The organism is Pseudomonas sp. E102 (assembly GCF_052660185.1).
The window spans coordinates 4977046-5092388 of sequence record NZ_CP084025.1 but is presented as its reverse complement, the minus strand read 5'-3'; the positions used below and the strand labels follow the sequence as shown (position 1 = coordinate 5092388).

Annotated in this window: 89 protein-coding genes and 2 pseudogenes (2 of these 91 only partly in view); 46 read left to right on the top strand and 45 right to left on the bottom strand. The window is 60.7% G+C overall.

Features of this window, described 5'->3' with window-relative positions; genetic code table 11:
• The 10 genes from tssC to DOCECA_RS22880 all read left to right on the top strand — a co-directional run.
• A protein-coding gene (gene tssC, locus DOCECA_RS22925; protein WP_030138240.1) for a type VI secretion system contractile sheath large subunit crosses the window boundary here: on the top strand, positions 1-1175 show its 3' portion. 322 nt of this gene lie to the left of the window's left edge; the window shows 1175 of its 1497 coding nt (coding positions 323-1497); its start codon lies off the left edge, out of view; the stop codon is at positions 1173-1175.
• 225 nt (positions 1176-1400) lie between these two features.
• Positions 1401-1889: an Hcp family type VI secretion system effector gene (locus DOCECA_RS22920; protein ID WP_420767135.1), complete on the top strand. Its 489-nt coding sequence runs from the start codon at positions 1401-1403 to the stop codon at positions 1887-1889.
• An 81-nt stretch (positions 1890-1970) separates the two neighbouring features.
• Entirely contained in the window at positions 1971-2423 is a 453-nt protein-coding gene (locus DOCECA_RS22915) for a T6SS effector amidase Tae4 family protein (protein ID WP_420767134.1), read from the top strand.
• Positions 2420-2845, top strand: a complete 426-nt coding sequence (locus tag DOCECA_RS22910; protein ID WP_445571133.1) for a hypothetical protein — start codon at positions 2420-2422, stop codon at positions 2843-2845. The genes DOCECA_RS22915 and DOCECA_RS22910 overlap by 4 nt, the downstream gene beginning before the upstream one ends.
• On the top strand, positions 2839-3351 hold the full coding sequence (gene tssE / locus DOCECA_RS22905; protein WP_420767132.1) for a type VI secretion system baseplate subunit TssE: 513 nt from the start codon (positions 2839-2841) through the stop codon (positions 3349-3351). Before DOCECA_RS22910 ends, tssE begins: the two co-directional genes overlap by 7 nt.
• Entirely contained in the window at positions 3348-5207 is a 1860-nt protein-coding gene (gene tssF, locus DOCECA_RS22900; protein WP_445571132.1) for a type VI secretion system baseplate subunit TssF, read from the top strand. Before tssE ends, tssF begins: the two co-directional genes overlap by 4 nt.
• Positions 5171-6223: a type VI secretion system baseplate subunit TssG gene (gene tssG / locus DOCECA_RS22895; protein WP_445571131.1), complete on the top strand. Its 1053-nt coding sequence runs from the start codon at positions 5171-5173 to the stop codon at positions 6221-6223. The genes tssF and tssG overlap by 37 nt, the downstream gene beginning before the upstream one ends.
• A complete protein-coding gene (gene tssH / locus DOCECA_RS22890; RefSeq protein WP_445571130.1) occupies positions 6216-8906 on the top strand; it encodes a type VI secretion system ATPase TssH in 2691 nt (896 codons plus the stop codon). The genes tssG and tssH overlap by 8 nt, the downstream gene beginning before the upstream one ends.
• Before the next feature lie 159 nt (positions 8907-9065).
• A complete protein-coding gene (locus tag DOCECA_RS22885; protein ID WP_420767128.1) occupies positions 9066-11003 on the top strand; it encodes a type VI secretion system Vgr family protein in 1938 nt (645 codons plus the stop codon).
• A gap of 18 nt (positions 11004-11021) precedes the next feature.
• Positions 11022-11444 (top strand): DcrB-related protein, encoded by a 423-nt coding sequence (locus DOCECA_RS22880; protein WP_434561590.1) that lies wholly within the window; start codon positions 11022-11024, stop codon positions 11442-11444.
• An 81-nt stretch (positions 11445-11525) separates the two neighbouring features.
• On the opposite strand, the gene DOCECA_RS22875 is transcribed toward DOCECA_RS22880, so the two are convergent.
• The 5 genes from DOCECA_RS22875 to DOCECA_RS22855 all read right to left on the bottom strand — a co-directional run bounded on the left by DOCECA_RS22875 (position 11526) and on the right by DOCECA_RS22855 (position 15331).
• Positions 11526-12059 carry a hypothetical protein gene (locus tag DOCECA_RS22875; protein WP_420767126.1) on the bottom strand — a complete coding sequence of 178 codons (534 nt, stop codon included), beginning with the start codon at positions 12057-12059 and terminating at the stop codon, positions 11526-11528.
• The gene (locus DOCECA_RS22870; protein WP_445571129.1) at positions 12056-13351 is read right to left on the bottom strand and encodes a PAAR domain-containing protein; all 1296 of its coding nucleotides are present in this window, start codon (positions 13349-13351) and stop codon (positions 12056-12058) included. Before DOCECA_RS22870 ends, DOCECA_RS22875 begins: the two co-directional genes overlap by 4 nt.
• A gap of 24 nt (positions 13352-13375) precedes the next feature.
• Entirely contained in the window at positions 13376-13810 is a 435-nt protein-coding gene (locus DOCECA_RS22865) for a DcrB-related protein (RefSeq protein WP_420767124.1), read from the bottom strand.
• Positions 13811-14106: 296 nt separating this feature from the next.
• The gene (locus tag DOCECA_RS22860) at positions 14107-14757 is read right to left on the bottom strand and encodes an HAD family hydrolase (protein ID WP_420767123.1); all 651 of its coding nucleotides are present in this window, start codon (positions 14755-14757) and stop codon (positions 14107-14109) included.
• 28 nt (positions 14758-14785) lie between these two features.
• The gene (locus DOCECA_RS22855; RefSeq protein WP_420767122.1) at positions 14786-15331 is read right to left on the bottom strand and encodes a gamma carbonic anhydrase family protein; all 546 of its coding nucleotides are present in this window, start codon (positions 15329-15331) and stop codon (positions 14786-14788) included.
• Between the two features lie 99 nt (positions 15332-15430).
• On the opposite strand from DOCECA_RS22855, the gene prlC reads away from it, so the two are divergent.
• The 3 genes from prlC (at position 15431) to DOCECA_RS22840 (ending at position 19888) form a co-directional block, all read left to right on the top strand.
• Positions 15431-17482, top strand: a complete 2052-nt coding sequence (prlC, locus tag DOCECA_RS22850; RefSeq protein ID WP_445571128.1) for an oligopeptidase A — start codon at positions 15431-15433, stop codon at positions 17480-17482.
• Complete coding sequence (locus DOCECA_RS22845; RefSeq protein WP_420767120.1) at positions 17479-17757, top strand: YheV family putative zinc ribbon protein; 279 nt, start codon at positions 17479-17481, stop codon at positions 17755-17757. The genes prlC and DOCECA_RS22845 overlap by 4 nt, the downstream gene beginning before the upstream one ends.
• Before the next feature lie 115 nt (positions 17758-17872).
• Positions 17873-19888 carry a M3 family metallopeptidase gene (locus tag DOCECA_RS22840; RefSeq protein WP_445571127.1) on the top strand — a complete coding sequence of 672 codons (2016 nt, stop codon included), beginning with the start codon at positions 17873-17875 and terminating at the stop codon, positions 19886-19888.
• On the opposite strand, the pseudogene DOCECA_RS22835 reads toward DOCECA_RS22840, so the two are convergent.
• Together DOCECA_RS22835 and DOCECA_RS22830 are read right to left on the bottom strand one after the other, a co-directional pair.
• Positions 19864-20543 (bottom strand): annotated as a pseudogene (locus tag DOCECA_RS22835) (dual specificity protein phosphatase family protein). The gene DOCECA_RS22840 and the pseudogene DOCECA_RS22835 overlap by 25 nt on opposite strands.
• A gap of 228 nt (positions 20544-20771) precedes the next feature.
• Positions 20772-21155 (bottom strand): COG4315 family predicted lipoprotein, encoded by a 384-nt coding sequence (locus DOCECA_RS22830; RefSeq protein WP_434608800.1) that lies wholly within the window; start codon positions 21153-21155, stop codon positions 20772-20774.
• Between the two features lie 151 nt (positions 21156-21306).
• Here DOCECA_RS22830 and phoB point away from each other — a divergent pair, with 151 nt between their 5' ends.
• The 3 genes from phoB to DOCECA_RS22815 all read left to right on the top strand — a co-directional run bounded on the left by phoB (position 21307) and on the right by DOCECA_RS22815 (position 24827).
• Positions 21307-21996, top strand: a complete 690-nt coding sequence (gene phoB / locus DOCECA_RS22825) for a phosphate regulon transcriptional regulator PhoB (protein ID WP_003177195.1) — start codon at positions 21307-21309, stop codon at positions 21994-21996.
• Positions 21997-22077: 81 nt separating this feature from the next.
• Positions 22078-23364, top strand: a complete 1287-nt coding sequence (phoR, locus tag DOCECA_RS22820) for a phosphate regulon sensor histidine kinase PhoR (protein WP_445572184.1) — start codon at positions 22078-22080, stop codon at positions 23362-23364.
• A gap of 122 nt (positions 23365-23486) precedes the next feature.
• Positions 23487-24827: a hemolysin family protein gene (locus tag DOCECA_RS22815; RefSeq protein WP_420767116.1), complete on the top strand. Its 1341-nt coding sequence runs from the start codon at positions 23487-23489 to the stop codon at positions 24825-24827.
• Between the two features lie 184 nt (positions 24828-25011).
• Here DOCECA_RS22815 and DOCECA_RS22810 read toward each other — a convergent pair whose 3' ends face one another.
• From DOCECA_RS22810 to DOCECA_RS22775, 8 genes are all read right to left on the bottom strand, one after another.
• Positions 25012-25908 carry a peptidoglycan DD-metalloendopeptidase family protein gene (locus DOCECA_RS22810; protein WP_420767115.1) on the bottom strand — a complete coding sequence of 299 codons (897 nt, stop codon included), beginning with the start codon at positions 25906-25908 and terminating at the stop codon, positions 25012-25014.
• Positions 25909-26156: 248 nt separating this feature from the next.
• Positions 26157-27080, bottom strand: coding sequence for a response regulator (locus DOCECA_RS22805; protein WP_420767114.1), 924 nt, complete (start codon positions 27078-27080; stop codon positions 26157-26159).
• A gap of 166 nt (positions 27081-27246) precedes the next feature.
• On the bottom strand, positions 27247-28008 hold the full coding sequence (gene phoU, locus DOCECA_RS22800; RefSeq protein ID WP_030139132.1) for a phosphate signaling complex protein PhoU: 762 nt from the start codon (positions 28006-28008) through the stop codon (positions 27247-27249).
• Positions 28009-28122: 114 nt separating this feature from the next.
• Positions 28123-28956, bottom strand: coding sequence for a phosphate ABC transporter ATP-binding protein PstB (gene pstB, locus DOCECA_RS22795; RefSeq protein WP_420767113.1), 834 nt, complete (start codon positions 28954-28956; stop codon positions 28123-28125).
• A gap of 170 nt (positions 28957-29126) precedes the next feature.
• Positions 29127-30797, bottom strand: a complete 1671-nt coding sequence (gene pstA / locus DOCECA_RS22790) for a phosphate ABC transporter permease PstA (protein WP_420767112.1) — start codon at positions 30795-30797, stop codon at positions 29127-29129.
• Between the two features lie 15 nt (positions 30798-30812).
• Positions 30813-32846 (bottom strand): ABC transporter permease subunit, encoded by a 2034-nt coding sequence (locus DOCECA_RS22785; RefSeq protein WP_434611693.1) that lies wholly within the window; start codon positions 32844-32846, stop codon positions 30813-30815.
• 406 nt (positions 32847-33252) lie between these two features.
• On the bottom strand, positions 33253-34251 hold the full coding sequence (locus tag DOCECA_RS22780) for a phosphate ABC transporter substrate-binding protein PstS (RefSeq protein WP_053127032.1): 999 nt from the start codon (positions 34249-34251) through the stop codon (positions 33253-33255).
• Positions 34252-34416: 165 nt separating this feature from the next.
• On the bottom strand, positions 34417-35715 hold the full coding sequence (locus DOCECA_RS22775; protein WP_445571126.1) for an MFS transporter: 1299 nt from the start codon (positions 35713-35715) through the stop codon (positions 34417-34419).
• Between the two features lie 372 nt (positions 35716-36087).
• Between DOCECA_RS22775 and DOCECA_RS22770 the strand changes: the two genes are divergently transcribed.
• Together DOCECA_RS22770 and DOCECA_RS22765 are read left to right on the top strand one after the other, a co-directional pair.
• Entirely contained in the window at positions 36088-36492 is a 405-nt protein-coding gene (locus DOCECA_RS22770) for an acyl-CoA thioesterase (protein WP_030139126.1), read from the top strand.
• A gap of 57 nt (positions 36493-36549) precedes the next feature.
• The gene (locus DOCECA_RS22765) at positions 36550-37449 is read left to right on the top strand and encodes a D-hexose-6-phosphate mutarotase (protein ID WP_445571125.1); all 900 of its coding nucleotides are present in this window, start codon (positions 36550-36552) and stop codon (positions 37447-37449) included.
• Between the two features lie 133 nt (positions 37450-37582).
• Here DOCECA_RS22765 and DOCECA_RS22760 read toward each other — a convergent pair whose 3' ends face one another.
• The 5 genes from DOCECA_RS22760 to DOCECA_RS22740 all read right to left on the bottom strand — a co-directional run bounded on the left by DOCECA_RS22760 (position 37583) and on the right by DOCECA_RS22740 (position 41393).
• Positions 37583-38119: a DUF3299 domain-containing protein gene (locus tag DOCECA_RS22760; RefSeq protein WP_434649626.1), complete on the bottom strand. Its 537-nt coding sequence runs from the start codon at positions 38117-38119 to the stop codon at positions 37583-37585.
• An 86-nt stretch (positions 38120-38205) separates the two neighbouring features.
• Positions 38206-38451 carry a GlsB/YeaQ/YmgE family stress response membrane protein gene (locus DOCECA_RS22755; RefSeq protein WP_186611365.1) on the bottom strand — a complete coding sequence of 82 codons (246 nt, stop codon included), beginning with the start codon at positions 38449-38451 and terminating at the stop codon, positions 38206-38208.
• 102 nt (positions 38452-38553) lie between these two features.
• Positions 38554-39639 carry a 5-(carboxyamino)imidazole ribonucleotide synthase gene (locus DOCECA_RS22750; RefSeq protein WP_420767107.1) on the bottom strand — a complete coding sequence of 362 codons (1086 nt, stop codon included), beginning with the start codon at positions 39637-39639 and terminating at the stop codon, positions 38554-38556.
• 12 nt (positions 39640-39651) lie between these two features.
• Positions 39652-40143, bottom strand: coding sequence for a 5-(carboxyamino)imidazole ribonucleotide mutase (purE, locus tag DOCECA_RS22745; RefSeq protein WP_420767106.1), 492 nt, complete (start codon positions 40141-40143; stop codon positions 39652-39654).
• Positions 40144-40475: 332 nt separating this feature from the next.
• A complete protein-coding gene (locus tag DOCECA_RS22740; RefSeq protein WP_420767105.1) occupies positions 40476-41393 on the bottom strand; it encodes a LysR substrate-binding domain-containing protein in 918 nt (305 codons plus the stop codon).
• Between the two features lie 182 nt (positions 41394-41575).
• Between DOCECA_RS22740 and aspA the strand changes: the two genes are divergently transcribed.
• From aspA to DOCECA_RS22705, 7 genes are all read left to right on the top strand, one after another.
• Entirely contained in the window at positions 41576-43000 is a 1425-nt protein-coding gene (gene aspA, locus DOCECA_RS22735; RefSeq protein WP_030139110.1) for an aspartate ammonia-lyase, read from the top strand.
• Between the two features lie 488 nt (positions 43001-43488).
• Complete coding sequence (locus DOCECA_RS22730) at positions 43489-44940, top strand: alanine/glycine:cation symporter family protein (protein WP_434608791.1); 1452 nt, start codon at positions 43489-43491, stop codon at positions 44938-44940.
• 132 nt (positions 44941-45072) lie between these two features.
• Positions 45073-46077, top strand: a complete 1005-nt coding sequence (locus DOCECA_RS22725; RefSeq protein ID WP_434561578.1) for an asparaginase — start codon at positions 45073-45075, stop codon at positions 46075-46077.
• 182 nt (positions 46078-46259) lie between these two features.
• Positions 46260-47252: an AraC family transcriptional regulator gene (locus tag DOCECA_RS22720; RefSeq protein ID WP_445571124.1), complete on the top strand. Its 993-nt coding sequence runs from the start codon at positions 46260-46262 to the stop codon at positions 47250-47252.
• A gap of 332 nt (positions 47253-47584) precedes the next feature.
• A complete protein-coding gene (locus DOCECA_RS22715; RefSeq protein WP_434608785.1) occupies positions 47585-48616 on the top strand; it encodes a histone deacetylase family protein in 1032 nt (343 codons plus the stop codon).
• An 11-nt stretch (positions 48617-48627) separates the two neighbouring features.
• Positions 48628-49728 (top strand): polyamine ABC transporter substrate-binding protein, encoded by a 1101-nt coding sequence (locus DOCECA_RS22710; protein ID WP_434649624.1) that lies wholly within the window; start codon positions 48628-48630, stop codon positions 49726-49728.
• 133 nt (positions 49729-49861) lie between these two features.
• A complete protein-coding gene (locus tag DOCECA_RS22705) occupies positions 49862-54448 on the top strand; it encodes a dermonecrotic toxin domain-containing protein (protein WP_445571123.1) in 4587 nt (1528 codons plus the stop codon).
• Positions 54449-54489: 41 nt separating this feature from the next.
• Here the strand turns inward: DOCECA_RS22705 and pdxR are convergent, their stop codons facing one another.
• The gene (gene pdxR / locus DOCECA_RS22700; RefSeq protein WP_445571122.1) at positions 54490-56034 is read right to left on the bottom strand and encodes a MocR-like pyridoxine biosynthesis transcription factor PdxR; all 1545 of its coding nucleotides are present in this window, start codon (positions 56032-56034) and stop codon (positions 54490-54492) included.
• 102 nt (positions 56035-56136) lie between these two features.
• On the opposite strand from pdxR, the gene DOCECA_RS22695 reads away from it, so the two are divergent.
• Genes DOCECA_RS22695 through DOCECA_RS22685 form a run of 3 tightly spaced genes read left to right on the top strand, consistent with a single transcriptional unit; the run spans position 56137 to position 57906 of the window.
• Positions 56137-56778, top strand: a complete 642-nt coding sequence (locus tag DOCECA_RS22695; protein ID WP_434608780.1) for an FMN-binding negative transcriptional regulator — start codon at positions 56137-56139, stop codon at positions 56776-56778.
• A 2-nt stretch (positions 56779-56780) separates the two neighbouring features.
• Positions 56781-57227: a GNAT family N-acetyltransferase gene (locus tag DOCECA_RS22690; protein ID WP_420766113.1), complete on the top strand. Its 447-nt coding sequence runs from the start codon at positions 56781-56783 to the stop codon at positions 57225-57227.
• Between the two features lie 10 nt (positions 57228-57237).
• Positions 57238-57906 (top strand): GNAT family N-acetyltransferase, encoded by a 669-nt coding sequence (locus DOCECA_RS22685; protein WP_420766112.1) that lies wholly within the window; start codon positions 57238-57240, stop codon positions 57904-57906.
• 49 nt (positions 57907-57955) lie between these two features.
• Here DOCECA_RS22685 and DOCECA_RS22680 read toward each other — a convergent pair whose 3' ends face one another.
• The 4 genes from DOCECA_RS22680 to DOCECA_RS22665 form a co-directional block, all read right to left on the bottom strand.
• Complete coding sequence (locus DOCECA_RS22680) at positions 57956-60256, bottom strand: hypothetical protein (protein WP_445571121.1); 2301 nt, start codon at positions 60254-60256, stop codon at positions 57956-57958.
• 25 nt (positions 60257-60281) lie between these two features.
• A complete protein-coding gene (locus DOCECA_RS22675) occupies positions 60282-63275 on the bottom strand; it encodes a dermonecrotic toxin domain-containing protein (RefSeq protein WP_445571120.1) in 2994 nt (997 codons plus the stop codon).
• Positions 63276-63367: 92 nt separating this feature from the next.
• Positions 63368-68200: a dermonecrotic toxin domain-containing protein gene (locus DOCECA_RS22670; protein ID WP_445571119.1), complete on the bottom strand. Its 4833-nt coding sequence runs from the start codon at positions 68198-68200 to the stop codon at positions 63368-63370.
• Between the two features lie 305 nt (positions 68201-68505).
• Positions 68506-69402 (bottom strand): homocysteine S-methyltransferase family protein, encoded by an 897-nt coding sequence (locus tag DOCECA_RS22665; RefSeq protein ID WP_445571118.1) that lies wholly within the window; start codon positions 69400-69402, stop codon positions 68506-68508.
• Positions 69403-69515: 113 nt separating this feature from the next.
• On the opposite strand from DOCECA_RS22665, the gene DOCECA_RS22660 reads away from it, so the two are divergent.
• The 3 genes from DOCECA_RS22660 to DOCECA_RS22650 all read left to right on the top strand — a co-directional run bounded on the left by DOCECA_RS22660 (position 69516) and on the right by DOCECA_RS22650 (position 73451).
• Complete coding sequence (locus DOCECA_RS22660; RefSeq protein ID WP_434649613.1) at positions 69516-70337, top strand: ABC transporter substrate-binding protein; 822 nt, start codon at positions 69516-69518, stop codon at positions 70335-70337.
• A complete protein-coding gene (locus DOCECA_RS22655; protein ID WP_445571117.1) occupies positions 70334-71170 on the top strand; it encodes an amino acid ABC transporter permease in 837 nt (278 codons plus the stop codon). The genes DOCECA_RS22660 and DOCECA_RS22655 overlap by 4 nt, the downstream gene beginning before the upstream one ends.
• Positions 71171-71360: 190 nt before the next feature.
• Entirely contained in the window at positions 71361-73451 is a 2091-nt protein-coding gene (locus DOCECA_RS22650; RefSeq protein ID WP_445571116.1) for an autotransporter outer membrane beta-barrel domain-containing protein, read from the top strand.
• A 62-nt stretch (positions 73452-73513) separates the two neighbouring features.
• On the opposite strand, the gene oadA is transcribed toward DOCECA_RS22650, so the two are convergent.
• Positions 73514-75322 carry a sodium-extruding oxaloacetate decarboxylase subunit alpha gene (oadA, locus tag DOCECA_RS22645; protein ID WP_434675592.1) on the bottom strand — a complete coding sequence of 603 codons (1809 nt, stop codon included), beginning with the start codon at positions 75320-75322 and terminating at the stop codon, positions 73514-73516.
• A 12-nt stretch (positions 75323-75334) separates the two neighbouring features.
• Positions 75335-76750: an acetyl-CoA carboxylase biotin carboxylase subunit gene (locus DOCECA_RS22640; RefSeq protein WP_420766105.1), complete on the bottom strand. Its 1416-nt coding sequence runs from the start codon at positions 76748-76750 to the stop codon at positions 75335-75337.
• 187 nt (positions 76751-76937) lie between these two features.
• Here DOCECA_RS22640 and DOCECA_RS22635 point away from each other — a divergent pair, with 187 nt between their 5' ends.
• Positions 76938-77900 carry a LysR family transcriptional regulator gene (locus DOCECA_RS22635; RefSeq protein WP_420766104.1) on the top strand — a complete coding sequence of 321 codons (963 nt, stop codon included), beginning with the start codon at positions 76938-76940 and terminating at the stop codon, positions 77898-77900.
• Here the strand turns inward: DOCECA_RS22635 and DOCECA_RS22630 are convergent.
• The 3 genes from DOCECA_RS22630 to DOCECA_RS22620 form a co-directional block, all read right to left on the bottom strand.
• Entirely contained in the window at positions 77842-78051 is a 210-nt protein-coding gene (locus tag DOCECA_RS22630) for a PA3496 family putative envelope integrity protein (RefSeq protein ID WP_434561552.1), read from the bottom strand. The two genes, DOCECA_RS22635 and DOCECA_RS22630, sit on opposite strands and share 59 nt — an antisense overlap.
• Positions 78052-78206: 155 nt before the next feature.
• The gene (gene hexR / locus DOCECA_RS22625; protein WP_003187110.1) at positions 78207-79073 is read right to left on the bottom strand and encodes a transcriptional regulator HexR; all 867 of its coding nucleotides are present in this window, start codon (positions 79071-79073) and stop codon (positions 78207-78209) included.
• A gap of 175 nt (positions 79074-79248) precedes the next feature.
• Positions 79249-82113: a putative bifunctional diguanylate cyclase/phosphodiesterase gene (locus tag DOCECA_RS22620; RefSeq protein WP_434675594.1), complete on the bottom strand. Its 2865-nt coding sequence runs from the start codon at positions 82111-82113 to the stop codon at positions 79249-79251.
• Positions 82114-82373: 260 nt separating this feature from the next.
• On the opposite strand from DOCECA_RS22620, the gene uvrD reads away from it, so the two are divergent.
• The 3 genes from uvrD (at position 82374) to DOCECA_RS22605 (ending at position 86219) form a co-directional block, all read left to right on the top strand.
• Positions 82374-84557 (top strand): DNA helicase II, encoded by a 2184-nt coding sequence (gene uvrD, locus DOCECA_RS22615; RefSeq protein WP_420766101.1) that lies wholly within the window; start codon positions 82374-82376, stop codon positions 84555-84557.
• A 244-nt stretch (positions 84558-84801) separates the two neighbouring features.
• Positions 84802-85674, top strand: coding sequence for a Tim44 domain-containing protein (locus DOCECA_RS22610; RefSeq protein ID WP_434561548.1), 873 nt, complete (start codon positions 84802-84804; stop codon positions 85672-85674).
• Between the two features lie 137 nt (positions 85675-85811).
• The gene (locus DOCECA_RS22605) at positions 85812-86219 is read left to right on the top strand and encodes an SMI1/KNR4 family protein (protein ID WP_003187120.1); all 408 of its coding nucleotides are present in this window, start codon (positions 85812-85814) and stop codon (positions 86217-86219) included.
• A gap of 21 nt (positions 86220-86240) precedes the next feature.
• Here DOCECA_RS22605 and DOCECA_RS22600 read toward each other — a convergent pair whose 3' ends face one another.
• The gene (locus DOCECA_RS22600; RefSeq protein ID WP_445571115.1) at positions 86241-88004 is read right to left on the bottom strand and encodes a cation:proton antiporter; all 1764 of its coding nucleotides are present in this window, start codon (positions 88002-88004) and stop codon (positions 86241-86243) included.
• A gap of 266 nt (positions 88005-88270) precedes the next feature.
• On the opposite strand from DOCECA_RS22600, the gene DOCECA_RS22595 reads away from it, so the two are divergent.
• Positions 88271-88756, top strand: coding sequence for an acyl-CoA thioesterase (locus DOCECA_RS22595; RefSeq protein ID WP_039593237.1), 486 nt, complete (start codon positions 88271-88273; stop codon positions 88754-88756).
• Positions 88757-88801: 45 nt separating this feature from the next.
• Here DOCECA_RS22595 and pdxY read toward each other — a convergent pair whose 3' ends face one another.
• Positions 88802-89674, bottom strand: a complete 873-nt coding sequence (gene pdxY, locus DOCECA_RS22590) for a pyridoxal kinase PdxY (protein WP_420766098.1) — start codon at positions 89672-89674, stop codon at positions 88802-88804.
• Between the two features lie 119 nt (positions 89675-89793).
• On the opposite strand from pdxY, the gene DOCECA_RS22585 reads away from it, so the two are divergent.
• Positions 89794-90216: a DUF3301 domain-containing protein gene (locus tag DOCECA_RS22585; protein ID WP_434649601.1), complete on the top strand. Its 423-nt coding sequence runs from the start codon at positions 89794-89796 to the stop codon at positions 90214-90216.
• 12 nt (positions 90217-90228) lie between these two features.
• Here the strand turns inward: DOCECA_RS22585 and DOCECA_RS22580 are convergent, their stop codons facing one another.
• Positions 90229-91194 (bottom strand): CobW family GTP-binding protein, encoded by a 966-nt coding sequence (locus DOCECA_RS22580; RefSeq protein ID WP_434628140.1) that lies wholly within the window; start codon positions 91192-91194, stop codon positions 90229-90231.
• A gap of 27 nt (positions 91195-91221) precedes the next feature.
• Between DOCECA_RS22580 and DOCECA_RS22575 the strand changes: the two genes are divergently transcribed.
• The gene (locus tag DOCECA_RS22575) at positions 91222-91575 is read left to right on the top strand and encodes an NADH:ubiquinone oxidoreductase (protein ID WP_420766095.1); all 354 of its coding nucleotides are present in this window, start codon (positions 91222-91224) and stop codon (positions 91573-91575) included.
• Here the strand turns inward: DOCECA_RS22575 and DOCECA_RS22570 are convergent.
• On the bottom strand, positions 91572-92222 hold the full coding sequence (locus tag DOCECA_RS22570; RefSeq protein ID WP_434608751.1) for a DUF1826 domain-containing protein: 651 nt from the start codon (positions 92220-92222) through the stop codon (positions 91572-91574). The genes DOCECA_RS22575 and DOCECA_RS22570 overlap by 4 nt on opposite strands.
• Complete coding sequence (zigA, locus tag DOCECA_RS22565) at positions 92222-93430, bottom strand: zinc metallochaperone GTPase ZigA (RefSeq protein ID WP_445571114.1); 1209 nt, start codon at positions 93428-93430, stop codon at positions 92222-92224. Before zigA ends, DOCECA_RS22570 begins: the two co-directional genes overlap by 1 nt.
• A 131-nt stretch (positions 93431-93561) precedes the next feature.
• Here zigA and DOCECA_RS22560 point away from each other — a divergent pair, with 131 nt between their 5' ends.
• The 5 genes from DOCECA_RS22560 (at position 93562) to DOCECA_RS22540 (ending at position 97373) form a co-directional block, all read left to right on the top strand.
• Positions 93562-93954 carry a glutamine synthetase gene (locus tag DOCECA_RS22560; RefSeq protein ID WP_445571113.1) on the top strand — a complete coding sequence of 131 codons (393 nt, stop codon included), beginning with the start codon at positions 93562-93564 and terminating at the stop codon, positions 93952-93954.
• Between the two features lie 105 nt (positions 93955-94059).
• Entirely contained in the window at positions 94060-94956 is an 897-nt protein-coding gene (gene folE2, locus DOCECA_RS22555; RefSeq protein ID WP_434611692.1) for a GTP cyclohydrolase FolE2, read from the top strand.
• Positions 94953-95621, top strand: coding sequence for a metal ABC transporter ATP-binding protein (locus DOCECA_RS22550; protein WP_420766090.1), 669 nt, complete (start codon positions 94953-94955; stop codon positions 95619-95621). Before folE2 ends, DOCECA_RS22550 begins: the two co-directional genes overlap by 4 nt.
• Positions 95621-96487 (top strand): metal ABC transporter permease, encoded by an 867-nt coding sequence (locus DOCECA_RS22545; RefSeq protein ID WP_434561532.1) that lies wholly within the window; start codon positions 95621-95623, stop codon positions 96485-96487. Before DOCECA_RS22550 ends, DOCECA_RS22545 begins: the two co-directional genes overlap by 1 nt.
• A 10-nt stretch (positions 96488-96497) precedes the next feature.
• The gene (locus tag DOCECA_RS22540) at positions 96498-97373 is read left to right on the top strand and encodes a metal ABC transporter substrate-binding protein (RefSeq protein ID WP_445571112.1); all 876 of its coding nucleotides are present in this window, start codon (positions 96498-96500) and stop codon (positions 97371-97373) included.
• Positions 97374-97375: 2 nt separating this feature from the next.
• On the opposite strand, the gene DOCECA_RS22535 is transcribed toward DOCECA_RS22540, so the two are convergent.
• Positions 97376-97897 carry a DUF3617 domain-containing protein gene (locus tag DOCECA_RS22535; RefSeq protein WP_420766087.1) on the bottom strand — a complete coding sequence of 174 codons (522 nt, stop codon included), beginning with the start codon at positions 97895-97897 and terminating at the stop codon, positions 97376-97378.
• Positions 97898-98037: 140 nt separating this feature from the next.
• Here DOCECA_RS22535 and cls point away from each other — a divergent pair, with 140 nt between their 5' ends.
• Positions 98038-99477, top strand: a complete 1440-nt coding sequence (cls, locus tag DOCECA_RS22530) for a cardiolipin synthase (protein WP_445571111.1) — start codon at positions 98038-98040, stop codon at positions 99475-99477.
• On the opposite strand, the gene cfaB is transcribed toward cls, so the two are convergent.
• The 5 genes from cfaB to hflK (DOCECA_RS22505) form a co-directional block, all read right to left on the bottom strand.
• Entirely contained in the window at positions 99474-100661 is a 1188-nt protein-coding gene (gene cfaB, locus DOCECA_RS22525) for a C17 cyclopropane fatty acid synthase CfaB (protein ID WP_420766085.1), read from the bottom strand. The two genes, cls and cfaB, sit on opposite strands and share 4 nt — an antisense overlap.
• Positions 100662-100851: 190 nt before the next feature.
• A complete protein-coding gene (locus DOCECA_RS22520) occupies positions 100852-102747 on the bottom strand; it encodes a cation-translocating P-type ATPase (protein WP_445571110.1) in 1896 nt (631 codons plus the stop codon).
• Complete coding sequence (gene hflK, locus DOCECA_RS22515) at positions 102744-103796, bottom strand: protease modulator HflK (RefSeq protein WP_420766083.1); 1053 nt, start codon at positions 103794-103796, stop codon at positions 102744-102746. Before hflK (DOCECA_RS22515) ends, DOCECA_RS22520 begins: the two co-directional genes overlap by 4 nt.
• Positions 103793-104830 carry a protease modulator HflC gene (hflC, locus tag DOCECA_RS22510; protein WP_445571109.1) on the bottom strand — a complete coding sequence of 346 codons (1038 nt, stop codon included), beginning with the start codon at positions 104828-104830 and terminating at the stop codon, positions 103793-103795. Before hflC ends, hflK (DOCECA_RS22515) begins: the two co-directional genes overlap by 4 nt.
• The gene (hflK, locus tag DOCECA_RS22505) at positions 104827-106788 is read right to left on the bottom strand and encodes a protease modulator HflK (protein WP_445572183.1); all 1962 of its coding nucleotides are present in this window, start codon (positions 106786-106788) and stop codon (positions 104827-104829) included. Before hflK (DOCECA_RS22505) ends, hflC begins: the two co-directional genes overlap by 4 nt.
• A gap of 208 nt (positions 106789-106996) precedes the next feature.
• On the opposite strand from hflK (DOCECA_RS22505), the gene lpdA reads away from it, so the two are divergent.
• Positions 106997-108397: a dihydrolipoyl dehydrogenase gene (lpdA, locus tag DOCECA_RS22500; RefSeq protein ID WP_434649583.1), complete on the top strand. Its 1401-nt coding sequence runs from the start codon at positions 106997-106999 to the stop codon at positions 108395-108397.
• 101 nt (positions 108398-108498) lie between these two features.
• On the opposite strand, the gene DOCECA_RS22495 is transcribed toward lpdA, so the two are convergent.
• The 4 genes from DOCECA_RS22495 to DOCECA_RS22480 all read right to left on the bottom strand — a co-directional run bounded on the left by DOCECA_RS22495 (position 108499) and on the right by DOCECA_RS22480 (position 113583).
• Positions 108499-110649, bottom strand: coding sequence for a hypothetical protein (locus DOCECA_RS22495; protein ID WP_445571108.1), 2151 nt, complete (start codon positions 110647-110649; stop codon positions 108499-108501).
• Entirely contained in the window at positions 110636-111829 is a 1194-nt protein-coding gene (locus DOCECA_RS22490) for a DUF3142 domain-containing protein (RefSeq protein WP_445571107.1), read from the bottom strand. The genes DOCECA_RS22495 and DOCECA_RS22490 overlap by 14 nt, the downstream gene beginning before the upstream one ends.
• A 99-nt stretch (positions 111830-111928) precedes the next feature.
• Positions 111929-112555, bottom strand: a complete 627-nt coding sequence (locus DOCECA_RS22485) for a glutathione S-transferase family protein (protein ID WP_445571106.1) — start codon at positions 112553-112555, stop codon at positions 111929-111931.
• A gap of 125 nt (positions 112556-112680) precedes the next feature.
• A complete protein-coding gene (locus tag DOCECA_RS22480; RefSeq protein ID WP_445571105.1) occupies positions 112681-113583 on the bottom strand; it encodes a LysR family transcriptional regulator in 903 nt (300 codons plus the stop codon).
• Positions 113584-113829: 246 nt separating this feature from the next.
• On the opposite strand from DOCECA_RS22480, the pseudogene DOCECA_RS22475 reads away from it, so the two are divergent.
• Positions 113830-115343: pseudogene (locus tag DOCECA_RS22475) on the top strand (LTA synthase family protein); it runs 701 nt beyond the window's last position.

The window sequence follows — 115343 nt, the reverse complement described above, 5'->3', positions numbered from 1 at the left end:
CCGAGACCGATGAGCAGCTCAAGATCCGCGTGCTCAACATCTCCAAGCCTGACCTGCACAAGACCCTGAAGAAATTCAAGGGCACCGCGTGGGACCAGAGCCCGATCTTCAAGAAGATGTACGAAGAAGAATACGGCCAGTTCGGCGGCGAGCCTTACGGCTGCCTGGTGGGCGACTACTACTTCGACCAGTCGCCACCGGACGTGGAACTGCTGGGCGAATTGTCGAAAGTCTGCGCCGCGATGCACGCGCCGTTCATTGCCGCTGCCTCGCCAACCGTGATGGGCATGGGCTCCTGGCAGGAACTGTCGAACCCGCGCGACCTGACCAAGATCTTTACCACGCCGGAATACGCCGGCTGGCGTTCGCTGCGTGAGTCGGAAGACTCGCGCTACATCGGCCTGACCATGCCGCGCTTCCTGGCGCGCCTGCCGTACGGCGCCAAGACCGACCCGGTGGAAGCCTTCGCCTTCGAAGAAAACACCGACGGCGCCGACAGCTCCAAGTACACCTGGGCCAACGCGGCCTACGCGATGGCGGTGAACATCAACCGTTCCTTCAAACACTTCGGCTGGTGCTCGCGCATCCGTGGCGTGGAGTCGGGCGGTGAAGTGGAAAACCTGCCGGCCCACACGTTCCCGACCGACGACGGTGGCGTGGACATGAAGTGCCCGACCGAAATCGCCATCTCGGACCGCCGCGAAGCGGAGCTGGCGAAGAACGGTTTCATGCCGCTGCTGCACAAGAAAAACACCGACTTCGCCGCGTTCATCGGCGCCCAGTCCCTGCAGAAACCGGCCGAATACGACGACCCGGACGCCACCGCCAACGCCAACTTGGCCGCGCGCCTGCCGTACCTGTTCGCCACCTGCCGTTTCGCCCACTACCTCAAGTGCATCGTGCGCGACAAGATCGGCTCCTTCAAAGAGAAGGACGAAATGCAGCGCTGGTTGCAGGACTGGATCCTGAACTACGTCGACGGTGATCCGGCGCACTCCACCGAGACCACCAAGGCCCAGCACCCGCTTGCTGCCGCCGAAGTGATCGTCGAAGAAGTCGAAGGCAACCCGGGGTACTACAACTCCAAGTTCTACCTGCGTCCGCACTACCAGCTCGAAGGGCTGACCGTGTCGCTGCGCCTGGTATCGAAACTGCCTTCGGCCAAGGGCGCTTAAAAACCCACTGAACGTACGCAATAGAACATGTGGGAGCGAGCCTGCTCGCGATGGCAGAGGATCAGTCGCCACCTGCGTTGCCTGACCCGCCGCCATCGCGAGCAGGCTCGCTCCCACAAGGGATCTTCAGCAGTTTGGAGATCGCCTTAGTTCCGCTCGGCAAAACAGATTTCGCAAGGTCAGCGTCAACCAAACAACGTGGTAGAGACCACACAGGGAGAAAACATGGCTGTTGATATTTTCATCAAGATCGGCGACATCAAGGGCGAGTCCATGGACAAGGTCCACAAGGACGAGATCGACGTCCTGAACTGGAGCTGGGGCATGTCCCAGACCGGCAACATGCACGTGGGCAGTGGCGGTGGCGCGGGCAAGGTGAGCATCCAGGACCTGTCTCTGACCAAGTACGTCGACAAGGCTTCACCGAACCTGATGATGCACTGCGCCAGCGGCAAGCACGTCGACAAGGTCAAGCTGACCGTGCGCAAGGCCGGCGGCGAAAACCAGGTCGAGTACATGATCATCAACCTGGAAGAAGTGCTGATCACTTCCCTGAGCACCGGCGGCTCGGGCGGCGATGATCGCCTGACCGAAAACGTCACCCTGAACTTCGCCAAGGTGCTGGTGGACTATCAGCCGCAGAAAGCCGACGGCACCAAGGAAGGCGGCCCGGTCAAGTTCGGCTGGAACATCCGTCAGAACGTCAAGGTGTAATCGAACACGCCCCTGGCGCCACGCGCCGGGGGTGTTTGGTGCTTGCTCGCATCCCATCCTTTCCTGCCCGGTGTCTGAGTCATGGCCAAGCCTGCGTTTATCAATTTGTGGAAAGCGTATTCCGATTTGCGGATAACCCATCCCGATGCAAAGCCTTGCGACGGTCCGTGGGCCAACCAGTGCGCCATACGCATGAGCGTGACGCTCAATGCCGAGAAGACTATCAAAGTCAATAAATTCACCTACACCGAACCCAAGTGTGCCCATGAACACGCCAGGGGCGCCGAATCGTTGGCGAACTGGTTGTGGAAGCACCATCTGGGGCGTCCTACCATCCTCAGCAATAGCGCCGCCGACCGGCAGAAGTTGATGAGCAAGACCGGGTTGATATTCTTCAAAGACTGTTATCGGCAACAGGGCCAGACCGAGGAAAACCGCACCGGCGATCACATCGATCTATGGAACCGGGGCGTGACTCAAACCGGTGATCTTTTCTACAGGTCCAAGGCTGTCTGGTTCTGGGAGCTGACATGATGAAAAAGCACCTGCTCGCTGCTTGCCTGGCGATGAATCTGGTTTGCCTGAGCGCATGTGCCGAACATACCGAGACGACGGCAACCCGAGCTGTTTTCGCTGGGCAAGCACTTAGCCTGATTGACGATCAAGGCCAGTGCGCACTGCTCAAACCCGACCAGAGCCGCATGCAATTGGATATGGAATGGCCCTGCAGCTTTATGTTGGACAAGCAGCAGCTGCGCGTGGAGAAGTTCAACGAAGTACCGATATTTGCGGTTTGGCGTAGCGAGCACATGCCCGCGCCCAGTCGCGATTGCATCACCAAGATGCAGGCTATCCGTCAGATGCCGCAGGGCTTTGAAGCAGCTCCGGTAAGCATCTATGCATTCTGCGGCCCGGGAGCGGACCAGAAAATGTACGTAGCGCCATTCACGTGGTAACCGAAATCGCCACCCGCGATCGCTTGCAACCGTCCCTGCTGGACCGGCTGACCGACGACGATCCGACCAACCCCAAGGAAAGCGCCGACAAGCGCGTGCTTTCCCTGACGCAATTGAAAGCCTCGGTGCTGCGTGACCTGGCGTGGCTGCTCAACACCACCTCGCTGCTCGACGGCGATGCCACGCTGCACACGCCGGCGGGCACGTCGGTGGTGAATTTCGGCCTGCCGGCGCTGGCGGGCAACAGCGCGTCGAACGTCGACGTCGCCGCCCTGGAAACCTTGATCCATCAGGCCATCGCCACGTTCGAACCGCGCATCCTGCGTCACACCTTGCGCGTGCGAGCCCGGGCGACGGCCGAGATGAACCACAACGCCCTGAGCTTCGAGATCGAAGGCGACCTCTGGGCGCAGCCGGTGCCGCTGCGCCTGATGCTGCAAACCGACCTGGACCTGGAAACCGGCCACGTGCGCGTCGTCAACGCCGACCAGCGGAGACGGCCATGAACCCGCGCCTGCTGGAGCTGTACAACCAGGAATTGCACCACGTGCGCGAAAGCGCCGCGGAGTTCGCCAAGGAATACCCCAAGATCGCCAGCCGGCTGACCTTGGCCGGGATGGACTGCGCCGACCCGTATGTCGAGCGCCTGCTGGAAGGCTTCGCCTATCTGACGGCGCGGGTACAACTCAAGCTCGACGCCGAGTACCCGACCTTCACCCACAACCTGCTGGAAATCGCCTACCCGCACTACCTGGCGCCGACGCCGTCGATGACCGTGGTGCAAATGCAGGCCGACCCGGACGAAGGCTCGCTGAGCAGCGGTTTCCCGCTGCCCCGCGATACCGTACTGCGCGCCGCCCTGGGTCGCGAATCCCAGACTTGCTGCGAGTACCGCACCGCTCACCCGGTGACGTTGTGGCCGTTGCAGGTCAGCCAGGCCGAATATTTCGGCAACCCGTCCGCCGTGCTCGGGCGCCTGGCCGCCAGCGAACCGAAAGCCAAGGCCGGCCTGCGCCTGACCCTGCGCACCGGCGCCGAGCTGCCGTTCAACAGCCTGCCCCTGGACAACCTGCCGCTGTACCTCAGCGGCGCCGACGAACAGCCCTTCCGCCTTTACGAACAGCTGCTGGGCAACGCCTGCGCGGTGTTCGCGCGCCAGCCCGGCGGCAATTGGGTCGAACGGTTGCCCCAGGATGCATTGCGTTCCCAAGGCTTCGATGACGCCGAGGCCGCATTGCCGGTGGTGTCGCGGGCGTTCCAGGGCTATCGCCTGTTGCAGGAATACTTCGCCCTGCCCCATCGTTTCCTGTTCGTCGACTTCACCCAGCTCAGCCGTGCGGTCAAGCGTTGCGAAGGCCAGGAGCTGGAATTGATCGTGCTGTTCGACCGTCACGATCCGAGCCTGGAAGGCAGCGTTGGCGCTTCGCAGTTCCTGCCGTTCTGCACCCCGGCGATCAACCTGTTTCCCAAGCGCCTGGACCGCATTCACTTGTCGGACCGCGTCAACGAACATCACGTGATCGCCGACCGCACCCGGCCGATGGATTTCGAAGTGCATTCGCTGACGGGGCTGACCGGCCACGGCACCGGACCGGAGCAACCGTTCCTGCCGTTCTATGCCGTGCGCGATCCGTCCCGCTATGGCCGCGACAAAGCCTATTACACGGTACGCCGTGAGCCCCGCGTGCTGTCCAGCGACCAGCGCCGCAACGGCCCGCGCTCGACCTACGTCGGCAGCGAGACCTTTGTCAGCCTGGTGGACAGCCAGCAAGCGCCCTATCGCCACGACTTGCGCCAGCTGGGGGTGACCGCGCTGTGCACCAACCGCGATCTGCCGCTGTTCATGAGCGTGGGCAACGGCAAGACCGATTTCACCCTGGCCGACAGTGCGCCGGTGGGCGCGGTGCGTTGCGTGGCAGGTCCCAGTCGCCCACGGGCCAGCCATGCCCATGACGCCAAGGCCTGGCGATTGATCAGCCAGTTGTCGCTGAACTACTTGTCGTTGAGCGAACAGGGCCAAGGCGCCGCCGCCCTGCGTGAGCTGCTGCGACTGTACGGCGACAGCAACGACGCCGCGCTGCAATTGCAGATCGAAGGCTTACGGGAGGTCAGCAGCAAGGCGTGCACCCGACGCCTGCCGATGCCCGGCCCGATCGTCTTTGGGCGTGGCCTGGAGATCACCCTGGAATTCGATGAAAACGCGTTTCGCGGCACCGGGGTGTTCCTGCTCGGCGCGGTACTGGAGCGCTTCCTGGCACGCTACGTGTCGATCAACAGTTTTACCGAGACGGTGATCCGTACCACCGAACGCGGCGAGATCATGCGATGGAAAGCCAAGCCCGGACGTCGTCCGACCCTTTGAGTACCCTGGAGGCGATGCACCAGGAACCCTGGGAATACGACTTTTTCCAGGCGTTGCGGCGCATCGAATGTGAAACCCCCGAACTGCCGCGCCTGGGCCATTCCCTGCGCCTGGCCGATGACCCGTTGCGCCTCGGGCAACAGGCCGACTGTACCTTCGCCCCGGCGACCCTGGCCTCGGTGCAACCGGGCGTGGACGGCGCGCCGGCGCGCCTGGAACAGTTCTTCTTCGGCCTCGGCGGCCCAAACGGCCCGATGCCGCTGCACATCACCGAATACGTGCGCGAACGCCAGCGCAACAATGGCGACAGCACCAGCAAGCGCTTCCTCGACGTGTTCCACCATCGCCTGCTCAGCCTGTTCTACCGGGCCTGGGCCGAAGCGCGGCCGACCGTCAGCCACGATCGCCCGGACGATGACTACTGGTCGGCGCGCCTGGCGGCACTCAGCGGCCGGGGCATGCCGAGCCTGCTCAACCAAGGGTTGATCCCCGACACGGCGAAGCTGCACTACAGTGGCCACCTCTCGGCGCAAACCCGTTATCCGGACGGCCTGAAGGCGATCCTCAGCGAGTATTTCGGCCTGCCGGTGGAAATCGAAGAATACGTCGGCCAGTGGCTGGAATTGCCGGAGCGCAGCCGCGTCGGTGTCAGCGCCCATCAGTTGGGCGTGGACTTCTGCCTGGGCCGTTTCGTGTGGGACCGCCAGCACAAATTCCGCATTCGCCTGGGCCCGCTCAAGCTCGATGACTACATGGGCATGCTGCCCGGCAGCCAACCGTTCAACGAGCTGGTGGCCTGGGTCGCCGAATACCTGGGACACGAGCTGGACTGGGACCTGAACCTGGTGCTGGAACAGCCCGAAGTGCCCCCACTACAACTCAATGGCCGTTTCCGCCTGGGCTTCAACACCTGGCTGGGACGACCTGAAAAAGATGCCAACGATCTAATACTGGCCCGGCATTACGCCGAACAGGCCAACACCTCACAGACCTCAAGGAACCATGAGCATGGGTGAAATCAGTCGCGCCGCGTTGTTCGGCAAACTCAACAGCGTGGCCTACAAAGCCATCGAAGCCGCCACCGTGTTCTGCAAACTGCGCGGTAACCCTTATGTGGAGCTGGCCCACTGGTTTCATCAATTGCTGCAACTGCAGGACTCGGACCTGCACCGCATCATCCGCCAGTTCAACATCGAGCCGGCGCGCCTGGCCCGTGACCTGACCGAGGCACTGGATCGTTTGCCACGCGGTTCGACATCGATCACCGACCTGTCCTCTCACGTTGAAGAAGCCGTGGAACGTGGCTGGGTCTACGGCAGCCTGATGTTCGGCGAAAGCCAGGTGCGCACCGGTTATTTGGTGCTGGGCATCCTCAAGACGCCGAGCCTGCGCCACGCGCTGCTGGGCCTGTCGTCGGAGTTCGACAAAGTCAAGGTTGAAGCCTTGAGCGAACGCTTCGATGAATACGTTGGCGACTCGCCGGAAAACGCCCTGGCCGCCAGCGACGGTTTCAACGCCGGCGCGGTGCCGGGCGAGGCCAGCGGCGCGATGGCCCCTAGCGCCATGGGCAAGCAGGAAGCGCTCAAGCGCTTTACCGTCGACCTCACCGAGCAGGCCCGCAGCGGCAAGCTCGACCCCATCGTCGGCCGTGACGAAGAGATCCGCCAACTGGTGGACATCCTCATGCGCCGTCGGCAGAACAACCCGATCCTCACCGGTGAAGCCGGCGTGGGCAAGACCGCCGTGGTCGAAGGCTTTGCCTTGCGCATCGTCGCCGGCGACGTGCCGCCGTCCCTCAAGGACGTGGAGCTGCGCAGCCTCGACGTGGGCCTGTTGCAGGCCGGCGCGAGCATGAAAGGCGAATTCGAACAACGCTTGCGCCAGGTCATCGAAGACGTCCAGGCCTCGCCCAAGCCGATCATCCTGTTCATCGACGAAGCCCACACCCTGGTGGGTGCCGGTGGCGCCGCCGGCACGGGCGACGCGGCCAACCTGCTCAAGCCGGCCCTGGCCCGCGGCACCTTGCGCACCGTGGCCGCCACGACCTGGGCCGAGTACAAGAAGCACATCGAAAAAGACCCCGCCCTGACCCGCCGCTTCCAAGTGGTGCAAGTCGCCGAACCGTCTGAAGACAAAGCCCTGCTGATGATGCGGGGCGTGGCCTCGACCATGGAAAAACACCACCAGGTGCAGATCCTCGACGAAGCCCTGGAAGCCTCGGTCAAGTTGTCCCACCGCTACATTCCCGCGCGCCAGTTGCCGGATAAATCCGTGAGCCTGCTGGACACCGCCTGCGCCCGCGTCGCCATCAGCCTGCACGCCGTGCCCGCCGAAGTGGACGACAGCCGCCGCCGTATCGAAGCGCTGGAAACCGAGCTGCAAATCATTGCCCGCGAGCACGCCATCGGCGTGGCCATCGGCAGCCGCCAGACCCAGAGCGAAAGCCTGCTGGGCGCCGAGCGTGAGCGTCTGGCGGAGCTGGAAAGCCGCTGGGCCGAAGAGAAAACCCTGGTGGACCAATTGCTGGAAACCCGCGCCACCCTGCGCGAGCGCGTCGGCGCGGTGGACAGCGAAGACCGCAGCGAAGCTTCTGACAACGAAAGCCACGCCCTGCGCGAGAAACTGGTGGACCTGCAACAGCGCCTGACCGCCCTGCAAGGTGAAAACCCACTGATCCTGCCGACCGTGGATTACCAGGCCGTGGCCTCGGTGGTTGCCGATTGGACCGGTATCCCGGTGGGCCGCATGGCCCGCAACGAACTGGAAACCGTGCTCAAACTCGACCAGCACCTGAAAAAACGCATCATCGGCCAGGACCATGTCTTGCAGATGATCGCCAAGCGCATCCAGACCTCCCGCGCCGGCCTCGACAACCCGAGCAAGCCGATTGGTGTGTTCATGCTCGCTGGCACCTCCGGCGTGGGCAAGACCGAAACCGCCCTGGCCCTGGCCGAAGCCATGTACGGCGGCGAGCAGAACGTCATCACCATCAACATGAGCGAGTTCCAGGAAGCCCACACCGTGTCCACCCTCAAGGGCGCGCCACCGGGCTACATCGGCTACGGCGAAGGCGGCGTGCTGACCGAAGCCGTGCGGCGCAAACCGTACAGCGTGGTGCTGCTGGACGAGGTTGAAAAAGCCCACCCGGACGTACATGAGATCTTTTTCCAGGTATTCGACAAGGGCGTGATGGAAGACGGCGAAGGCCGGGTGATCGACTTCAAGAACACCCTGATCCTGCTGACCACCAACGCCGGCACCGAGCTGATCGCCCAGGTCTGCAAGGACCCGCAGAACGTGCCCGAGCCGGAAGAGATCGCCAAGGCCCTGCGCCAACCGCTGCTGGAGATTTTCCCGCCGGCGCTGCTGGGTCGCCTGGTGACGATCCCGTATTACCCGCTCAGCGATGAGATGCTCAAGGCCATCACCCGCCTGCAACTCAACCGCATCAAGAAGCGCGTGGAGAGCACCCATAAAGTGGCCTTCGACTACGACGACGCGGTGATCGACCTGATCGTCTCGCGTTGCACCGAAACCGAAAGCGGCGGGCGCATGATCGACACCATCCTGACCAACAGCCTGCTGCCGGACATGAGCCGCGAATTCCTCACCCGCATGCTCGAAGGCAAGGCCATGGCCGGCGTGCGGATCAGCGCGGTGGACAATGAACTGAAGTACGATTTCAGCGATGCGGCCTGACTTCAGGTAACACCGCACGACCCTGTGGGAGCGAGCCTGCTCGCGAATGCAATCTGTCAGTGACATCCTTGTTGACTGACACACCGCTTTCGCGAGCAGGCTCGCTCCCACAAGGGCTATTCGGTTCCGTCAGTTATTACCATTTACATGAGATCACCGATGCTATTCAACCAAGCCTCACGCCTGGCCAAGATCACCAGCCCGCTGGGGCCCGAGGTGTTGTTGCTCAAGGACATGGGCGGCGGCGAAGAGCTGGGGCGGCTGTTCAACTATGAGTTGCAGCTGCACTCGCTGGACAACGCCATCGACCTCAATCAGGTGCTCGGCAAACCGATGTGCGTGAGCGTTCAGCTGGACGGTGGCGGCGAACGGCATTTCCACGGCATCGTTGCGCGCTTCAGCCAGAACGTCGACCAGGGCCAGTTCGCCAGTTACCAGGCCACGCTGCGCCCTTGGTTGTGGTTGCTGACACGCACCTCCGACTGCCGGATTTTCCAGAACCTGACCATCCCGCAGATCATCAAGCAGGTGTTTCGCGACCTGGGTTTTTCCGACTTCGAAGACACCCTCAGCCGCCCGTATCGCGAGTGGGAATACTGCGTCCAGTACCGCGAGACCAGCTTCGATTTCGTCAGTCGACTGATGGAACAGGAAGGCATCTATTACTTTTTCCGCCATGAACAGGGCCGTCATGTGCTGGTGCTGGCCGACGCCTACGGCGCCCACACCACGGCGCCCGGCTACGGATCGGTGCCTTACTACCCGAAGAACGAGCAGCAGCGCGAGCGCGACCATATCCACGACTGGCACCTGGCCCAGGAAGTCCAGCCGGGTTCGCTGGAGCTTAACGACTATGATTTCCAGCGCCCCAGCGCGCGCATCGACGTGCGCTCGGCCATGCCCCGCCCGCATGCTGCCGGCGACTATCCGCTGTTCGATTACCCGGGCACCTACGTGCAAAGCGAAGACGGCGAGCACTACGCCCGCACCCGAATCGAAGCCTTGCAGACCCAGCACGAGCAGGTCGAGCTGGCGGGCAACGCCCGGGGCCTGGGGTCGGGGCATCTGTTCAGCCTCACCGGCTTCACCCGACAGGACCAGAACCGCGAATACCTGATCGTCGGCGCGCGCTATTACATCTCCCAGGAAAGCGGCGAGAGCGGCGTCGGCGCGCCTTCGGCACAGTTCGAAAGCAGCCTGACCTGTATCGACGCCCAACAGAGCTTCCGGCCGATGGCGATCACCCACCGGCCCATCGTCAAGGGACCGCAGACCGCGTTGGTGGTCGGCCCCAAGGGCGAGGAAATCTGGACCGATCAGTTCGGCCGGGTGAAGGTGCACTTCTATTGGGACCGGCACGACCAATCCAACGAAAACAGCTCGTGCTGGATTCGCGTGTCGCAGTCCTGGGCCGGCAAGAACTGGGGCTCGATGCAGATTCCGCGCATCGGCCAGGAAGTCATCGTGAGCTTCCTCGAGGGCGACCCTGACCGGCCGATCATCACCGGTCGTGTCTACAACGCCGAGCAGACCGTGCCCTACGACCTGCCTGAAAATGCCACCCAGAGCGGCATGAAGAGCCGTTCGAGCAAAGGCGGCACGCCGGCGAACTTCAACGAAATCCGCATGGAAGACAAGAAAGGCGCCGAGCAGTTGTACATCCACGCCGAGCGCAACCAGGACATCGTGGTCGAGGTGGACGAAAGCCATTCGGTGGGCCACGACCGCAACAAAAGCATTGGCCACAACGAAACCGTGACCATCGGCAACAACCGCCTGCGCATCGTCAAGCAGGAGGACATTTTGTCGGTGGGCCAGCGCAAGACCGACAGCATCAGCCAGAGCTACGTCATCGAAGTGGGCGAGAACTTGCGACTGGTGTGCGGTGAAAGCATCCTGGAGCTCAATGCCAGCGGCCAGATCAACCTGACCGGCGTGCAAATCAGCTTTTACGCCAGCGGCGATGCCGAATTCAACACCGGCGGCGTGCTGCACCTGAACAATGGCGGCGGCCCCGGCGCCACGCCGGACGGTCAGGGCGTCAAGGCCAGCATCGACGCGAACGTCGCCGCCGCGTTCCCGGCGCCCAAGGGCTAATTCAGAGAACCAAGCACCATGACTTACCGCCTCAACGAATTCCAGCTGCAACTGCCGCCCGCCGAGTTGCTCGACGCCTCGATCAATATCCTAAAGTTCCCTGAACTGGGCACGTCGCTGATCGTCAGCCGCAGCCTGCTGGCCGAGGGTGAAACCTTGCAAAGCAATCTCGACGAGCAGCTCAAGCGCTTGGAGAAACAAGTCCAGGACCTGCGCTGCCAGCCGGGCGCCACCCTGCGCGTGGGTGCGAACCAGGAAGTCGAAGCCATTGAATTGCGCAGCCAGTTCAACAAGGGCAACGAGAAGGTCTTCCAGTATCAACTGGCGCTGGTATTGCCGGGCACGCGCAAGATGCTTGCCTTGAGCTATGTAAAAGCCCAGAAGCTGGGCGATGCCGAGGCAGCGCACTGGGCGACGATCAAGGGCTCGTTGACGTTTTGATGCGCAGGCGTGAACGCCTCGCTACAGAGCGGCTTCGTACCTGCGATGTCGGCTTTTTGTCCTGACCAGGCAATGGCCGGCTCAGATATTGGCCGGCACGAAATCCGGCCCGCCCAACTTGTCCCGCACCATCACCGCCGAACGCATCAAGGGCGTCCACATGCCGTCCGGGCTGTTCCACGCCGCACCGGCCCACCGCGTATCGGCCACCAGTTCGGCCTTGTGGTTTTCCAACAGGCGCTTGAGGGCCAAGGCGACGCCGCCCATGTCCACGTCGAACAGATCGCCGTAGGGGCCCAGCGGCTGCTGGCGCTGCTTGTCCTGGCAGAAACGGTAATACCAGACCCAATCGGCAGCGATGTAGATCGCCCGTGTCCGGTCTGGATATGTCGCCAGCATCCGCAACAGGCCCGCCACGAATCGCGCCGGGAAACTCGGGTCATGGGTCTGGAGCCAGTAGGGCATGATCAACCGGTCGAACGCCGCGACTACGTTTTGGGGCTCGTCGTTGTCGTTCTTGGCCTCGAGAAAGTAGAACGGCTCGCCCACCAGGAATTTATCCAATTCATCATTGGCGAGGGCCAACAGCAGCACGTTGTCTTGCGGGTTGTTCATTGGATTCTCACTACGTCTCGGGTCGTCATCAGCGCATTGATGTCGTTGCCGTGGGCGATGGGCACGTTGTCCAGCACGGCTTCGCGCATGCCGCCTGGATGGGTCAGGCCGCCGGGTCGCCATAGGGAGTTCACACCGCCCTCGTTGCCGGTCGGCATCAGCACCTTGGGCTTGTCCAGGTTCATCATGTAGATGTCCTTGCCCACCAGCGACCCCGGATCGTAACCCAAGGCCGATTCCAGTACCGAAACGTCGCCGGTTTTTTTGTACTCGGCGACCACCGCGTTCAGGTCCGACTTCGCCATGACGAACTTGTTCGGGTTGAACGACCCGTATTTGGGGTTGGAAATATCGTCGGCGGTGAAGAGGAAACTGCCGCCCTCATCCTCGAAGGTCTTGAGGTGCTTGTCGATGTATGGGCCTTCGAGATAGTCGCTCGGCGGTGGCCGGCTGCCCTTGGGGATCGCCATGATATCGGCCTCGGTCGTGCCTGGCTTGTAGGCCGCGACACGCGGTTTTGGCCCCGCGCCGAGACGCGCCATTTTCGGCCCCAGCCCCAGCAGCGCCATGCCGGCGATGCCTTGAAGCAGATCGCGATAACCGGGGCCGAGGCGGTCGCCCAGGTCGCCCAGCAGCGCCATGCCGCCCATCATGGCGCCACCGATGACCACGAACCCGGCAAAAGCCGCCGCCCCGGCCATCGCCGCCAACACGGCGGCAGCGCCCATGGCCACCAACCCCAATGCTTCAAGTCCGGTGTGCAGCCAGCCTTCGATGTCGAGGACAAACGCCACCGAGACCGTCGGCCCGCCGATGAACGTATTAGCGCTGCCAGTCTTGATGTGGGCGCCGCAGACCATTTTGCTCTGCAACCGCGCCGCCGGTTTCCCATTGATGAAGACCGTGGCGCTGCCTTCGGCGATCAACACCGGGAACGGCCAGATCGGATGGTTCATGGGCAAACCCGTGCAACCAGCTGACATATCGACGCCAGCGCGCATGGCATTGCGTCGGTTGATGTGCACGTTGAGACTGCCCATGATCAACGCCCCTGTCGTGGGCTCGGGCAAGTTGAAAATGGTGTTCAGCCCCTTGAGGATCTGGAACATCGACAACCCGCCGGCGGCAATCGAACCGGCCATGATTGCCAGCGCCACGCCCCCGGTCGCCACGGTGGCAGCCACAACCGCCGCGCCGATCAATGCCCCGGCCACGGCACCGGCGACCATCGCGGCGACACCAAAACCGTGGGCTATTTCATCGCCAAGGCGCGCAGCAGCCAGCATGTCCATTGCGTTGTCGTCTTCCTGGAATGATCAGGCGGTCGCCGGCAAGACCTTGAAGGAATGCATGGCCGCTTTCCAGGCCGGCTCGTGAAACACGAGATCGTTCGGCGTTGTCGTCAGCGTGGTAATCAGCCCCACGGGCTGGCGGTCGATAAACACCTGGCGCAGCATCAACTCTCGCCCTTCGCGCTGCCAGCTGTAATCAAGCAACACTGCGGCGCGCTCGTGAAGCAAGAAATCCCAACGCTTGATCAGCTTGAAACCCGGTAACTGCTGTTCGGCGCTCGCCAGTTGTTGGTCGACATAGTCGTTGAACGGCGTATCGCCCCGGCTCGGATCGCGGCTGATGACGAAACTGGCTTCCTTGGCACCGCCAACGGCAGGCAGCTTGAAGATATTGATGCTCTGGTCCTGCCAACTGTCAGGGATGTCGAGATCGGCTTCGTGGAGGCGGTAGAGCGTCATGATTCGGGTCGTTTCCAGGCAGAGGGAGGCATCAACGAGCGAGAGATCTTCAAGCAATGAATGGCAACAATCAAGGTGCCTGGAGAGAGCGTTTTCGAGGCCATGACGCCAGTCTCATTTTTAGGTAGCACCCAGAGGGACGGCCCAACGACGCCCTCGGTCCCGTGACGAGCGAGCTTGCTCCCGCTCGGTTGCGCAGCGAACGCAAGATTATTAGGGCCGCTGCGCGGCCCAGCGCAAGCAAGCTCCCTCGCCACGGGCCTTAGGCAGGCTGTCAGGCTTTGTCGATGTCTTGATCAGGTTCGCAGGAATGCCCGGTGCAGCTCATCCAACGTCTGGAAGTGGTGCACCGGGTTTTCCGCGCTCAATTCCTCGAAACTGCCAAACCCATACCCCACTGCTGCCGCGTCCAGGCCGTTGCTGCGGGCGCCGATCAGGTCGTGTTTGCGATCGCCGATCATCAGGGTGGCGGCCGGGTCCAGGCTTTCTTCGGCCATGAGATGGGCGATGAGCTCGACCTTGTCGGTGCGGGTGCCGTCCAGTTCGCTGCCGTAGATCACTTTGAAGTGCTTGGCGAAGTCGAAATGGCGGGCAATTTCCCGGGCGAAAACCCAGGGCTTGGACGTGGCGATGTACAGCTGCCGATTTTGGTCGGCGAGGGTTTCCAGCAGCGGCAGGACGCCATCGAACACGCGGTTTTCGTACAGGCCGGTGACCTTGAAGCGCTCGCGATAGAAAGACACCGCCTCCCAGGCTTTCGCTTCATCGAAGCCGTAGAACTGCATGAAAGCCTGCAACAGAGGCGGGCCGATGAAGTGTTCGAGGCGGGTCAGGTCGGGTTCGTCGATGCCCAGTTTGCTCAGGGCGAACTGGATCGAACGGGTGATGCCTTCCCTGGGGTCGGTAAGGGTGCCGTCGAGGTCGAAGAGTACAGTCTGGTAGTGCATGAAAATTCCTGGGCAGTGGCGGGACGGTTCAGGGCTGGTCGTAGCCTTCGGCCAGATGCAGGTCCTTGAGCTTTACGTAGTTCGCCGCGCTGTAGGTGAAGAATGCGCGTTCCTTGTCGGTCAGGGGGCGGACCTGTTTCACCGGGCTGCCGACGTACAGGAAGCCGCTCTCCAGGCGCTTGCCCGGCGGCACGAGGCTGCCGGCGCCGATGATGACGTCGTCCTCGACCACCGCGCCGTCCATGACGATGCTGCCCATGCCGATCAGAATTCGACTGCCGACGGCGCAACCATGGAGCATGACTTTGTGGGCGATGGTCACGTCATCGCCGATCAATAACGGAAAGCCATCGGGGTTGAACGGGCCGGCGTGGGTGATGTGCAGCACGCAGCCGTCCTGGACGCTGGTGCGCGCGCCAATGCGGATGCGGTGCATGTCGCCGCGGATGACCGTCAGCGGCCAGACGGAGCTGTCTTCGCCGATTTCGACGTCGCCGATCACCACCGCGGTGCTGTCGACAAAAGCCCCACGGGCAAGCCGCGGGCTGTGATTCTGGTACGTGCGAAGGGTCACGATAGGCTCTCTCTTATCGGGTGATAGGCGCTGCTAGCTGCGGTGAAGGTCGATTGTAATTAAGATGGGCCCATGTTTCTTCCAGCGAAGGTGTCAACCGTGAGCGTGAACAACCCTCTTTTGCAGCCCTACGACCTGCCGCCATTCTCGGCGATCCGTGCCGAACACGTGCAACCGGCCATCGAGCAGATCCTGGCTGACAACCGTGCCGCCATCGCCGAAATACTCAAGACTCAGGGCCAACAGCCTACCTGGGCCGGCCTGGTATTGGCGATGGACGAGCTCAACGATCGCCTCGGCGCGGCCTGGAGCCCGGTGAGCCATCTGAACGCCGTGCGCAACAGCCCCGAACTGCGCGAAGCCTACGAGGCGTGCCTGCCGGCGCTCAGTGCCTACTCCACCGAGCTGGGCCAGAACCGCGAGCTGTTCCAGGCCTTCGAAGCCCTGGCGAACAGCCCCGAGGCGGCCGGTTTCGATGTGGCGCAAAAAACCATCCTGGAACATTCCCTGCGCGATTTCCGCCTGTCGGGCATCGACCTGCCGCCCGAGCAGCAGAAGCGCTACGCCGAAGTGCAAAGCAAATTGTCCGAGCTGGGCAGCCGCTTTTCCAACCAGTTGCTCGACGCGACCCAGGCCTGGACCAAGCACGTCACGGACGAGGCCGCCCTCGCCGGCCTGACCGACTCGGCCAAGGCGCAAATGGCTGCCGCCGCCCAGGCCAAAGGGCTGGATGGCTGGCTGATCAACCTGGAATTCCCTAGCTACTACGCCGTGATGACCTACGCCGAAGACCGCGCCCTGCGCGAAGAAGTCTACGCGGCCTACTGCACCCGCGCCTCGGACCAGGGCCCGAACGCCGGTCAGAACGACAACGGCCCGGTGATGGAGCAGATCCTCGACCTGCGCCAGGAACTGGCCCACCTGCTGGGCTTCGCCAATTTCGCCGAGTTGAGCCTGGCGACCAAGATGGCCGAGTCCAGCGATCAGGTGCTCAGCTTCCTGCGTGACCTGGCGAAGCGCAGCAAACCGTTTGCCGCCCAGGACCTGGAGCAATTAAAGGCGTTCGCCGCCGAACAGGGCTGCCCCGACCTGCAAAGCTGGGACAGCGGCTTCTATGGCGAGAAACTCCGCCAGCAGCGCTACAGCGTCGCCCAGGAAGCCCTGCGCGCCTACTTCCCGATCGATAAGGTGCTGAGCGGCCTGTTCACCATTGTGCAGCGCCTCTATGGGATCGAGATCGCCGAGCTGAAGGGCTTCGACAGCTGGCACCCTGATGTGCGCCTGTTCGAGATCAAGGAAAACGGCCAGCACGTCGGCCGGTTCTTCTTCGACCTCTATGCCCGCGCCAACAAGCGTGGCGGCGCCTGGATGGACGGCGCACGTGATCGCCGCCGCACCGTCGACGGCGTCTTGCAAAGCCCGGTCGCCAACCTGGTGTGCAACTTCACCCCGGCCGACAGCGGCAAGCCGGCGCTGCTGACCCACGACGAAGTCACCACCTTGTTCCACGAGTTCGGCCATGGCCTGCATCACCTGTTGACCCGCGTCGAACATGCCGGCGTGTCCGGCATCAACGGTGTGGCTTGGGACGCCGTGGAGCTGCCTAGCCAGTTCATGGAAAACTGGTGCTGGGAACCCGAAGGCCTCGCGCTGATTTCCGGCCATTATGAAACCGGCGAACCGCTACCCCAGGACCTGCTGGAGAAAATGCTCGCGGCGAAGAATTTCCAGTCCGGCCTGATGATGGTTCGCCAGTTGGAGTTCTCGCTGTTCGACTTCGAGCTGCACGCCACCCACGGCGACGGCCGTAACGTATTGGAAGTGCTCGAAGGCGTGCGCGACGAGGTGTCGGTGATGCGTCCGCCGGCCTACAACCGCTTCCCGAACAGTTTTGCGCACATCTTCGCTGGCGGCTACGCGGCGGGTTACTACAGCTACAAATGGGCGGAAGTGCTGTCGGCCGATGCGTTCTCCAAGTTCGAAGAGGACGGTGTGCTCAACGCCGACACCGGTCGCGCCTTCCGCGAAGCGATCCTGGCGCGCGGCGGCTCCCAGGAGCCAATGGTGCTGTTCGTCGACTTCCGTGGCCGCGAGCCGTCGATTGACGCACTCTTGCGTCATAGCGGCCTGAGCGAGGACGCGGCAGCATGAGCGAGGGGCCTGTGATTACCAAACGACGCTTTATTGCCGGGGCGGTCTGCCCCGCGTGCAGCGAGCCGGACAAGTTGATGATGTGGAACGAAGACGGCGTGCCCCATCGCGAATGCGTGGCCTGCGGTTATTCCGACACGCTCAACGAGCAAGGCCTGTCGGTGCCCAAGGAATTGGGCACCCGGGTCAACACATCGGCGCTCAAGACGCCCGATGCGAAAGTCCAGGCGGTGCAGTTTTTTCCCAACCCGAAATTGAAGAAAAAACCCGACTGACATCTTCGGCATCACCTTCCGGGCCGCTCGGCCCGGAAGCGATACATAGTTACCGCAAGGTTGCCCCCTTTCCTGATCAGACTGACCTGACACGTCCGACTGACAGGAAGCCCCCATGCAACACGCTGATAACCCCCTGCTGCAGCCTTACGACCTGCCGCCCTTTTCGAAGATCCAGGCCGAACACTTCTCCCCGGCCCTGGACCAGATTCTTGCCGAGAGCCGGGCCAAGGTCGCCGAGATCATCGAGACCCAGACCCCCTTCCCGACCTGGGACGACCTGGTGCTGGCGATGGACGAAATCCATGGGCGACTGAAAGGCTTCGGCTATGTACTGGACCGCATGGCATCCACCAGAAGTGGCGAGGCCTGGGCGCGGGCTTCACTCGACTGCGAGGAGCGCCTGGATGATTTCCAGCGATCGCTGCTGCGCAATACCCAATTGTTTCAACTTTACCAGCGCCTGGCGGACAGTGAGATCGCCGTGCATTTTTCCCCGGTCAGGAAAAGAACGCTGAAAAAAATCCTGCGGCAGTGGCACCGGGACGGGATGGGCTCCGCCGCGCAGGAAACCCTGGAAGATTTGAAGGCGCGTATGGAGGGTGCGCGAAGCCTGTTCTTGGAACACCTGCATGAGGCAAACAAGGCCTGGAGCAAGTCCTTCCAGGATGAAGCAGCATTGGGCGGGCTGCCCGTTGCGTTCAAGCAGCAAATGGCCAGGCAAGCGCGCGAACAGGGCCAGTCCGGTTGGTTGCTGACACTTGACGATGAATCGTTTCGCATCGTCACCCGCTATGCCGACGACTCCAGCCTGCGCAAGCAAATGTACGTCGCCTACAGCACGCGCGCTTCGGATCAAGGACCCCATGCCGGGATTTACGGCAACGGCGAAGTGCTGCGTCAGTTGCTCAAGGATCGCCATGAATTCGCGACGCTGCTCGGCTATTCGAATTACGCGCAGATGGCGATCGAGCCGGAGCAAGCACAGTCGCCAGAGGAGGTCCTGACATTTCTCAACGGGCAGCTCGAACAGCACCAAGCCTCGTTCGACGAGGACAAGAAGCAGCTCGATGCATTCGCCAGGACGCAAGGCTTCAGCAAGGTGGAGCCTTGGGATTATCTCTACCTGGCCCAGCAGCTTCGTCGGCAAACGGCCGGCGTTTCGGAACAGGACGTCAGCGCCTGGTTCCCGTTGGAGCCGACGTTCGCACGGTTGCTTTTGGTCGCCCGGGACCTGTTTGGCGTGGATATCATCGAGCGTGCGGACGTGACGACCTGGCACCCGCAGGTGCGGCTTTACGAGGTCAGCGAGCGAGGCGAAACCGTTGGCTATTTCTATTTCGACCCTTTCGAACACGCGGACCAGAATGGCTTTCCACAAACCAGCACCCTGCGAAACCGCCGCATCACCGCCGAGGGGCGGCCTCGTTATCCTGTGGCAGTGCTGAACGGCTGGTTGCCACAAGGCTCCGCTGCGACCCCGCTGTTGCTGGACCATCGTCAGTTACGAGTGCTTTTTCACGAATTGGGACATTGCCTGCACCATGTGTTGAGCCGGGTCGAATACCGCGACGTGTCGGGCATCATCGAGCTCAGTCGGGACGCCGCCGAATTCGCTGGCGAACTGTTCGAACGGTGGTGCTTCTCCAAACAATTTCTGATCCGAGTATCGAAGCACCACCAGACCGGGGCATCGTTGCCGAACGAAGTCGCCGACCGATTGCTGACGTATCTAAAGACCCAAACCAGTTGGGTCGATGCGGGGCTTTTGCGCGCTGCGTTATTCGACATGGAGCTGCACCGCAGCCACGGCGACGGGCGGACGCCCCAGCAAGTGTTCGATCAGGTCCGCGAGCAAGTCGGCCATTTGCCGGCGTTCGAGAACGAACGCTGGCCCAATGGCCTGGATTACATGGTCACGGGCTATGACGCCGGGATTTATGCCTACGCCTGGTCCCGAACCCTGGCCAAGACCGTATTCAAGCGGTTCAAGCGCAACGGGTTGTTTGACCGAAAGACCGGCAAGGCGCTACGCGAAACGATATTGGAACGCGGCGATTCACGGCCACTGTCCGAGTCCATCGCGGATTTCTTGCAGGCGACCGATCAACGGGAAGGAACAAGCGTCTGAGGGTCGAGATGATGCGCCGTCGTCGTCGAGTTGACCCAGCTCTTGAGCGAGCACAGGGCAAAAACGCTGGTGCTGCAATCGCCGTTCTTCAATGCCGTGCGCAGTTTCTCCACGTCAACCCGCATGACGTAGCGGACCCCGTCCTTGAAAGAATGACTGTCACCGAAGCCGCCCTCGGTCATCTCGTCCAGCGCGTCCTCCTTGCTCCAGCCCTGGACGACAATCCTGTACATGGCGGCCACTAAGCCGGTGCGGTCCGAGCCATGCTTGCAATGCATGAGCACCGGGCCATGAGCCTCGGCATCCTCGATGGTTCGAAGGGCCTTTAGAATATCGCTGTCGTCGACGTGATTGGTGCGATAAGGCAATTGAACCGCTCGATGCCCGGAGCCGCCAGCCAACTGGCATCCGAATCGGGCAAGAAGTTGATGACCGTGCCGATATTGAGTCTTTTTAGCAGGGAGACGGCGCCTTCATCCGGCAACGCGCTGCGGTATAGCGTCGGGGACATCTGGTAGAGGTTGTACTGCTTTCCCACCGGCTGGGCCCATTCGGCAGGCCGAGCCTGCGTCGTCTCCGCAGCCTGGGTTGCGGGGGCGGCGAGCATCAGCAGCAGAACCAGGCAGGACACAGGGTGAAGGCGGAACTTGAGCATTGGGCGGCGACCGGAAGACCACGGGGGCTAAGGCGGTCAGTTTCCGGCGGCGTCGGTTAAAAAGCCGTGAGCGGGACGTCAATGTGGCGTGAAGGCTCGATGTTGTTCAAGGAAGCTTGCTCCCGCTCGGTAGCGCAGCGGCCGCTGGATTGTGGGGCCGCTTCGCCCGAAGCGTCGGACCGGCCCAGCGGGAGCAAGCTTCCACAAGCGCAATCTGAACGCCGAAGGTCATTTAGTCTTGGCCACTTTCCATGCACCGTCCATCTTGCCGTCGCCAGTCATGTCTCCGGCCTTCTTGTCCATTACGAAGGTGTACAGTGGTTTACCCTTGTAGGCCCACTGCATCGAGTCATCGTCACGCTTGATCACGGTCCAGTCCCCCTTGGATTCATCTCCTTTCTCGGCCATCAGCGGCGGCCAATTAACCGCGCACTGGCCATTGCATGCGGACTTGCCGGCCGAGTCCTTGGCAAAGGTATAAAGGGTCATACCCTTGTGGTCAGTGAACATGCCATCCTTCTCCATTGCAGGCTCGGCAGCCATCGCCAATCCAGGCAGAACCAGGGCAGCAGATATCAGCAGGGCTTTGAGAGAAACATTCACGCGCGTCATGGAAACCTTCCTTTGCAGTTGTCAGGATTCGGACTCAAAGCGTAGTCCAGAATCCCCTTTGCTGCCGCCTCAGGAAATAACTGTCACACGACTGCAATAATTCCGTTATCTAATGCGGCGCAAGACAGTTAAATGACAAGAGGATTAACCCATGGTTGGCAGGAGCATTCTGATCGTCGACGACGAGGCGCCCATTCGCGAGATGATCGCCGTTGCGTTGGAGATGGCCGGCTATGACTGCATGGAAGCAGAGAACTCCCAACAGGCCCACGCCATCATCGTCGACCGCAAGCCGGACCTGATTTTGCTGGACTGGATGCTGCCCGGCACGTCTGGCATCGAATTGGCGCGGCGCCTCAAGCGCGATGAGCTGACCGGCGACATTCCGATCATCATGCTCACCGCCAAGGGCGAAGAGGACAACAAGATCCAGGGCCTGGAAGTCGGCGCCGACGACTACATCACCAAGCCGTTTTCCCCTCGGGAACTGGTGGCGCGCCTCAAGGCCGTGCTGCGTCGTGCCGGGCCGACGGATGGCGAAGCGCCCATCGAAGTCGGCGGCCTGTTGCTCGACCCGATCAGCCACCGGGTGACCATCGACGGCAAGCCCGCCGAGATGGGCCCGACCGAATACCGCCTGCTGCAATTCTTCATGACTCACCAGGAGCGCGCCTACACCCGCGGGCAGCTGCTGGACCAGGTCTGGGGCGGCAACGTGTACGTCGAGGAACGCACCGTGGACGTACACATCCGGCGCCTGCGCAAGGCCCTCGGCGATGCCTACGAGAATCTGGTACAAACCGTGCGCGGCACCGGGTATCGTTTCTCGACAAAGGCCTGATACGAGCCCTTACCGCCCGACAAGCTGACAAGGACGCGCGTTCACGTGAATCAAAACTGGCATGGCACCCTCATCCGCCATATGTTGTTGCTGGTTACCGGATGCCTGTTGATCGGCCTGATCACCGGATATTACGGCTGGAGCCTTGCCGTGGGGCTGGCGCTTTACCTTGCCTGGACCCTCAAGCAATTGCTGCGCCTGCATGAGTGGCTGCGCCTGCACCAACCCGACGAAGCCCCGCCCGATGGCTACGGCCTGTGGGGCGAGGTGTTCGACAGCATCTATCATCTGCAACGGCGCGACCAGCGCGTTCGTGGCCGCCTGCAAGCGGTGATCGACCGCGTCCAGGAATCCACCGCGGCGCTCAAAGACGCGGTGATCATGCTCGACAGCGAAGGCAACCTGGAGTGGTGGAACCGCGCCGCCGAAACCCTGCTGGGCCTCAAGACCCCCCAGGACAGTGGCCAACCGGTGACCAACCTGGTTCGCCATCCGCGGTTCAAGGAATATTTCGAGCAGGACAACTACTCCGAACCGCTGGAAATCCCTTCGCCCACCAACGATCGATTGCGCATCCAGCTCTACATCACCCGCTACGGCAACAACGAGCATTTGATGCTGGTGCGGGACGTGACGCGCATCCATCAGCTGGAACAGATGCGCAAGGATTTCATCGCCAACGTGTCCCACGAGCTGCGTACCCCGCTGACGGTGATCTGCGGTTACCTTGAAACCTTGCTCGACAACGTCGAGGAAGTGAACCCGCGCTGGAGCCGGGCCTTGCAGCAGATGCAGCAACAAGGCGGGCGCATGCAGACCTTGCTCAACGATTTGCTGCTGCTGGCGAAACTGGAAGCCACCGATTACCCGTCGGACAACCAGCCGGTACCCATCGACGAACTTCTGCAGATCATCGTCGAGGATGCACAGGAACTGTCCGGCCCCAAGCAACAGGCCATCACCCTCGAAGCCGACCCGGCCGTCCAGCTCAAAGGCAGCGAGGCGGAACTGCGCAGCGCGTTTTCCAACCTGGTGTTCAACGCGGTCAAGTACACGCCCGAACAAGGACGGATCCACGTCCGCTGGTGGGGCGATGAACAGGGCGCGCACCTGAGCGTGCGCGATTCCGGTATCGGCATCGACAGCAAGCACCTGCCGCGCCTGACCGAACGCTTCTACCGGGTCGACTCCAGCCGCAACTCCAACACCGGCGGCACGGGGCTGGGACTGGCCATCGTCAAACACGTCTTGCTGCGCCACCGTGCACGCATGGAAATCAGCAGCGTGCCCGGTCACGGCAGCACCTTCACCTGCCATTTCGCTCCAGCACAGGTGGTTCGCGCGCGCCTCCCCAACCGCGACGAGTGACGCCGACCAGCCCTTCCCTCTAGGCAATCGCCAAGTCAGCCGCTACATTGGCTGACTTATGCCTGCCTTTTCAGGCACTGATTTCGAACCTTACGCACTTACGGAACCTGCAAAACTCCATCATGGACCCTTCCCCTGGCTTGTCCCTCGTTACGCTCTTCGCCGAATTCGGCATGATTCTCTTTGCTTTGATCCTGGTCCTGCTCAACGGATTTTTCGTTGCGGCGGAGTTCGCCATGGTCAAGCTGCGCTCGACCCGGGTCGAGGCCATCGCCGAGCAGCATGGCTGGCGTGGGCATATCCTGCGCACTGTCCATAGCCAGCTCGACGCCTACCTGTCGGCTTGCCAGCTGGGTATTACCCTCGCCTCCCTGGGCCTGGGCTGGGTCGGTGAGCCGGCGTTCGCCCATATCCTCGAGCCGTTGCTGGGCGCGATCGGCGTCGAGTCGCCGGAAGTGATCAAGGGCGTGTCGTTCTTCACTGCGTTCTTCATCATTTCCTACCTGCACATCGTGGTCGGCGAGCTGGCGCCCAAATCCTGGGCGATTCGCAAACCCGAGCTGCTGTCCCTGTGGACGGCCGCGCCGTTGTACCTGTTCTATTGGGCCATGTACCCGGCGATCTACCTGCTCAATGCCAGCGCCAACGCCATCCTGCGCATCGCCGGCCAAGGCGAGCCCGGGCCTCATCATGAACACCACTACAGCCGCGAAGAGTTGAAGCTGATCCTGCACTCCAGCCGTGGCCAGGACCCAAGCGATCAAGGCATGCGCGTGCTGGCTTCCGCCGTGGAAATGGGCGAGCTGGAAGTGGTGGACTGGGCCAACTCCCGGGAAGACCTGGTGACGCTGGAGTTCAACGCGCCGCTCAAGGAAATCCTGGCGATGTTCCGCCGCCACAAGTTCAGCCGTTATCCGGTGTACGACAGCGAGCGCCAGGAGTTCGTCGGCCTGCTGCACATCAAGGACCTGCTGCTGGAACTGGCGGCCCTGGATCACATTCCCGAATCGTTCAACCTGGCCGAACTGACCCGGCCATTGGAGCGCGTGTCGCGGCACATGCCGTTGTCGCAATTACTGGAACAATTCCGCAAGGGCGGCTCGCACTTCGCCGTGGTCGAAGAGGCCGATGGCAACATCATCGGCTACCTGACCATGGAAGACGTGCTGGAAGTGCTGGTGGGCGACATCCAGGACGAACACCGCAAGGCCGAGCGCGGCATCCTGGCCTACCAGCCGGGCAAGCTGCTGGTGCGCGGCGACACGCCGCTGTTCAAGGTCGAACGCCTGTTGGGGATCGACCTGGACCACATCGAAGCCGAGACCCTGGCCGGGCTGGTCTATGAAACCCTCAAGCGCGTGCCGGAAGAGGAAGAAGTGCTGGAAGTCGAAGGCCTGCGGATCATCATCAAGAAGATGAAGGGGCCCAAGATCATCCTGGCGAAGGTGTTGATGCTCGATTGAGTGTCAGCCCTGGCATTGAAGGTCCCTGTGGCGAGGGGATTTATCCCCGCTGGGCTGCGAAGCAGCCCTAAAACCTGACAACTCGATGTGGCAGATAGATTGAGTTGGCAGTGTCGGGGCCGCTTCGCGACCCAGCGGGGATAAATCCCCTCGCCACAAAAGCTCCCTCCACAACCCTACAGTGCTACTGCTTACCCACCGCAAAATTGGGCAGGTCGCCCACCGGTTGGTTGAACTGGTAGGGAATCGACACCAGCCCCAACCCGGTATTGCGCTGTACCACGAAATGCAGGTGCGGGCCGGAGCTGTTGCCGGTGTTTCCCGAGAGCGCCAACGGCGTACCGACCGCCACCCGCTGCCCTTCCCGTACGCTCACCGAGCCCTTTTGCAGGTGCAGATAGACACCCATGGTCCCGTCGTCATGCAGCACGCGCACGAAGTTGCCGGAAGGGTCGGTGCCGCGTCCGGTCTGCGAGTTTTCGGTCTTGACCACCACGCCGCCCCGCGCCGCGATGATCGGCGTGCCCTCGGGCATCGCGATGTCCATGGCGTAGCGGTTCTTGGGACCGTAGTGGCTGTATTGGCCATTGGCACCCTGGCTCAATCGAAACGGCCCGCCGACCCAGGGCAGCGGGTAGCGATACGCCTGCGCGGTGCCTGCCGGGTCGCCCAGGGAATATTCGAACCTTGGGGTGTACACAAGGGGCCTGCCGGGCCGGGTGGCGGTGAGCAGCGCCAGGCGCAGGTTGCTGCGCGCCGGCATCACCCGACGAATCGGCCGGCTCGGCGCCCCGCTGACGTTGCGCAACCCGACGAAACTCAGCTCGATCTCGACGGGCGCATACAGGTCATTGCGCACGTAAACCGCGTCCGCGCCCTTCTGCTTCTTGATATCGAGGAACACCTGCCGCTCCAGGCGTTCGACCATCCGATCACGGAACACGAACACCTGGGCGCCTTTGCTGGGGCGGTCGCTATAGGAAACCACGCCATTGGCATCGGTGGATTTGTAGATGGTCATGGCCAGGGCCGGGGTGGCGGCCAGGACGAGACCACAGGCGAACAACAACGGCACGAGCATGGGCAAGAATTCTGTCGAAATGAAGGCCTGCAAAGCAGCCTAGCAGCTGGGATGGACCAGCGTAGTCGGCAGATGTTTCAAAAATGGATCAGCGGTCGGTGTTGGAGCTGATGGCCTCTTCGCGAGCAGGCTCGCTCCCACAAGGGATCTGCTGCGGACACAAATTTTGTGACAAACACAGATCAGTGTGGGAGCGAGCTTGCTCCGGGCGGCGATCCGACGAAAGCGGACTGAGGGGCGCCACCGGATCAGGCGCCCGGTACGAAGTGCTTCTGGGCGGTGCCGCGGGCGATCAGGCGGGAGATGTAGTCGAGTTTCTGCGGGTCTTTGTCGACGAAGCGGAAGGTCAGTTGCAACCATTCGCTGTCGGGCGTCTGCTCATGGGCGACGATGGCGTGCAGGTAGCCGTTCAGACGAGCGGTCTCGGCGTTGTCGCCCTGTTCCATATCCAGTACCGAGCTTTCCAGCACTTGCGGCAGCGTATCGGTGCGCTTGACCACCAGCAGCGCTTCCTTGAGGCTCAGGGCCTTGATCACGCATTGCTGGGTGCCGCTGGACAGGCGCAACTGGCCTTGGCCACGGTTGGTCGGCGAAGTGGTGGCGGCCGGCGCCTTGACCGGCGGGCTGTTGAGCAAACCACGGGCTGGAGCAGCTGGGGCGGGCACAGGGGCGGCGGGGGCCGACGCAACAGCCGCCGTCGGGGGCTTGCCACCGGTCAGGGCGCTGAGGGAGTCATTGCCAAACGCCGAGTTCATCTTGGTCGGCGCGCTGTTCATGAGTGTGTCGAGCTTGCCAACCTTGTTCAGGGCCTGTTTGACCTTGGTCAGCAGCTGTTCATTGGTGAAAGGCTTGCTGACGTAGCCGGATACGCCGGCCTGGATGGCCTGGACCACGTTCTCCTTGTCGCCACGGCTGGTCACCATCACGAAGGGCATGCCTTTGAGGTTGTCCTGCTGGCGGCACCAGGTCAACAGTTCCAGGCCGGACATCTCCGGCATTTCCCAGTCGCACAGCACCAGGTCGAACGCTTCACGGGCCAGCAGGGCCTGGGCTTTCTTGCCGTTCACCGCATCTTCGATGCGGATACCTGGGAAGTAGTTGCGCAGGCACTTCTTCACCAAGTCACGAATGAACGAAGCATCGTCCACGACCAACACACTGACCTTACTCATCCAGATACACCTCTAAAAAATCCCGGCAAGCATACCGCCTTACTGATGGCATATTGCCAAAAAGCTTCAGTCACGCCGGGACTTTTCGTTCGCGGGGTGCTGCTTTCGACTAAAAAAAGCGCAAAAAAAAGCCCGACCAGAAGGCCGGGCGCTTTTCTTGGCAATCTTACTTATCGTCAGTTTCACCGGGAACATTAGCGGTTTCGGACGGGGTGCCCTCCACTTCTTCCTTCATCCGCTTGAGCCCCATGTGGCGCACATCGGTGCCACGCACCAGGTAGATGACCAATTCGGAGATGTTGCGCGCATGATCGCCGATACGCTCCAGGGAACGCAGCACCCAGATGATGCTCAACACCCGCGAGATAGAGCGTGGGTCTTCCATCATGTAGGTCGCCAGTTCACGCAGGGCGGTCTTGTATTCGCGGTCGATGATCTTGTCGTACTGCGCCACCGACAGCGCCAGGTCGGCGTCGAAACGGGCAAAGGCGTCCAGCGCGTCGCGGACCATGTTGCGCACCTGGTCGCCAATGTGGCGAACCTCGACGTAACCGCGCGGGGCTTCGCCTTCTTCGCACAATTGGATGGCACGACGGGCGATCTTGGTGGCTTCGTCGCCGATCCGCTCAAGGTCGATCACCGACTTGGAGATGCTGATGATCAGGCGCAGGTCGGAAGCGGCCGGCTGGCGACGGGCAAGGATGCGCAGGCACTCTTCGTCGATGTTGCGTTCCATCTGGTTGATCTGGTCATCGATCTCGCGCACCTGCTGGGCCAGGCCGGAATCAGCCTCGATCAGCGCGGTCACCGCGTCGTTGACCTGCTTTTCCACCAGCCCGCCCATCGCCAGCAGGTGGCTGCGCACCTCTTCAAGCTCGGCGTTGAATTGCGCGGAAATGTGATGAGTGAGGCCTTCCTTCGAAATCATGGTTTTGCTCCGCAAAAGCTGTGAGCTGCAAGCTTCAAGCTGCAAGCTGATGTGTGTCGTTACTCGGATCGCCTTTTACTTGCCGCTTGCAGCTTGACGCTTGCGGCTCTACGGCTAGCCATAGCGACCTGTGATGTAGTCCTCGGTCTGCTTCATGGCCGGATTGGTAAACAAGGTATCGGTGTCACCGAACTCCACCAGCTTGCCCATGTACATGAACGCGGTGTAGTCGGACACACGCGCCGCCTGCTGCATATTGTGGGTCACGATGACGATGGTGAACTTGGACTTGAGCTCGTAGATCAGCTCCTCGACCTTCAGTGTCGAGATCGGGTCCAGTGCCGAGCAAGGTTCGTCGAGCAGCAGGACTTCCGGCTCCACCGCGATGGTGCGGGCGATGACCAGACGTTGCTGCTGACCGCCGGACAGGCCCAGGGCCGAATCGTGCAGGCGATCCTTGACCTCGTCCCACAGCGCCGCGCCCTTGAGGGCCCATTCCACGGCTTCGTCGAGGACCCGCTTCTTGTTGATGCCCTGGATGCGCAGGCCGTAGACCACGTTCTCGTAGATGGTTTTCGGGAACGGGTTGGGCTTCTGGAACACCATGCCAACGCGGCGGCGCAGCTCGGCCACGTCTTCGCCCTTGCGGTAGATGTTGTTGCCGTAGAGGTTGATCTCGCCTTCGACGCGGCAACCGTCCACCAGGTCGTTCATGCGGTTGAAGGTGCGCAGCAAGGTCGACTTGCCGCAGCCCGACGGGCCGATGAACGCGGTGACGCGCTGTTTCGGGATGTTCAGGCTGACGTCGTACAACGCCTGCTTCTGACCGTAGAACAGGTTCAGGCCGGGCACTTCGATGGCGACGGTTTCCTGAGCCAGGTTCAAGCTCTGCTTGTCGCGGCCCAGGGCCGACATGTTGATGCCGTGTGTGTGTGCTTCGTGTTGCATGGGAGGCTCCCTGTGCTAACAAATTCGGTTTGGTTGGCCAATGAGTGGCCAGGCCAATCTGTGTATGTGTGGGAGCGAGCCTGCTCGCGATTCAGGCGACTCGGTCTGATTTTAGAACCGAGGTGATGCCATCGCGAGCAGGCTCGCTCCCACAGGAAATCGATGTGTAATCAACTATCCAGTGCTTTGTACTTTTCGCGCAGGTGGTTACGGATCCACACCGCCGACAGGTTCAGGATCGCGATCACCAGCACCAACAACAGCGCCGTGGCGTAGACCAGCGGGCGGGCTGCCTCGACGTTCGGGCTCTGGAAGCCGACGTCATAGATATGGAAGCCCAGGTGCATGATCTTCTGGTCCAGGTGCAGGTACGGGTAGTTGCCATCCAGCGGCAGCGACGGCGCCAGTTTCACCACGCCCACCAACATCAACGGCGCAACTTCGCCAGCGGCACGGGCCACCGCGAGGATCATGCCGGTCATCATCGCCGGGCTCGCCATCGGCAGGACGATTTTCCACAGGGTCTCGGCCTTGGTCGCGCCGAGGGCCAGAGAGCCTTCGCGCACGGTACGTGGAATCCTTGCCAGACCTTCTTCGGTGGCGACGATTACCACCGGCACCGCCAGCAACGCCAGGGTCAACGATGCCCAGAGCAGGCCTGGCGTACCGAAAGTCGGCGCCGGCAAGGCTTCGGGGAAGAACAGTCGGTCAACCGAACCGCCCAGCACGTAGACGAAGAAGCCCAGGCCGAACACGCCGTAGACGATGGCCGGGACACCGGCGAGGTTGTTCACCGCAATGCGGATCAGACGGGTCATCGTCCCCTGGCGCGCGTATTCACGCAGGTAAACCGCCGCCAGCACGCCGAACGGCGTCACGATCATTGCCATGATGAGGGTCATCATCACGGTGCCGAAAATCGCCGGGAAGATACCGCCTTCGGTATTGGCTTCACGCGGATCGTCGCTGAGGAATTCCCAGACCTTGCTGAAATAGAAACCCAGCTTGGTGAGCGTGCCCATGCCGTTTGGCTGGTAGGCATGCACCACTTTGCCGATTTCGATTTCCACTTCCTTGCCGTTGGCATCGCGGGCCGTCAGGCTGTCGCGATTGAACTGGCCATGCAGGTCGGCCAGGCGCGCCTCGATGTCCTTGTAGCGAGCGTTGAGTTCGGCGCGTTCGCTTTCCAGATCGGCCTGGGCGGCGGCGTCGAGCTTGCCGTCCAGCTCCAGCTTGCGACCGTGCAGGCGGATGCGCTCCAGGCCAGCGTTGATCGCGCCGATGTCGGTTTTTTCCAGGGTCTTGAGCTCGTCGGCCAGTTGGTTGACCCGCTCGATACGCGCCTGCAACTGCGGCCACGCCGCTTCGCCCTCGGCGATGACCTTGCCTTGTTCCTTGACGTTGACCAGGTAGCCGTAGAAATTGCCCCACTCGCGGCGTTCAAGGGCCATCAGCTCCGGTGGCGTCGTCTGGTTGGTCAGCCAGTCGCCGACGATCCAGGTGAAGTCGGTGCCGTTGAGGTCACGGTTGCCGACCTTGACCAATTCACGGGTCATGAACTCAGGGCCTTCGTCCGGCACCGGCAGGCCAGCACTTTTCAGGCGCTCGCGAGGCACTTCTTCTTTCTGTACGACTTCGCCTACCACCAGGTGCGCAGGCATGCCCGGCACGTTGTAATTGGCGTGGATCAGGTCCGCCGGCCAGAAGTGGCCGAGGCCGCGCACGGCAATCACCGCCAGCAGGCCAATGGTCATGATGACCGCGATGGACACCGCGCCACCGCTGATCCAGACGCCAGGGGCGCCGCTCTTGAACCATCCTTTCAGGGAGTTCTGTTTCACAGACTTCTACCTTTCTTAAAGCGACGAATATTTCTTGCGCAGACGCTGACGGATCAGCTCGGCGAGGGTGTTCATGACGAAGGTGAACAACAGCAGCACCAAGGCCGACAGGAACAGCACGCGGTAATGGCTGCCCCCGACTTCGGATTCAGGCATTTCAACCGCCACGTTGGCCGCCAGGGTGCGCAGGCCTTCGAACAGGTTCATCTCCATGACCGGCGTGTTACCGGTGGCCATCAGCACGATCATGGTCTCGCCCACCGCGCGACCCATGCCGATCATCAGCGCCGAGAAGATGCCCGGGCTGGCGGTGAGGATCACCACGCGAGTCATGGTCTGCCACGGCGTGGCGCCGAGGGCCAGAGAGCCCAGGGTCAGGCCGCGCGGCACGCTGAACACGGCGTCTTCGGCAATCGAGTAGATGTTCGGGATCACCGCGAAGCCCATCGCCAGGCCCACCACCAAGGCGTTGCGCTGGTCGTAGGTGATGCCCAGGTCATGGGAAATCCACATGCGCATGTCGCCGCCGAAGAACCAGGCTTCAAGGTACGGGCTCATGTACAGCGAGAGCCAGCCCACGAACAGGATCACAGGGATCAACAGCGCGCTTTCCCAGCCATCCGGCACCCGCAGGCGAATGGATTCCGGCAGGCGGCTGAAGACGAAGCCGGCGACGAGGATGCCGATCGGCAGCAACATCAGCAGGCTGAAGATGCCCGGCAGGTGCCCTTCGACGTACGGCGCCAGGAACAGGCCGGCGAAGAAGCCGAGGATCACCGTCGGCATCGCTTCCATCAGCTCGATCACCGGTTTGACCTTGCGGCGCATGCCCGGCGCCATGAAGTAGGCAGTGTAGATCGCGGCGGCAACCGCCAGCGGCGCGGCCAGCAGCATCGCGTAGAACGCGGCCTTCAAGGTGCCGAAGGTCAGCGGCGAAAGGCTCAGCTTGGGTTCGAAGTCGGTGTTGGCGGCGGTCGATTGCCAGACGTATTTGGGTTCGTCGTAGTTTTCGTACCAGACCTTGCTCCACAACGCACTCCAGGACACTTCCGGGTGTGGGTTATCCAGCATCAACGGTTGCAGCTTGCCGCCCTGCTCCACGATCAGGCGGTTGGCCCGTGGGGACATGCCGAACAGACCTTGGCCGTCGACTACCTGATCCACCAGCAAGGTGCGGTGGGCGGTGCTGTGGAACACGCCGAGCTTGCCGGCGGTGTCGAGGGCCACGAAACCCTTGCGGCGTTCCTCGGCGCTGATCTCGACAATGGGCGCGCTGCCCATCTGGAAAGTACGAATCTGTTTGAAGCGCGATTCACCGTCCGGATCGCGAGCCATGAACCACTGGGCCAGGCCACCCTTGGAGTCGCCGATGATCAGCGAAATCCCCCCTACCAACTGGGCGGCCGCGGTGACTTGGGCATCGGCGTTCTCCAGCAGCTTGTAGCGACCGTTCAGGCTCTTTTCCCGCAGGCTGAACACGTCGGCCTGGGCGCGACCGTTGACCACGTACAACCACTGCTGGCGCGGATCGACGAAAATGTTCTTCACCGGCTCGGTCATCTGCGGCAGGTCGATACGCGTCTGCTCGCTGGTGATTTCGCCGGTCATCATGTTTTCTTCGCTGGTCAGCGACAGCACATACAGCTGCGCGCCACTGGAGCCGGCCAGCAGCAGCGTCGAATCGGTGGCGTTGAGGCTGACGTGTTCCAAAGCCGCGCCCTGCTCGTTCAGCGCGATCGGCGCCTCGCCGTACGGGTATTCGATCGCGGGCGAAATGGTTTTCTTGCCATCGGGGTAACTGACTTTATAGGTGTGGCGGAACACCAGGGCCTGGCCGTTGGACAGGCCGATCGCCACCAATGGGCTGCCGGGCTGGTCTTCACCAATGGACGTCACACTGGCGCCGGCCGGAACCGGCAGGTCGACGCGGCGCAGTTCGGCACCGCTGTCGAGGTTGTAGAACAGCGCCTGGCCCTTGTCGGAGACCCGCATGGCCACTTGGTTTTGCTCTTCGATGGCGATCATCAGCGGCTTGCCGGCGTCTTGCATCCAGGCTGGGGTGATCGAATCCTTGGCGGTCAGGTCCGCGCCCTGGAACAGGGGCAGCACCACGTAGGCGAGGAAAAAGAAAATCAGGGTAATGGCCGCCAGGACGGCGAGGCCGCCCACCAGCACGTACCAGCGGGTCAGGCGATCCTTGAGCGCACGAATGCGGCGCTTGCGTTGCAGCTCAGGCGTATTGAAGTCAATGCGCTTGGGAGGGGAAGTCGTAGTCATTGTGGAGTTGGCCAGATCATTCATGCGCACACCCTAGCGATCCTGTATGACAGAAAGATGACAGTGAAGTGACGCAACAAATCCGCCGCCAGCTAGAAGCGGCAGCGGATGGGGAAATTGGGCGGTGGAAGTGGTCTGCACTCCCACCGCAGCCCGGGCGTTGGCCCGGGCTCAGGTGTTACTGCTTGGCGACGTTGCCGCCTTCCTGCAGGCCCAGGTCAGCCAGTGCCTTGGCGGCAACTTTGGCTGGAACCGGGATGTAGCCGTCCTTGACCACGACTTCCTGGCCTTGCTTGGACAGGATCAGCTTCACGAACTCGGCTTCCAGCGGGGCCAGAGGCTTGTTCGGCGCCTTGTTGACGTAGACGTAGAGGAAACGCGACAGCGGGTACTTGCCGTTCAGAGCGTTTTCTTCGGTGTCTTCGATGAACTCGCCGCCTTCTTTCTTGGCCAGGGCAACGGTTTTCACGCTGGCGGTCTTGTAGCCGATACCCGAGTAGCCGATGCCGTTAAGCGAGCTGCTGATCGACTGCACAACCGAAGCCGAACCCGGCTGCTCGTTGACGTTTGGCTTGTAGTCGCCCTTGCACAGGGCTTCTTCCTTGAAGTAGCCGTAGGTGCCGGACACCGAGTTGCGACCGAACAGCTGGACTGGCTTGTTGGCCAGGTCGCCGGTCACGCCCAGGTCGCCCCAGGTCTTGACGTCAGCCTTGGCGCCGCACAGGCGAGTCGAGGAGAAGATCGCATCGACCTGGGCCATGGTCAGGTGCTTGATCGGGTTGTCCTTGTGCACGAACACGGCCAGGGCGTCCACGGCAACCGGGATAGCGGTTGGCTTGTAGCCGTACTTCTGTTCGAAGGCCTGCAGCTCGTTGTCTTTCATCTTGCGGCTCATCGGGCCCAGGTTGGCGGTGCCTTCGGTGAGTGCGGGTGGCGCGGTGGAGGAACCGGCGGCCTGAATCTGGATGTTTACGTTCGGGTATTCTTTCTTGTAGTTCTCGGCCCACAAGGTCATCAGGTTGGCCAGGGTATCGGAGCCGACGCTGGACAGGTTGCCCGACACACCAGTGGTCTTGGTGTAGCTCGGGATCGCAGGGTCAACAGCGGCAACCGCGTTGGCAGTCGCAACGCCAGCAGCGACAAAGGTCATTGCCGCCATCAAACGCTTCAGTTTCATGCCTTACTCCTAGCAGATAGGTGTGTTAAGTCGGCCAAGTATTGGGAAGCCGTGTGAACACTCTATGGCTGAAATATGACAATTGGATGAAAGGCCAGCATTGAGGTTTGCAGGATGTTGTGGCGAAGGGATTCATCCCCTCGCCACAGGGCTGTTCGGCGCCGCTTAGCGGCCTTTCTTCCAAAGATACCCACCGATCACCATCCCGATGCCGCAGATGATCGCGACGTAATACGCCGGCCCCATCGGGCTTTCTTTCAACAGCAGGGTCACGATCATTGGCGTCAAACCGCCGAAGATTGCGTAGGCCAGGTTGTAGGAAAACGATAGCCCACTGAAGCGCACCACGGCCGGGAAGGCATTGACCATGACGTAGGGCACTGCGCCGATGGTGCCCACCAGCAAGCCACTCAAGGCGTAGAGCGGGAACAGCCACTCAGGGTGAGTGAACAGGCTGTGATAGAAGCCCCAGAACGTGATCAACAACAAACCGCTGCCAAACACGAACACCCGGCCGGCACCAAAGCGGTCGGCTAATACACCGGCGCCAATGCAACCGAAACTCAGGAATACGATTGCCAGGCTATTGGCCTGCAACGCCGTGGTCGGGCTGAAGTGGTGCACCGTCTGCAACACCGTCGGGGTCATCAGGATGACTACGATGACGCCGGCCGACAGCAGCCACGTCAACAGCATGGAAATGACAATGGCTCCACGATGGTCGCGCAGCACGGCGCGCAACGGCACTTCTTCGGCCAAGGCCTTGCGCAATTGCAGTTCGGCAAACACCGGGGTTTCGTGCAGCCAGCGACGCAGGTACACCGAAAACAGGCCGAACACGCCGCCCAGCAGGAACGGGATTCGCCAAGCGTAATCCGCCACTTCCACCGGCGTATAAATGCTATTGATGGCGGTGGCGACCAACGAACCCAACAGAATCCCCGCCGTCAGGCCGCAGGTCAGGGTGCCGCAGGCGTAGCCGATGTGGCGCGCCGGCACGTGCTCGGAAACGAATACCCAGGCCCCCGGTACCTCGCCACCGATCGCCGCCCCCTGGATCACGCGCATCAGCAACAAGAGAATCGGCGCCCACATGCCGATCTGCGCGTAGGTCGGCAACAAACCCATGATCAGGGTCGGCACGGCCATCATGAAAATGCTCAGGGTGAACATTTTCTTGCGCCCCAGCAGGTCGCCGAAGTGAGCCATGATGATCCCGCCCAGCGGCCGGGCCAGATATCCGGCGGCAAAAATGCCAAACGTTTGCATCAGGCGCAGCCATTCGGGCATTTCAGCGGGGAAGAACAGCTTGCCGACCACGGTGGCGAAGAACACGAAAATAATGAAATCGTAGAACTCCAGCGCGCCGCCCAGGGCAGAAAGCGACAGGGTCTTGTAGTCGTTACGGGTCAGCGGACGGGCGGGTTGTGCGGGCGTCGCCGTGCTCGAAGGCGCAGTGGTCATGGCAAGGGTTTCTCTTATAGTCGGTTCTCGGCCCGACAACACTGATGAGAGCCCGGGCAGGTTCGGCACGATAGCAAATTGTTCGAAAAAGCACATAGAGGCGCGTAATTGACAGTCAAAATCAGAACCCAGTGGTCGTCTCGACGTCTATCGCCCGATATACTCGCAACCTTGCGACACTCTGTAAGGGGTTGCTGTGCGAAAACGCCGTTGGTGATGTAGTACAAGATCAGCCGGTTTCGCAGAGTTTCCCTTTGGCGCGCCTTTACGAAAAACGTGACGAACGTGGCAGTTCGGGCTGAATCGTTTTTTACAAAGACGGCTATTCACCTGAAAGACAAGACAGAGTTACGGGTCAGAGGCACCCCCGGCATGATAGAGCTCGAACAAGAAGATCCAATCCCGCAAGGCGACCTGGCCCTGCAAATCACCGCGCTTCCCCGTGATACCAACGGCTTCGGCGACATTTTCGGCGGCTGGCTGGTGTCCCAGATGGACCTGGCGGGCACTGCGATGGCCAGCAAGGTGGCGGGCGGCCGCGTGGCGACCGTGGCGATTGATCGCATGGCGTTCCTGGTACCGGTGGCGGTGGGTGCGCAGTTGTCCTTCTATACCCAGGCGTTGGAGATCGGCCGCAGCTCGATCCAGATGATGGTCGAGGTGTGGAGCGATGATCCGTTGTCCAGCGAATGGCGCAAGGTCACCGAAGCGGTGTTCGTCTTCGTCGCCATCGACGGCAGTGGCCGCACTCGCTCGGTTCCACCACGCGCCCGTTAAACGCGGGGGCCGTTTTGCGGTCCATTGCAGTCCATGTTCCTGAACGAGATGCGTCCCATGCCTACGCCCAATGTCGAAGCCGTCAAACTGGATGAACTGAACGGTTGGCGCATCCGCCACGGTCAGGCCGAGTTGCTGGTGGCCCAGCAAGGCGCGCATATCCTCAGCTATCAGGTGGATGGCCAGCCGCCGCTGATCTGGCTCAATGACCAGGCTACGTTCAAGGCGGGCAAGAGCATCCGCGCCGGTGTGCCGGTGTGCTGGCCCTGGTTCGGCAACCTGACCCGCAACCCCGACAGCATCCAGGCCATGCGCGTCAGCAATGAACCGGCCACGGCCCACGGCCTGGTGCGAGCGATGGATTGGGAATTGAAAGGCATCGAGGCCGTGGGCGAGCGCCTGAAAATCGAATTCATGCTGCCCTACCCGGAAAACGGCCTGCCTGGGTGGCCCCATCAGGTCGACCTGACGCTGACCATCGTGATGGATGAGCAACTGCATATCCGCCTCACCAGCCATAACCGAGGCAGCGAGACCGTCAGCCTCAGCCAGGCGCTGCACAGCTATTTCGCGGTCAGCGATGTGCGCAACGTACAGGTCGACGGGGTCGACGGCCTGGACTACATCGAGACGCTGGACGAGTGGAATACACACACCCAGGCGGGCGACCTGCGCTTCGTCGGTGAAACCGACCGTATCTATCTCGATACCCCACCGACACTGAGCATCGTCGACCCCCATTGGAATCGACGCATAGAACTGACCGCAAGCGGATCACGCTCGGCGGTGATCTGGAACCCCTGGACCGATCGCGCCAAGGCCTTCAGCGACATGGCCGACGATGGCTGGCAGCGCATGCTTTGCATCGAGACGGCCAACGTGATGGATGATGCGGTGACGTTGTTGCCGGACGCCAGCCATACCCTTGGCGTGAGTATTTGCAGCAAGCCGCTCTGACACCGCAAGGCTACTGTGGGAGCGAGCTTGCTCGCGATAGCGGACTGACAGTCAACACCTGCATCGACTGACGTATCGCCATCGCGAGCAAGCTCGCTCCCACAATTGGAACTGTGTCAGGTCAACCGGCCGGTCACAAATCCGCCTCCTGCACCACCCTCACCTTCTCCGCATCCAGCGCATACGCCGCGCTCGCCAGGTCGTTGTCGACCTTCTCGATCTTCAGGGTGCCGGTGACCCACAGCGGCGTATAGATGTCGTCGAGCTTCACGCCCTTAGGATAGCGCACCAGTACCAATTGATTGGGCGGCGGCGGGGGAACGTGGATGCAGGCGCCCGGGTAAGGCACCAGGAAAAACAACGTGCTGCGGCCTTTGGCGTCGGCCTCCAAAGGAACCGGATAGCCGCCAATGCGCAGGTGCTTGTCATTCATTGACGCCACGGTCTTGGTCGAGTACATCACCGCCGGCAAGCCTTTGCTTTGCTTCAAGCCACCTTTTTCAGTGAAGGTGCCACTGGCTTCGGGGGAGTCGTGATCGATCTCGGGCATCGCCTCGAGGGCTTTCTGGTCCGACTTGGGCATCAGTTCGAGCCAGTCGGTTTCCGGTAGCTCGGCGGCGTGGGCCAGGCCACTGCCCAGCAAAAGAAGGGTCAACACTAGACGGCGCATGAAAGGGCTCGGCAATGAATGGAATGAAACGCCGGGCAGTTTAGCCCTCTCCGTGCGCCGCGCGGAGAGGGCTTCATCAGGTTTGATCAGTTTCTTTTGATCAGGCCGTAGATCACCAGCAACACGATGGCACCCACCAGGGCGCCGATGAAGCCAGCGCCTTCGCCGGCCTGATAGATGCCCAGGGCCTGGCCGCCGTAAGTGGCCGCCAACGAACCGCCGATACCGAGCAGGATAGTCATGATCCAGCCCATGCTGTCATCGCCGGGCTTCAGGAAGCGTGCGAGCAGGCCAACGATCAAGCCGATTAAAATGGTTCCGATGATTCCCATGGCATTTCCCTCTGATTGAACGCTAAGCCAAAACCCTGATCGGGTTTTGGCACTTAGCCATGAGAGAGGTTAGCCGATGAATGGTTCCACCGCCGTTGCAGACTATTGTTCGGCGATCAGCGTTTCGACCTTGATGATCTGCTGGGCCAGCGTGGCACGGTCGGCGCAACGCAGGTTGGCGTGGCCAACCTTGCGCCCCACTTTGAAAGCCTTGCCATAGTGATGCAGGTGGCAGTCGGCGATTGCCAGGACTTTCTCGGTGTCCGGCACTTTGCCGATGAAATTCAGCATCGCGCTTTCACCGACCTTGGCGGTCGACCCCAGCGGCAACCCAGCGACCGCCCGCAGGTGGTTTTCGAACTGGCTGCACTCGGCGCCTTCAGTGGTCCAGTGCCCGGAGTTGTGGACACGCGGGGCGATTTCGTTGGCCTTGAGGCCGCCGTCCACCTCGAAGAACTCGAACGCCATCACACCAACGTAGTCAAGCTGCTTGAGCACGCGGCTGGAGTAGTCTTCGGCCAGGGCTTGCAGTGGATGGTCGGTGCTGGCGACGGACAGCTTGAGAATCCCGTCCTTGTGGGTGTTGTGCACCAGCGGGTAGAAGCGGATTTCACCGTCGCGGGCACGCACGGCGATGAGCGAGACTTCACCGGTGAACGGCACGAAACCTTCCAGCAGGCAGCCGACGCTGCCCAGCTCGGCAAAGGTGCCGGCGACATCTTCAGGGTTGCGCAGGACTTTCTGGCCCTTGCCGTCGTAACCCAGGGTACGGGTCTTGAGCACGGCCGGCAGGCCGATTGAAGCGACCGCGGCTTCCAGGTCAGCCTGGGACTGGATGTCGGCAAAGGCCGGCGTCGGGATGCCCAGGTCCTTGAACATGTTCTTTTCGAACCAACGGTCGCGGGCGATACGCAGGGCTTCGGCGCTCGGGTAGACCGGGACGAACTGGGACAGGAAGGCCACGGTTTCAGCCGGGACGCTTTCGAACTCGAAGGTCACCAGGTCGACCTCATCGGCCAATTGGCGCAAGTGATCCTGGTCGCCATAATCGGCCCGCAGGTGTTCACCCAAGGCAGCGGCACAGGCGTCCGGCGCCGGGTCCAGGAAAGCGAAGTTCATCCCCAGCGGCGTACCCGCCAGGGCCAACATGCGACCCAACTGGCCGCCACCGATTACACCGATCTTCATTCTTCAACAACCTCAGGCAATGCGTGGGTCCGGATTGTCCAGGACGCTGTCTGTCTGCTCAGCGCGGAATTTTTTCAGCACGGTATGAAATTGGGGATGCTTGGCGCCCAGGATACTCGCCGACAGCAGGGCGGCATTGATCGCGCCGGCCTTGCCGATGGCCAGGGTAGCGACCGGAATGCCGGCCGGCATCTGCACGATCGATAGCAACGAATCGACACCCGAGAGCATCGAGGACTGCACCGGCACGCCCAGTACTGGCAAATGAGTCTTGGCCGCACACATGCCTGGCAAGTGGGCCGCACCACCGGCGCCGGCGATGATCACTTCGATGCCACGCGCGTCGGCTTCTTCGGCGTACTGGAACAGCAGGTCCGGGGTACGGTGGGCAGACACCACTTTCACCTCGTAAGGGATGCCGAGCTTTTCCAGCATATCGGCGGTGTGGCTAAGGGTGGACCAATCGGACTTGGAGCCCATGATCACGCCAACCAGTGCACTCATCGTCGTGCCTCTTCTCTCTGGGCGCCCTGGGGCGCGTCAAAAAACAACAAGCCACGCAGGAAACCGGCGTGGCTTGTTGTACGAATGATGGCCGGATGAACCGACCGAAGGCCGGGCAGTATACCGAAAACGAAGGATTAAACGCACTTTCGCCGACCATCTGCCTTTTGTGCTGAAGCGGTGGTTTTATTGACTTAGAAGTCAATCTTGCAGCACTGCAAATCCCTGTGTGGGAGCGAGCCTGCTCGCGATAGCGGTGTATCAGTCGAGCAAGTATTGCCTGCTAGTCTGCCATAGCGAGCAGGCTCGCTCCCACAGGGTTTGCAGTGCTATCAAGATCCCGTGACACCCTGCACTACCCCACCCTCGAGCTTGCGCCACAGCAACCGCACATTGGCCTTGCGCACCAGGGCGCAGCGGTACAGGCGGATCTCCAGCGGGACATGCCATTGCGCCCCGCCGCAGATCACCAGCTCGCCCCGGGCCAGTTCGTTGCGCACGCTCAGGTGAGGCACCCAGGCGATGCCCAGCCCTTCCAGGGCCATGCTTTTCAGGCTGTCGGCCATGGCCGTCTCGTACACCGTGGTAAAGCGCAGCGCACGCTGGCGCAGCAATTGGTTCACCGAACGCCCGAGAAATGCCCCCGCGCTGTAGGCCAACAGCGGCACGCTGGCTTCGCCTTCGAGGTCGAACAACGGCCTTGCGTGTGGATCGGCCGCGCACACCGGCAACATCTCGGTCTGGCCCAAGTGCAACGAAGGGAAAATCTCTGGATCCATCTGCATGGCTGAATCGGGGTCATAAAAAGCCAGCATCAAGTCACAACCGCCCTCGCGCAAGGCGTGCACGGCATCGCCGACGTTCGTGGCGACCAGTCGCGTGGCGATGTTCATGCCTTCGTTACGCAGTTGAGCGATCCAACGGGGGAAGAAGCCCAGCGCCAGGGAGTGGGCCGCCGCCACCTGGATGACTTCTCCCTGCCCGCCTTCGAGATGATGCAGATGCCGCAGCACTTCGCCCAACTGCTCGACCACCGTGCGCGCCGTCACCAGAAACAACTGCCCCGCCGCCGTCAATTCGATCGGCGTGCGCGAGCGGTTGACCAGCGTCAGCCCCAGCGCCGCTTCAAGGCTGCGGATCCGTCGGCTGAAGGCCGGTTGCGTCACGAAGCGGCGTTCGGCCGCCTGGGAAAAGCTGCGCGTCGCGGCCAAGGCACTGAAGTCCTCGAGCCATTTGCTTTCTAGATTCATTACCGTCCTCCCGAGGGACGCACCAAAACAGGTCACACGCTCGCCGCACTGTCGGCGTCACACGGGCATTATGCCGAATATGCATAGGCCAGTGTTTAACAGCATTGGCCCAAATTTTTCCGAAAGCCTAGGATTCACAGCGTTCCGGCTCTGACCGGGTCCTTATTGAGATGATTTCCATCATGTCCTCCGCTGCATCATTCCGCACAGAAAAAGACCTGCTTGGCGTACTCGAAGTACCGGCGCAAGCGTATTACGGCATCCAGACCCTACGAGCGATCAACAACTTTCGTCTCTCCGGTGTCCCGATCTCGCATTACCCTAAACTGGTGGTCGGTCTGGCAATGGTCAAGCAAGCCGCCGCTGACGCCAACCGTGAGTTGGGCCAGCTCAGCGAAGCCAAGCACGCCGCGATCAGCGAAGCTTGTGCACGGTTGATCCGCGGAGATTTCCACGAAGAATTCGTGGTGGACATGATCCAGGGCGGCGCCGGCACGTCGACCAACATGAATGCAAACGAAGTCATCGCCAACATCGCGCTGGAGGCCATGGGTCACCAGAAGGGCGAATACCAGTACCTGCACCCCAACAACGACGTGAACATGGCGCAGTCCACCAACGACGCCTACCCGACCGCGATCCGCCTGGGTCTGCTGCTGGGCCACGACGCGTTGCTGGCCAGCCTCGACAGCCTGATCCAGGCGTTTGCCGCCAAGGGTGAGGAATTCAGCCACGTCTTGAAAATGGGCCGCACCCAACTGCAAGACGCCGTGCCGATGACCCTCGGCCAGGAATTCCGTGCCTTCGCCACCACCCTGAGCGAAGACCTGGCGCGCCTGAAGACCCTGGCGCCCGAGCTGCTGACCGAAGTGAACCTGGGCGGCACCGCCATCGGCACCGGCATCAATGCCGACCCACGCTATCAGGCCCTGGCCGTACAGCGCCTGGCAACCATCAGCGGCCAGCCGCTGGTGCCGGCCGCCGACCTGATCGAAGCCACCTCCGACATGGGCGCCTTCGTGCTGTTCTCCGGCATGCTCAAGCGCACCGCGGTCAAGCTCTCGAAGATCTGCAACGACCTGCGCCTGCTGTCCAGCGGTCCACGCACCGGCATCAACGAAATCAACCTGCCGGCCCGCCAGCCAGGCAGCTCGATCATGCCGGGCAAGGTCAACCCGGTGATTCCGGAAGCGGTCAACCAAGTGGCATTCCAGATCATCGGCAACGACCTGGCCCTGACCATGGCGGCCGAAGGCGGCCAACTACAACTGAACGTGATGGAGCCGCTGATCGCCTTCAAGATCTTCGACTCGATCCGCCTGCTGCAACGGGCCATGGACATGCTGCGCGAGCACTGCATCGTCGGCATCACCGCCAACGAAGCGCGCTGCCGCGAGCTGGTCGAGCACTCGATCGGCCTGGTCACCGCCCTGAACCCGTACATCGGCTATGAAAACGCCACCCGCATCGCCCGTGTTGCCCTGGAAAGCGGCCGCGGCGTGCTGGAGCTGGTGCGCGAAGAAGGCTTGCTCGACGACGCCATGCTCGACGACATCCTGCGCCCGGAAAACATGATTGCTCCGCGTCTGGTCCCGCTCAAGGCTTGATCGACGCCACCACCGCTCACCAGGTCGAGGGACTAGACACCTCTCACCTTTTGAGGGCTTGGGGACTCGTACCCCAAGCCCTTTTTTTTAACCGTCAACTGAGGCGCCAGCGAAATTTGTAGGAACAAGCCTGCTCGCGACAAACAACGACGCGCTGCCGTTGTACCCCGCGTCGCCAGCCATCGCGAACCGGCTTGCTCCTTCAGGAACCTGACCGAAAGGCCAGGAGATAAAAGGGTTCGTTTCGTCGTATGCACCACAACTGTGCAGACGGGCGTCGCACTGATAGGTATAGTGCCGCCCCTCTTCGCATGGGTGGTCGTCGTCAACGAGGCCTCGAAACATGCGAAAACCGAACTAATAACAAACCCGCGAAGTGGACCGGGACGAAACATCGCCCCCTCTGTCGAGCCGCGTGCCGACGGATGTAACACGATGTTTCCAAATGGCCAGCATTTGCTTTTAACAAAAAACAGCGAGGAATACTCATGCTCGAAGTCATCAACGACTTCCTCTCAGGGAAAGTGCTGATCGCGCTCATTGTCGGGCTCGGTGGCTACTTCACGATCCGCTCGCGTTTCGTCCAGTTCCGTCATTTCTTTCATATGTTCGCGGTGTTCCGTGACAGCCTGAAAAGCAGCACCGACCAGCTCAGTTCGTTCCAGGCCTTGATGCTCAGCCTGGCCGGCCGCGTCGGCGCGGGCAACATCGCCGGTGTCGGCATTGCCGTGACCCTCGGTGGTCCGGGTGCGGTGTTCTGGATGTGGGTGACCGCGCTGGTCGGCATGTCCAGCAGCTTCTTCGAATGCTCCCTCGGCCAGCTCTACAAGCGCTGCGACTCCGAAGGCCAGTACCGTGGCGGCCCGTCCTATTACATCCAGCACGGCCTGCAGAAGCGCTGGTTGGGCATGATCATGGCGTTCCTGCTGCTGATCACCTTTGGCTTCGCCTTCAACGGCCTGCAAGCCCACGCCGTGACTCACTCGTTGAACAACGCCTTTGGCCTCGACACCACCTACACCGGCCTGGGCCTGGCGGTATTGCTGGGCCTGGTGTTCATCGGCGGGATCAAGCGTATCGCCAAAGTGGCCGACCTGCTGGTACCGGTCAAGACCCTGGCGTATATCGCCGTGACCCTCTACGTGATCGTGCTGCAATTCGAACACGTGCCGGGCATGCTGGCGACTATCGTCAAGAGCGCCTTTGGCCTGGACCAGGCTTTCGGTGGCCTGATTGGCAGCGCCATTGTCATGGGCGTCAAGCGTGGCGTATTCGCCAACGAAGCCGGCCTGGGCAGCGCGCCTAACGTCGCGGCCGTTGCGTCCGTCGAGCACCCGGTCGCCCAAGGCGTGGTCCAGGCGTTCAGCGTGTTCCTGGATACCTTCGTGATCTGCACCTGCACCGCGCTGCTGATCCTGTTGTCGGGCTTCTACACCCCAGGCTTCGAAGGCGACGGCATTGCCCTGACCCAGAACTCCCTGGCGGCCGTGGTCGGTGACTGGGGCCGGGTCTTCATCTCCGTGGCCCTGTCGTTGTTCGTCTTCACCTCGATCCTCTACAACTACTACCTGGGCGAAAACAACCTGCGCTTCATGCTGGGTGAAAACCGCAAGGCGCTGATGGCGTATCGCACCCTGGTCCTGGCACTGATTTTCTGGGGCGCCATCGAGAACCTGGGCACCGTGTTCGCATTCGCCGACATCACCATGACCCTGCTGGCGTTCGTGAACCTGATCGCGCTGTTCCTGCTGTTCAAAGTCGGCATGCGCATCCTGCGCGACTACGACGACCAGCGCTCGGCCGGCATCAAGGTGCCTGTCTTCGATTCGAGCAAGTTCCCTGACCTGGACCTGGACCGCAAAGCCTGGCCAGCGAGCCCGTCGGCGCCTGCCGCCGATTCCGGCAACGCTCCGGCAAGCCTGGCTGCAGCGCAACGCTGATCAACGGTCTGTTGGAAAAAAACCGGGCGCATCCCCTGCGTCCGGCGTGACACAACATAAGGTCGGCGTCATGCTCGACCTTATGTTGCGGCAGCGAGTGAAGCTGCTGTTTTCGTCCTCGGAGAACTTCCCATGAATGCCTCGACCTATCCTGCCGCCCAGCACGTCATGGTGCTCTACACCGGCGGCACCATCGGCATGCAAGCCAGCGCCAACGGCCTGGCCCCGGCATCCGGCTTCGAAGCGCGGATGCGCGACTACCTGCACAGCCAACCCGAACTGGTCGTGCCCCAGTGGCGCTTCCGGGAAATGGCACCGCTGATCGACAGCGCCAACATGACGCCAGCGTACTGGCAGCAACTGCGCGAAGCGGTGGTCGATGCCGTGGATGTGCAAGGCTGCGACAGCGTGCTGATCCTCCACGGCACCGACACGCTGGCCTACAGCGCCGCTGCGATGAGCTTCCAGTTGCTGGGCCTGCATGCGCGGGTCTGCTTCACCGGTTCGATGCTGCCCGCCGGCGTGACCGACAGCGATGCCTGGGAAAACCTCAGCGGCGCGCTGGTCGCCCTGGGCCAAGGCCTGGCGCCGGGCGTACACCTTTATTTCCACGGTGAACTGCTTGCGCCGACCCGTTGCGCGAAAGTGCGCAGCTTCGGCCGTCATCCGTTCAAGCGTCTGGAACGTCAGGGCGGGGGCATCAAGGCGGCTTCCCTGCCAACGCAGCTGAATTACAACCAGCCCAAACACTTGGCGAATGTCGCGGCGCTGCCGCTGTTTCCCGGCATCGGTGCCGAGATCATCGATGGCCTGCTGGGCAGCGGCATCCAGGGCCTGGTGCTGGAGTGCTACGGCAGCGGCACCGGGCCGAGCGACAACCCGGCGTTCCTCACCAGCCTGGCACGGGCGCGGGACAGCGGCGTGGTGGTCGTGGCGGTGACGCAGTGCCATGAAGGCGGCGTCGAGCTGGACGTGTACGAAGCCGGCAGCCGTTTGCGCGGCGTTGGCGTGCTGTCCGGCGGCGGCATGACCCGCGAGGCGGCGTTCGGCAAGTTGCAGGCATTGATTGGCGCGGGGTTGCCGGTGGATGAGGTTCGCCGGCTGGTTGAGCTGGATCTGTGTGGCGAGTTGATCTGACGCTCTGTTAACCCCGTGGGAGCGAGCTTGCTCGCGATAGCGGCAGCCAGTCGACGTCTGCCTCGACTGACACACCGTCATCGCGAGCAAGCTCGCTCCCACAAGGTTTAGTGGCCGCTTTGCGGTCCTGGGCCGGCATACAACTTGCTCCGTCTCCCGTCTCCCCAGGCTGGAAACGGACCATGTTGCATTCCCACCTCACCACCCTCAACGCCGTCTCCCTGGTACTCGATGCCTTCAAGCACGATGGCCTGCCCAGTGATGCATTGCTGGCCGGCAGCGGCATCAGCACGGCGGACTTGAGCCGGGCCGACACGCGCATCACCACCAACCAAGAGATGCAGGTCTGTGCCAACGCCGTGGCCCTCAAGCGCGACATTGGCTTGGAATTGGGGCGTAACATGCACGTTTCTTCCTACGGCATGCTGGGATACGCCCTGCTCACGAGTGCCACCTTAGGTGACGCTTTGCGCCTGGCGTTGCGCTACCCGGCGCTGTTGGGAACACTCTTCGAGCTGGCCTTGGAGGACGACGGCGAGCACATCTGGCTCAGCGCCGGCGACTACCGGGAGAACCCGGCCCTGGCGGTGTTCAACGCCGAGTTCTGCATGGTGTCGCTGAAGGTGATCTGCAACGACCTGCTCGGTCACCCGCTGCCCTTGCGCGCGGCGCGCTTCGAACACTCGGCGCCGGACTACCAGGCGCGCTACGCCTACCTGTTCGACTGCCCGGTGCGCTTCGACAGCTTCGACAACGCCTTCGCCTTCGATCGCCACTGGCTGGAACAACCCTTGCCGCTGGCCGACCCCATCACCCATCAAGCCATGGCCGAACGTTGCCGGCGGCAAAACACTGAATTCACCGGCCGCCAAGCCTGGCTGGGACGAATCCGCCAACTGCTCGGCGCGCAACTGGACGCCGCCCCGGGCCTGGAAGGCCTGGCCGAGCAAATGAACTGCTCGGCGCGCACCCTGCGCCGGCACCTCAAGGACCTGGGTTGCAGCTATCAAGAACTGCGCGATGAACTGCGCTTCGAGCGGGCCAAGCAGATGCTCTGCGAGGATCAGCTGCCGATCTACCGGATCGCCGAACTGCTTGGCTTCAGTGAAACAGCGAGCTTTCGCCATGCCTTCGTGCGCTGGAGCGGCGTGGCGCCGAGTCGGTTCAGGGCGTGAAAGTTGGCTTCAACACGATCCCCGTGGCGAGGGAGCTTGCTCCCGCTCGGCGGCGTAGCCGTCGCAAACCGGCTGACGCGGATTATCTATAGAAACGCGTTGGATCGGTTGGGGCGGCTTCGCCCCCCAGCGGGAGCAAGCTCCCTCGCCACGGGTTGTGAAACTGCGAACCCGTCCACGCCCCGAATCGGCTCACACCCGCGCCAACAAGGGGCGATTTACGGTCAAACCTTTTGGCCATTTCGATCCCCTTTTGGCCTCTCCTGCCGTTCTCCGAAACGCTTCGCGCCGCAAGACTGTGTTCCAACGAATCAGCCCTGCGGAGAACAAGAATGCTGACGATCTACTCAGACGATCACCACCTGCACCACGGACGCTGCGAATTGATGGATGGGCAGTTGATGCCCTGTTTCGAAATGCCGTCCCGGGCCGACCATGTGTTGGAGCGGGTCAAGGCTCGGGCGTTGGGGCCGGTGGAGGCGCCGAAGGACTTCGGCCTCGCGCCGATCCAGCGTGTCCACAGCCCGGCGTACCTGGAATTTTTCAAAGGCGCCTGGGAGCGTTGGACCGAGTTCAATCGCGACGGTGACCTGCTGCCCTACACCTGGCCGGCCCGCACCTTGCGCTCGGTGATCCCGACCAGCCTGCACGGCCAGCTCGGCTATTACAGCTTTGATGGAGGAGCGCCGATTACCGCCGGTACCTGGCAAGCGGCGTACAGCGCAGCCCAGGTCGCCCTCACCGCCCAGGCCGACATCCAGCGTGGCGCCCGTAGCGCCTTCGCGTTGTGTCGCCCACCGGGACACCACGCTGCAAGCGACTTGATGGGTGGTTATTGCTACCTCAACAATGCCGCCATCGCAGCACAGGCCTTTCTTGACCAGGGGCACAAAAAGGTTGCGATCCTCGACGTGGACTACCACCACGGCAACGGCACCCAATCGATTTTCTACGAGCGCAGCGACGTGCTGTTCGCGTCGATCCACGGCCACCCGGAGGCCGAGTTCCCATTCTTTCTGGGCTACGAAGATGAGCGCGGCGAAGGTGCCGGCGCGGGCTTTAACTTCAACTACCCTTTGCCGGCGGGCTCGGGTTGGGAAACCTGGAGCGCCGCGCTGGAGCAAGCCTGCGGCGAAGTCCAACGCTACGATGCCGATGTCATCGTCGTGTCTCTGGGCGTGGACACCTTCAAGGAAGATCCGATCTCGCAATTCAAGCTCGACAGCCCGGATTACCTGGCGATGGGCAAACGCATCGCCGCCCTCGGCAAACCGACCTTGTTCGTGATGGAAGGCGGCTACGCAGTGGCAGAAATCGGCATCAACGCCGTGAACGTCCTTGAAGGTTTCCAAAGCGCCCAATGAGGAACAACAGCATGAACAGACTCAAGCGTTTGATGGCCCCGGCCCTGTGCGCCGCGCTGCTGTGTGGCGCCGCTCAGGCCGAGGAGCGCACATTGCGCGTCTACAACTGGTTCGACTACATCACGCCCAGGGCCTTGGATGACTTCAAGGCGCAGAACAGCCAGGTCAAGCTGATCTACGACATTTTCGACACCAACGAAGCCCTGGAGGCCAAGTTGCTGACGGGCAACGCTGGCTACGACGTGGTGGTGCCGTCCAACGTGTTTCTGGCCAAGCAGATCGAAGCCGGGGTGTTCCAGCCCTTGGATCGCAGCAAGCTGCCGAATTGGAACCACCTCGATCCCAAGCTGATGAAGCTGATCGAGGCCAACGACCCAGGCAACAAATTCGCCGTGCCTTACATGTACGGCACCATCCTGATCGGCTTCAACCCGGACAAGGTCAAGGCCGCGCTGGGTGAAAACGCGCCGGTGGACAGCTGGGACCTGATCTTCAAGGAAGAAAACATCAGCAAGCTCAAGCAGTGCGGCGTGGCCTTGCTCGATTCGCCGTCGGAAATCCTGCCCCTGGCCTTGCAGCACCTAGGCCTGGACCCCAACAGCAATAAGCCGGCGGACTACGCCAAGGCCCAAGCGCTGCTGTTGAAGATTCGGCCCTACATCACCTATTTCCACTCCTCCAAATACATGGCGGATATCGCCAACGGCGATATCTGCGTGGCCGTCGGTTATTCCGGCAGCTTCTCCCAGGCGGCCAACCGCGCCAAGGAAGCCAAGAACGGCGTGACGGTGGACATGCGCCTGCCCAAGGAGGGCGCGCCGATCTGGTTCGACATGCTCGCCATTCCTAAAGGGGCGAAAAACCCGGACGACGCCTACACCTTCATCAATTACTTGTTGCAACCGCAGGTGATCGCGCCGATCAGTGATTTTGTCGGTTATCCGAACCCGAACAAAGACGCTACCGAAAGCGTCGACCCAGCGATCCGCGGCAACTCCAACCTGTACCCGACCGAAGCGGCCATGGCGACGCTGTATACGCTTCAACCGTTGCCGAGGGATGCCGAGCGCGCACGCACGCGAGCCTGGACGCGAATCAAATCCGGCCAGTAACCACGTCGTATCGGCGCCAAGGTCATACGTCGGCCTATACATAGTTACCACCTCCCCCAGTCCGTGCCTCCCTAACATGAAAAACCCGAAGCGTTCGGCTTCGGTTTTTTCATGTTCAAGGAGGGACACGCAAATGGCACTCGACTCGACCGACACAGACCCTACGTCCGATACAAGCATCAAGGCAGCATTGCTCAACCAATTGCTAGCAGGCCCCACCTACCCGGAAGTGGCCGCCGGGCTCCTGCAAGGTGCGCTCAAGGACCTTTACCCGTCCTTGGACCTGGACCCCTACACAACCGTCCTCGCCGAACCGGCCTGGGACATCGTCGACGGTGAAATCGTAGCGCTGCCAACCCGTTATGAATCACTGAGCAACTTACTGGCCGATCAGACAGGCCAAGAAAATCCGAGCTTATTGATCGAAGGTTTGCACTTCCTGACCCGGCTGCCGATTACCGAACCCGAAGTGCACTTGCCGGTGCGCATCGAGCAAATCGGAAGGTTGATCAATGAGCTGGCGCCCGCGATGTTGAAGGCCAACCAGGAACAACAACTGGCGTACTGGAACATGCCATTCGCTCATTACGGTGCCCGCTGGCATGAGCTGTCCAATACCTTGCGCAAATTCTGGGACGTACGGCAAATCAAGGGCTGGACGGCGGACGAATGTGCCATGGCCAGGCAACTTTACCTGTACCCCGACCCGCAAGACCGTAAGGATAAATCCCAAAGCCACGCGTACCTGGTCGACGTCGATGCAGTCGCTGACAATCTGGTCACCCGCTTGAACGAAAACTCACTGGTCGTCCTGATCGGCCAGATCGATGACAAGGAGGTGATCCTTACGCACTCGTTGTATGGCGGTTATGAGAAATTCGAGACACGTGACGCATTGGGCCAGGCCATTGCCGGTCATCTGTCGCTCTCTCACCCCACCACCTCGATACGCTGGCGGCTCTATGAGCCGTGTGGAAACATTTTTGACAGCAAGGCGTGTGGACTGATTGGTGTGCAGGTCAAGGTGCTCGGAAACCCACCCGCGGAGTCGGACGCTGTCGCTGCGGAGCCCGAAATACCCATCAGTGGAATCGCGGTCGGACCAGGCGAGGCATGGTTCAAGCAGCAGATACCCGATTGGTTACGCAACGCACCAGTAGCCGACCAGACGTTGTTCGCTCAATACATGAAAAACCTGTCGGCGCTATGCAGTTCCCACGCCGGCGAAACCTACCTGGATGATATCCCTTCGATCAAGGACTACGCGTCAAATGCCTTGAAAACCCAGATGCAATCCGACCACAGCGATGTTTCGACTCTGAAACCGGAAACAATCGTCATCGAGATAACAAGCCCGGTGGTCTGGGGGACCTTTGTCGTTCCGTTCAAGTTCGACACAACCGAGTTCAACTTGATCGATCTCGCCTTGCAAAACCTGATTGCGCTTCCTCAGGGCAATAAAACCGTGAAGTCCGTGGACGGGACCGAGCTCCCCGAATGGGTGACGGTGGACTATCTTGAGCGCCTTATTACCCAGGTCGATATCGGTCGCGTCTATCCAGAGCTGATCAAACGAAAACTACTCGACGATCCAACGCAATCGTCCCGTCGAGAGCGCCTGTTCAGTTCACAGCTACGCATACAACTGCCCATGCTTGCGCTGGAAAGTAAATTGAAGGGGCTGGGCGATATCGATGATCGCGGCTGTCGTTACGTCGCGGCGCTGATGGAGCCGCTGGAAGCCGACCGCAAGGTTGATGGGCAAGCCATTGTCCTGCGCAAGCTGGCGTTCGTGCCAGAGTTGCAGCTCGGTATTTCCGAGGACATCGTGGCCAATATGTTCGTGATCGGCCCGCAGACACCCGGCGCCGGGCCCTGCCTGCTTTACCGCCCGTTGCTCGAACCGCAGCTGCGCCAGTTTCCCTCGTTCAGCAACCTGCTATATGGCATCAGACAGTCGGCTGCGTTGCGCCAATCGGTGCTGGCGTGGCTGCCCGATGGCGTACGGGACACTTACAGCCGGCTGGTGTTCCCGGGCGCCCTGCCTTCGCCCTGGGCCGCCGTGGAGTTCGTGGCGAACCCCATCACTTCATTAGCCAGCGCGGGGCCCATCACCTTAAGCGACGAATCCCTGGGGGCCGATTTCATTCCGCTGCTGTTCAAGGCCAACGCCAACGCCCTGGCGACACTCGCCGATAAACAGTCGGTTTCCAATAGCGAGAGCCGTTGGAAGTCGTTCAAACAGACGGGTTGGCTGATTTTCAATCTGGCGTTGCCCTATCTCGGCACCACGGCGAACACCGCGATCTGGCTCTGGCAAATACTGGAGGACGTGGACCGAATAGCGCAGGACGACGGAGAGCGCAAGGGCCAGCCCAAGTGGGAGATCGTCGTTGATTTACTGTTGAACGTAGCGTTAGGCGTGGCCAATATTGCTATCGATCGTTCCAAAGCCGGCAACCGCGAGCGACCAACAGAAGCGCCTGAGGTGGCCCCGAAAGCAAATGTGCCAACACCCTTACCCAAACTCAGCATCGAGACACTTTCGCCACTCGTTCAAGAAGAACTGTCACAAGAGCACTACGAGGTCATCCATACCAGCGGCGCCTTGATGGATAAATCCGGCAGTCACGCTGGGCTTCTCGCCAGCTTCAGCATCGATGCGCCCGATAACCTCGGACAACCCCAGAGCGAAGGCGTGCACAAAGGCCTCTACTCGAAAAATGGGAAGTGGTACGCAAAGCTGGCTAGCCAATACTTCGAGGTCAGCGTCAAGGACGAGCCGGTCAGCATCATCAAGGACACACGTCCCGGCCCTCCCTTGCTTCGGGATGAGCGTGGCCAGTGGCAAGTCGATAGCCGCTTGCGATTAAGGGGCGGCGGATCGAAAGGCGTCAGGCAGGAAGTCGTCGTCGCGGCACAACGCCGCAACCTCGAATTGCTTGCCGAACTCAAAAAATTTGAAGAAAGCAGAACGTATAACGAATGGGCGCTGAATATCGGTGCTCAAAACATGGAGCGGGCATCGGCCGATACCAGGGACATTTTTGCTGAAGCTTATAGAGTCTCCCTGCAAACGCAGCGGCAAAACTATGAACGGGCATTGAGCGCTTTGATGGAGTGGCCGGTCTTCCAGGCGAGGCCGGATGCTCCGCGCGTGAGCCTTGGTTACCTGAACGCGCAAATAAATTTCACTTTCGCTGACATGGACATATTGCGGGAACAATTTCTGCCCGCCATGGCGCAGGCGAGGGACATGATCACCCCTCGCTTCCAAATGCGCGAGCAACGACACGTCGATGCTGCCAACAGCATGATTCAGCTCGGTGACAACATGATCGAGCGTCTGGAATATATTGAGACACGCTTTTCCAAGCTCAAGAAACTCGGGCTCGGAGGCTTTGAGTTTGTGCGCGAATACCGCAGAAAAATGCCTTCCTACACCAGCGACGATCTACGAATTCTTCAATTGGAAATGTATCGCCACCTCTGCCTGACCCTCGACAGCGTTAAAACAATGCCCGAAGGTTGGCTGGAGATTGACCGACTGATCGACAATGCGATGGTGGCCTTCCAAACCTTGCGCGAGGCGCTCGATGAAACGACCAAGATCCGGCTGGACGAACAAATCGATGCACTCGGCAGCCTGACGGAACAGTTCACGGCCATCCAAGAGCACCTGGACTACATGGGAAACGAATACCAGGACAGTGCTAACACTCAACAACTCAAGCATCTGGGTAATCGAATAACCAAGGCAAAAGAGCGAGCGTTGCGTCATCTGGCCAAGGCCCTCGACGAGCGAAGCAATGAAAGACAATCGCTGACTGTGCATGAGGAACGCCCCCGCTCCAGGAGGAAATTCATCAGAGGCCGCTTCTGGGGAGTCGTCAGCGGCGTGGCTCGCCTGTCCAGCTCGTACGAAGAAACGGGTTGGGTCGAGGTGAGGAATCCGTTATCCGGTGAAATGATTGCTTTGTTCCACCGTAAGGAAACCGGTGAATGGGTCCCCCATATCGAGGCCAACGAACCTCCGGCGATCCCCGCTCTGAAAACCAGCGTCAAGAAAGGCAAAGCCCTGATCAAAGGACTCTCTGCCTTCAAAACACAAGTCCAAGATGACGTGCAGCAGCCAGACCGTACACCGTCCGGTATTTCATTGATCATGGGCGCCCATGCGAGCCGGTTCGATACAGTCGCCAATGCAATCGAAAAGGCGCTCGACCGGGCCAGGAACGAAACGGTCGAACTTGCGCCAGAAGAACGGAGTTCCGCCGAATCCTTGCGATTGCAGCTCAAGAGCGAAGCGACGGCGCTACGCGCCGAGGAACACGACACCGTACTGGGGCTCGTCAAACGAAGCCCGCCCAACATGAGCGGCGTCACTTGGCTGAACGAACGAAACCTCATCCACGTGACTAAACGAATCAACCGAAAGCGCATCAAGACCCCGGTGGGAAAGAGATACCTTGACCGGTATGAAATTCAGGACAAGCAAAGCGGCAAGCCGCTATGGTTCGCGGACTTTCACTACTCCACCTTTTGGGGGGTCGACCTTAAGTTTCTTTCGGCACACCTGAGAACCCCTGAGCAGGCCAAGTCAGGCATGGCAGACATCTCCTTGGATGGATTGAACCAACGTCAATTGATTGATCGTTACCGCAGCGAAATTGCCGTGGATCAGGCCATACAGGTGTTCTTTCCAAAGAAACGGCCATGAAGCCGAGCCTGGCCTGCGATTGATGTCCCGGCCGCGGGCCGTCAGACATCCCAGGCCTTAGCCAGGCTCGCCAGCGCCGTGCCGATCGCCGCGGGCGGGACTGCCGCGAACCCCAGCACCAGCCCGGCGCGGAGCTGCGCAGGCGTCGTAGGCAACCAATAGCCGCTCAGGCCATTGATCTCCACGCCGACGCTGGCTGCCTTGGCAATCAGTTCCCGTTCACGCTCGATGCTCTCCACCGGTACCGTGACATGCAGCCCGGCGACGACCGTGGGCATGGCGCCAACACCCTCGACAGCCTTGGGCCAACCCGCCAACAGCGCATCCCGCCGAGCCAGGGCCGCCCGACGCATGCGCCTGATGTGTCGCTGGAAATGCCCGGCGGCCATGAACTCGGCCATCACGGCCTGGGTGCTGACTTCGGAGTGGCGAACATCCACGGCGCGTCGTCGTGCGAAGGCGTCGACCAGGCCCGGCGGCAACACCAGATAACCCAGGCGCAGGGCCGGGAACGCCACCTTGCCGAAGGTGCCGACGTAAAGTACCCGCCCCTGGCGATCCAGCGCGGCCAAGGGCGCCAGCGGCGCGCCGCTGTAGCGGTATTCGCCGTCGTAATCATCCTCGACGATCCAGCCGTCGTTGCGTTCGGCCCAACCCAGCAGCTCCAGCCGCCGCGCAAGGCTCATGACCACCCCGGTCGGGTATTGATGGGAGGGCGTGACATAGGTCAGCCGACAATGGCTCAACGCCGCGAGCGCCGCGCAATCCAAGCCATCGCTGTCCACCGGCACGCCTCGGACGTCGGCTCCAGCCACCGCAAACGCATGCCCCGCAGCGCGATAACCTGGGTTTTCCACCGCCACCACGTCACCGGGATCTACCAACAGCTGTGCACAAAGGCTGATGCCCTGCTGCGCGCCGCTGGTGATCACAATTTGTTCAGCCGTGCACTGCAGGCCCCTCGAACTGCGCAGGTAAGCCGCAATCAGGCCACGCAAGCGTTCGTCTCCTTGAGAATCGCCGTAGCACAGCTGTTGAAGATCCGGCTTGCGCCAGAAAGCCCCGTTCAGCTTGGCCCAGACATCAAAAGGGAACAGGTCGAAGGCCGGCACACCCACCCGGAATGCACGCGGTGGTCCCGCCGGCGGCTGGGCCAGATGATGCTTTTCGACACGTAGCAGCGCGTCGCTGTGGATAACTTTACTGGATGGGCCCACAGGTAAATCGAGCCATTCTGTGGATAAACCTGTGGGTAAGTCTGTTGAAAAGACTGTGGATGCTTTTGTGGATAATTTCTTCAGCGGCAACGCCACTGCGGACAGATTCGCCACATAGGTTCCGTCACCGACGCGTCCTTCGATAAAACCTTCGGCATAGAGCTGGTCGTACGCACGCACCACGCTGTTGCGGGAAATGGACAAGGCCGCCGCCAGGTCGCGGCTAGCTGGCAGACGGGTGCCGCTTGCCAGGCGACCATCCAGGACGCGGGCCCGCAATGCCTGATAAAGCTGCCGGCTGAGCCCGTGGCGGCGATCCAGTTCGATTCCAGCGGGGTTGAACGACAGCGGCGGCACGGGGTTGTTCATCACACAGCCTCAGGAATGGACCTATCAAACTGGCCTGGAGTGGCTCTTACAACAGACCAATAGCCTGCCTAGGATGCTGGCATTCGCCAAGGAAAAACTTTCATGTACAACCCAAAAGCCTTCGCCGTCCAAGACATACCCCAGTTACATCAAATGATGAACGATTGCCGCTTGGCCGTACTGGTCACCCAGGGTGAACACGGCCTACAGGCCAGCCACTTGCCGCTGCTGCTGGATACGCGACAGGGTCCCCACGGAAGCCTGCGCGGGCACATGGCCCGGGCCAATCCGCAATGGCGCGACCTGGAGGCCGGGGCCGAGGCCCTGGTGATATTTCCCGGCGCCGATGCCTACGTCAGCCCGGGCCTGTACCCCAGCAAGGCCGAACACGGCAAAGTGGTGCCGACCTGGAACTACCTGGCCGTACATGCCTATGGCACAGCCGAAGTTTTCAGCGACGCCCATCGCCTGCGCGAGGTGGTCGGCGCCCTCACCGAACGTCACGAAACCGGCCGCGCCCAACCCTGGAAACTCGATGATGCACCGGCCGAGTACGTCGAAGCGATGCTCAAGGCCATCGTTGGTTTTTCGCTGCCTATCCAGCGCTTGGAAGGCAAACGCAAGCTCAGCCAAAACCGCAGCCCCGAAGATATCGCCGGAGTGCGCAACGGTCTCGCCACGAGCACCGATCCGCAAGATCAGGCGCTGTCACGCCTGATGCCTGATGCATCCACCAAGGAGTGAACATGAGCCACACCGAGATCCGCCTCGTCACTGCTGAAGACCACGCTGCCTGGCTGCCGCTATGGCAGGCTTACCTACGGTTCTACAACACCGAACTGCCGGAAGCGGTGACCCACAGCACCTGGCAGCGCCTGCTCGACGATCGCGAACCAACCCACGGCGCCCTCGCCTGGCACGGCGATACGGCGGTGGGCCTGGTGCATTTCATTTACCACCGCTCGAACTGGAGCATAGAGAACTCCTGCTACTTGCAGGACTTGCTGGTGACCGAGCAAAGTCGGGGCACCGGTGTTGGTCGGCAATTGATCGAATTCGTCTATGCCACGGCCAAGGCCGACGGTTGTGCCAAGGTCCACTGGCTGACCCACGAGACCAACACGACCGCGATCCAACTCTACGAACGCATCGCCGAACGCCCAGGCTTCATTCAATTTCGCAAAGCCTTGTAAGGAGCACTGCATGTCGACCCCGCTTACCGATTGGAAAGGTGTCTCGGCGCCATCTACGCGCTTGCTCGAAGGGCGATTCATCCGCCTGGAAAAACTCGACCCGGCGCGTCATGCCGAGGGTCTTTGGCAAGCCCTCGAAGGCCCCGGGGCCGATCCGAAACTCTGGGACTACTTGCCCTACGGTCCCTTCAAGGTTCGTGGCGACTTCGACGCCTGGCTGGACAACCATGCAGCCAACACCGACCCGTATTTTTTCAGCGTGATCGACCGTGCCAGCGGCGAGGTGCAAGGGATCCTCAGCCTGATGTCCATCGTGCCGGCCCACGGCCGCATCGAGATCGGCCACGTCACTTTTGGCGCGCCGATGCAGCGATCGCCGAAAAGCACCGAGGCGGTTTATCTGCTGGCCAAGGAGTCGTTCGCCCTCGGCTACCGTCGCCTCGAATGGAAGTGCAACAACGGCAACGCCCGCTCCAAATATGCCGCCGAGCGGCTGGGCTTCACGTTTGAGGGGGTGTTCCGCCAGCACATGGTCGTCAAGGGCCAGAACCGCGACACGGCGTGGTATTCGATGCTCGACTCGGAGTGGCCGGCGATCGGAGCGGCATTTGAACGATGGCTGAGCGAAGAAAATCAACGCGAAGGCGGGCAGGTCCGAAGCTTGGCTGCTTGCCGTTGAGCAAGAGCAGATGGCTATCGCGAGCGGCCTTGCGATAGCCATTGTTGCATCACTCTTTATATATCTTGTATTGCCATGCCCAGTCCGGTATCCGGTTATAACAACCCACGTATTCGGCAAACATCAAAAGACTGTGTTCCGCTCGATTCGCAGTAAAGTCGAAGCGATAGAGATGATTCAGTACCTGCGCCGAGGTCGTGGGGTCGGCAAAGACTCTGTCAATCAGCTGATGCGCGCGTGCCACATCCTGCTGCAGAGCATTGATCAATGCCGATGTGAAATTCGCTTCGGAGTTCAATGGGCGAACCTGCCCAAGCGCGTCGTAAATATTCAAGTCACTGTAGTTCGGGCTGATCAACTCTCTCCAAATACTCCTGGCCTCCTCCCGGGTAAAATTGTCTGTAAGATTAGCTAACAGATTCGGAGTATCGAGCAAAACAAGAACTTTGGAGTCCGACGGAAACTCACCAGGAGCGCTCAACACCCTGACAATATCCGCCATGCCGATATCCAGTGCACTTGCCGATCGAGGTTCCAAAAAACGGATAAAAGCCATTAGCGCCGCTGAATGCATGTTAAGGACCTGCACCGTCTGGTCAGTCAGCAGATGAATCCATCCGATATCGATATTGGCTGTTTCCAACAGCTCCTGAAGTCGGGTTCCTGCATACCTGGCAACAAAATCCAGCTTCGAGGGACTGAGCGCCGGATGACTTATCCATCTGGAGAACACGGATACCGGCAGCGCACCGCCGAGGTTGCTTGCGATCACACGAGAGACGAGGAGTCGCTCGGCCCTGGCCAACAATCCACCTCTATTGCGAAGAGCCCCTCGAAGCAAGCCCACTGTCCGCTCGACCACTCTTTGATAACGGAAAAGATCCAACACATTGCTGTGCGCGATATTGCTATAGGGGCTTCCCTTGAGGGTATTGGCGATCTCGGCCAATTGGCTTGGTTGTACCAGTTCCCTACCGTTAAGGAGTCCTCTCACATCGCCAGCAACCGCCTCGTCATGCAGGACATAGGCCCTCGTGTTCTTGGGATAAAAACTTGAAAAATCCTTAATACTGACTCCGTACTCGAGCAAGATATGAATGGAATCCCGACTCAACTCAAGATACCCGTCCCTCATCAGTGAATCTAACATTCGCTGACTGTAATCACCGACCAGCGTCATCTCCAGGAATTCCTCGACGGTCCTTTTCTGGGTAGGCGTGTAGGGCGTATATGACGTCGCCAATCCATACTCAGGCCGCGGCGGTGTCAGTTGCTCGATTTGTTTGAGGAGGAGCTTCGAAGGCGTTATACCGATGGCGGTTGTTTGCGCGAGCCGCGCCAGATTTAACCGGAGCGACTCGAACAGCGCATGTGGATTGCGCGCCCCAGCGAGCAGCCCGGCTAAATACTCCAAGCTCTCCCTGCCCAGCAGGCTTACAAGCGTAGACTCCATTCCCGTCAGTTCCCGATTCGCCTTGGCGACTGCCTTCTTCACCCGGAAAATTGACTGCAGCGTCGGGCCGCCGGCCTGCTGAACTTCCAAATGGCGAAACGATTCACTGTTTCTGCGAATGTAGCGGGTCGCCGTTTGGCGCAAGCGCGTTGAAGTGAAAACGACCCTCCCCTCAAGTTCGTTCAAGCCCCTGGACACGGCCAAGAAGAAACAATTGCCCCGGCCTTTGATTTCAGTGACACCGCCGGCCTGGACCAGGTCATAGTGGTTGTCGTTTTTGCGCCTCACCACAACATCCGTGCTGAAGTCCGGACTCCCCGACAGACGTTCCACTCCTGTATGGCGCGAGAACCGCAAGCGGGAGTCGGGCCTTCCGGGTCTTACGTCAATGATGACCAATCTGCGGTTTTGCGGCCAGATCGGTAGATGGGGCACGAGCTCCGGAACGATATCCATCAGGGGGATGTTCCATTCACCAGGCTGTTCTAACTCAGCAATCATCTCCTCCAGCGTCTGGCCACGATTTTCGGAACTTGAAGGGCCAGGTTGCGAGGACTGCCTCGTTGGACGTTTACCACCGCCTCCCCGGCCGAACCCCACCGCGCGCCATTCTCCATCGGGCAATCGCGCCACGGTGCTCCTTGTCACCCCGCTGAAGCGAATGCTCGACCCCGTGACCGGATCGACCAGGGTCGCCTCGGTTGCATTGAGCTTCGTACTGTCGTGAACCCGAAACACCGTCCCTTCCGGTTGTCGCACATACACGGAGCGAGCGGTGACGGTGCCCGTCGCCGCGTCCCGGACGCTGGCGCGGTAAAACCCACCGGCGTCCGGTGTAAGCCCCTGTATAACCGAGCTGTCATTGACCGCATAACGGCTGTAGATCGCTTGTTCCAATGGCAATCCGGTCGACCCATCGTGTCTATGCAGGCTGGCCATTACCCCCTGGGAGAAAGATCGGCTTCGTGAGGGTCCCACCACACCGGTGATCGGGCGCCGTGCGATGCCGGTACCGAGCAGGTACCGAACGATGTTCAGGTGCATTGGAATCTGCCCGGTCTTGGCCACCCATGAATACATCCGTAAGGCGGCATAACCGGGCACAAAAAAACGAAACCACATCGAGGAGCGCTTCGAATGCCATCACCGTCAGATTGAAGATGGTCTGGTGAAGTACCTCCCGGTTGCTGGTGGAGCGATGATCCGCATGGGCAACTCGATACCTGAGATGAGCGCCATGAAGCGCTTCAGCGAGATCATCGGCGATTAACGAACCACGAACCAAGGGTCGGCCGCTTCGCTGCCCTAACGCTTGTTTTATTTCTTGGGGATTGTTGGTGGCGATGCGGGACGAAAAATAAGCCTGCCATTGCTGATGCTGCAAAAGCGCCGCGATTCCATCGCCCAGATCGGAGAACTCACGGAAATCATCTCCGCCCGGGCTGTCCGGAAAATAAACGCCAACGGTACCGTGGATCGTCGGCCCCTCTTGGTCTGAAAAAACCAGCGCTCCGTCGATAGTGGTTGTGCTGCGCAAAGTACCGTGCTGCCCCTGGGCGCCCATTGCTCCACCCAGCAGGAGACCATGGACGTGAACCTCTCGCCCCTGGACCCGCTTGCGTTCCTTGACCGACGATGAATTGAGCACCGCGTCCAGCCATAGCTCGACAATTTTTTTGGGCCGCCCAGGCTTGACGTCAGCATCGATCACCACGGCTTTGAGCACGTCGTCGCCCTTGAGGCCAGCTTCGTAGCCCTTGAAAGCCAGATTGGCCCGATAAGCGTCCCACCATGAGTTCCTATAGTCCGATGCGTTCAGCTTCTCATCGAGGAATGTCTCGTAATTGCCGCCGATGTCCAGATCCGTCGCCATCTTGGCGAGTTCCGGCCCCTTCAGAACAATGAAACAACCGGTTACCGGATGACAGATTGGCACCCCTTCTTTATCGACAAGGTAAACAGGGCGTATCTCCCTCATCGCGTTCGAATACTGCGGTGGGCGCGTATTATCGATCATCAATTGGGTCAAGCTGGTGGCACGCGAGTCTTTTGGGGTACAGCTGGAACCTTGAAACAAGGTAATCAATGTCCGATCAGGATCGGGGTCTATATCAACATGCCAATGAGCACGCAGATAATCGATTAGCCGTTCGCGAGCGAACGCCGATAAGGTGTGCACGCGTTTGTCGGCCATTTTTCGGTCAGCCTCCAACACCTCATTTTCCAAGGCGCGATAGGTTCGTTTCTGTTCCAGCGTTGCAACCCTGTAGGCATTCGGACGGCTGTTTTTAAACAATGTCTCGCCGCGAGCAATCAGGAGACCATCGAGTGCCAGTATCGGCAGTTGCAAGGCCGCTTCAGCCTCTAGAGCAAAGCGAGCCAAATCGAACTGTACTTTTTCCGGCGCCCTCAGAACGGCTTGCAACGCGGCGTACTGGAGGTCGAGCAAGTCTTTTGCCGCCACTTCAAAAACATGTTCTTTGAGTGCCTGATCGATATTCCGAATTTTTCGTTTCTTTCCTTCATGCAAAGGCATGATCGAATCGACCATTTCCTGAAACTCATCGAACCGTTGCAGCCCCCCTTCCAGGGAATAGAGGAATAACGTCTGTCGATCGCTTTGTCTTATCACCATTGCAGCGGGCCATTTGCGCGACACGCCACTGTCCATTTCAAGCATGACTTCATAGACATGAGGAACACCCGCCTGGCTCATCAAGCTGGTCCTGGATGCCTCGGATGGGTGAGTTGTAATAAGGCTCAGCAGACGATCTTCATCGTATTGCAGGCTCCGCGCAGCTTGGGTTAGCCGAACAGAGCGATCTCGATCAGCCTTGTATAAATCGAATACGTAGAGAAATCGTTGGGAGAGCCTGAGGGCAAGCTCATCCAGCGCTGTAGAAGATGTCACCGGGTCGAGGGAATCGTTCGGGGTTTCTTTGGAATGGAATGCGGCTAGGTCGTCCAGAAACCTACGATGCAGACGATTGCTGGTTGTAGGGTTGGGGATATAAAGCGCCGATTTCATCGCTCCCAGGATGTTGGCATCCACCGGGTCGACGAACAGGCTATCGGCTTCTTCCACCGAGTCCGAACGTGTGAAGAAGCCCACCCCTGCGTGACCGTACGCAGGGGGTGTATCACGGCCCAAACAGTCCATCATGACGGCGCTGAGGCTCATCGAGGAAACCAACGAGCGCTTGCCAAGCGAATCCGTCGTGTAGCGATTCACATAGCAGTTATCCGGGTCGATCGCCTGCGCTACTGCTCCATGGGGCTTGCCTGGGTCGATCTTTTCCCTGATCGAATCGACAAGCAGATTCTTCAGCACGGTATCGAACGTCGGCAGGCCGGCGAACAAACGAGCCAGGTCAGCCAGGTGCGTTTCCAGCCGCACCAACTGTTTGCGGCGAGCAGCTTCGTAGGGGTCAGGCGGATTGTTTTGGCTGACGCCCCCAGTGTCGAAAGGTTGAACCGGGCCTCTGTAGCCCGGTGGAATGCCGGCTCGCAACTTGCGCAGGAGAGTGTTTGAAAGCCCATGGCCGTCAATGCGAAGGGCTGAAAAATCCAGCCTCATGCGACTCCTATGAGGATATTTAATCCAGCTCTCACATTGGATGTAATCCGCGATGGGCGAAACAGGCTTGCTTTGATAGGCCTCTGAAAAACCTTGTGTAACAGCGGCACGCAAGGGAACCGATGCGACTTTATACTCCGCAGCCGAATCAACGGCTTTAACTTCCTGGTAGGTCACGCGAAGCGCTGTATCGCCGCGCAGCCCCAACGCTGACAACCATTGGTCCGCAAACTCGTGCGGCTCGAATAAATGGCCACCGGGCGGTTTATCGAGCGGGACCAGGGTAACGGGAGGCGCTTGGAGCGGTGCGTTGGATTCATCTGTCAGTAATGTAGTCATGAGCGGGGCCGTGTTCTATTGAGGAACCCGGACCCTATCGTGCCGCCAGCGCTGTGAAGACATACATATATATAGGTTGATGTAACGTCCGATTACGTCGATTTGCGCCTCATTTCTCCGAACGGCTTGAGGGACTCGCGAGTCATTCCCATGCGCAAGTACTGCCAGGCCCAATCCGGTACCGCCAGGTTGCTTTGCAAATACAACGCGAAATCCAACAGGCTGTGACCCAATCGATCAACCGGAAAATCAAAGTGGTACAGGTATTGTTGGGCCAGGCTCTGATCGACGCCGAGCAACTCCATGACAATCCGGTTCGCACGGGCCGGCTCCGCCCCTAGACTGGCGCTCAAGTCACTCACGAAACCGTGCTCGGAGCGGAACACATCGGGTTGCCTCAGGGTAGCCAGAATGTTGGTGTCGCTGTAATGAGGTCCCACCAGATCGTTCCAGATACTTCGGGCCAGCGCCGGCGAATGACCGGGCATGGTTTGAAGGGTTCTCAAGATACCCGGCCTGTGTATCAGGATGTCGACCCGGCTGTTGGAAGGTCGCTCCCCTGGCGCACTGAATAACCTGGCGACGGCCGGTATATCGACATCGTCAATATTTCCACGGGCGCCACCGATAAATTTCATGAAGTCAACCAAGGCCTGTCGATGGAAAAGTATTTCACGGACATTCTCATCATCGAACTCTCTCATCCATTGGATATCGATGTTGCCGGTGAGGATCATTTCTTCGTAACGGGTGTTGGCATAGGCAGCGATGAGTTGGAGTCGCGCATCGGTCAATGATGAATCGCGCACCCACCTGGCCACTACATTCAGTGGCAACATGCCGCTCAAATGATACGAGACCACTTGGGACGACAGTAGGATACGAGCCCGCCGCAACAGATCAGGAAACCGCTGGAGGATGACTTCGTAGAAATCAACGAATGCCTCGACCTTGTCGTAATAAATATACCGACTGAACAACTCCGCTTCGTCACTGACGATCTTTCCTGTGTCCTGCTTGATTCTGCGCTGGGCAAATTTCAGGTCGTCTTCGTCTACCAGATAGACTTCGTCCAGCAAATCGTCGTCATCGCTCAATCTGTCGTGAACGTTCGGGTCATACCTGACATACGCGTCATGGTTCCTGGGATGGTGGTCCGTCAACTCCCTGGCCCTCACGCCGTATTCGAGCATGGCGTGCATGACATCCTGGGAAAGCATGAGGTGTTCATTGTTGATCAGCTCTTCAATCTCACGGTCTTCGATCGGCCCCAACAATATATCCTTGAAGAACCTCTTCAATACTTGATCGCCAACGGTGTAGAAAGGAGAGCTGTTGGTCCGCAACAGAGGCCCTGGGGGCCTTGGCGATACGAAACGGCCAATGTGCCGCAGCATCTCCGGTAAAAGGTTGGAATACTCTCGTTCGAAAACGCGACTGGCCGTGGCATTCGCAAACGCACGCAGGTAACTCAAGGCTGGCTGAAACAAGTTGTGCGGATTGACGGCCTCGGAAACAATCTGAGCGAGATCAAACAGGGCCACCTTGCCCAGCAGGTCCTTCAACCTTGGGGCATTTTCGACCAGCGCCAGCTGCAGCGCGGATATCCTTGGCACAAAATCGCTGACTTCGGGGTGTTGATCGATATAGTCGCCGACTGCGTCGCGCAGTCCCTGCATCGTAAAGGTTGCTTGCGGCTGACCCGCGTTCAATCCGACGGCAAGGGCGTTGAAGAGGCAGTTACCGTCGGCGGCAATTTCCACGATCAGGTCATCCTGAATCAAACTGTAGTGGTTCCCTCCCGTTCGTCTCAGGACGATATCCGTGCCGGATGCTTGCGGGTGAGCGCTGCCGGGATAGAAGACTTCATCGGCGCCCGGCGTAAAACGTATCGACCGGCTCTGGCCGGCGGTCACTTGATCGATGACCAACAGGCTTCGGTTTTGTGGCCAACTCGGCAGACGGGTGGCGATATAGGGAACCAGGTCTCCATAGTCGTTATTCCAACTGCCGGCGGTACGGATCAACCCGGAGTCCGTGGGGGACGACGGAGCGGGACGTTTGGACGGGCCTGGCTGCGGTGGGGTTTTCGCTGGCCGCTTCCCTCCTCCGCCCAGGCCAAACCCGACGGCGCGCCACTCGCCATTGGACATCCGTGCCACGGTATTTCTCATGACACCACTGGAGCGGATGCTCAACCCTGTTGTGGGATCGACGAGGGTGGCCTCGCTGGCGGACAACTTCGTGTGGTCGTGTACGCGAAAGACCGTCCCGTCGGGTTGCCGCACATAGACCTTTGCCGTGCTGTCGGTGCTGAGTTTAGGACGATAGAAACCCTGGGCATCCGGGGTCAGCCCTTGAATCGACGACGTATCCTTCACGGCAAAACGATGATAGATCGCTTGCTCCAGCGGTAATCCGGCCAAGGCTTCGTCAGCCTGTTGACGAGCCATCAACGCCAGGAACGAGGCTTGGCCCCGTGACGGAGTCGCCCATCCACGAGCGCCGCCCTGCCCTAGACGGTTGGCCACTTGGTCGACGAAAACCAGAGTATTGAAGTCCGTTGGCACCACCCCGCTCCTGAGCACGAACGAGCCGGTCCTCACGGCTCGCTTGAGCAGTTGGAAACCCGGCACCAGGAGCATGCCCGCGACGTCCATCAGAATATCGACCGCCATCATGAAAACGCGCGCCGCATGATGACGCTGAACGTCCCGGTTGCTGTTGGACTGGTGATTGGCGTGAGCGCTGTGGAACTGGACATGGGCCCGATGGAGGGCTTCCAGCAAGTCACCGGCGATCAACGAACCGCGGACCAACGGCCGACCCCGTCGCTGCGCCAATGACCCCTTTAATTCGTCTGGGTCGGGCGCGGAGATTCTCGAACGGAAATACGCCTGCCATTTTTCTTGCAACAGAAGCTGCCCAACGCCATCGCTCAGGTCAGAAAACTCCTGGATATCATCGCCATCGGGACTGTCAGGAAAATACACACCCACGGGACCTTTGATTTCTGGTCCCAGTTGATCGGAGAAAATCAGCGCGCCATCCACACTGAGCGCATTTCCCATCGTCCCCTGCTGCCCTCCCGCTGCCACGCTTCCCCCCAGCAGCAGGCCATGGACCTGCACCCGGCGTCCGGAAACCTGGCCGCGGGCCTCCGCCGTCGGTGATTTCAATACCGCGCCCAACCAGAGGGGGATTTGCTTTTGCAGATTCGACAGTTTACCGGTCTGGTCCAAGCCGGGGGCCTTGAATACGTCGCCCCTCAGCCGGGCCTCATGACATTTGAATTTCAGGTTCGCCAGGTACGCCGCCCGCCAGGCCGCCTTGTATTGCGGTGTGTTCATCTCCTTGCGCAGCAGGATTTCATAGTTTCCCCCCGCATCGATGCTAGTGGTCATGCGGGCAAGCTCGGGCCCAGTCAAAGTGATCGCAAGGCCAGTGTCCGGGTGTGTAATGCGCTGGCAGCGCTGATCGACAAGATGGAACGTGGACACCTCATTCATCGCCTCCCCATATTGCGGCGGGCGGAGATTGTCCAGAATCAATTGAGTCAGGCTGACGGTACGCGACTCCCTTGGGTTAGCTTTCTCGCCAAAGGAAAGCGTGACCTGTGTCCGGTCCGGATCGGGCTCTAGGGTTGGGTGTAGCGTTTGCTGAAGGTACGCTTGGATCTTCTGGCGGGTGAACTGCTGCAACGTCGGAACACGACCGGCCAAGCCGAACACGGCCTCGTACACCCGGCTTTCCAGACGACGATAGTTCGCTTGTTCCGACAAGGTGGCGGCCGCGTAGAAAGCGGGGCGGTTGTTTTCGACTCGGGTATGTCGACGCACGGCCAACGGCCCGTCGAGAGAGAGCACCGGCAAAGCCAGTGCATCTTCGACCTGTTGGACAAATGCCTTCAGGGTCAGCGTCCCATCGCTGGGTGTGCCCAGGACTGTTTCGAGCGCCGCGCTCTGCTGCGCCAACAGAGCCAGCGCCGCGCCTTCAAACACATGCCCGGACAGCTCGCAAGCTATATTCGCAATTGTGCGCTTGTGCCCGTTGTAGAGCGGTGTCACCACCGCGGCCATTGCCTGGAAAGAGCCGAAGCGTTGCAAACCGCCTTCCAGGGAATACAAGAACAGCCACGGTTGGTCGGTGTGCTTGATCACCATTGCAGCGGGCCACGGCTGCGGCGTCGCGCTGCCCATATCGAGCATGACTGCATAGACATGGGGGATGGGTGCTCGCAACAAACGATTCCTATCGGCCTTGTCGGGATGAGTGGTGATGATGTCCAGCAGACGATCATCCTCAGCCTGTTGCGTTCGCGCACTTTGATTTGACGAGGCAGCCGGCTTGCGGTCAGCTTTGTACAGGTTGAAAAAATGCAAGAAACGCTTGGAAAGCAGATGGGCGAAGGCCGCTTGCGCGGTCAACGGCTCCGTCGCGTCGAGGGCGTGCCCCCAGTTCTTACTGTCGCGAAAGCGTCCGAGGTCGTCACGCAACTGTTGTTTCACGCTCTCGTTTGTCGTCGGGTCGGCCACATAAAACACCGACTCCATGGCTCGTAGGATTTTGCTATCCGGCGGGCTGTAAAAAACACTGTCAGCTTCGTCCACGGCATCCGGGCGGGTGTAGAAGCCCACGCCACCGGCCGTGTAGGTGGGAGGTGAATCAGTTGCCAGACTGCTGCGCATCACTTCGGTAAAACTCTGCGAGCGCGTCAACGCACCAACACCATTGGGGTCAAGGGTGAAGTGATTCACATGCCAATGATCAGGCTGGATATTCTCAAGCAAGGCTGGACGAAATTTACGCTCGGGGATTTTCTTCCTGAGCGTATTGACCAGCAGATTGTTGAGCACCGTATCGAACGTCGGCAGGCCGGCAAACAAACGCGCCAGTTTCACCTGGTTGTCGTCCAGAAGCTTCAACTGCCGCAGTTGCTCTTTTACCCTGGGGGCTCAGGTCATCGTCTTGCGTGGGCGTTTCTGATTGAACGGGCTGACAGGATGGGTCGCCGGGCACTGCAGCAGCGTGGGCTGGCAATGAAGGGCTGGATTGGTTTCTTGCGTCGAAAGGCATGGAACTGTCCAAGGTCGATTGGAAAGTCCGAAACCTATACCGTCAGTCGGGCCGGACTGACGTACATATGTATAGGATCATTAGCGTTTTTCGGAAAACCGTAAGCTGACATGTACAGGCGATCGCCCCCTCTTCCGGCCGCCCGCCACGTCATTCAGCCCAACTGTTGCGCGAGTACGGCGATATGTTCCGGCCCGATTCCGCAGCAGCCGCCCAGGTGGCTCGCCCCGCGCTTTTGCCAGTCCGCCGCCCATTGAAGGTAGCCTGGTGGATCGAGGTCTTCGCGCAACGGGTCCAACCCGTCGTTGGCTGTCGCTTCCTTGGGCTGCGGCGGAAATGCATTGGCGTAGGCGCCGATATGAATCTCCACGCCCAAATGCTCGAAGGTCTGCCGTGCTGCATCGATTGCCGCACCGATCACCTCCGGCTGGCTGCAGTTGAACAACAGCACTTCGACACCCAGTTCAGCCGCCACCGCCGCCGCGTCCGCCACCGGTTCGCCGGAACGCAGGCGCGGCACTTCATCGGTGTCTTCGTCTTTCAGGGTGAAGGACAGCCAGAACGGCTTGCCGTCCTTCGGCAGCCCGGCGTGAATCGCCCGGGCTTCGATCTTGGAACTCTGAGTCTCTGCCAGCCACAAGTCGACATGGGGCGCCAGGCCGTTCACCAGTGGCGCCAACAGTTCACTGGCGCGAGCGGCGTCGAACAGGTCCGGCCGATAGGAACCGAACAACGGCGGCAGCGACCCGGCCACGCGCACCGCTTTGCCTGAGGCCTGTACCGCCCGTTGCGCCAACTCGCCAGCCAGCGCAGCCAAGGCCTGGCCTTCGGCGGCGAAACGCGCCTCGCCAATATGAAACGGCACCACGGCGTAACTGTTGCTGGTGATCACCTGGGCGCCGCTGGCAATGTAAGCCGCGTGCACGGCTTCTACCGCCAGGGGCGCCTCGCTCAAGGCCAGGGCCGACCACTCGGGCTGTCGAAACGGCGCGCCACGGCGTTGCAGTTCACGGCCCATGCCGCCATCGAGAATGACTGTTGCTACGCCCATATGCGATTCACTCATAAGCTTATGAAAAATACTCACTACCGGAGTAGTTCTTATAACTATTTAATGCGCACTCTTTCGCCAATCACAACCTCTTTTCCAACCAGGGATCGCCCATGAAATTTCAACCGTTGCTGGCCCTGGGCCTGGGTCTGCTGGCTGCGTCTTCCCAAGCGCTCGCAGGTATCACCCTGGATCGTATCGAACAGAAAAAAGAGCTCGTCGGCGTGTTGATGGAAAGCTATCCCCCTTTCTCGTTCCTCAATGACCAGAACCAGCTTGACGGTTTCGACGTGGACGTCGCCAAGGCCGTCGCGCAGAAACTGGGTGTGAAGCTGCGCCTGGAAACGCCGTCCTGGGACGTGATTGCGGCCGGTCGCTGGAGCGGGCGCTACGATATCTGCATCTGCTCCATGACACCGAGCAAGGCCCGCGCCGAGGTGTTCGATTTCCCGGTGCAGTACTACGCCTCGCCAGCGGTCATCGTGGTCAACGCCAAGGACGACAGCATCCATGGCGCCAAGGATCTGAGCGGCAAGAAGGTCGGCCTCACCAGCGCCTCCAGCTACGAGAGCTACCTGAACAAGAACCTGGTGATCGAAGGCGCCGAGGATACCCAACTGAGCTATCCATTCGAGAACGTACAGATCGCCCCGTATGACACCGATAACGTGGCGTTCCAAGACCTCGGCCTGGGCGCCGGAGTGCGCCTGGACGCGGTGCTGACCAACCTGGTGACCGCTCAGCCACGCCTGACCGAAGACAAGCGCTTCAAACTCGCTGGCGAAGCACTGTATGCCGAGCCAAACTCGGTCGCCATCGAAAAGGGTGACGCCGAGTGGAACAGCAAGGTGCAAGAAGTCTTCGCCCAACTGAAACAGGACGGCACCCTGAGCAAGCTCTCGCAAAAATGGATCGGCGCCGACATCAGCCAATGACCTCCATTCCGCCTCCTGTCCAGCTACCGCCACCGGTGACTGAGTCGCGCCTGCATAAAATCTTCGGCTTTCGCACACGCTTGTACCTGACGTGGGCGGTCATGCTGGTGCTGTTCGCCAGTTTTTTCCTGAGCTTCGACCTGAAGTTCTCGATCATCCTCGACAAACTGCCGAACCTGCTCGGTTTGCATCTGGCCGCCAACGGCTTCCTGCAGGGCGCGGTGCTGACGTTGTTCCTGTGCCTGTGCTCGATCGTCGCGTCGTCACTCCTGGGCTTCATCACCGCGCTGGCGCGGCTGTCCAGCAGTGCGGTGGCGTTCGGCATCGCCAGCTTCTATGCGTCGTTCTTTCGCGGCACCCCGCTGTTGATCCAGATTTTGCTGATCTACCTGGGCCTGCCCCAGCTGGGCATCGTTCCTGGCGCCATTGCCGCCGGCATCATCGCGTTGTCACTGAACTACGGCGCCTACCTGAGCGAAATCTTCCGCGCCGGCATCCTCGGCGTTCCCCACGGCCAACGCGAAGCCTCCCTCGCCCTGGGCATGGGCGAAACCGTGATCTTCTGGCGCGTCACCCTGCCCCAGGCCATGCGCACCATCATCCCGCCGGCCACCAACCAATTCATCTCCATGCTCAAGGACTCCTCCCTGATCTCGGTGATGGGCGTCTGGGAAGTGATGTTCCTGGCGCAATCTTATGGTCGCTCCAGCTATCGCTATATCGAAATGCTGACCACGGCGGCGATTATCTACTGGCTGATGTCCATTGCGCTGGAGCTGATTCAAGCGCGGATGGAGCGGCATTATGGAAAGGCTTACCTAAAGCGCAGCTAATCGATCGTGTATGAACCTGCTGTAGGGTAAAGCTACAGGCTCCGCCAGCCATCGCGACGATGGAGGGAACCGAGCACGACCGGCCTACGCTCTTCATCCGCCAATTCGCCTCTGCGGCGAGAAGATGGCTGGCATCGCCGCTTTCGGTGAATTTTTAGAGTGCGACCTTCTCCACTACAGGTCGCATTCAATGCCTACCCAACACCTATTCCTGCCCCACCATCTTGCCTTGGCAATAACCTTGGCCCTCGGCTGTGCCGAGGTTTCGATGGCCCAGTCAGTTACCGAGGACCCCCGCCCCGTTGAAACAACCGCGAAGATGCAGGCGAGGCTCAAAGCGTTCGCGGCGGCGCCGGATACAAACATCGAACCGGTCACCAAGGCCCAGGAAGCGCCCCTATCGATGAGCGACGGCAATGACCTGGTGATTGTCAGTAAGCAAGGCGAACTTTTCGGGCCCACTGACGGCGGCGGCGGTACCAATGTTCTGCAGTTGGATATCAGCAAGGGAGGCGTAATCGGCCCAACCGGCAACTTCAAGGATCTGTACCTCAAGCAAGGCGAATGGTTGAACAGTGGCGCGCTCACCGGTGCAAGCCTGGTTGACTCAAAGGCAAAGCTGGCCAACACCGGTCAGATAACGGGCGCGGTGCATGTGCTTGGCGTATTCCATAACCCAGGTACCGTGGCCGGGCCTGTGTTCGTTGGAAAAAACGGCACGTTCAGCGGCAACGGGACGGTCGACGCGCTGGATGTGACGGGTTTGGTTGAAGTCGGTCCAGTCATGGGTGCCCCCTCGGTTACCCATGACCTGAAGCTGTCCAAAAGCGCGACGCTGGCTTATGGAGTCGACGCGGAGAAAGGCGGCGCCACGATCAAGGTTGGCGGTACCGCGACGTTAGGCAATGCAACGTTGAAGATCACGTCTCTGTCGGGCGAGTCCATCGCTGAGAACAAACACGTCGTGATAAAAGCGCAAAAAGTCGAAGGGAAGTTCGGGAACGTCATCAACGAACTGGCCTTGATGACGGCAACACCTGAGTACGCCACGGGAGAAGTAGGATTGACCCTTGCGCTTAAGGACAAGGTGCCCAACGAGATCGCGCCCACGGTTAATAGCCAAGCGGTTATAGGCAGTATCGTGGAACACCATGCCGAAGCAACGGAGGCTGGCCCCGCCGTCGCTTTACCCGCTGAACAAATATCCGCCACAGAATCGCAAACCCGTCATCCCGCGTCATATCCCAACGAACCCGCGAAAGTGGCAGCCAACCCCAAACCCAACGCCGCCATCAACGCCCTGCTCGGTACCAACATGGCCACCGCCGCCGATGCCATCGACCAACTGGGCGGTTACGACACGGCAGACCTGGGCAGTGCGACTTTAAGCAGCGTCGCACCGATCAGCTCGGGAATGCTCTCCGCCATGGGCCGGAACAACCCGACGGGTGAGCATGGCAATGGCCAGGTCTGGGTCCAGGCCATCGGCAACAACGGCAGCCTCGCCAAGCAATTGGGCAGCTTTGCCCTGAAGCATTCGACCAAAGGTTTGATGCTGGGAACCGACTGGGCCGTCAGCCCCGATTGGCGCCTGGGCGTCATCGGCAGCAAAACCCAGACACGGCTGGACAGCTATCAATTCGACGGCGCGCTGGACAGTTGGCTGGTGGGTGCCTATGCCTTGCGCCAGGACGGGCCAGTGGCCCTGCGCCTGGGTGCCGTTTATGGCAGCCATGACGGAAGCACCAAACGCCATGTTGGGTTCAATGGTTTCAGGGATCACCTCAAGGGTCGCTACGACGCCACGACACAACAGATCTTTGGACAGGTCGGCTACAACCTGGACGTCGGACACTTCGATATGGAGCCCTACATCCAGGTGGGTTACCAACGCTACCAACGCGACGCCTATGCAGAAAAAGGTGGCGATGCTGCATTGCAATACCACGACCAGAGCCAGGAACACTTCAGCAGCGATCTCGGCCTGCGTATCGCCCACCCTTTTGCGTTCGACCAAGGCATGCGGTTGACGCCACGCGTGGATGTCGGCTGGAAACACCTATACGGCGACATCAGGGGCAGCTCCCATCAACGCCTGGCTAACGGTGGCAGCACCTACATCATCCAAGGGGTGGAACTGGACCGGGACAGCCTGCTCTTGCAAGCGGGGTTGGACCTGGCCATGTCGCCACGTCACACCCTGGGGTTGAGCTACAGCGCAGAAACGGGCCAGGACAACCGTAACGGCGCGTTGACCGGGCAATGGCGGATGGCGTTCTAACGGGCAAAAAAAGGGGAGCACCTGCTCCCCCGAGGTAAAACGTTATATCGCGGCTGTTCGGATCAGCCTTCGATTTCCACCAGGATTTCGCCCGGATTGACCCGGTCGCCCTTGGCTACATGAATCGCCGTGACCTTGCCTGGGATGGCGGCCTGGACTTCGGTCTCCATTTTCATGGCTTCGGTAATCAGCACTGCTTGGCCGGCCTTCACCACGTCGCCCTCCTTGACCAGCACATCAACGATGTTGCCTGGCATGGTGGTGCTGACGTGGCCCGGCGCGGTGGCTTGCTTGCGCTTGCTGCTGCCGCCGCTGACGAACTCATTGAGCGGTTCGAACACGACCTCTTCCGGCATACCATCGATGGAGAGATAAAAATGCCGCTTGCCCTCGGCCTTGACGCCTACGCCGGTGATGTCGACGCGATAGGTTTCGCCGTGGACATCGATGACGAATTCGGTCGGTACACCTTCGCCGCCAGCGGAGCTCACGCTGCCCGCCTCTGGGATAGGCAGCAGTACTTCGGGGGTCAAGGTGCCGGCTTCACGCTCCTCGAGGAACTTGCGCCCGATGTCCGGGAACATCGCGTAGGTCAGCACGTCTTCCTCGGATTTGGCCAAGGCACCGATTTCACCACGCAACCGGGTCATTTCCGGCTTGAGCAAGTCGGCCGGACGCACATCGATCACGTCTTCGCTGCCGATGGCCTGGCGACGCAGCTTCTCGTTCACCGCGCCAGGTGCCTTGCCGTATCCGCCTTGCAGGTAGAGCTTCACTTCGTTGGTGATGGTCTTGTAGCGCTCACCGGCCAATACGTTGAAGAACGCCTGGGTGCCGACGATCTGCGAGGTCGGGGTCACCAGCGGCGGGAAGCCGAGGTCTTCGCGTACTCGTGGGATTTCCGCCAGCACTTCGTTCATGCGGTTCAGTGCGCCCTGCTCTTTCAACTGGTTGGCCAGGTTGGAAATCATTCCACCCGGAACCTGGTTGACTTGGACGCGGGTGTCCACCGCGGTGAATTCACTCTCGAACTGATGATATTTTTTGCGAACGGCGTAGAAGTACAGGCCGATTTCCTGCAGCAGTTCCAGGTCCAGGCCGGTGTCGAATTCGCTGCCCTTGAGAGCGGCGACCATCGACTCGGTGCCTGGATGGCTGGTGCCCCAGGCGAAGCTGGAGATCGCGGTATCGATGTGATCGGCGCCGTTTTCGACAGCCTTGAGCTGGCACATCGCGGCGAGGCCAGCGGTGTCGTGGGAATGGATGAAGACCGGCAGCGATTGCTCGGCTTTCAGGGCTTTGACCAATTCGCCAGTGGCGTAGGGGGTCAGCAGCCCGGCCATGTCCTTGATCGCCACCGAGTCGCAACCCATGGCTTCCATCTGCTTGGCCTGGGCCACGAATGCTTCGATGGTGTGCACCGGACTGGTGGTATAGGCGATGGTGCCCTGGGCATGCTTGCCGGCAGCCTTCACCGCTTCGATGGCGACCCGCAGGTTACGCACGTCGTTCATCGCATCGAAGATACGGAACACATCGATGCCGTTGACCGCAGCCTTGGCCACGAACGCCTTGACCACGTCGTCGCTGTAATGGCGGTAGCCCAGCAGGTTCTGGCCGCGCAGGAGCATTTGCAGGCGGGTGTTGGGCAGCGCCGCACGCAGTTGGCGCAGGCGCTCCCACGGGTCTTCCTTCAGAAAGCGCACGCAGGCGTCGAAGGTTGCGCCGCCCCAGACTTCCAGCGACCAATAGCCGACTTTGTCGAGCTTGTCGCAGATCGGCAGCATGTCTTCGGTGCGCATGCGAGTGGCGAGCAGCGATTGGTGGGCGTCGCGCAGGATTGTGTCGGTTACGTGGATCTTCTTGGACATTGTCATGATTCCTTACAGGCCTGCGTGGGCGGCAATGGCGGCGGCGATGGCCAGGGCCAGCTCTTCGGGTTTGCGCTTGATCGAGTAGTTGGTCAGTTCCGGATGGCTTTCAACGAAGCTGGTATTGAACTGGCCGCTGCGGAACTCCGGATTGCGCAGGATTTCCTGATAATACGCGGCGGTGGTCTTGACCCCTTGCAGGCGCATGTCATCCAGGGCCCGCAAGCCGCGGTCCATCGCTTCTTCCCAGGTCAGCGCCCAGACCACCAGCTTCAGGCACATCGAATCGTAGAACGGCGGAATGGTGTAACCGGTGTAGATCGCCGTGTCGGTGCGCACGCCCGGGCCACCCGGGGCATAGTAGCGGGTGATCTTGCCGAAGCTGGGCAGGAAGTTGTTTTTCGGGTCCTCGGCGTTGATGCGGAACTGCAATGCAAAGCCGCGGTGCTGGATGTCTTCCTGCTTGACCGACAGCGGCAGCCCGGAGGCGATGCGAATCTGCTCGCGCACCACGTCGATACCGGTGATTTCTTCGGTAATGGTGTGCTCTACCTGGACCCGGGTATTCATCTCCATGAAGTACACCTCGCCTTCGGCGAGCAGGAACTCAACGGTACCGGCATTCTCGTAACCGACAGCCTTGGCGGCGCGCACAGACAGGTCGCCGATATAGGCACGCTGTTCGGGGGTCAGTTGCGGGCTGGGGGCGATTTCGATCAGCTTCTGGTTGCGGCGCTGGATCGAGCAGTCCCGTTCGAACAGGTGCACCACATTGCCGAAACTGTCGCCCAGGATCTGCGCTTCGATGTGCTTGGGATTGACGATGCATTTTTCGAGGAACACTTCCGCCGATCCAAACGCCTTCGTGGCTTCGGAGATGACACGCGGGAAGGCCTGTTCGAGTTCTTCGCGGCTGTTGCAGCGACGGATACCCCGACCGCCGCCACCGGACGTAGCCTTGAGCATTACCGGGTAACCGATTCGGTCGCCTTCGGCCAGGGCTTCTTCGATGCCCGCGACGTTGCCTTCGGTGCCTGGCGTCACCGGTACGCCCGCCTTGATCATGCTGCGGCGCGCTTCGGTCTTGTCGCCCATCCGCCGGATGACTTCCGCCGACGGACCGATGAATTTTATTCCGCGTTCAGCGCAGATATCTGCCAGCTCGGCGTTTTCCGATAGAAAGCCATAGCCGGGGTGCAAGGCATCGCAGCCTGTTTCCACGGCGAGGTTGACCAATTTGCGCGGGTTGAGGTAACCGGCCAGCGGATCGGCGCCAATGCTGTGGGCCTCGTCCGCGCGCTTGACATGCAGCGCATGGCGGTCCGCGTCGGAGTAGACCGCGACCGAGCGAATGCCCATCTCGGCGCAGGCGCGCACGATGCGGACGGCAATCTCACCACGGTTGGCGATCAGGATCTTTGTTATCAATTGGAGGTTCCCTTGAGCCGGTGATACCACGGCCTGGGATCCAGGCCGACGCGTGACCAGATGTAACAATTGGTCGCAGCCCCACACTAGTCCTGGCTGGGGATTAACAAAAATGAATAATTATTGGGTCACGCATAAGCAAACACTTATAGTTGGGTGATCAGTCTCGGACCAGAGTGCTTGAAAAATGCGTAAGTCATTGATGCGTATGACGTTGCGTCAGCTGCAAATCTTCAATGAGGTGTGCGATCTGAGGTCCTACAGCCGTGCGGCGGATGAAATGTCTCTCACGCAACCGGCCGTTAGCCTACAGATTCGATCCCTGGAAGAGCTGATCGGCCAGCCGTTGTTTGAGTATGTCGGCAAAAAACTTTACATGACCGAAGCCGCCGAAGCGCTGCAACGCGCCAGCCGGGATATCTTCGGGCGTTTGGAAAACCTCGATATGCAGCTTTCCGACATGCAGGGCTCGCTGCAAGGCCAGCTGAAGCTTGCGGTGGAGTCCAGCGCCAAGTACTTCGTCCCGCATCTGTTCGCCGCGTTCAAGCGCCAGCATCCGGAGGTCAACCTGAACCTTACGGTGGTCAATCGCGGCCAAGTCATCCGCAGGCTTTCGGATAACCGGGATGACCTGGTGATCATGTCCATGGTGCCCCAGGACATGGGCCTGGAGTTTCTGCCGTTTCTCAATAATCCCATCGTTGCGGTGGCGCCGCCCGATCATCCGCTGTGCCACATGGGCTCATTGCGCTTGCAAGACCTGGAACCCTATACGCAGCTGTTGCGCGAGCCGGGTTCAGGCACGCGGCTGGCCTGTGAGGAATATTTCAAGGAGAAACGGGTGCATTTCACCCAGACGCTGGAGGTGGCGTCTGCCGAAGCCCAGCGTGAATGCGTGGTGGCCGGGCTGGGCGTGGCGCTCTTGACGCGCCACGCCGTGAGCCGGGAATTGTCGTCCGGCGCGCTCATCGAGTTGCCGGTGGAGGAGCTGCCGCTGTATCGCAGCTGGTGCCTTGTACAGGCCCGGGCCAAGCGCCTATCACCGGTGGCTCATGCGTTTCTGGCATTCGTTCGCGGCGAACGTGCGCAGATCATCGGCTTGGTTGAGCGTTTCGACGGGAAACCGCCGGCGTTGCCTGCCAGTAATTGATTTCCATCAGGTCAGGATATTCGCTTATTTGCGCCAGGAGCTGACGCTGCTCATAGCGGTCTTCGATGGCACGACGGAACGCCATGCGGCGCTGGTCTTCCTGCTGGCGACGGGTTTTGGCGGCGCTGCGTTCTTCGTAGGACTGGGTCATGTCGAGACTCCCAAGACGTATACGGGAGCTTCACGATGACGGTGAGGGATGACGGTTTGGCGGCGCGAGCGTTACAGAACGATGAATTCGGCCAAATGCCCCGTGGTGAGGGAGCTTGCTCCCTCGCCCAAAAACCCTGACTTCCAAGGCCTCGTTCAGTCGTCCAGCGCCTTCACCGACTTGGGTGACAACCGCAAGCTGCGAAGGCTGCGCTTCACGCTCTTGAGGTGGTTGACCAGGCTTGGGCCACGCGCCATGGCGACGCCCATCGCCAGCACATCGATAACTACCAGGTGGGCAATGCGCGACGTCAACGGCGTATAGATTTCCGTGTCTTCGTGCACGTCGATCGCCAGGTTCACGGTGGAGAGCTCAGCCAGCGGTGTCTGGCTCGGACACAAGGTGATCAGCGAGGCGCCGCTTTCACGCACCAGATTGGCAGTGATCAACAGATCCTTGGAGCGCCCCGACTGGGAAATACAGATCGCCACGTCGGTCGGCTTCAACGTGACGGCCGACATGGCCTGCATGTGCGGGTCGGAATAAGCCGCCGCCGTCAGCAGCAACCGGAAAAACTTGTGCTGGGCGTCGGCCGCCACCGCACCCGAGGCGCCGAACCCGTAGAACTCGACACGTTGGGCCTGGGACATTGCCGTCACGGCTTTCTGCAGCGCGACCGGGTCAAGTTTCTCGCGGACCTCCATCAGGGTGTGCAGCGTCGTGTCGAAAATTTTCAGGCTATAGTCGGCGACCGAATCGTCTTCATGAATAGCGAATTGCCCGAAACTGGCACCGGCCGCCAGGCTTTGCGCCAATTTGAGCTTCAAGTCCTGGAAACCCGAGCAACCGATAGCCCGGCAAAAACGCACGATGGTTGGTTCGCTGATGCCAACGCTGTGGGCCAGATCGGCCATGGAACTGTGCATCACGGCCGCGGGATCAAGCAGTACATGATCGGCGACTTTCAGCTCCGATTTGCGCAGCAAGTGGCGTGACTGGGCAATGTGTTGCAACAGGTTCAAGGGGCTGGACTCTTGTTATGGGCAGGTGCCGGGATGTAGCAGGCTTGTAGTTATACTACAAGAATCGGCTCTTCGCCTGTCCAATACGTAACTGAATTGACCTTGTTGCCCCTTGTTTTGGCGGGCGACGCTCCTTGTAGCCGTCTCGCAGGCTCGGCGCACGCCAAGTCCAATCCTATCCCTGCTCCCGCAGCAGACGGGCGAGGCCTTCGGCTCCAACCGGTCGACTGATGAGATAACCCTGGACTTCGTCGCAGTGCTCATTCTTCAGGAACTCAAGCTGTCCCTCCCGCTCGACACCTTCGGCCACAACCTTGAGCGACAGTCCGTGGGCCATGGCAATGATCGCGCGGGTGATGGCCGCGTCCTCGCCCCCCTCCTCCAGCCCACGAACGAAGGCCTGGTCGATCTTCACGTAATCCACCGGGATGCGCTTGAGGTAGCTCAGGGACGAATAACCGGTGCCAAAGTCATCGATGGCCAGCTTGACTCCCAGATCCCGCAGCTGTTGGAACGTAGCGATGATGTGCTCGACGCTGTCAAGCAACTGGCTCTCCGTGAGTTCCAGCTCCAAATAATGCGGAGCCAGGCCGGTTTCTTCGAGCACTTGGCGCACCAGGCTGACCAACTTGCCCTGGCGCAACTGATGCACCGAAAGGTTGACCGAGACACGAATGGACTCCAGCCCCTGGCGCTGCCATTCACACGCCTGCCAACAAGCCTGGCGCAGCACGAACTCGCCGATCGGACCGATCAGCCCGGTTTCTTCGGCGAGACCGATAAACTCCCCGGGTGGAATCTGGCCCATGCTCGGATGCTCCCAGCGCACCAACGCTTCGGCGGCATTCAGACGCCCCGTCGCCAGGCATAGCTTGGGTTGGTAGAACACTTTCAGTTGTTGTTCTTCCAACGCCTTGCGCAACTGGTTCTCCAACTGCAGACGCTCCAGCGTGCTGGCTTGCAGGCTGTCGGTGTAGAACTGGAAATTATTCCCGCCCAAATGCTTGGCGTGTTGCATGGCCATGTTGGCCTGGCTGACCAGGGTGGAAATTTCCCGCGCGTTATCCGGCAGCAGGCTGATGCCTATGGAGGCGCTGACCACCAGTTCGTGACCATCGATCGTCACCGGCACGCGAAGCTTGGTGGCCAGTCGGGTCGCCACTCGCGCCAGGCTCGAAAGATTGCCGTAGGCGTCGAACAGTACCGCAAACTCATCGCCGGACAGCCGGGCGATGGTGTCGGCTTCGGGCAATGCGTTGATCAGGCGCCGAGCCATTTTCTGCAAAAGCTGGTCGGCGATGTCATGGCCGAGGCTGTCGTTGAGCAGTTTGAAACGGTCGAGGTTGATGTGCAGCAAGGCCAGGCTACGCCGTCCTCCCTGGCGCACCCGCTGATGGGCTTCGTTCAAGCGCTCACGGAACAGCGAGCGGTTCGCCAGCCCGGTCAGCTCGTCATAATGGGTCAGATAGCGCATCCGCTCTTCGGATTCGCGCCGCGCTGAAAGATCGGCGAAGAAACCGACTATATGGCTGATATTTCCCCGCGAGTCCCGCACGACATTCAACTGGAGCCACTGTGGGTAGAGCTCGCCGTTGGCGCGCGCCTCAACCAGCTCGCCTTGCCAGGTGCCGTGCTGCTTGAGCGCTTGGCGAATCACCGGATAGTGCCGACGCGCGTCGCGACTGCAAGGCAGATCAACCACATTGCGCCCCAGCATGTCCGCGATATCGAAGCCGGTCACTCGTGTAAACGCCTGGTTGGCGGCAAGCAGCGCGTAATTGGGATCCAAAATCACGATACCCTCACTGGCGGCCTCGAACACCGTGGCGGCCAGTTGGCGCTGCTGTTCCAGCTCCTTGCCGACGCTGATGTTGCGGCGCGTACCGACCATGCGCAGTACCCGCCCATTCGCGCTGCGCTCCACGGCCCGGCCGCGGTCTTCGATCCAGACCCAATGGCCGTCGCCGTGGCGCACGCGGTATTCGATCTGGTAATCCTCGCTGCGGCCCTTCAGATGTTCGACAAGGGCACGCTTGAGCGCCGGAAGGTCTTGGGGATGAAGGCGCGGGGTGAGATGACTGAGCATGGCCGTGATGTATTCGGGTTCCAGACCAAACAGCTCCTTGAGCTGGGTGTGATGAACCTCGTCGGTCTGCAGGTTCCAGTCCCACAACCCCAGCTCACTGGCCTTGAGGGCCAACGCCAGGCGCGCTTCACTCTTGACCAGGGCCTGGCTGGCCGCCTCCAGTTCGAGGCTGCGCTGCGCTACCCGCGCCTCCAGGCCAACCTGCGCCGTGCGCAATTGGGCCTCGGCGGAGCGACGCTGTTCGACCTCCCGGGCCAACGCCTCGTTGAGCTGCGCGCCGCGGCTTTGTGCCTGCTGCAAATGCTCGATCAACGCCTGGTTCTGGAACCGTCGCAACATCCCGTTCTGTATCAGCCGGTTGACCTGCCAGGCCACCACGCTCAGCGAGACCAGCACCACCAGCCCGAGCCAACCCCAGCCACGTTGATGCTCGTCCGGCCCCCAGAAAAGATAAGCGATAGCCGGCAAAAGACAGGGCAAGGTAAAGGACAGGAACGCCGGTAGACTCACGGCGTAAGCGACACTGGCAGAGAGGGTCGCGGCGCCGATCAGGCCGAACACCCAAGCCTGTTGCTGGAAACTGTCTGCCGGCACCAGGGCAATGCCCGCACCGGCCAGCGTCAGGCCGGTCATGGCCGAGCCCAGAAGAAACATGCGCAACCAGACCGGGTGGGCCTGGCGGCTTGGTATCGCCGAATCGAAAGCGGCCACCTGGATCACCCGCAGCGCGACCAGCGACAGTAACCAGACCAGCCACACGCTGACCAGGAAATAGCGCTGAGGCTCCCACAGCAGCGCCGCGCAGACCAGACCGTTGATCAGCATGAACAATGTGGGCAGCAGCGAGCCCTGGTACAACAACCTGGTGCGTTCGACCGCCATTTCCGTGGCGTACTGCTTGCAGATAATCCGCGGCTCTACACGCGGGCCTGCCAGATCGGAATTGAAGGTCATAAATGTTGTTCTTGTTCTTATTCAGGGGAGCATGGTGAGCCCGAAACGATCACCGAGCATACACAAGCCAAAGGCCATCCCACACTGCCCTGGTTCATAAAAATACTGAAAAAACGCGGATCCAATTGCGCGCCGGCCACCGTAACCGAGCCCCGCCGATGCTTGCGGGCGCTGACTGACCGGTCGTCCGCAGGCGGTGTTTTGTCGGCCAATGCAAAGCTCGGTTTGCCCGAGGTGGCGCCGCACCCTAGAATGCCTCGATGCGCGATGATCTCTCCCTTCTGCTGAACTCCCTAAACGATGCCCAACGCCAGGCAGTTGCTGCCTCCGTGGGCCGTCAATTGGTCCTGGCCGGTGCCGGCTCCGGCAAGACCCGAGTGCTGGTGCACCGTATCGCCTGGTTGATCCAGGTCGAGAACGCCTCGCCCCATTCGATCCTGTCGGTCACCTTTACCAACAAGGCTGCCGCCGAGATGCGCCATCGCATCGAACAGTTGATGGGCATCAACCCGGCTGGCATGTGGGTCGGTACGTTCCACGGCCTGGCCCATCGCCTGTTGCGCGCCCATTGGCAGGAAGCCGGCCTGAGCCAGACCTTCCAGATCCTGGACAGCGACGATCAACAACGGTTGGTCAAGCGCGTGATTCGCGAACTTGGGTTGGACGAACAACGCTGGCCCGCCCGCCAGGCTCAGTGGTTCATCAATGGTCAGAAGGACGAAGGCCTGCGCCCGCAGCATATCCAGGCCAGCGGTGACCTGTTCCTGGCAACCATGCGCAGCATCTACGAAGCCTACGAGGCGGCGTGCCAGCGTGCGGGGGTTATCGACTTCTCGGAACTGTTGCTGCGGGCGCTGGACCTGTGGCGTGACCACCCGGGGCTGCTGGAGCATTACCAGAGGCGCTTCCGGCATGTCCTGGTGGACGAATTCCAAGACACCAACGCCGTTCAATACGCGTGGTTGCGCCTGCTCGCCAAGGGCGGCGACAGCCTGATGGTCGTGGGCGACGACGACCAGTCGATCTACGGCTGGCGTGGCGCCAAGATCGAGAACATCCACCAGTACTCGGCGGACTTTCCCGACGCCGAGGTGATTCGCCTGGAACAGAACTACCGCTCCACCGCTGGCATCCTCAAGGCCGCCAACGCCCTGATCGCCAACAACACCGGTCGCCTGGGCAAGGAGTTGTGGACCGAGGGCAACGAAGGCGAGGCGATCAATCTCTACGCCGCGTTCAACGAACACGATGAGGCCCGCTATGTGGTGGAAACCATCGAGAGCGCGTTGAAAACCGGCCTGGCCCGCAGCGACATCGCCATCCTTTATCGCTCCAACGCCCAGTCGCGAGTGCTTGAAGAGGCCTTGCTTCGCGAACGGATCCCTTACCGTATCTATGGCGGCCAGCGCTTCTTTGAACGCGCCGAAATCAAGAACGCCATGGCCTACCTGCGCCTGATCGAAGGACGAGGCAACGACGCGGCCCTGGAGCGGGTAATCAATGTGCCGACGCGGGGCATCGGCGAGAAAACCGTCGAGGCGATTCGCGACCATGCCCGTCACAGCCATGTGTCGATGTGGGAAGCCATGCGCCAGCTGGTGGACAACAAAGGCGTCACCGGCCGTGCCGCCGGCGCCCTGAAGGCTTTCATGGACCTGATAGAAGACCTGGCCGCCAAATGCGGGGAAATGCCCCTTCACTTGATGACCCAGACCGTCATCGAGCAGTCCGGCCTGATTGCCTACCATGAAGCTGAAAAAGGCGAGAAAGGCCAGGCCCGGGTGGAAAACCTTGAGGAACTGGTCAGCGCTGCGCGCAACTTCGAAAACACCGAAGAAGATGAAGACCTGTCGCCGTTGTCGGCCTTCCTCGGCCACGCCTCCCTGGAGGCCGGCGACACCCAGGCGGACGAGCATGAAGACAGCATTCAGCTCATGACCCTGCATAGCGCCAAGGGCCTGGAATTCCCCTACGTCTTCCTGGTGGGTATGGAAGAAGGTCTGTTTCCCCACAAGATGAGTCTGGAGGAGCCCGGACGCCTGGAAGAGGAACGGCGCCTGGCTTATGTCGGCATCACGCGTGCCATGCAGAACCTGGTGATGACCTACGCTGAAACCCGACGTTTGTATGGCAGCGAGACCTACAACAAAGTGTCGCGATTCGTACGTGAAGTGCCGAAGGGTCTGATCCAGGAAGTGCGTCTTTCCAACAGTGTCAGTCGACCGTTCGGCGGCAGTCAGCAACAAGGCACCAGCAGCCTGTTTGGCGGCAGCGACATCCCGGAAACCGGCTTCAGCCTGGGCCAGGCCGTCCGACATTCGGTATTCGGCGAAGGCGTGATTCTCAACTTCGAAGGCGCCGGTGCCCAGGCTCGGGTCCAAGTCAACTTCAGCGAAGGCAGCAAATGGCTGATGCTGGGGTATGCCAAGTTGGAAGCGATCTAAAAGCCTCGGTAATCCCCTTTGTGGGAGCGAGCTTGCTCGCTCCCACAATTATTCTGGAAACATTAAATATTTCCGATAGAACTTGTTCACCTTTCCTACAGCCCAAAGCGAACAAGGCTCCTTGCGCGAGCCGAACCTGAACCTTGGCTGTCACGCAAAAGCCCGAAACACTCTGCTGCTAGCCAGCAACAGTTCACCTGTGCAACATGGCGCGCGTGCTATCCACAAATGGGAATGCCTTTATATGAAACGTTTTCTTAGCATCGCCATGGCGTTGTGCATCGGCCTGACGATGGCCATCGACGCCAATGCCGCCAAGCGTTTTGGCGGTGGTAAAAGTTCGGGCGCAGCCCCGACTCATCAGACCAGCCAGATGGCGCCGTCGTCTGCCGCCGGGTCCACTGCCGCCACCGCGGGCGCGGCAGGTGCTGCTGGCGCGGCCACCAAGGCCAGCGGCGCTTCGCGCTGGCTCGGCCCCCTGGCCGGTATCGCGGCCGGTGGTCTGCTCGCTTCCATGTTCATGGGCGACGGCTTCCAGGGCATGCAGATCTTCGACATCCTGATCATGGCGGTCATTGCCTTCCTGGTCTTCCGTTTCATCGCAGCCCGTCGTCGCAAGCAGCAGGAGCAATTCGCTCCGGCCGGCCATGCGCCGATGCAGCGTGAAGTGTTCAACCAACAACCTGCCGGTGGCTCGATCTTCGGTGGCGCGGCTGCTCCAGTGGCGCGCCCGGTGATCAACGCACCTGCCTGGTTCAACGAAGAACGCTTCATCGAAGCGGCACGCAGCCATTTCATGTCCCTGCAGCAGCATTGGGACGCAAACGAAATGGACAAGATCGCCGAGTTCGTCACCCCGCAATTGCTGGAGTTCCTCAAGCGCGAGCGGGCCGAGTTGGGTGATGGCTATCAGTCCACCTACATCGATAACCTCCAGATACAACTCGAAGGCGTCGACGATCGCGCCGACAAGACTATCGCCACCCTGACCTTCGTCGGCGTGTCGAAAGACTCTCGCTTCGACCAAGGTGAAGCGTTCAGCGAAAGCTGGAACATGGAACGTGCCCAAGGCGAAAACCAGCCTTGGCTGGTCGCAGGTATCCGCCAGAACGGTTGAACCTTTGCGCGTTTCGCAGGTTGAAATAAAAGAACCCCGGCACTTGCCGGGGTTTTCTATTTCGCGGTTGCATCTACAGCGGGCTACTGTATAAACCGCCCTATAAAACCGCGCCATCGAGAAAGAGGATCCCGGACGTGGAAGAAATCATCGAACAATTACGCGAAGCCAACGAACCCGTACCGGTTCCATTGGAATTGCCCGACGAAGACTTGCTGGTGGAAATCGAAGAGCAGCTGTTCATCGATATCCCGTTCGTGTTCCGGGAGTTTTTGCTCACCGTCAGCGATGTCGTCTACGGCAGCCTGGAGCCGGTGACCGTTACCGATCCGCAGTCCCATACCTACCTGCCGGATGTGGCCGCCAATGCCTGGGATGCCGGTGTTGATCGAAGCCTGATTCCGATCTGCCAGGACGGCGATGACTACTACTGTGTCGAAGAAGACGGCACCGTAGTGCTATGGCAGGCAGAAGAGGAGCTGATCGCCGAGGAAACGTGGGAATCGGTATGGCACTGGGCAAGGGATGTCTGGTTGGAAAGTTGATGCTCTAGCGTCCGGCGCTGATCAATGCCCGGACGATCCCTTGTGATTGTCCAGCGTTTCGAGCAAGGCCACCTGCATTCGTGTATGCAGGCGGACAAACCAGCGCCAAAGCAGGGCCGCCAAGGCAATCGCGACCACTGCGATCCATACCAGCAGCTTGTTGGTCGGCAAGATACTGGCTGACAAGGCTGCCAGCAGCAGGAAAATCACCAGCAGCGAAAGGAGCGGAATCACTTCGGCGATCACGCGACGCACGCGCTGGGTGTGGCGGCCGGCCATCTCCGGCTTTACACCCATTTCCGCCAGCAGCATCGACAACGCCTTGAGCTTGCGGTACGCCGCGATCAGGAACGGTAGCGACAGGAACAGCGAGCCGCCCCAGATCAAGGCTTTCTGCCAGCTCGGATCGCTGATCCAGTCTTGCAGATAGGCAGACACTCGTTCGGCAAAATACCCCCCCGAGACAAAAATCGCGATCACCAATGCCAGGTTGACACCCACCTGCAGCATGATGCGCCTGATGATGGAAGCCAGCATGGCTCCCTCACCCTGTGGCTGGATGCTGCGCAACCATTCTCCATACATGCCCAGCACGCGCGTCAATCGCTGCGGCATTGCCGACGCCAATCTGACCGACAACGGATCAGCGGCCCGAATCAGATAAGGGGTCGACAATGTCGTGAGCACCGAGACAGCCACAGCGACCGGATAAAGGAAATCGCTGGTCACCTGCAGGGTCATCCCCAACGAAGCGATAATGAAAGAAAATTCGCCAATCTGTGAAAGCCCCATCCCGACTCGTAGAGAGGTGCGTCCATCATTTCCCGCGATAAAGGCGCCGAGACCACAAGAAAATATCTTGCCCAATACCACCGCGCAGGTAATGACTGCGATCGGCCACGCATATTGAAGCACAATGGCCGGATCGAGCATCAGCCCGATAGCCACGAAAAATATCGCGCTGAACAGATCGCGCACAGGCTCCACCAATCGCTCGATCTTCACCAATTGTCGAGACTCGGCCATGATCGCACCGATCAGGAACGCCCCAAGCACCATGCTGTATTCCAGCTTTACCACCAGCAGGCAGAAGCCGAAACAAAGCCCCAGTACGGTAATCAACAACATCTCGTTGCTGTCGAACTTCGCCACGTACGCCAGCAATCGCGGCACCAGCAGGATGCCGACGACCAACGCCACGACCATGAACAGCGACAGCTTGCCGACCGTGGAAAACACCTCGCTGGAGCTTACGGTGCCGCTGACAGCGATGCTCGACAGTAAAGCGATGATACCGATGCCGAGGATGTCCTCGACGATCAATACCCCGAAGATCAACTGCGCAAAGCGCTCGTTTTTCATCTTCAGGTCATTCAAGGCTTTGACAATAATCGTGGTTGAGGAAATCGCGAGGATCGCGCCGAGAAACAGCGAGTCCATGGCGCTCCAGTCGAACCAGCGACCAATTTCATAGCCGATCCATATCATCAATACGATCTCTAGGAACGCAGCGATAAACGCCGTGGCTCCCACCTTGAACAGTTTGCGCAGGCTGAACTCCAGGCCGAGGGAGAACATGAGGAAGATCACGCCGAGCTCGGCCAGGGTCTTGATCGTTTCTTCATCGTGAATGAAGCCGAACGGCGGCGTATGCGGGCCGATGATAAAGCCGGCGACAATGTAGCCCAGCACCACCGGTTGCTTGAAACGATGGAACAGTACGGTGACCAACCCGGCCGCCAGCAAGATGATCGCCAGGTCTTGAATGAAACTGATGGCGTGCATTGTGGGGCTCCTTGTCGAAACGACTCCAGGTGAAGTCGGGTACGTCCGTTTCTTTTGTAGGAATACCCGGCATGACGGGTTTTTTTGCAGGTTAACACCGGGACTTCTTACGAAAAGACGGTGCAATATATGGAAACAGATCCACCCAAGCGTGACGGCAAGTCGTGGCGCAGCGTCCCGATATGAGTGGTTTGAACCCGCTAACCACATTCCAGCGCCCGCAGAGGCGCGCCCTCGAAACTGCTGCCTTGAACCGTGAGAACGTTATGGAACCCGGAAACGCCCAGCTGTCGATGACGGTGTTGATGACCCCCGATATGGCCAACTTCTCTGGCAATGTCCATGGCGGCACCTTGCTCAAGTACCTGGATGAGGTGGCCTACGCTTGTGCCAGCCGCTATGCCGGCCGATACGTGGTGACATTGTCGGTAGACCAGGTGATTTTTCGCGAGCCGATTCATGTCGGCGAGTTGGTCACCTTCCTGGCGTCGGTGAACTACACCGGCAATACCTCGATGGAAGTGGGCATCAAAGTCGTGACCGAGAACATTCGTGAGCGCTCGGTTCGCCATACCAATAGCTGCTTCTTCACCATGGTAGCGGTGGATGACCAGCGCAAGCCCGCGCCCGTCCCGCCGCTGCAACCGCAGAACAGCGAAGAGAAGCGCCGCTACGAACAAGCGCAGCAACGTCGCCAGATTCGCCAGGAACTGGAGAGGCGTTATCAGGAAATCAAGGCGGACGGGCCGTAACCCGCCGTCGAAATCAAGGTGGGAGCGAGCTCGCTCCCGCAGCGATCAAAGGCTGATCGGCATGGCCTCGAATCGCACGCGCGGATGGGCAATACGGTCCTGGGCGCGGACCAGCTGCAATTCGTAGCTTGCACACGCCTGGGTTTCCAACAGCACCTCATGCACGGCCGCAGCGGTGAATTCAAAGGCTGCCGACAGGCTGTCCCCCAACAGTATCCGCGCCAGGAACAGCCCCGACGTCAGGTCGCCGACTCCGACCGGTTGGCGGGGGAACGCCAGCAATGGACGGCGCAAGTGCCAGCTGCCTTCAGCCGTGACCAACAGCATCTCGAAGCTGTCTTCGGGCTTGCCAGGATAAGCCAGGTGCTTGACCAGCACGACTTTCGGGCCACGGGCCAACAGCGCACGGGCCATCGCCAGGCAGTCGAGTAGTGATTGCGCCTTGCGGCCGGAAAAACTGTCCAGCTCCAGCTGGTTAGGACACATGATGTCAGCCACGGCAGCGGCCTCTTCCAGCAGGAACCTGCCCACCTCGGGCGCGACAATGCAGCCCTTCTCCGCATGCCCCATGACCGGGTCGCACAGATACAACGCCTTGGGATTACAACGCTTGATGCGCGCCACACCCGACAGGATCGCCTGTCCCTGGGCTGCGCTACCCAGATAACCGGACAGCACCGCGTCGCAATTGCCCAGCTCGCCGATGGCCGCGATGCCCTCTACCAACAGCGGTATCTGGTCCGGCGGGAGCACTTCACCGGCCCACTGCCCGTATTGGGTGTGATTGGAAAACTGCACGGTGTTGAGCGGCCACACGTTTACGCCGACCCGCTGCATCGCAAACACGGCGGCGCTGTTGCCGGCATGGCCGAATATCACGTGGGACTGTATGGCAAGCAGATGGGGCGTGCGTTTCATGCGGGAAATGTCCGTAAAACGATTGAAATTCAAGCCGCGCAGTATGCGACTAAACGCAGCCTGTACGACAGACCGGCGACACAGTTAAGCTGACGGCAACTTGTTGGAGCTCTTCGTTCATGCTGACCCTTGGAAACATTTTCGTGCTGATGCTGCTGGCTACCGGCGGCGCCTGGCTGTGGCACAACCATGGCTTGCGCGAACGAGCCTTGGCGAGGGTCATGCAACATTGCGCCAACCTGAAGATCGAGCTGCTGGACGGCAACGTGGCGCTGCGAAAGATCGGATTCGTCAAGGACGCCAACGGACGGCGGCGCCTGGCACGTATCTATAATTTCGAATTCACAGTGACGGGCGAGACCCGTCATACCGGCACCATCACTCAGTTCGGTGCCCACAGCGCGCATATCGAACTGGCTCCCTACCCGATGCCCTTCGAAGACGCCCCGCCCACGCCAGTTGAGCCGGTGCAGACCCGGCCCAGAGCTGAAGTCATCGAACTGAGCCAGTGGCGTCAGGAGCACAACAAATGGAAGCCTTGAAGCAAAGCTGATTCAGGTGCACCGAGCAATCAACAGACCCGTTTGCAGGCGATCAATGTCTTGCGGCTGGTCGAATATCAGCTCGATCCGCGAGTCTTCGCGCCATTCACTGGCTTGCCATTGCAGTGCCGCCGCTTCCAATGCATTGGCGGAAACCCAACCGTCGGCACTGTGGATAACCATCTTCGCGCGCTTCCAGTGATGATCTGTTAGCCAATGCGTAAGCGCCGCTGTGTCGAATTGCTGGCTGGGGTGCCAGCGCCAGCCGATACTCCAGCCGCCCTCCTGCTGCTGATACAGGCGGATCGGCACCGCCGGGTCGGTCCATATGGCCGCCATTCGACCCAGGCTTTTGGGCAGGCTCAAGTTATCCACAGCCTCGCTGCCCCGAGCCGCCAGGCCAGGCAATTGGTCGATCGGCAACGCTGCGTGCTGCGTCCAGTACAGCGTCCGTCCTGGCAGTTGCATCGCAAGCCGTTCCCGGTCGGCTTGCGTAAGGGTCTCGGATTTGTTCAGCACCAGCAGTCCGGCATCCGCCAGGGTTTGTCGCTGCGCATCGGGCAACGGCTTGCCGTCCGCCATCGCCTGGGCATCCAACACCAGCACGCAGGGTTGCACCGCCAGTACACCAAGCCAGGGTGCTTCGTTCAGCTGCCGCACCAACTGCACCGGATGGCCGAGGCCCGAGGGTTCGATAAACAGCCGATCCGGCCGAGCCTTGCGCAGTAGACGCCCAAGACCGATCTGAAACGGCGCGCCGTTGACGCAGCACAAACAACCGCCGGCCACTTCGCCCAGTGCGATACCATCGCCAGCCTGGGTCAGTAACGCGGCATCCAGGCCGATCTGACCGAACTCGTTGATCAGCACCGCCCAGCGCTCGCTGGCCGGGCGCTGGGCCAGAAGATGCCTGATCAGGCTGGTCTTGCCGGCGCCCAAAGGGCCGGCTATGACATGAGTGGGGATGTGCTGCAACATAATCGACGGCTTTCGATGGAGGTGAACATGCGAATGATCGGCTGGTTGTTACTGGCGCTGACGTCGAACCAGGTACTGGCCCAGGCTTGCGTGGTCCACAGCCAGGCGGAGCGGCTCGATGTGAAAGTCTGCCAGCAGAACCGCAACATTCCGCAGAAGCTGTTTGCCGATGGCTTCTGCCAGCCAAACCTGGCCGGCCAGAAGGTCGAGGTGCAATACGTCGATCAGTGCCCCGGCGGCGCGTTCGGCGTTTGCCGCAACGCTCAGGTCGCCAATATGCCTTACCGCCAGGATATTCACTACTACGGCGTGGCGACCGATGCCGCTTACCTGCAGCCATTTTGCGAAGGGCAAAGCCAGGGCACCTGGCTTAAGCCTTAAGCCAACCAGTCCAGCGTGAGAATCAGGCGACGCTCTTGCGGGGCGGGTTCCGGTGAGCGGTGGATCAGGCCAAACCCCTCGTTGCCGTGCCATTTCTCGCCTTTAAGCAAGCCGACATCACCGCAACAGAACTGCTCGATCACTTGTGGATCCACCGGTTCGGCCTCAGGTTGCCCCAGGCGCTGGCGATCCATGACGCCCTCCTTGAGCCACTGGCTGCCGACGCCCCCATAGGTGGTCAGCAGCCGCACCGGTACGTGATCAACGTGAAAGCGCGGGCACATGGCCTTGTCCAACGTGCGAAGACGCAGACCGACCCGTTGCGCCCCCAACAGGCAAGCAAATGCGCAAACCAGCCAAGAGACGTCGGCGATAAAGCCTTCATAGCCGTGCAGGTCGCTGAAGCCTGCAGCCAGGCCTTGCAGCGCTGGCTGGGCGTCATCATCCGGCAAGTCGAGCACCCGTGATTCGGTCAATGGCTGGTCCAACGCAAGTACCAGTGCCGCGAAATCGCCGATGTGCGCGGGAAGCTGACGTTGCCAGACCGCCAGGTTGGTGCCGTCGTCCAGGATCTTCGTGAGTATCTCCGGTGTATCGCCTTGGACCTGCTGTACCTGCAATGCCCTTTTCAGACTCGGCGCCAGCATCACGCTACCGCCTCTTCATGCCATGGGCCGAATGGATCGGACAATAGCCGCCAACTTTCGACACCAAGGGCCAATTCCTGGTCGGTGAGCAGGCAGGCGTCCAATTCGGCGGTGAGTTGACCAAAGTCGATGTCCTGGCCAATAAACACCAGCTCCTGACGGCAATCGCCGGTGGCTACAGACCAGTTCTTCATGATGGCCGCTGTGCTCTCTTGGTCCTGCGGCCATTGGTTTTCTGGTACGAATCGCCACCAGCGCCCGGCAAATCCGTGGCGCATCAGGCCGCCGGCCTGGGACCAGCTCCCCGCCTCCTCAGGTTTGCTGGCCAACCAGAAGAACCCCTTGGAGCGCAGGAGCTTGCCATTTGGCCACGGACGGTCGATGAAGTTGAAGAAACGCTGGGGATGAAACGGCCGACGTGCCCGGTAGGCGGTCGAGGCAATGCCATATTCCTCTGTCTCAGGTACATGCTCGCCACGCAGTTCCTGTAGCCAGCCAGGCGCCTGGGCGGCGCGCTCAAAGTCGAAAAGGCCGGTGTCGAGAATACGGCCCAGCGGTACCTGACCCATGACCATTGGAATGATCTGCGCCTGGGCGTTGAGACGCTGCAGAATCGCGGTCAACTCTTCCCGCTCGTGTTGGCTGATCAGGTCGATCTTGCTGATCAGAATCACGTCGGCAAACTCGATCTGTTCGATCAGCAGGTCGGTGATCGAGCGTTCATCGTCCTCGCCCAGAGTTTCCCCCCGTGACGCCAGGCTTTCCGCGGCCTGATAATCCAGCAGGAAATTCACCCCATCGACCACCGTCACCATGGTGTCGAGCCGCGCCACATCGGCCAGGCTTCGGCCCTCCTCGTCACGAAACGTGAAGGTTTCGGCCACCGGCAACGGCTCGGAGATGCCTGTGGATTCGATCAGCAAATAATCGAAGCGCCCTTCCCGGGCAAGTTGCCCGACTTCTTCAAGCAAGTCCTCACGCAACGTGCAACAAATGCATCCGTTGCTCATTTCCACCAGTTTCTCTTCCGACCGGCTCAAGCTGACGTCTCGCTGGACTTCGCTTCCATCGATGTTGATCTCGCTCATATCGTTGACGATGACGGCAACGCGAAGGTCATCCCGATTGCGCAGGACGTGATTAAGCAGGGTACTTTTTCCGGCACCGAGAAATCCGGAAAGCACGGTCACAGGGAGACGCTTGGTCATCAGAGGATCCTCGTTGGGACGCCGTTATTCACGGGGAGTCTTCAGGCATTGGTTCGATGAAAGGCTGGTCGATATATATGTTATAGTATAACAGTGCAAGCTGACCAAACGATTTCCATGGGCGACACCGTATGCCGAGCTTTTCGAACATTTTGCCGATAGGGCTGTTATTGCTATTTTCAGTGGGTGCTTCGGCTCACCCGCCCACGCCGGCCAATTGCACGCGCAGCGCCAATCTGCTCGCGTGCGTCGATGCACAAGGCAATGCCTACAGCGTTTTCACGGCAGGAAATACCTTTTATTTACGAGGTTTTGAGGCTTCCGGACGGCGCTATTGGTCCCAGACAAATAGCCGTTATGGTCAGCTGACGTTTTTCACCGGGTTTGCTTCTGATGGCGAAGCCTGGGTTGGATATAGCCGGCGCGTGGGTTGGACCACTATCAATCGCTTTTCCAGCTCCGGCGGGGGCGGTGGCCGGTTTGTATGCGGCCGTATGAGCGGGTGCGGGCAACCGAAACGCTGATGTTTCACGTGGAACGATGCCCATGAAAAAGCATTCATGAAAAAGGCCTCGTCGCTTTTATTGTTATACTATAACATCCAAGCGAACCTCTTCTGGACCTTCAAGATGAATGCGTTAACTCTGCCAGACGTCGCGGCACAGGCATCTCGCCAGAACTTGCCGCTAGATTGGGTCGGCATGTGCGGCATTGCTGTACCGCTGTTGATCGACGGTCAACGCTTGAGCGCAACTGCTGACGCGGGCGTCAGCCTCGATGATGGCGAAGCTCGTGGCATCCATATGTCACGCTTGTATCTGGCGCTGGAGCCGCTCGAAAACTCCCCACTTTCGCCGTCTCTTTTACGACAGATTTTACAGAGCTTCCTTGATAGCCATGGGGGATTGTCCCGGCGCGCCTCGCTTAGCCTGAAGACGGATCTCATGTACAAACGCTCCGCCTTGATCAGCCCTCTTGCTGGGTGGAAGCTGTACCCCACCAAGGTGGACGCTCACTTGGACGATTCGATGTTCCACGTGGAACTTGAGATTCAAGTTCCGTATTCATCCACCTGTCCCTGCTCGGCAGCGCTCGCGCGTCAGCTCATTCAGCAACAATTCATCGAGGATTTTGCAAACAAAGCGCTCGAGCATGCCGACGTGCTCGCTTGGCTGGGCTCATCAAAAGGCATCGTCGCTACCCCTCATAGCCAACGCAGCCTCGCCACCTTGAAAGTGCGGCTGAACACCGATATCCGTGAATTACCATGGCTGGCCCTGATCAACGAGGCCGAGGCTGCCCTGGGCACCGCTGTACAAACCGCCGTGAAGCGTGCGGACGAACAAGCCTTTGCCCTGGCCAACGGCCAGAACCTGATGTTCTGTGAAGACGCCGCGCGTCGATTGAACGTCGCGTTGCAAAAGATGCCCTGGATCTCCTCATTTGACGTGCGGGTGGTTCACGCTGAAAGCCTCCATGCCCACGATGCCGTCGCCCAGAGTCACTGGGTCCGGGAGGCCTCATGATTCGTTGCCAAGCCTTGAGATGGGGTGCGCCGGGTCAACCGCTCACGCCTCCGCTGGACATGGAACGACCTGAAGGCAGCCTGACCGCCATCATCGGCGCCAACGGCTCCGGAAAAAGCAGCCTTTTAAAAGTGCTGGCCGGGTTGCAAAAGCCGCTATCGGGAACAGCCTCATTGAATGTGCCTCGGCGCGGCGGTGTTTCATTCCTGCCCCAGCAACAACACTTGGACCGGCATTTCCCGATCAGCCTGCAAGAGCTGGTTGCAGCAGGCTCATGGGGCCTTCGACAAAATCCCGCGACCCGAAACCAGCGACTCAAGGCCGTCCTGGACGATTGGAATCTAAGCGGCCTCGAACATCGCCCGCTGATGGCTTTGTCGGGTGGTGAGCTACAGCGTTCCCTGCTCGCCCGGTTGAGCTTGGCCGAGGCACCCGTGCTGCTGCTCGACGAGCCTCATGCTGCGCTCGACGAAATGGGCCAGGCGCTGTTGTGGAAACATATTCACCAATGGCACCGAGAAGGTCGGACCTTAATGGTGGTCTGTCACGACCTCGCTGCGGTACATCGGCATGTTCCCCACACCTTGCTGATCAGTCCTACAGGTTGCGCATTGGGTCGCAGCGTCGACTTGATCGAACGGCCTCAGTACACGCAGGTCGCCTGATGCTCAGCGCAACCCACCTATGGCAGCCCTTCCTGGATTTCCTGTTCATGCGCCGGGCGTTATTGGGCGGTCTGGTACTGGCGTGCAGCACGGCTCCACTAGGGGTGTTTCTGATTCTGCGGCGGATGAGCCTGATCGGTGATGCCGTGGCTCACGGCATCCTGCCGGGCGCAGCGCTCGGGTTCTGGTTCGCCGGCTTGAGCCTGCCTGCCCTGACCGTCGGAGGCCTGGGGGCCGGCCTGAGCATGGCCGGGCTCGCAGCGTGGATTACCCGCCGCACTGGACTGCGAGAGGACGCCAGCCTGGCGGCGATCTATCCCATATCCCTGGCGGCCGGCGTACTGATTCTCGGCATGGCCGGCAAACGCCTGGACTTGCTGCACCTGTTATTTGGTTCCGCACTAGCAGTAGACAGTCCGACACTCACCGGCATGCTCTGGGTTTGCGCCGCAAGCCTGGGTGCAATGGCGCTGATCTATCGCCCGCTGTTGCTCGATACCCTGGACCCCTTGTTTCTGCGGACAGTCAGTCGTCTGGGTCCGTTGGCCCACGGCGTGTTCCTGACACTTGTGGTGTTGAACCTGGTGATCGGCTTCCAGGCCATCGGAGCGCTGATGGTTGTGGGCCTGATGATGTTGCCTGCCGCGGCTTCGCGGTTCTGGAGCCGCCGCCTGCCGACCCTGATGGCTATGGCCGCACTGTTCGGCTGCCTTTCGGTGTGGCTGGGCCTGCTGCTGTCCTTCTACTTCTCGCTGCCCAGCGGACCGGCCATCGTACTGATGGCGGGCGTGCTCTATTTGCTGTCCGTAGTATTCGGTCCGGTGCATGGCTTGCTGCGCCGCCCGCCTTTGCTCACATCCCAATGAGGTTTTGCCGATGCGCGCCCTGCTCCTGATATTTAGCTTGATGGTGTCCATGTCCTCCCCTGCTGCCGAAAAGCTGCAGGTCGTCACCAGCTTCAGCATTCTTGCCGACATGACCCAACAGGTCGGCGGCGAACACGTACAGATCGTCAACATGGTCGGTCCCGACGCCGACGCACACACCTACGAGCCCACCCCAGACGATGCCAAGGCGCTGCTGAAAGCCAAGGTGATCATCAAGAATGGATTGGGCTTCGAGCCGTGGCTGGATCGCCTGGTCACCAGCACCGAAACCACCGCGCCGGTAATCAGTGCCAGCCGTGGCGTGATTCCACGTTCCTTGGACGAAGACGGGGAGACCATCCCAGACCCGCATGCGTGGCACAACCTTGCCAACGCCGTGCTCTACATCGGCAACATCACGAAGGCATTGGAAGCAGCCGACCCGGCCAACAAGGCCGATTACGAACGTAACAGCCAGGCGTACCTGAAAAAGATCCATGCCCTACTCGCCGAAGCCAAGGCGAAGTTCACCGCTTTGCCACCCGGCAATCGCAAGATCGTCACTTCTCACGACGCCTTCGGTTACCTGGGCCAAGCCTACGGCATCGATTTCATGGCACCGCAAGGCTTGTCCACTGAACGCGAGCCATCGGCTGCCGAAGTCGCCGCCTTGATCACGCAAATCCGCCAGGCCAAAGTCAAAGCGGTGTTCATGGAAAACATCAAGGACGCACGCCTGCTCAAGCAAATTGCCGATGAAAGCGGCGCGCACATCGGCGGCACCTTGTACTCCGACGCCCTCGCCGCCAGCGGACCCGCGAGCACGTTTACCGGCCTGTTCGAGTACAACCTCAACACCCTGTACGAAGCATTGAGCCAGCCCTGAAATCAAGCCCTTGGCTTGACCGTTCCGCAATCCTGCCCCAGCCACACGGCGCGGGTATCCAGGCTACCGTTCTGCTGGATGCCCGTGGCGTTGAACGTGCCATTGACCTTGGTGGTGAATTCGCGATCACTCTGGAAGGTCGCGATGCCGCTGCCCTGGGCTTTCGGACAACTGAAGCGAAACTTCCATTGGTTGCCGGTCCGCTCGGTGATCTGCTGCTTGCACCCTGACTGCGGATCCTGCAGCGGGATGTCGTTGGTCTGGACTTGCTCCGGCGTCAGGCAAACCCGAATACCTTTACCACCCATGGTGATGCCTTGCTTTTCCAGCATCGCTCGCTGCTCGGGCGTCATCTGGTTCTGCAACTGGCCGAGGATCAATTGCAGGTCAGGCAGATTCTGGTTATCAACCTTCATGTTGCTTGTCGTCAGTTCCCACAGGCCCGGTTGAAGCATCTGCGCATGAGCCGCTACAGGAACCGAGAAACCAATGGCCAAGGCCAAACCCAGCAGGCGAACTTTCATTGCAAAAACTCCAGAGGACAAGTGGCCGTTAGACGCTGCCGGCAAGCTTCGGTTCAGGCCAGCACAGGTGAATTAATTAGCGACATTCGTTGCGTAACATGGTCTGTTAAGCATTGAAACTTCAGGAGCACGGCTGCCCCATGGACTATTACGGCCCGCATGTTTTCGGTTACCTGATCGCGCTGCTCCACACCCTCGGTTCCATCGCCGCGGTCCATGCGGTACTCACCGTGCGAACCGCCCAAGGCTCGATCGCCTGGGCCCTGTCACTGGTGTTCATCCCTTATCTGACGCTTATTCCCTACCTGGTTTTTGGCCGCAGTACTTTCGACGGTTACATCAAGGCGCGACGACAGGCCAACGAAGAGATGCGCAAGGCGATCTCCGAGCTGAACTGGCGGCCTTGGGTCGAAGAGGCGCTCGCAGCCCGCGCGTCGCACGCTTATGCTTCTTTGCGCGCCATGCCGAAGCTCGGACGCGCGCCTTGCCTGGCGAATAACCAGGTGCGGCTGCTGGTGGATGGCCACGCCACGTTCGAGGCGATTTTCCAGGCCATGGAAAGTGCGCGGGAAGCCATTCTGATCCAATTCTTCATCATCCATGACGACCGTCTCGGCCAACGCTTGCACGCGTTACTGTTGAAGAAAGCAGCCGAGGGCGTGGCGGTATACCTGCTTTATGACCGTATCGGCAGTCACTCCCTGCCCCACCGTTATGTCCAGGCACTGCGCGACGGCGGCGTCCATGTGAAAGCCTTTGCCACCCGCAGCGGTTGGTTGAACCGGTTCCAGGTCAACTTCCGCAACCATCGCAAGATCGTGGCCGTGGACGGCGTCCTGGGGTTTGTCGGTGGTCACAACGTGGGCGACGAATACCTGGGCGAAAAGCCTCCGTTGGCCCCATGGCGCGACACCCACGTCGAAGTGCGCGGCCCCGTGGTGGCGAGCATGCAGGAATCCTTTGCGGAAGACTGGTTCTGGGCCGCCCGTGCGTTGCCGCCATTGATCCTGCCGGACACCTATCCGGATGGCGGCGTGCTCTGCCAACTGCTGGCCAGCGGTCCGGCGGACGCGCAGGAAACCTGCTCATTGTTTTTCGTCGAAGCGATCCACGCCGCAAACGAGCGAATCTGGATCACCACGCCTTACTTCATCCCTGACGAAGCGGTCTTTGCGGCGCTGCGCCTGGCCGTCTTGCGCGGCGTGGATGTGCGTATCCTGCTACCTTCGCGGCCCGATCACAAAATCGTCTACGCGGCGTCCAGCCTCTATGCATTCGAAGCGGTGCGGGCCGGCGTCCGGGTGTTTCGTTATGAGCCAGGATTCCTGCACCAGAAAGTCGTACTGATCGATCAGGAAATAAGCGCGATCGGCAGTGCGAACCTGGATAACCGTTCGTTTCGATTGAATTTCGAAGTCATGCTGCTGACCGTTGATATCGCGTTTGCCAGCGAAGTGGAGCAAATGCTCGAGAAGGATTTTGCCCAAGCCCACGAAGTGGCCAAACAAGAAAGCCGGGAGACCCACCGCCTGCAAAAAATCGGCATGCGAATCGCCCGGCTCATTTCGCCGATTCTTTAAGGCGTGTAAATGTCGTCGCGAGTCCAAGGCAATTCATGGCTGCCATCGGCATGGGCCTTGACCGCGAGAATCTGGTGCAGGTTTATCCAGCCCTTGGCGAACGCGTAGGCGCAGCCCGCCAGATACAGCCGCCAGATTCGCAAGGCCTGCTCCGGTACTTCCCTGGACGCGGCTTCGAGGTTGTCCTCCAAACGCTCGCTCCAATGATCGAGGGTGCGCGCGTAGTGCATGCGCAGGCTTTCTACATCGACGATTTCCAGCCCGGCTTCGCTGATTTCGGCAGAGATCATCGACAGATGCGGCAACTCACCATTGGGAAACACGTATTTCTCGATGAATTCGCCCGCCCCGCGCCCTACCGGACGGCCATCGGTGTGCTTGGCGGTGATACCGTGATTCATCACCAAGCCGCCTTCACGGACGGCACCGAACAGCGTCTTGCAGTACTGGGCCAGGTTGGCGTGCCCCACGTGTTCGAACATGCCGACACTGACCACTTTGTCAAAACGTCCGTCCTGGGGCAGGTCCCGATAGTCCAGCAATTGCAGCTCCACCTGATCTTCCAGGCCTTCAGCCTTGACCCGCTCCCGAGCCAGGGCGAGCTGCGCCTTGCTCAGGGTAATGCCAAACACCTTGGCTCCGAATTCCCGCGCCGCGAAACGCGCCAACCCGCCCCAGCCACAGCCAACGTCCAACAGATAGTCTCCGGGTTGCAGGCGCAGCTTGCGGCACAAATGGCGGAATTTCGCTTGTTGCGCTTGTTCGAGGGTTTCGCTGCCGGTCTCGAAATAAGCGCATGAATACACCATGTCGCTGTCGAGCCAGAGCTGATAAAACGCATTGGACAGGTCGTAGTGATAGGAGATCGCCTTGGCGTCGGTTTCCTTGTCGTGGACAGTACGCACCGGCAAGTTGCTGTCGTCTTCGTCCACCAGGGCCTGGCTCAGCTCGTCACATACACGAATGACTTCATTGATAGAGCCTTCAAGCTCGAGTTTGCCTTCGACAAACGCTGCACCCAGTGCATCCAGGCTGGGGTGGGTGAATTGCGCGACCACTTGAGGGTCCTTGACCACAATCGTGACGCTGGGATCGGCACCGAGCGTGAACTCATGGCCATCCCAGAGCCGCAAACGAAGCGGTAGATGCAGATTCTGTAAGGCCGGCGGAAGTTGAGCGAGCATGAAAAATCCCCCCTTTGTTTCAGACGTCTGAAATGAGGGTAGACCATGCTAGAAAAATAGCAGGCTATCGAATTTATAGCCTTTTTCTATCGCCCTGTTACCAGCTGTGTTTTAGCAGTGACTGCTGGCGAAGGAGTGCCCTCTCGTAAGTGACTGCGGGCGCCGCCAACAGTTCGCTCCAGCTCGCTCGTTAGATTCTCAACAGCGGTTCCTGGAACCGCAGCAGACGCCCAGCATTTCCAAGCACCAACAGGGTGCTCAAGTTGTGCAGCAACGCGGCGATCATCGCGCCCGCCGCGCCCAGCCAGCCAAATGCGGCGAAGGCAACGATAGCGAGCGTCCAACCCAGGCCGATGATGACATTGACCTGCAACGTACGTCGGCACTGCCGGCTCAACCGTACACAGGTTCCAAGGCGCCTCAGATCACTGCCAATCAGGACGATATCCGCCGACGCAAGCGCGATATCCGCCCCGCCGGCACCCATTGCGACCCCCACCACCCCGGCTTTCAGCGCCAGGGAATCATTGATCCCGTCACCCACCACCATCGGCCGGAAGCCGTGACCGATTTCGGCCATGACCCGTTTAAGTTTGTCTTCCGGCAAAGCCTGCGCTTGCAGATCGTTGATACCAACCTGCTGCGCCAACGCAGTCGCCACGCTTTGGCGATCTCCGGTCAACAACAATTGGCGACCCAGGCCAAGCTCGCGCAACTCGGCCATGGCCGCCCGCGCTTCAGGTTTGACGCTGTCGGCCAGCAGCAACCAGGCGAGAAATTGCCCATCGAGGGCCAAGCCGGCGATTGGGCCGTCATGCTCGGGAATGGCCGGCGTCTCGATTCCCAGCCGGGCGAACAACTCGGGACGACCAAGTGCGGCTTCGCCCCGTCCGGTCATGGCCACCACGCCCAGGCCCTGGCGTTCGTGTACATCGCTAAGCGGCAGATAATGTTGCGCATCCACCTGCCCTGCCAGCGCTCGGCTGACCGGATGACTGCTGGCCGATCCGAGGCTGGCGGCCAAAGGCAGCAGCTCGGAGCGATCCGCCGAGGCGCCTTGTATCGATTGCAGTTGCAATGTGCCGTAGGTCAAGGTTCCGGTCTTGTCGATGACCAGCGAGGTCAGGTCGGCCAGCTCCTCCAAGAAAGCCGAGCTGCGAATCAGGATCCCGTGACGTGCAGCCACCGCAATCCCGGCAATGGCCGTTGCCGGCGCTGACAGCACCAAGGCGCAGGGACACGCCGCCACCAGGACCGCGAGCATCGCCTGGGCATCGTTCGTGACAAACCAGGTCACCGCCGCCAGCAGCAACACCAGCACCAGGTAACGACCGGCGTAGCGTTCGAGCAAGCGGGTAATCGGCGGCTTGGAACGCTCGGCGTTTTGCATCAGGGCAATGACTTTGCCCAGCGTCGACGCTTCGCCAATGCGCGTCACTTCCAGGCGCAGCAGACCGTCGAGGTTGATCGCGCCGCCAAACACATCCATCCCCGCGACCGCCTCCACGGGTACGGACTCGCCCGTGATGGGCGCGGTGTCGAGGCTCGCTTGCCCGGACAAGACTCGCCCGTCGGCAGGCACCCTGTCACCGGCGCGAACCTCCACCACATCGCCTGGTCGTAGCGTGCCGTTATCGACTTCGATGACCGAGCCGTCGGCCTGCACTTTGCGACCTTGGCTTCGGGTCAACTGGCCGAGGGCGTGGATGGCTTCCTGGGAGCCGATCACACTGCGTTCTTCCAGCACGTGACCGAAGATCATGATGATGGGCAACAGCGCGGCCGTCAGCAGATCGCCGGTGGCCCAGGCCCCAAGCATTGCCAAGGCGATGAGTTGATCCGTGATCCCATGCAAGCTCGGATACCGCAAGCTGTACCAGGCGGAACGCATTACCGGCACCGCTACCAGCAACGAGGCAGCACCCAACAACAACTGGCTGACACCGTTTTGCGCTGGCGACCAACCGCGCCATGCCAGGCCCAAGGCGAGCAGCCCGAGTGCGAGCATCGCCAAGGTCAGCTGCCGAGCGGCTGCACGCTGTTCGGCAGAAGACAACATCGGTGAGGCAGTGGCTTGAGCAGTCATTGCCCGGCTCCTTGGATAATCAAGCGGGAATCGTCTTTCGGATCGACCGTGGTCACCGACCCGGCCCGACGCAGGATTTCAGGCATGCGTTCACGGTACAGCCGCCACGGCATCTGCGGATCGCTGCCCTGGGTCTTGGCCAAGCCGAACACCGAAGCGGTGTCGGACGACGCTTTGGCGAGCCGTTCGCCAGCCTGGGCATGGGCCACCTGCAAGGCCCGGTCGGCCTCCTGGCGGGCTGACTGGGTCTGTTTTTCCGCCTCGGTACGGGCGCTGGCGACGGCTTTGTCGGCCTGCTGGCTGGCGGTCAGTACTGCGTTGAAAGCCCCCACGGCAGGCCCGGGCAGGCTCGACTGCACGTCGACTCGCACCACTTCGATTCCCAACCCCTGCCCTGTCGCGGCAAGATCAGCGAGTCGCCGGTTGATACCTTGCACCAGATCGCCACGAAGGCGCTCCCGACGCTCCGCGGCCTGGCTATCGCTACCCAACAATTCGGGGCGAGCCACCAGGATCGTGTCCAGGTCCCGGGCTGCGGCAAGAGCCACGGCACTGCGGGTCGCCAACCGATCCAGGGCCGGCAAGACGTGCTCGCCTTGCAGGACAAACGCGTAAGGGTCGGTGACCTTGTAGAAAACCCGCACGTCCAGCTGCACCACGCCGGCGTCACCGGTCAATAAATAACCAGAACCCGCCAAGGCATCCGTCACTGGCGAAGCGAAGCTGGCCACTCGATCGGCCTGTAGCGCCGCATCCGAGCGGAGCAGATTTTCTACGCGGCGTTCCAGGACTCGATCCGCCGCCGGCAGTAGGATCACCTGTTCCACGGGACGAGGCCATGCCCATAAAAGTCCCGCGTTCTGGACACGATCCAGTGCGCCAAAGTGCAAAACCATCGCGCGGTCCTGCGGAGCGACCTGCCGCACGTTGGCGAACAACCAGGCCAACGCGGCAAGGACAGTGACCGCGTAAAGCGCAAGGAACGACAGGCGTCCGGCCTGAATCCATGGACTGGACAGCTCGTTTGTTCCACGTGGAACCAAACTCATGGCTGGGTCCCGCCCTTGGGTTCCAGTGAAGGGGGGCCGTCCACCAACACCCGGAATGGCGCCGCGTCTGTGCGCAGAATCAGCTTGGTGCCCGGGCTGACGATGGTCTCCAAGGTGTCCAGCGAGCGGAGCAGATTGTAAAGCTGGGGCGAACCCGCATAGGCCTTTCCATAGATCTGCGCCGCCTCCACGCGAGATTGTGCCTCTATCTCGGCAGCTTTGACGGTGGCGTCGGCTTGCATGATTCGCGCGTCACGTTCAGCCGCCGAACGAATTTGTGCTGCTTCACGCTTACCGATGGCGGTGCGCTCCGTGGCGATGGTTTCTCGTTCGGCACGCATGCGGTCCACGGTTGCGGTAAGCGTTACCGAAGGCAAAGTCAGGCGCTCGATGCCCACTTGCAAGACCCGCACACCATAGGTTGTCAGCAGTTGCTGCTCGATCTGTTGACGCAGTTGGGTTTCAAAATCGACGATGCGCACTTGGCTGGCATCGGTATTGACCAGATTCGCCAAATCGAAACTGGCGGCCGTGGTCTCCAGCGCCGAGCCGACAAACGTGCGAATTTGCCGTGCGGCTTCGTCTGGCTGGTTCTGCACTGCCCGCATGAAACGCTGCACATTTTCCGGGTCCGCTTGCACCTGCCACGTGACATAGGCCTGAACAATGATTCGCAGCCCATCGCGAGTACCGACATCCTGCAATCCGCTGGAGCTGGTACGTAACCGCAAATCCACCGGGACCGCTGCTTCGAATGGCGCCGGCCAGCGCCAGCCCAGGCCCGGGTCCAGCAGCACTCGCGCCGGGTTGCCAAAACGGGTGATAACGGTGGCCTCCCCCGAGCGCACTTGCACCAGGCTGGCAGCCGCTATGGCAAACACTACCAACAGCGTTGCCCAGCCCATGCGCCTCCAGGGAAACGGACCAGTCTGCTGCGGGTCGCCGTGGTGATGATGATGCCCGTGGTGATGACCAACATGGCCATGATCGTGACCACCGTGGTCGTGATGGTCGTGTGACGAAGACTGGCTCAATGGGCAGCTCCTGGCAGGACAGGGTTACGTGGCGACGCAGGGTCCGCCGGCAGCGGGAAAGTGCGCAGATCCAGGGTCGGCGCGTTGCCGCTGCCGCCCACGCGATGATCGAGAATCAGCAGATTGGCCTTGTCCAGGCCATGGCTCAGTTGGCTGAAGTACTGCTCAAGGAGGAAGGCGTGGCCTGCCTTCGCATAGGCTTGGCGTTCGGCATCGAAGCGCAGGCCCGCGGCTTCGGCGGCGGCGTTGATTTCCCTCGCCGTGGCTTGGGCCTGGTCATGGGCGATGCTGGCTTGCAGTTGCGCCTGGTTGGTCTGTTCAGCCGCGGCGCCGCGCTCCCGGGCGATCAATGCCTGCGCGCCGATCTGCGCCGCTTGCACACCGTGATAGGCATTCGCCGCGCCAGCCGGAGGGTGGATCGCCTCGACCACTGTCGCAAGAATCTCAACGCCGCTGTCCAACGATTGCAAGTCAGCCTGCACCGCACGGCCGATTTCGTCGGCCAGGCTGACCCGGTCCGCGCCCAGCAAACCGTCCAGCGTGCGCGATGCGAATTCATGCACGAGGATGCGGCTGGCCGTGCTGCGGATCAGCGTTGGCACATCGGCACTGTTGTACGTCGCAGCAAGCGCTGCGGCATCCGTCAGGCCGATGCGATATACAAAGCGCACATCCATGTTGACGATCTCGAAGCTTTGTTTATCGGCACGCCGGCTGGCGATGACTTGGGATTTATCGTTCACATGCGTGGCGTCCCATAACCGATTGGCGTTGACCGGCGCCGGTCCTTCGGCCGGTTCCGCTTGCACAAGCGCGTTGCTATCGCCAACGCTGGTCGCCAATTCATGCACGACACCATTTTCCACTTTGAGCACCCTGCCCCACGGCCAAGGGAGGCCCCCATGCAGGCCTGGGCCAAGGACTTGCACCGGCTCGCCGAATCGCTCGTAGATTCCGCGCTCCTGCAACGCCACTTCATGCACGCCGGTGAGCGACCAGCCCACCAGCGCCACCAGCGCCAGCACAGGAAAGAACGCCCGGCGCATATAGCTGAACGCCCAGATCTGACGCAGGTCGATGCCGAAACGGTTGTGTAACTCGTGCTGCAAGACCAGCAACGGTTGCGGCGGCCAGCGCAGCAGATCGGCGACAAAGCTGCGACCCATCAGCGTCGGCTCGAGGGAGTCGCGGCGCGGGCTGAATAAGGAGAGTATGGCGCGCAACAGCAGCTCCACCGCGACCAGCCCTGGCAACACCCCGATCAACACTCCCAGGCGCGTCGGCCAGATCGACGTATCGGCGGCGAACAGCAGGCACAATGCGCCAAGGACAAGCACGGCGATCGCCACCCGCGCGAGCTGTGCCAATGGCAAGGCTTCCGGCCACTCGATTGGCGGTTGCTGGGCCAGTTGGCGTTCAAACACCAGCAAGCTGAAGGCCAGCAATAACGAAACCACCGCCCCGACACTCGCCGACACCCCAAGCGATGCAGCAGGCAAATCTAGATTCCAGGCTTGCTCAAGGCTCAGCAACGCCAGGAGCGCCCAACCAGAAAGCCACAACGCGGGCGCCCCGATTTGCTTCAGCAGACCGACCCAGCGGGCGCTGATCCCCTCGAGCATCCGCTCATACCAATCCGAGTCCTCAACCGGCTCGGTTTCAACAGGTGCGTTGTCCACCGCAGGCGCCAGCGCCTCGCTGCGCCAACGCGTCACCCACCCGGCCGATTGCAGGCCCGCCAACAACACAATAAGGCCGGCGCTTTGGCTGACCAACAGGGCAGGCCACAAGGATTGCGGCGAGAACAATCCGATGAAAAACGCCAGTACCAGGCCCAATCCCGCCAGGCCGGCCAGCGCCAACGCGATCCGCTTCAAGCGGCGTGTCTGGAGCGCAGCACGCTGAAAGCGCGGCCACTCGGCCACCCGTGCCCCTTCGATTTCTAGATCGACTTGCATGTCATCCCAGCGCATGTGGAAAAACCAAATTCAGGGCTGTGGATAAAAACCGCCACCGCTCCGCTACGTTCGTTACTTTATAACCGGTGCTGTGAAATTTCCGTGTTGAATTTTTCACGGCCGGCCCTAGTGACTTTAGCCTTGACCGTAATCTCTGGAAACGCTCATATTACGTACATAATTTTTTGGACGAGGCGGGAGAACAGTGATGAGCGATTACGATGTGATCATTCTGGGCGGCGGTCCCGGCGGCTATAACGCAGCGATTCGGGCCGGGCAGTTGGGCTTGAAGGCCGCCTGCATCGAAGGCCGCGCAACGCTGGGCGGCACCTGCCTGAACGTCGGTTGCATGCCCTCCAAGGCACTGCTCCACGCGTCTGAGCTGTACGAAGCGGCCAAGGGCGCGGAATTTGCCAATCTGGGCATCAACGTCAGCCCTACCCTCGACCTCGCTCAGATGATGAAACAAAAGGACGAAAGCGTGGCGGGCCTGACCAAGGGCATCGAGTTTCTGTTTCGCAAAAACAAGGTCGATTGGATCAAGGGTTGGGGCCATATCGATGGGCCCGGCAAGGTGAGCGTCACCGGCGGCGATGGCGGCAAGGTTGAACTCGGCGCCAAGGACATCGTTATCGCCACCGGCTCCGAGCCGACGCCACTGCCCGGAGTAGAGGTCGATAACCGGCGCATCCTCGATTCCACTGGCGCATTGTCCCTCGGCGAAGTGCCCCGTCACCTGGTGGTCATCGGCGCGGGGGTCATTGGTCTGGAACTGGGCTCAGTCTGGCGACGCCTGGGCGCTGAAGTGACCGTGGTGGAATACCTCGATCGCATCTGCCCGGGTGTGGATGCGGACACCGGCAAGACCTTGCAGAGAGCCCTGGCGAAACAGGGCATTCAATTCAAGCTGGGGGCCAAGGTCACTGGCGCCGTGTCCTCGGCCAACGGCGTGCAGTTACAGGTCGAATCCGCAGCAGGCGGCAACGCGCAGACGTTGGACGCCGATTACGTGCTGGTCGCCATTGGCCGCCGGCCTTACACACAAGGGCTGGGGCTGGAAAATGTCGGGTTGACGACCGACCCGCGTGGCCTGCTCGCCAACAAGCGCCACCGCACTGAGGCGCCCGGTGTCTGGGTGATCGGCGATGTCACGTCCGGGCCGATGCTCGCCCACAAGGCCGAAGACGAGGCCATGGCCTGCATCGAGCAGATTGCCGGCAAGGCCGGCGAGGTCAATTACGACCTGATCCCCAACGTGATCTATACCCGGCCGGAACTGGCCAGCGTCGGCAAGACCGAGGAACAGCTCAAGGCTGCGGGCCGCGCCTACAAAGTCGGGAAATTCCCTTTTACGGCCAACAGCCGGGCGAAGATCAATCACGAAACCGAAGGGTTCGCCAAAGTGTTGGCCGATGAGCACACCGACGAGATCCTCGGCGTGCATCTGGTTGGCCCAAGCGTCAGCGAAATGATTGGCGAATACTGCGTAGCGATGGAGTTCGGCGCCTCGGCCGAAGACATCGCCCTGATCTGCCACCCGCACCCGACCCGCTCGGAGGCATTGCGCCAGGCGGCGATGAATGTGGAAGGAATGGCGACGCAGATGTAGCGCCGCATTCCTGTGGGAGCGAGCTTGCTCGCGATGGCGTCAGGTCAGTCTCATCCACACCTACTGACTCAGCCTCATCGCAAACAGGCTCGCCTCCACAATCAGCGCGCCGCCAACCGTGCCTTGCGCTGGCGACGGCTGATCAATGCCAGCCCAACGGCTACAACCAGCACTACGCTGCCCACTTGCACCCAGATTTTATAGGGCCGCAACGCCGAGCGAATCGGACTCAGCGCCTGCGTGACATAGCGCTTGTCTGCCTTGTCAAAGTCCGGAAATGGACATAACTCCCCAAAAAGCCATCCCCATTCCACGTAAGGCCCTTCCTCTATATACCGCCGGTACAACGCTCCCTGCTCTTCAGGGCTTGAATTGTATCTCCATGCATAACACAGCACCGCTGCAAACGCCTGGCTGGTATGGGGTAGATTGTCCGCCGCCCGACTCGCCAATGCAGTGGCGACAAACCGATAGTGATATCGCTGGTCCGGTTCGGCTGCGCTGGCCTGTTGCCTTTGCACCTCGCCTTCAGACAATAAGGGGCCAACCTTCAGTTCCACTGGTTCAAAACTGTAGTTGCCTTCCAGACTGGCGTAATCCGGCGCCATCTCATAAGCGAGCAGCTGCATGCCCATGTCGCGCGCTACCGTGGACGCAAGGAAATACGCCTTGGCGCGTCCGGTCGGCCACCATTTGGACTCGGCATCCTTGCGCATTTGCCCGTAATATTCGGCACTTACCTGCAGCTGAACGCTGTCGAAATACGCCGGTGCTTCGTCGTAGCGCCCCTCGCGCAGCAGACGACGACCCAGCAGGTTACGCAGTTTCGCCGGCACCGACAGTTGTACATAATTGTCCCGCTCTTCCTGGCTCAATGGCGGCGGAGCCGTAACCTGGGCGTCTACGTATTGCTTGAGTTCATCGACCGTCAGCACGCGCTCGGCGACCGTCGCGGCGTCATACCAATAATTGTTGCCGCCGCGATAAAGCTGATCGAACGCTTGCAGGTAATCACCACGCTGCAACGCTAGGATCGCGTTTTCACCTTCGACCCGGCACTTGGGCTGGACCGTCTCGTAGTCCCAGTCCGGCGTGCGTCGATCGCCCCAGGATTCCTCCTTCGGAAATGCCTGGGCGGCCTTGGCATAAGCCGCCGCCGCAGCAACCTTGTCTCCGTCGCGCAGGGCGAGTTTGGCGCGCACCCACCAGGCCAGCCCAGTGTCGGCGGCTTTATCCACGAAAGCCTTGGCACCGGCGTAGTCGCCGTGTTGATAACTCACCGCAGCCAGGCGATCCGCATCGTCCAGGTTGCCCCGGGCGCTGGCCTGCAGCAACTTGACGAGTTGTTTCTCGCCGGATGGCTCTTCGCCGTCCCACCAGCCGACGCGGCTGAGCAAATACGCCGTCGCCAGGCGCTGGACGCCTTTGGTCTTGAGCAATTCCCTCAGGCGCTCGTCGGATTCGAGCTTCAGGCTACTCGCCAACTGCAACAACGAGCTGTAGCCGACCGGGGAACCCTGCAGGTTCTGGGTCGCGTACAGCCCGATGGCACTGTCCCAGTCATCGGCGGTATAGGCCACCCTGGCCTCCTCACCGAGACTGGCGACGCCCAGTTCCAACGGGTCGCTGAAACCGGCGACGCTCAACTCTCGGGCCTGGCGAAAGGCTTGGCGCGCCTGATCCCGCAAAATAGTGGGGTCGCCGCGACCGGCCTCGGTGCTCATGGCGAACAACGCGCGGCCCAGGGAATAGGCCGCCCAGGTGCTGCGCAGGCGGCGCTCGTCGGCGGGCAGCGCCAGCAATTGTTGGAATGATTCGGCGGCGCGCTGGTGATCGCCCGCGTTGAAAGCCGCCGCGCCCACCGCGTACAAGCGCAGCTCGGCGGGCAGGTTCGCCGCTTCGCTGGCGACCTGCTCAACATCGCCCACTGCTCGCAGCCGCTCTACCACCGCTTGTTGCGGTGGCGTCAGGCCGAGCTGTTCGGCTTTGTTGCGTTGTTCAACGTAGGAGGCCACATCGTCATAACTGTAGTCGGGGTTGCGCGTCGCATCCGTGGTTGGCTTCAGCCCCGCAATGGCCTGACCGAGACGGCTGACCTCGAAACGAAAGCTGCCTTCGGGCAACTCCGCCAAGGATTGGGCCCGGTTATCCAGCAGGCGCATGGGGAACTCCGGTCCACAGGCCAGCGCCTGGCCCATGGGCAGGCTGAGGCTCAGGCATAGCAGGCGACGAGGCCACTTACGGGTAGACATTGAAACCTCCTTGGTCAATTTTTGTGCAGCGCGCCCAGCCGATCGCCCGTTGGGCACCGGCAGCCAGGCGACCTTCCTGAATGCGCGTGAAGGTAAGCACTCCGGGGGTTTGTTGCAATGCATAACCTGACAGGGCATCGACCCCGTCACATGCGCCCACCGCCAGCGTCAGCCGCTGGGGCCAACGGCTGTCGAGATTGCCCTGGTTCACCAGCCAGATATCGTAGAGGCCGTCCTGCTCGTCAATGCGCACCGCCATACGACTGTGGAGCCTGTCGCCACGGGCCACCGCGCCAAGGGTGGCCAGGCTCCATGCCCGTCGATCTCCCGGCAGCGGTAACCGAAACCAGACGATCCCGGCCAGGTGCCCAGGCGGTTCGGCGCGCAGCTTTGCCGTCAGGTCGGCGACCTGTTGCGGATCGGCCCGCAATTCCCGGCGTTCGCCGCCCCGATCGATAGGCACTTCGCTTTCCACCACGGGCGCACCGTTTTCCTGGGTCAGCAGCGCGACACCATACGCCGGCAAGGCCAAATAGAACGGCCGCGCGGTGATCTCGCCCCAGCGTTCGGCCCAACGCCTGGCCTGTTGCGCATCGAACAGACCTTGGCGAGGATCGCTGACCGCATGGACCTGCAAGACGCTACTGTCCACGGTCGCCAACAATTCAGGCAACTCGGGGCTATCGAGCCAGGCCGGCAGCGCCGTGATGCTGAGCTGTAGCGTGGTGGGTAAGGTTTGTCGCAACCGGGTGAGAAAGGTCCGGTACGCCGGTAGCCGTGCAGTGCCCGCATCGTGATCGATTTCCACACCCATCGGCACCAGGCCCTGGGCCCGCCAGTGGGCCAGCAACTGTTGGATCTGTGCGATCACATCGTCCTGGTCCAGAGATCTGAGCTGGCCGTCCAGACGAATCACCGCAACCAGCGGTCGGCCGTCAGCCTTGAGCAATGCGGGGTCAATACGCGCACGGCTCCAGCCAGCTCCCGGAAACGCCTGCAACGCCAACACCCGCAAGCTGGAAAAATCGCCGTGGCTTTGGCGCAGCGCGCCTTCGTGGGCCGGCGTCCACTGGCGTTGCCAGACATAGAGCTGTTGATCAAGGACGGCAGGCGCGGGCTGGTCACAGCCGCTCAGGAACAACGCGGCGAAGACCAGCGCCAGCCTGTGGATAAAAGTCATGAAACGCAGCCAACCGAGAAAGGTTGGCAGATTAACCCTTCCAGGTTCCTTCAGAAACCGCTGGCGGGGGCATTGCCCCCGCCATAACCGGCCAGGCGCTCAGACTTCTGTCTGCAATCCCGCAGCCGTACGCGGCATCCCGACGAAGCCAGGCAGGGCTTCGATCCGCGCCAGCCATGCGCGCACATGGGGATAGTCTTGCAACGAAACATTACCCTCGGGCGCGTGGGCGATGTAGCTGTAACTGGCGATGTCGGCAATGGTCGGGGCGTCGCCGACCAGATAGGCGCTGTTGGCCAGGGCTTGGTCGATGACTTTGAGCAGGCTGTGGGCACGGACGATCACCTCTTCGGCATTATGAGAGGCACCGAACACCGTGATCAGCCGCGCCGTGGCCGGTCCGGCATGCAGTGGCCCGGCGGCTACCGACAACCAGCGCTGGACGCGAGCGGCGCCGACCGGGTCCGTTGGCAGCCAACGGCCCTGGCCGTACTTGTTTGCCAGGTACACCAGGATCGCGTTGGAGTCAGCCAGTACCACGCCGTTGTCATCAATGGCCGGCACCTGGCCAAACGGGTTGATCGCCAGGAAATCCGCTTGTTTGTGCGCGCCCTTGGCCAGGTCGACAAAGCTGATCTCCACAGGCAGATCGAGTAGCGAGAGCATCAGCTGCACACGGTGGGCGTGGCCCGAGAGTGGAAAGTGATAGAGCTTGATAGGGTTCATGGTCGACTCCGCTCAGAGATGACGCCATCAGCAGAACGGCGTCGATGGCCCATCTTCTGCCCAAGCCCGACGCTGTGGAATCACCTGCAAACGCAATCCATTATTTCTGCTGGCGAAACAATGCGTCAGCCTTTCAAGGCCGGGTGTTCTCGCAACGCGCCGACCATGAAGTCGACAAAGCTGCGCACCCGCGCCGACGCATTGCGCCCGCCCTGATACACCACGTGGATCGGCAGGGGCGGCAGCTCGAATTCCTCCAAGACGATTTCCAGCTCACCGGCAGCCAGGTTGCCGGCCACTTGGTAAGACAGCACCCGCGTCATCCCCAAGCCTTGGCACGCCGCAGTGATGGCGGCCTGATTGGCCGTCACCACCAGCCGCGGCGCGGGCCGGACGGACAAGGGCTGGCCAGCCTCGACAAAGGTCCAGTTCTTGATCTGGCCGATCGCCGATGAAGACACCACCGGCATCCGCTCGAGGTCTTGAGGGTGCCGCGGACGGTCGTGGCGGGCAAAGAAATCCGGGGAGCCACACACCACCCGCCGCACCTCACCGACACGTACGGCGTGCAGGCTGCTGTCGGGCAGCTCGCCGATGCGCACGGCCACGTCTATGCCCTCCTCCACCATGCTGACGGTGCGATCGAGCAGCAAGGCGTTGACGCAGACCTCGGAGAAGCGACCCAGATAATCCACCAGCAATGGCGTGACAAACAGCTGTCCGAACAGCACGGGTGCCGTGATGGTCAATTGCCCGCGGGGTTGGGCGTGACTGCCCGCGGCGGAATCCTCGGCTTCCTGCAGGTCGCCCAGGATCCGCCGGCTGTCATCGAGAAAGCGCTGGCCGGCTTCACTCAGGTAGACGTTGCGTGTAGTCCGTACCAACAACGGCGTACCGATGCGTTGCTCCAACGCAGCCACTGCGCGCGTCACGCTGGCCGGCGACAAACCCAGGCGTCGCGCAGCCGATGAGAATCCCGACTCCTGGGCCACGGCGACAAACACCTGCATTTCCTGGAACCTGTCCATCCATCCTCCGATGAGAAATCCTGATACAAGTTTTGTACACGCCGAAAAGCCGCGGCGGACGCCATTGTAGGGGGCTTGGCAAGCGAACCGTAGCCAGCCGCGAGGCCATAGGCCAACAATGGCTACTGGGCTTGATACCATCCAGCACACTGTTATGAAAAACTCATGACCATTAAATGAAATCTTGTGGGAGCGAGCCGTTCCCGCAAGGTGTGTGTGATTGGTTAGACCCGAAGGCCGTTTTCCGTGAATATTGTCCACCGCCCCCTGACTCATCCCCTCGCGCGCCTCATCGCCTTGGCGGGATGCGTCCTCTTGGTCCCCATGGGACTGCGCGTCGCATTGGGCTGGTCCGACCCGCTGGGCTATCTCTCGGATATCGCCATTGGCACCCTGCTGGTCGTCCTGCTCTATCGGCGTCCCTGGTGGCTGGCCTTGCCCGTGTTGCTGGCATGGTGTGTATTGACGCTCACCAGTATCGAGCTGGTCAACGCGGTCGGGCGGATGCCAACGCCTGCGGACATCCAGTACCTGACCGACCCACAATTCGTCGAGAACTCCAGCAGCGGCGGCTTCGCGCATCCCTGGCTCGCGGCAGTCATGTTGACAGCCCTGGTGCTTTGCCTGGCCGTCCAGTGGGCCAATCGAAGCCGCCAGGCCCCGCCCTTGCCGCGCCACGCCTGGGCCATGCCGACAATGCTGTTGCTGGCCCATGCCGGCGTTCAAAGCTGGCGCCCCAGCGAGGCGGATCAGTGGAACCTGTTCAACCTGCCCCACCAGCTCATGACCGCCAGCGTCGCCGCCGGGCAAGAACATCTGGAGCAGTGGCTGGCGGGCAACACGCCGGAACCGCTTCCCCCCATGGAAGGGCTGACCCGGCTGGACCTGGAGGGGCAAAAGCTGCTTGCCGCCCCGGGCCGCGCGCGCAATGTGCTGATCATCGCCCTGGAAGGCATTCCGGGTGCCTATCTGGAAACCAACCGCCAGGCTTTGCAAAGCAGCTATCACGCGAATCTGATGCCGCGCCTCAGTGCCTGGTCGGAGCGCGGGATGAACACGCCCGACTATGTGCTGCACAGCCACCAGACCATCCGTGGCTTGTACGCGATGCTGTGCGGGGATTACGACAAACTCGACAACGGCACGCCCAAGGGCGTCGAGATGCTGAACCAGACCCAGCGCAACCAGGCCTGCCTGCCCGCCCAGTTGCGCAAGCACGGATTCTCCACCCACTTCCTGCAAGGTGCCGGGCTGCGGTTCATGGCCAAGGACCGGATCATGCCGCATATCGGCTTCGATACGACCCTGGGCATGGAGTGGTTCACTCGACCGGCTTACTTGGAGTTTCCCTGGGGCAAGGATGACAAGACCTTTTTCGAAGGCGCGCTGGATTACGTCGGGCAACTGCAACAAGCGGACAAGCCGTGGATGCTCACCCTGCTGACGGTAGGCACGCACCAACCCTACTCGGCACCGGACGATTATCTGGAGCGCTACGACACCGCCAAGCAGGCGGCCGTGGGCTATCTGGACGACGCGCTGGACGTCTTCCTGACGAGCCTTGAACACCAGGGAATTCTGGACAACACCCTGGTGGTCATCACCTCGGACGAGTCCCATGGCATCGACGACGTGCGCCTGGCATCGTCCTGGGGTTTCAACCTGACTCTGGCACCAGAGCCCTTGCCGGCAATCAAGCAAGGGGTGCATGGCCATGTCGACCTGACCGCTTCGGTGCTCGATTACTTCGGTTTCGACGT

What these genes read in the sequence shown, in the direction of transcription:
- DOCECA_RS22840 (WP_445571127.1), top strand. Translation starts at nt 17,873, where the DNA reads ATGCAACACGCTGATAACCCCCTGCTGCAGCCTTACGACCTGCCGCCC.
- DOCECA_RS22920 (WP_420767135.1), top strand. Translation starts at nt 1,401, where the DNA reads ATGGCTGTTGATATTTTCATCAAGATCGGCGACATCAAGGGCGAGTCC.
- DOCECA_RS22725 (WP_434561578.1), top strand. Translation starts at nt 45,073, where the DNA reads ATGAATGCCTCGACCTATCCTGCCGCCCAGCACGTCATGGTGCTCTAC.
- DOCECA_RS22715 (WP_434608785.1), top strand. Translation starts at nt 47,585, where the DNA reads ATGCTGACGATCTACTCAGACGATCACCACCTGCACCACGGACGCTGC.
- DOCECA_RS22545 (WP_434561532.1), top strand. Translation starts at nt 95,621, where the DNA reads ATGCTCAGCGCAACCCACCTATGGCAGCCCTTCCTGGATTTCCTGTTC.
- pdxR (WP_445571122.1), bottom strand. Translation starts at nt 56,034, where the DNA reads ATGAACAACCCCGTGCCGCCGCTGTCGTTCAACCCCGCTGGAATCGAA.
- hflK (WP_445572183.1), bottom strand. Translation starts at nt 106,788, where the DNA reads ATGCAAGTCGATCTAGAAATCGAAGGGGCACGGGTGGCCGAGTGGCCG.
- DOCECA_RS22560 (WP_445571113.1), top strand. Translation starts at nt 93,562, where the DNA reads ATGCCGAGCTTTTCGAACATTTTGCCGATAGGGCTGTTATTGCTATTT.
- aspA (WP_030139110.1), top strand. Translation starts at nt 41,576, where the DNA reads ATGTCCTCCGCTGCATCATTCCGCACAGAAAAAGACCTGCTTGGCGTA.
- DOCECA_RS22660 (WP_434649613.1), top strand. Translation starts at nt 69,516, where the DNA reads ATGAAATTTCAACCGTTGCTGGCCCTGGGCCTGGGTCTGCTGGCTGCG.
- DOCECA_RS22750 (WP_420767107.1), bottom strand. Translation starts at nt 39,639, where the DNA reads ATGAAGATCGGTGTAATCGGTGGCGGCCAGTTGGGTCGCATGTTGGCC.
- cls (WP_445571111.1), top strand. Translation starts at nt 98,038, where the DNA reads ATGGACTATTACGGCCCGCATGTTTTCGGTTACCTGATCGCGCTGCTC.
- DOCECA_RS22690 (WP_420766113.1), top strand. Translation starts at nt 56,781, where the DNA reads ATGAGCCACACCGAGATCCGCCTCGTCACTGCTGAAGACCACGCTGCC.
- folE2 (WP_434611692.1), top strand. Translation starts at nt 94,060, where the DNA reads ATGAATGCGTTAACTCTGCCAGACGTCGCGGCACAGGCATCTCGCCAG.
- DOCECA_RS22780 (WP_053127032.1), bottom strand. Translation starts at nt 34,251, where the DNA reads ATGAAACTGAAGCGTTTGATGGCGGCAATGACCTTTGTCGCTGCTGGC.
- uvrD (WP_420766101.1), top strand. Translation starts at nt 82,374, where the DNA reads ATGCGCGATGATCTCTCCCTTCTGCTGAACTCCCTAAACGATGCCCAA.
- oadA (WP_434675592.1), bottom strand. Translation starts at nt 75,322, where the DNA reads ATGTCCAAGAAGATCCACGTAACCGACACAATCCTGCGCGACGCCCAC.
- DOCECA_RS22495 (WP_445571108.1), bottom strand. Translation starts at nt 110,649, where the DNA reads ATGTCTACCCGTAAGTGGCCTCGTCGCCTGCTATGCCTGAGCCTCAGC.
- DOCECA_RS22810 (WP_420767115.1), bottom strand. Translation starts at nt 25,908, where the DNA reads ATGCTCGTGCCGTTGTTGTTCGCCTGTGGTCTCGTCCTGGCCGCCACC.
- DOCECA_RS22695 (WP_434608780.1), top strand. Translation starts at nt 56,137, where the DNA reads ATGTACAACCCAAAAGCCTTCGCCGTCCAAGACATACCCCAGTTACAT.
- DOCECA_RS22785 (WP_434611693.1), bottom strand. Translation starts at nt 32,846, where the DNA reads ATGCAAGACGCCGGCAAGCCGCTGATGATCGCCATCGAAGAGCAAAAC.
- DOCECA_RS22520 (WP_445571110.1), bottom strand. Translation starts at nt 102,747, where the DNA reads ATGACTGCTCAAGCCACTGCCTCACCGATGTTGTCTTCTGCCGAACAG.
- DOCECA_RS22595 (WP_039593237.1), top strand. Translation starts at nt 88,271, where the DNA reads ATGGAACCCGGAAACGCCCAGCTGTCGATGACGGTGTTGATGACCCCC.
- DOCECA_RS22770 (WP_030139126.1), top strand. Translation starts at nt 36,088, where the DNA reads ATGATAGAGCTCGAACAAGAAGATCCAATCCCGCAAGGCGACCTGGCC.
- cfaB (WP_420766085.1), bottom strand. Translation starts at nt 100,661, where the DNA reads ATGCTCGCTCAACTTCCGCCGGCCTTACAGAATCTGCATCTACCGCTT.
- DOCECA_RS22570 (WP_434608751.1), bottom strand. Translation starts at nt 92,222, where the DNA reads ATGCTGGCGCCGAGTCTGAAAAGGGCATTGCAGGTACAGCAGGTCCAA.
- phoR (WP_445572184.1), top strand. Translation starts at nt 22,078, where the DNA reads ATGTTGTTGCTGGTTACCGGATGCCTGTTGATCGGCCTGATCACCGGA.
- DOCECA_RS22685 (WP_420766112.1), top strand. Translation starts at nt 57,238, where the DNA reads ATGTCGACCCCGCTTACCGATTGGAAAGGTGTCTCGGCGCCATCTACG.
- DOCECA_RS22650 (WP_445571116.1), top strand. Translation starts at nt 71,361, where the DNA reads ATGCCTACCCAACACCTATTCCTGCCCCACCATCTTGCCTTGGCAATA.
- DOCECA_RS22620 (WP_434675594.1), bottom strand. Translation starts at nt 82,113, where the DNA reads ATGACCTTCAATTCCGATCTGGCAGGCCCGCGTGTAGAGCCGCGGATT.
- DOCECA_RS22720 (WP_445571124.1), top strand. Translation starts at nt 46,260, where the DNA reads ATGTTGCATTCCCACCTCACCACCCTCAACGCCGTCTCCCTGGTACTC.
- DOCECA_RS22485 (WP_445571106.1), bottom strand. Translation starts at nt 112,555, where the DNA reads ATGAACCCTATCAAGCTCTATCACTTTCCACTCTCGGGCCACGCCCAC.
- DOCECA_RS22815 (WP_420767116.1), top strand. Translation starts at nt 23,487, where the DNA reads ATGGACCCTTCCCCTGGCTTGTCCCTCGTTACGCTCTTCGCCGAATTC.
- DOCECA_RS22865 (WP_420767124.1), bottom strand. Translation starts at nt 13,810, where the DNA reads ATGACGCTCTACCGCCTCCACGAAGCCGATCTCGACATCCCTGACAGT.
- DOCECA_RS22535 (WP_420766087.1), bottom strand. Translation starts at nt 97,897, where the DNA reads ATGAAAGTTCGCCTGCTGGGTTTGGCCTTGGCCATTGGTTTCTCGGTT.
- DOCECA_RS22550 (WP_420766090.1), top strand. Translation starts at nt 94,953, where the DNA reads ATGATTCGTTGCCAAGCCTTGAGATGGGGTGCGCCGGGTCAACCGCTC.
- DOCECA_RS22730 (WP_434608791.1), top strand. Translation starts at nt 43,489, where the DNA reads ATGCTCGAAGTCATCAACGACTTCCTCTCAGGGAAAGTGCTGATCGCG.
- tssH (WP_445571130.1), top strand. Translation starts at nt 6,216, where the DNA reads ATGGGTGAAATCAGTCGCGCCGCGTTGTTCGGCAAACTCAACAGCGTG.
- pstB (WP_420767113.1), bottom strand. Translation starts at nt 28,956, where the DNA reads ATGCAACACGAAGCACACACACACGGCATCAACATGTCGGCCCTGGGC.
- pdxY (WP_420766098.1), bottom strand. Translation starts at nt 89,674, where the DNA reads ATGAAACGCACGCCCCATCTGCTTGCCATACAGTCCCACGTGATATTC.
- DOCECA_RS22710 (WP_434649624.1), top strand. Translation starts at nt 48,628, where the DNA reads ATGAACAGACTCAAGCGTTTGATGGCCCCGGCCCTGTGCGCCGCGCTG.
- DOCECA_RS22480 (WP_445571105.1), bottom strand. Translation starts at nt 113,583, where the DNA reads ATGGACAGGTTCCAGGAAATGCAGGTGTTTGTCGCCGTGGCCCAGGAG.
- DOCECA_RS22870 (WP_445571129.1), bottom strand. Translation starts at nt 13,351, where the DNA reads ATGGACATGCTGGCTGCTGCGCGCCTTGGCGATGAAATAGCCCACGGT.
- DOCECA_RS22755 (WP_186611365.1), bottom strand. Translation starts at nt 38,451, where the DNA reads ATGGGAATCATCGGAACCATTTTAATCGGCTTGATCGTTGGCCTGCTC.
- DOCECA_RS22775 (WP_445571126.1), bottom strand. Translation starts at nt 35,715, where the DNA reads ATGACCACTGCGCCTTCGAGCACGGCGACGCCCGCACAACCCGCCCGT.
- DOCECA_RS22540 (WP_445571112.1), top strand. Translation starts at nt 96,498, where the DNA reads ATGCGCGCCCTGCTCCTGATATTTAGCTTGATGGTGTCCATGTCCTCC.
- DOCECA_RS22655 (WP_445571117.1), top strand. Translation starts at nt 70,334, where the DNA reads ATGACCTCCATTCCGCCTCCTGTCCAGCTACCGCCACCGGTGACTGAG.
- DOCECA_RS22490 (WP_445571107.1), bottom strand. Translation starts at nt 111,829, where the DNA reads ATGACTTTTATCCACAGGCTGGCGCTGGTCTTCGCCGCGTTGTTCCTG.
- phoU (WP_030139132.1), bottom strand. Translation starts at nt 28,008, where the DNA reads ATGATTTCGAAGGAAGGCCTCACTCATCACATTTCCGCGCAATTCAAC.
- DOCECA_RS22740 (WP_420767105.1), bottom strand. Translation starts at nt 41,393, where the DNA reads ATGAATCTAGAAAGCAAATGGCTCGAGGACTTCAGTGCCTTGGCCGCG.
- DOCECA_RS22875 (WP_420767126.1), bottom strand. Translation starts at nt 12,059, where the DNA reads ATGAACAACCCGCAAGACAACGTGCTGCTGTTGGCCCTCGCCAATGAT.
- DOCECA_RS22600 (WP_445571115.1), bottom strand. Translation starts at nt 88,004, where the DNA reads ATGCACGCCATCAGTTTCATTCAAGACCTGGCGATCATCTTGCTGGCG.
- DOCECA_RS22675 (WP_445571120.1), bottom strand. Translation starts at nt 63,275, where the DNA reads ATGACTACATTACTGACAGATGAATCCAACGCACCGCTCCAAGCGCCT.
- DOCECA_RS22910 (WP_445571133.1), top strand. Translation starts at nt 2,420, where the DNA reads ATGATGAAAAAGCACCTGCTCGCTGCTTGCCTGGCGATGAATCTGGTT.
- DOCECA_RS22915 (WP_420767134.1), top strand. Translation starts at nt 1,971, where the DNA reads ATGGCCAAGCCTGCGTTTATCAATTTGTGGAAAGCGTATTCCGATTTG.
- purE (WP_420767106.1), bottom strand. Translation starts at nt 40,143, where the DNA reads ATGAGTGCACTGGTTGGCGTGATCATGGGCTCCAAGTCCGATTGGTCC.
- DOCECA_RS22860 (WP_420767123.1), bottom strand. Translation starts at nt 14,757, where the DNA reads ATGCACTACCAGACTGTACTCTTCGACCTCGACGGCACCCTTACCGAC.
- tssG (WP_445571131.1), top strand. Translation starts at nt 5,171, where the DNA reads ATGGAAAGCCAAGCCCGGACGTCGTCCGACCCTTTGAGTACCCTGGAG.
- DOCECA_RS22885 (WP_420767128.1), top strand. Translation starts at nt 9,066, where the DNA reads ATGCTATTCAACCAAGCCTCACGCCTGGCCAAGATCACCAGCCCGCTG.
- DOCECA_RS22760 (WP_434649626.1), bottom strand. Translation starts at nt 38,119, where the DNA reads ATGCGCCGTCTAGTGTTGACCCTTCTTTTGCTGGGCAGTGGCCTGGCC.
- DOCECA_RS22635 (WP_420766104.1), top strand. Translation starts at nt 76,938, where the DNA reads ATGCGTAAGTCATTGATGCGTATGACGTTGCGTCAGCTGCAAATCTTC.
- DOCECA_RS22705 (WP_445571123.1), top strand. Translation starts at nt 49,862, where the DNA reads ATGGCACTCGACTCGACCGACACAGACCCTACGTCCGATACAAGCATC.
- DOCECA_RS22845 (WP_420767120.1), top strand. Translation starts at nt 17,479, where the DNA reads ATGAGCGAGGGGCCTGTGATTACCAAACGACGCTTTATTGCCGGGGCG.
- DOCECA_RS22880 (WP_434561590.1), top strand. Translation starts at nt 11,022, where the DNA reads ATGACTTACCGCCTCAACGAATTCCAGCTGCAACTGCCGCCCGCCGAG.
- DOCECA_RS22630 (WP_434561552.1), bottom strand. Translation starts at nt 78,051, where the DNA reads ATGACCCAGTCCTACGAAGAACGCAGCGCCGCCAAAACCCGTCGCCAG.
- DOCECA_RS22805 (WP_420767114.1), bottom strand. Translation starts at nt 27,080, where the DNA reads ATGAGTAAGGTCAGTGTGTTGGTCGTGGACGATGCTTCGTTCATTCGT.
- DOCECA_RS22585 (WP_434649601.1), top strand. Translation starts at nt 89,794, where the DNA reads ATGCTGACCCTTGGAAACATTTTCGTGCTGATGCTGCTGGCTACCGGC.
- DOCECA_RS22765 (WP_445571125.1), top strand. Translation starts at nt 36,550, where the DNA reads ATGCCTACGCCCAATGTCGAAGCCGTCAAACTGGATGAACTGAACGGT.
- DOCECA_RS22665 (WP_445571118.1), bottom strand. Translation starts at nt 69,402, where the DNA reads ATGGGCGTAGCAACAGTCATTCTCGATGGCGGCATGGGCCGTGAACTG.
- DOCECA_RS22575 (WP_420766095.1), top strand. Translation starts at nt 91,222, where the DNA reads ATGCGAATGATCGGCTGGTTGTTACTGGCGCTGACGTCGAACCAGGTA.
- DOCECA_RS22610 (WP_434561548.1), top strand. Translation starts at nt 84,802, where the DNA reads ATGAAACGTTTTCTTAGCATCGCCATGGCGTTGTGCATCGGCCTGACG.
- DOCECA_RS22580 (WP_434628140.1), bottom strand. Translation starts at nt 91,194, where the DNA reads ATGTTGCAGCACATCCCCACTCATGTCATAGCCGGCCCTTTGGGCGCC.
- DOCECA_RS22830 (WP_434608800.1), bottom strand. Translation starts at nt 21,155, where the DNA reads ATGACGCGCGTGAATGTTTCTCTCAAAGCCCTGCTGATATCTGCTGCC.
- phoB (WP_003177195.1), top strand. Translation starts at nt 21,307, where the DNA reads ATGGTTGGCAGGAGCATTCTGATCGTCGACGACGAGGCGCCCATTCGC.
- hflK (WP_420766083.1), bottom strand. Translation starts at nt 103,796, where the DNA reads ATGAGTTTGGTTCCACGTGGAACAAACGAGCTGTCCAGTCCATGGATT.
- tssF (WP_445571132.1), top strand. Translation starts at nt 3,348, where the DNA reads ATGAACCCGCGCCTGCTGGAGCTGTACAACCAGGAATTGCACCACGTG.
- zigA (WP_445571114.1), bottom strand. Translation starts at nt 93,430, where the DNA reads ATGACCAAGCGTCTCCCTGTGACCGTGCTTTCCGGATTTCTCGGTGCC.
- lpdA (WP_434649583.1), top strand. Translation starts at nt 106,997, where the DNA reads ATGAGCGATTACGATGTGATCATTCTGGGCGGCGGTCCCGGCGGCTAT.